We start from the raw sequence: 115,343 nt of genomic DNA on the forward strand, positions 1-115,343 counted from the left end.
TCCAATGTGCAGGACTGATCGTGACCGATCCCGAAGCGCAGGCGGATGACGGTTTGCTCCCGAGGCGTGAGCGTGTCGAGAATACGTTCGAGCTGCTGCGCCATTTCCGTCTGATGCACATTGGCATCTGGCGGGACGGCTTGCAGGTCGGGAAGAAGTTCCCCGAATTCCGTGCTCCCGTCACCCACCAGTTTCTCCAAGGCGACCGGCTCTTGAAAGGCCTGCACGGTTTCGTGGAGCCGTTCCGGTCTCATCCGCAGCACGTCCGCCACTTCTTCGATTCGGGCCGGCCGGCCCAGCTGTTGCCCGAGCCGTCTGGTGACACGGAGGATTCGGTGCGAGGCTTCAGTCTGGTGAACCGGAATACGAATGGTCCGCGATTGATCTGCGAGCGCACGGGTGATGCCTTGACGGATCCACCAGGTTGCATAGGTGCTGAATTTGAACCCCTTGCGGTATTGATACCGTTCGGCTGCTTTCATCAACCCGATATTGCCTTCTTGCACGAGGTCCAGCAGCGTCAGTCCGCGGCCTGTGTAATGTTTTGCGACATCCACGACGAGCCGTAGGTTGCAGCGCACCAATTCGTCCTTGGCCTGTTCAAGCAGGACCCGAGCGGAGCGGAGGGTGGCTAACCCCTCCTTGAGTTGTTTGGCGATGGTCACCGGAAGCTTCTGCTGTCCCGCTTCCTGGCTGATCATGTCAGTGAGCCTCTGCTCGGCTTTATCGATCGCGCTGGCTGAGAGTCCGCTCAACTCTTTGACCATCTGGAGTGTGTGTTGCGCCTCAAGCACCGAGGCTGTGCGCGTGAGCTTCGGGAAGACTCGGAGGGTCTGACGTAAGGTCTTCCGAATCGTGCTCGTTCCAGAATCGATCTTCTTTGCCAGCTCGACTTCTTCTTCTCTGGTCAAGAGGGCTCGTTCGCCGAAGGAGCGAAAGTAGAGTGACTCCAACATGAACGGGCCGCCGCTCACTGCGGTACGAGTCGCCGTCTTCACCGGCTCATCCGGTTGTTCCTCTTCGGAGGTGTCTTTGCCGATCACATCTAACAGGTCGCTCGCCTCGGGATCGTCCGCATCAACGTCCTTTGCCATCCTGACAAGTTCTTCCGGCTCAGGGGTTGGGAATAGATTCTTTTTCATGTCGTCGCCCCTCCTCTGATTATCTGATCTGTTGCTCCGCATGGTCGTGACCCCGACTGGTTCTGGTTCTATGTCCTACTCTATGAGAGACAGCGTTCCGTCAAACGATTCATGCTGAGTACTGTGTGGACGGGCTGCTCTCTTGCCTCACTACGGAGCAAATCCTGTGCTGGATTCTTTATGAGAATGGCGGATCGCAATCTTATGGAAAAGGCTACTCTATTAGAGTGGCTTAATGAGGATTTCGGAGAGGGAGTGAGGCAACCTTGCTGCAGGTGTGTAGTAGTGGCAATCGAGCAATAGGCTGAATTGCCACATCCTCTCCTTGAGGCATTTCTTTCAGGATAGAGGAGATCGAGCGGAAGGGAGGCGAGAAAGTTGTGGTGGAATTGCTCGCCGCTATGCGCTCAACGAACGTCAGCGTCCTGCGCTCATGGCATGCGTGCATTAAGCTTTTCAAGAAGACTCATGGTGGAGCTCGTTAAATCTCCCAGGCGGCTGTTTGTTTGGTTGAAAACCTGGCACAGCACTTCTAGAATGAGCCCCCATGTCACAACTTCAATCAGGCGAACGTATTCATTTGGTCGATAAAAAAGGGCGGCAGTATGCCCTGACCCTCAAGGCTGGAGATCGCTATCAGCTAAGCGGTCATAAAATTGCGCACGACGATCTCATCGGAAAGCCCGATGGTTCTCTCGTCACGCTCTCCGGCAACAAGACGATGTTGGCGCTGAAGCCGACGTTCGGCGACTATGTGCTGAAGATGCCACGGGGCGCGCAGGTATTGTACCCGAAGGATCTGGCGCTCATTCCCATGTGGGCGGATGTCTATCCCGGCGCGCGCGTCTTCGAAGCGGGAACTGGCTCCGGGGCCTTGACGATGGCCCTCTTACGAGCCGTGGGCCCGCGGGGCGTCGTCGTGACGTACGAAGCCCGCGAGGATTTTGCGAAAACGGCGATGACGAACATCGAACGGTACATGGGCACGATGCCCAACCTTATCTCGCTTCGTCGGAACGTATACGAGGGGATCAGCTTGCTCGACGATGGCTTGCCGTTCGATCGCCTCGTCCTCGATCTTCCTGAGCCTTGGCAGGTGGTCCCGCATGCCGCGCAGGTCCTTCGTCCCGGCGGCATGTATTTGAGTTTTGTTCCCACCGTTCCTCAAGTGGTGCAGACGGTTGAGGCCCTTGAGAAAGCGATGGTCTTTGGCATGATTGAAACGTTCGAGTCGCTGTTGAGAACCTGGTCGATTCAGGGCCGTAGCGTACGTCCGGATCACCGGATGGTCGCCCATTCAGGCTTCATTACCGTGGCGAGAAAAATCGAGTCTGGTTTGTGGCCTACTGCTCAAGCGGCTGAGGCTATGGATGAGGCCGGTGATGCTCATGAAGAGCGAGAGGACGACGCGCGATGAACCGATTGCAGGGGAAAGTGGCGGTCGTTACCGGGGGCAACGCGGGTATCGGTGAAGCGATCGCGAAAGCCTTTGCGCGCGAAGGAGCATCGGTCGTGATTACGGGGAGACGGCAAGGAGAGCTGGACCGAGTCGTGAGCGACATTGTGAAGGCGCAGGGCAAGGCCGTTGCCGTTGCCGGATCGGTCACAGACGAACGCCATGTCCAGGAGGCCGCGCTGGTGACGGTGCAGCAGTTCGGACGGCTCGATATTCTCGTCAACAATGCCGGAGTCGGGGATTTCGGAAAGCGTCTGCATGAAACTGATGATGCAACCTGGGCGCAGATTCTCGACGTCAATCTGACCGGGGTGTTCCGGATGACGCGCGCGGTGCTGCCGCAGATGTTGAAGCAGGGGAAGGGCGCCATCGTCAATATTTCCTCCATCGCGAGCCTCGTCGGACTTCCTACATTGCCGGCCTATGCTGCGTCCAAGGGGGCACTCGATGCCATGACCAGAGCCATCGCGGTCGATTATGCCAAGGAGGGCATCCGCTGTAACGTGGTGAACCCCGGACTTATTGATACGCCGATGGCCGCCCCGTTGATGAGCAACCCCGAGCAACTGGCCCCGATTCTCGCGCACTATCCTATCCGTCGAGCTGGTAAGCCAGAGGAAGTGGCCAATATGGTTCTCTATCTGGTTTCCGACGAGGCAGCCTGGGTTACGGGCGGGACCTTTCCGATCGATGGAGGGATGACGATCTCGTGAGTCGGCGTTCCTTGCGAGTGGTCAACCCTACCGTCGTCGTCTCGATGAGTGTCTATCCGTTCTTCTAAATCAACAGCAGCCGTGAGTCTTCGACCTATGGACATCAACGCACATACTCAGTTTTGCGGTGTCATCGGTAATCCCGTCGAGCATTCGCTTTCGCCGGCGATTCATAATGCCGCGTTTCAGAACCTCGGGCTGAACTTCGTGTACCTGGCGTTCCGCGTAGAAGCGATCGGCGATGCGATTCGAGGACTGCGCGCGTTGGGGAATTTCCGCGGTGCGAGCGTGACCATCCCTCACAAGGTGGCAGCCGTTCCATTTCTTGACAAGGTTGAACCGACTGCGCGGCATATTGGTGCGATCAATACTATTGTGGCTGAAGGCGGGACCCTCACAGGCTATAACACCGACGCGACCGGCGCGTTGCGCGCACTTCGTGAGGGTGGGGTTGCCTTGAAAGGGCGTCAGGTCGTCATGCTTGGATCCGGAGGCGCAGCTCGCGCGATTGCCTTCGCGCTTGGGACCGAGGCTGGGATCGCTGGCTTGAGCATACTAGGAATCGATGACCGTGAACGCACCGCCTTGGCCGGAGACCTCCGGTCGAAGACTGGGATGACCGTGCAGGCATTGTCTCTAGACGAGGAGACATTGCGAAAAGTTCTGCCGGACACACATGTGCTGATCCATTGCACCCCGATGGGCATGTCTCCCAACATACAGGGAACTGCTGTGCCAGCGACGTTGCTGCATGCGGGATTGACGGTCATGGATATCGTTTATAATCCGCGGGACACCCAGTTGCTGAAGGATGCAACGGCGACCGGTTGTCGTACGATTCCCGGACTCGAGATGTTTCTTCATCAAGCCGCCGCGCAGTTTGAACTCTGGACCAATCACACTGCCCCAACCGATGTGATGCGCGCCGTCCTGGAGTCCCGTTTCTCATGAATATCGTGCTGATTGGCTATCGAGGGACCGGCAAGAGCACGGTGGGACGACTGTTGGCGGCGCGGTTGGGACGAACGCTCGTGTCAACTGATGCGGAGATCGTCGTTCGTGCGAAGCGCGCGATTCCTGAGATCGTTGCCCAAGAGGGATGGGACTACTTTCGCGACCTGGAGTCCGATATCTGCAGGGAACTGGCCGGCCGTGACCAGTTGGTGATCGATACCGGCGGCGGGGCAATCCTTCGCCCGCAAAATGTAGAGGCATTGAAGAAGAGCGGCAGGTTGTTTTGGCTGACGGCCTCCGTCGAGACGATCGCAACACGAATCGGCGGCGATAATCAGCGCCCCTCATTGACGGGGACCAAGTCGTTTGTCGAGGAAGTTGCGGATGTCTTGCGAGAGCGGACGCCGAAGTATCAAGCGGCCGCCGATCATGTCGTTGCGACGGATGATCGCTCGATCGATCAACTGGTTGAGACGCTTCTCACGTTGGTGGGAACAGATTAGACTTCCGTCGTCGATATATCTGGATTAAGGCTGTGCCATTTTCCCATCCTTGACAAGGTCTCCTTCGAAGTGTTTGAAATAGCACATGCGCCCGTAGCTCAATTGGATAGAGCATCGGACTTCGGATCCGGGGGTTGGGGGTTCAATTCCCTCCGGGCGCACCACATCCTCCAGTAAATTCTCAGTACACAATCATCGAAGTATCAGAGGCTTGCAAGTGCCTTCCCGGTCTTTTGGGGCGGGCTATCCCCCACAAAAGCTGCATAGATTTCTCTGCTCCTCGGCAGTATCCTTACGGGAAGAAACAGGATTCATGGAGAGCTGAAGATGGTGCTATGCTATAGGCGTGGTTGTGTGGAGTCTCTTCGCTGGAGACTAGCAGGGCGTGAGCACCGGCAGGCTTGGACGAGGCATTGTCCCTGCTGTGGACGTTGGCTGACGAAGCAAGAGCCTGCAGCACCATGGGCCTGTTCGTGTGGATGGTGGAGTGGATAGCGCATCGTCACCGATGAGGAAAGGCGTATCATGAACTATGTAGTCCTCCATGACGTCCGGGCGAGTTTTTTTCTGATGGTAGGTCTGGCTATGCTGGCATTTATTTGTGCCGTGGCGGCGTTGAGTACCGTGATGCGTCCGGTTCGGTGGGCGGATCGTAAGTCGTCACAACTATAGGCGAGTGTTTGCTCTGGCCACTCCTTATACGGGTGGAATGTAGACCGCTTTAGGTTGCATCTTATTCCTCAATCGTTCTCCCTTCCCTCTCAACTGACTGATATTTGTGGGGAAATGCTCCCCGGCTGCCTCTGAATCTCACTTTTTCATTCAGGTGCTATAGTTGATCTGCGCAGGCTCAGTTGTGTTTCCGTGTCATTCCAACGATGGGGGAAGAATCATGGTCGGAAGTTCAATGAAAATGAGTACGGTGGCTGCTTTGGGGCTCGCCCTGTTGGTCAGTCAAGGCTGTAGCATGAAATGGTTGCAGTCAGATGGAGAGACGGGAGCAGGGGCGTCGCAAAACGGTTCGAATCAGGGTTTCCCCGGTATGTCTCAGGGTGATTCTGGCAGAGGGCTCAGCGGGTTTTCTCAGAATCCCTCAGAAGAGCGATTGGGAAAGGGTGGCGATATTGCCTCGCTGTCCTCTAATGGGATGAGTGCCCGTCAGCGTGCGGAATTAACTAGAGAAGAAAAAGCGGCCATCGAAGCCGGTTTGCAGGACGTATTCTTTGGGTATGATCAATGGATGTTATCAGATGCTGGAATGGAAGCATTGAACCGCGACGCAGAGTGGTTGAAGGCCCATCCTGGTGCGGTGATGAAGGTCGAGGGGCATTGCGACGAACGGGGAACGGGTGATTACAACGTGGTGTTGGGAGATAAGCGAGCCAAGGCCGCGCGCAGCTATCTGGTCGAATCGGGTGTGAGCCCGAAGCAGGTGGCGATTGTGTCGTACGGTAAGGAGCGTCCCTTCTGCTCCGACCAGGCCGAGTCATGTTATCAGCAGAACCGTCGCGGGCATGTGCTCTTGAAAGTGCAGCAGTAAGAAGCGGGTCACGATCTCTACGGAACCCCGGCGCCCCTGTAGGTAAGCCCGGGGTTTCGTGTTTGTAGTTGGATGAAGCAGGCATGGCGGTGTCACGATTCAGCCTGATTCACGTCCGAGGCCTCCTCAGCCTCGCATGATCAAAGAGGAACCTTGTATGGAAAAACGACAACAGCCACGTTTTACCTCGCAGTTCAGAAGCACATTTTCTGGCGGGCAACGAGAAGGCCAGGGCCGGACGTTGGATCTCTCCTCGGGCGGTTGCATGATCGAAACGGATTTACCCGTTGTCGTGGGGGCGTCGTTTGAGTGCCGTATTTATATTCCTGGGCTCGACTGGCCTTTGCGGATCGACGAGGCTCAGGTACGTTGGGTCAAGACCAAGACATTTGGAATTCAGTTCACGAAGGTGCAGCCTGATGAGGCGGCAAAGCTCAAGCAAGTGATTGCCAACCTCAACGCGGAATGTGCGGCATAAGCGTTCTTCCTCTTCTCCCTCTCAGCGTGATACCCGACAGGTCAGACCTGGTCCCTTGATCGAAAGAACGAGGCTTTCTGCCTGCGCTCTCGGGTCTGTTCGCGAGATCATCGCCTCCTATGGTATAAGGCCTTGGGGGAATTCAGACGCAGAGATGCTCCATTACATACATTACTCAGGTCAGAGAGTGAGAGATTGATACGATGGGACAAACACCACCAACAGAGACTGGATACGACATTGCCACCGTTGCCGGCGGTTGCTTTTGGTGCCTCGAAGCGGTGTATGACCAGATGAAAGGCGTGGTGTCTGTCGAGTCCGGTTACCTCGGTGGCCAGATGGATCATCCGACGTATGAAGCGGTCTGTAGCGGCAGGACCGGACATGCAGAAGCCGTTCGTATCACGTTCGATCCCACCGTCGTCAGTTATCGCGAGTTACTCGAAGTGTTGTTTGTCATCCACGATCCTACGACACTCAATCGCCAGGGACATGATGTCGGTTCGCAATATCGATCGGCGATTTTCCATCATACGCCTGAGCAGAAGCAGGTTGCGGAGGATGTCATTGCGGCGATGACGAAAGAGGGGATCTATCCGGGGCCAATTGTGACGCAAGTTGAGCCAGCGGGGATGTGGTATGAGGCTGAACCCTACCATCAAGAGTATTTTGCGAGAAATCCCTATCAGGGATACTGTACCGCGATCGTCGCTCCCAAGGTCGTGAAGTTCCGCAAGCTGTTCACCTCAAAACTCAAGGCGTAACAGGTTCCGACTCTTCTTCCTTCTCTCTGTCGAGCAAGCGGCCGCATGTGCGCGCTCGCGGGATTCAATGCCCCAACGCCAGCCGTTATCAGCAGAATATACATAGGGGAGGGGTTTGTGTTGGGACGTGATCGAGCGCGGGGATTCAGATCACGCGTGATGTTCGTCCAGCCAGGCATCCTCGTGCCCCTCTGTTCGGTCCGATGCGCGCAAAGACTTGAAGTCGAACAGTCGTTGGTCCAGGAGAAGAGGCGGTGCCACGTTCGAGAGCGCGGCAAACATGCTATCGGTGCAGCCAGGTGACCGCAGCTCCCATTCACGCAACATTCCTTTGACCTCTTGCCGTTTGAGATCCTCCTGTGAGCCACAGAGATTGCAGGGAATAATGGGGAACTCGCGTAGTTCTGCATACCGGGTCAAATCCGCTTCCCGCACGGCGGCCAGCGGGCGAATGACCACATGCCGGCCGTTTTTCGCACGGAGTTTCGGCGGCATCGTCCTGAGCTTTCCTGTATAGAGTAGATTCAGGAGCAAGGTTTCCAGAATGTCATCACGATGATGTCCGAGCGCAATCTTGGTCGCGCCTAATTCTGTAGCGACACGGTAGAGGATGCCGCGACGGAGTCGTGAGCAGAGAGAGCAGGTCGTCTGCCCTTCAGGGATGAGTCGCTTGACGATTGCGTAGGTGTCTTGTTCCTCGATATGGAAGGGGACTCCCAGGTTTCCAAGATAGTCGGGGAGCACATGGGCCGGAAAGCCCGGTTGTTTTTGATCCAGATTGACCGCGACAAGATCGAAATGAATCGGTGCGCGCCGCTGTAAGGCCAGCAACAGGTCGAGCAGGGCATAACTGTCTTTCCCTCCCGATAGGCAGACCATGATTTTGTCGCCGTCTTCAATTAACCCATAGGCGCCAATAGTTTCTCCGACGAGGTGCAGCAGTTTGGTTTGCAACTGCTCGGTGGCATCATCGAGTTTGAGATATGTTCGGGATGGGTTTGCCGACTGAGACATAGGCTGGTATTTTACGCGGTCAGTCGTGCGACTGTCGATCTTCACAGAGGTTATGTATGGGACAGGGTAAGCGCCGCTCAGACGAGAAGCTTAAGTCAGTTCTCTTCGTCTGTACTGCGAATATATTCCGCAGTGTGACTGCCGAGTACGCGCTCAAGATCGCACTTGGCGCAAACCGGTCCTGCGTCGTCAGTTCAGCCGGGATCAATGCCAAGCCGCAGCCTATGCATGCGTGGGTTCAGGGCCGGTTACGAGAGAAGGGCGCAGATCCCACTGCCCATGTGCAGCGACAACTCACTCAGGAGCTGGTCGAGTCTGCCGACCTCGTTCTTGCGATGGGGCGAGACCACCAGGCCTATATCCGGGAACAGTTCGGGAGAGATGTTCCGCTCTTTAATCAGGTCTGTCTCGGTCACGACAAGCCGGTCCTTGATCTGCACGAAGTCATGCCGGAGTGGGAACGCGATCCTGAACGGGCGCGCGCCTATGTGTGGTCAGTGATCGATATGATTTGGGCCACGGCACCGGCCCTGCTCCCTCGCCCGCGGTAGTTTTTCGTAAAACACGTACTTGTGCCTGTCCCGGTTCATTCTTGGACGTGATCGGACAATTTTTTTCCACTTCTAGGCGGGAGTGAACGGCAGGTCTTCCTGAAACGGGCAATAGCAAAGTACGTGCTATATTTATCACAGCACCTCTTTCGATTCGACCGCGCGGGATACAGCTTCGATGCATCGATCACAGCTTCAGGCTCTGACAATATCTGACGGTTCCCATCACGAGCCGGAATGGGTCTCGTGGTCTGACGAGAAGATTCTGGCCCTTCCCATGTGCCACCTAGGAGTCACCCTTGATGGAGCCTTCTTGTCAGAACAGATCACGCAACTCTACGCCGAACTCGAAGCCAGAGAGCTGACATTCCGACCTCACTTTTGGTTATCAAACGAATGGTTTACCCCCGATGGTGTGCCGGGGATTGCGATCCCGTTTTACCTGGCCCACCCCCGTCTCGCGAAACTTGAGATGGGGCAAATGCTTGAAGTCGAGGGAGGGACCGCAGAATGGTGTATGCGTATCTTGCGGCATGAGGCAGGGCATGCGATCGAGAATGCCTATCGCCTTCGCCGGCTTCGCAGCAGGCAGCAAGTCTTTGGCTGCTCGTCCGATCCCTACCCCAGATATTATAGCCCACGACCCTATAGCCGGAGCTTCGTACGCCATCTCGACGTATGGTACGCACAAAGCCATCCGGATGAAGATTTTGCAGAGACTTTCGCGGTCTGGCTCACGCCAGATTCGACATGGGCCGACCGCTATAAGGGCTGGCCGGTTCTCAAGAAGCTTCAGTATGTGAATGGGCTCATGCAGGGGCTGGCTGGTGCCCCAGCCAAGGTGGTGACGAACGAGGAGATCGATCCGTTGCCGGTCTTGAGGAAGACCCTGGGCGAGCATTACGAGCGGAAGCGGAAGCATTATGGGATCGAACGAAAATCGTTTTACGACCCGGACTTGAAGCGGCTGTTTTCCGATGCACCAGCCCATGCCGACAAGATGAGCGCCGCGACCTTCTTGAACCGTTTCCGAAAAGAGGTGCGCCGCAAAGTCGCAGCCTGGACCGGGGAATATCAATACACGATCGATCAGGTGCTCGAGGACATGACCCAGCGCTGTCGGCAGCTTCATTTGCGGCTTCCACTTGCGGAAGAGCAGGCGAAGCTGGACTTCACGATTTTGTTGACCGTCCACACCATGAACTACTTGCGCAGCGGGCGGCATAAGGTGGCGGTATGAGACGGCTTCGCATCCTTGTCCTGATGCACGAAGACCTGGTTCCCCCAGATCCCCTTCACGGGCAGGAGATCACGGGCGCCGCGTGGAAGACGGAATACGATGTGGTCTCCACGCTTCGGAAGCTTGGACATGACGTCAAGCCATTAGGGGTCAAGAGTGATCTCGGGGTGCTTCGCTCGGCCATCGAAGATTGGAAGCCGCACATCGCCTTCAATCTGCTCGAAGAGTTCGACGGGGTGGCCGTGTATGACCAGAATGTCGTCTCGTATCTCGAATTACTGCATGTGCCCTATACCGGATGTAACCCGCGCGGGTTGATGCTTGCGCGCGATAAGGTGCTGTCTAAAAAATTATTTTCCTTCCATCGAATCCCATTCCCAGATTTCATAGTGGTGCCACAGGGGCGGGCGGTGAAGCGGCCGAAGTGGCTGTCATTCCCATTGATTGTGAAGTCGGTGACCGAAGAGGCTTCGCTGGGCATCTCCCAGGCATCCATTGTCCAGGACGACGAGAAGCTCAAAGAACGCGTAGCCTTTATCCACACGAGCGTGGGGACCGGTGCACTCATTGAGCAATATATTGAGGGGCGCGAACTCTATGTTGGGGTGATGGGCAATGGGCATGTCCATGTCTTGCCGGTGTGGGAGCTGCTCATGGATAAGCTGCCCGATGACGCCCGTCGGATTGCGACCGAACGAGTGAAGTGGAGTCGAGCCTATCAAGAAAAGTATGGAATTCGGTCATGCGAAGCCAAGGGTCTTCCTGAAGGAAAGGCGGCGGAGATTCAGCATCTCGCCAAGCGCGTCTATCGTGCACTCGGTTTGAGCGGCTACGCGCGAATAGACGTAAGGATGGATGCAAAAGGGAACGTGTATGTCTTAGAAGCCAATCCGAATCCCCAAATCGCGCACGACGAAGACTTTGCAGATTCAGCCGAGAAAGCCAACTACTCGTACAAAGACCTTCTGCAAGAACTCATAAACGTCGGCCTTCGCTGGCAGCCCGCCAAGGCGGCGTAGCGACCGCCTCCCCCCTCAACTCAGGCCACATCATCATTTCGTCGGAAAACAGGACTCTGTTTCAGAGCCTACACCTCATTGACGTGCGACGATTGCACTAAGGACTGAAGCGGAAGCCGAACAGCAGGGCTACACTCGTGCGGTCTTTTTCGGGAAGCGATGGTGCGAGGTTGATGTCGTGGAGATTGACCATCAGCGTTGAGGAGAGCGCGATGTTGTGGGTGGCCTGATATTCGACGGAAAGGCCGATAGGAATATACCAACTCGTGTCGTTACGATCGATACGTCCTGGGCCTGTTCCGCGGTCCAGGTCTGCGTGGATCAGACCGATGCCCGAGAAGGGGACCAGATTGATGCCGTTGTTGAGGCGAAAGTGGTAGCGCGCGACTCCGGCGAAGGAGATTTGGAAGAGATCTCCCATGGGGGTGATCTGCATCATCGGGCCGATGGAAAAGTTTCGATCGATGTAGTAGTCACCACTAAATGCCATGGTGAACACCGTACCATTGACCGTTCCGGATGTGAGGCCCAGGTCGCTGCCGAACCCCCAACGGTTGTCGTCAGCTTGGGCCTGCGGTACGCCTACGGCGGTACCCAACAGCAACAGGGCCAACAGGCCTGCAGCACAGGTTGTGCGTAACGATATGGAGACGATCCGTGAAATCATGCCGGCGGACTGTAGCATAGAGTATAGGCTTGGACAAGTTGCTTGAGCAGGCTGGCGCAGTCAGGTATCCTCTGGCACCGCGAACAATGGGAGAACTCAGGCATGTCGACTAATTCGATGACCCCGAAGCAAGCCGGCGCAGCGTTGATCGCAGCAATGCCTGTCGGCCTGTCAGTCCAGCAACTGGAAGAATATGGCATCGATGCGACGGCGGAGCAGGCCCAGGCGATTACCCAAGAAGTGCTCTCGCTGAATTTATTTTGGATCTTTGCCGCCATTGAGGCCCATATTCCGCTGAAGTACCAGGCGGCATTGTCGGAGCTCATCCTGGATACCATCGAGGCTGGATGGGGGACGACCGTTCCTATCGGGACGGCTGCCTGGACCGCATATCTCAATGAATGGCAGGAGCGTCGTCGTCTGTATACCCGTTTGATTGAAGAGGGTGTGAGTTCGCTGGCCGTGAATGCCGAAGCCGCCGAGTTGATGGAGGAGAAGCACTTGGTCACGGAAGGGGAGCGGCGAAAACTTCTCACCCTGTTGATCGATTTTGTGCCGGTCGAGACCTACGGGCGGTTACTGCAAGATGTCGGATAATCTTCTGGTTCGCCTCAATTGTCAGAGGTAGCGGTGGCTGACCACTGTTCCCGTCTCATTCAACTCGTAGAGCACCGGTGCCCCTGTCGGGATATTCAACTCCAGTACTTGCTCACGGGAGAGCTGTTCCAGTTCCATCGTCAGGGCCCGTAGGCTGTTTCCATGCGCCGCGATGAGGATCGTTTCCCCTTTCAGGAGATACGGTTTGATCGTCTGTTCGTAGTAGGGCAACACCCGTTCGGCGGTATTCTTCAAGCTTTCCCCGCCCGGCGGAGGGATATCGTAACTCCGCCGCCAGATCTTCACCTGTGCCTCGCCGTACTTTTTCGCAGTCTCGGCCTTATTCAATCCCTGTAACTCGCCGTACATCCGTTCGTTGAGCGCCTTGTCTTTCACGACGGGGAGGTTCGACTGTCCGATCGCCTCAAGGGCCAGTCTGAGGGTTTCGTTTGCGCGCGTGAGTACGGATGTAAATGCACGATCGAACGTAAACCCGCGAAGCTTATCACCCGCGTTCTTCGCTTCCTGAATTCCTCGTTGAGTCAAGGGGACATCCACCCACCCAGTGAAACGATTCTCCAGGTTCCATTGTGATTCACCATGACGAAGCAGGACTAATCGAGCCATTCCCGGCGCCTCCACGATCATATGACAGGGTCGAACAATCGGTCACAGCATAAACGATCAAGCTGCGAAGTCAAGAGCAGGAAAAGGATTCCGGTGAACGCGAGACGGCGGGGTGCACTGTCCTTGCCGAACGAGTTTTCTGGAACTAATTGACAGAAATGATTCTGCTTGGCAGGATCATTTTTTCAGGATAGATAACCGTAAGGGTTGTCGTGGGGATAATAACAGGGCCAACATTGTAACGGCCCGACTCCCATCCCGCTCTTTGTGAGTGGGAGCAGCACTATGATCTACTCACGCACATTGAGGCGGTGCCTTGCCGGATCGGCATTCTTAGTATTGGTCACCGGGTGCAATCCGGATGATGGTCGTGGCCCAGCCACGAACGCAACTGGTGGGAATGCGGCATCGGCGAATGATTTCGGCGGTTCGGGGGTGGTGCTGAGCAGTTCGATCGCTTCGCCATTCGTGCTGTTTCAAAACGATTCGGTCTCGAGATTGGTCAATCGTGACGGCGGTGCGGTCAAGCAAAATGGCGTGAACAATATCTACTCCCTTGGCGCCTATGTCGATCCCAATGACGGAAATCGAGTGAAACTGTTCGTGAACGATCGAGGGAATCACCGGACACTGATTTTTAACAACGTTCCACAGGATGCGACAGCGTTACCGGACGTCGTGGTCGGGCAGGCCGACTTCGTCTCTGCCACGGCGGATGCCGGCGGAGCAACCTCTGCCGCAGGACTTAACGATAACGTCCATGTGTCAGTCTGTTCTAACGGTAAGATGTTCGTCGCCGACCGGGGCAATAACCGGGTGCTCGTCTATAATCGAGTGCCGACCGCCAACGGCACGGCAGCGGATTTCGTAATTGGTCAGCCTAATTTTTCTGGGAACACCGCAGCCACGACAGCGAGCGGCTTGAATCGTCCCTATGCCGCCTATTGTATGGATGAGAAGTTATTCATTGTCGACAAAGACAACAACCGGATAATGGTATACGATCCCATTCCTACCGCCACCAATCCCACTGCCTCCTATGTCATCGGCCAACCGAACATGGGGGTCGGCACGTCAGGTTGCACGGCGAGCAGTCTGAACAGTCCCTATGAAATCTTACGCGTTGGCGACACATTTTTTGTCTCCGACGGGGGCAATCACCGCGTGTTGCGCTTCGATAGTATTCCGGTCACGACCGGTTCCTCCGCCGCTGCGGTGCTGGGACAAGCCAACCTCTCCTCCTGTTTAGCGAATAGAGGAGGGGGCGCCATACCGACCGATAAAACCCTCAATTTTCCGAATGCGTTGGCAGCGAAAGGCAATCTGCTGGCTGTCAGCGACCATACCAATAACCGCACGATGCTGTTCGATCTCCCGATCATGACGGACCAGTCGGCCTCCAGGCAGATCGGCCAATCGGGGTTCGTCACCTCCATCAATGTCACCCCGCCGACCGCCAACTCCGTGACGACGACCAAGGGATTGATCTTTGATCAGCTACACCTCTGGATCGGGGACGGGGGGAATCGTCGTCTTGCCGTGATCCCGCTGCCCTAGCCTTTATGGGTCATGCAGGCGAGCTTCTTCCTCCCTCTCTTCTTCATCGTGCGCCTTCTTCGAGCCCGGGAGCGAGGTTGCTCACCGACTCAGCGCGGCATCTGTTGCAATCGCCCAGGCCTGGCAGTACGATGCCGAGTGATTCTCCCACCCAGGATATCCCGCCGGTATGACGACTTCGCCGCTTCCCGATATGGACTGGACCGCGTTTGAGGCCTGGTGGAACGGGATCGGCGAGCGGTTGCATGTCGCTGATCGAGCGCACGATTTTTTTACGGGTCTGCATACGGGCAGCATGTTCGACCGGATTGCACAAGTCGGCGGGCAGGCCGATTACATCCTCTTTGTGCTGATGCGCTATTGGGTTCCCACGGTGCTTCCGCCCCCGGGACGAGAGCGACTCACGAAGAACGATCCGGACTATTGGCTGGAGTCGGAACAGATTCTCAAAGCGGCCACCGCCCGCCTCCGGGAACTGAAGCCGCTCATCGAGTTGTTGACCACGCCGAACCCGCTGGCGGAGTTGGCCGCAGGCGGGGGGGCGGGTTCTTCACCTGTGGCAGAAGTTGAGCTGGGAAAGATGTTGGAAGGCATTGCCGAGGTAGCCGGCAGTTACGGCGGCCCGGACTATACCTCGGTCATCAAGCAATTCGATCCGGTTCCGTTACGGCAGACGCAACCCTTCAAACATAACAAGAAACACAGTGCCGAGCTCTGGGTAGTCTTTCTGCTGCGCGAACATTTTCGCAGCCTCGGCCTCGGCAAAGATCGCTACTGGCCGCTCATTGCGCCGGTCTGCGCGGCGGCAGGTATTCTCCAACCGAACGGCCAGGCCTATGCACCGGACGAACTCAAATCCTGGTGGCAGAAAAACTGGCCGCGCACCTATACACAGATCGAGCAGAAGCAGGACGCCTCTGACTCAGGCGGAGCCGCGTATGAACAGGATTTCGGGTGGTTTCAGGCCTGGATTGGGTGGCAGCGGAGTCGGCAGAGCATGCCAGAGTAAGTCATCACAGGTCGTCGTATCGCGCTCACGGTTACGTGGTACTCGTGGCGGCTGGTCTCGTGGGTTTGGTCGGGAACTTGTCTGAATCCGGCACGCCATCTTGAAGCAACTTGAACATCGTCATCGCAAAGAATATGTACAGGGCGATGCCGACCCAGATCACATAGGGCTGAACGCCCCCCGCCTCTTTCAACGCTTCGTCTTGTTTTGCCGGGTCTGTCCAGGAACTCTTTTTGATCTCGCTAATCTGCTCACGACAGTACCAATAGTAGACATAGTTTGCGGTGGCGCCGGCCATGATGCTCCAGACGAGACCCACGGTAAGATCGCCGGTTACGTACGTCGAAATCATCGGACCGAGAGCATAGACCAGCGCATAGACGTACATTTTCCGGTAGAGGAACCAGAGGAATGAAATATACAGAAATGCCGGCCAATTCCACGTCAGGGCGAACTTCGGCTCGTCTCCTAACCCGAATTTCTTGAAATGTTCCAGATAGCGATCGGCGTGAGGACCGATGAGTTGACGCCAGAGGTCTTCATCGGTATGTGGCACAGTGGCGGCGATGGGTGGTGCAGGCTCAATGGCCAGCGTATTTCCGCACTGGTAGCAGAACTTGGCGTCTTCCTGATTCTGCTGCTGACATTGCGCACAGGACTTCATCCGCCAGAGACTATCACAACGGAGGCATCATCTGGGTAAAGAAGCAGCGCCATGCTGATCGATGGCTTCTCCTGCCCATTTCAAGTTGCTTCCGCCGACAGGGCTATGCTACCTTCCCTTTCTTTACAAGGGGATACGTCTGTCATGCCGACAGAAGAACTGAAACAGGACGCCGCGCGGTACTTGATGCAGACCTATACGCGCCAACCGCTCGCGATTGCGCGGGGGCGGGGGACGAAGGTCTACGATTTTGAGGGGCGAGAGTACCTCGATTTCGTCGGCGGGATTGCGGTCAACATCCTGGGGCATGGTCACCCCGACTTGATTCAGGCTATCCAGCGCCAAGCCGCGCAGCTGATCCACACGTCGAATCTCTACTACACGGAGCCTCAAGTCAAACTCGCCCAAGTGCTGGTCGAGCACTCGTTTGCCGACAAGGTATTTTTCTGCAACAGCGGAGCAGAGGCGAACGAGGCTGCGATTAAACTGGCTCGCCGCTATTCGCATGACAAGTATGGAGCCGGACGGTACGAAATCGTCACGATGAAGAACTCGTTTCATGGACGGACGATGGCGACGATTACCGCAACGGGGCAGGAAAAGGTTCAAAAGGGCTACGAGCCGTTACTCCCGGGCTTTCACCATGTCGCCTTCAATAATTTGGAAGAGCTGGAGCAGGCCGTCACCGACAAGACGGCGGCCATTCTGCTCGAACCGATTCAGGGCGAGGGGGGCGTGCACGTTGCAGATCGTGAATATCTGAAGCAGGTGAGAGCCCTCTGCACAAAAAAAGACGTATTATTGATGTTCGATGAAGTGCAGACCGGAATGGGACGAACCGGAACGCTCTTTGCCTATGAGCAGTTAGGGGTACAGCCGGACGTCATGACCCTGGCGAAAGGACTGGGCGGCGGCATGCCGATCGGCGCCTGTCTCGCGATCGACTCCGTGGCCCAGGCCTTCTCCCCCGGCAGCCATGCCTCGACATTCGGCGGCAATCCGCTGGCCTGTGCGGCGGGCCTAGCCGTCTGTCGCATGTTGCTGGAGGGCCAGGTCCTCGATCATGCGCGCCGGATGGGGGAATATTTCGCAAAGGGACTATCCGATTGTCAGGCGCGACATCGGGTGGTGCGAGAGGTCCGGGGCCTTGGGCTCTTACAAGGGATTGAGCTCGACATGGAGGGGAAAGTCGTCGTGAGCGAATGTTTGGCGCGCGGCATTCTGATCAATGGAACCGGTGAACATGTCCTCCGGTTTGTCCCTCCGTTGATCATTACCGAGGTAGAAATCGATCGATTGCTCGACACGTTGACTCAGATTTTCAGTAAGCAGGCGGCGTAGGGCACCCTCGCACCGATTGGACAAGCTACGCATGATGAAGCAAACGACAAGCCAGCTGGTCGGCAAGAAGGATTTCGTCGACATTGCTGCGATCAGCAAAGTGGAGATCGAGCGTCTGTTGGCGTCGGCGGCTCAGTTGAAAGATAAGCAGCGCCGGGGGATTCCCCATCCCCTGCTTCCAGGAAAGACCTTGGGTCTGCTGTTTCAGAAGCCGTCAACGCGCACGAGAGTCTCCTTCGAGGCAGGCATGAACCAGCTGGGTGGGCATGCCCTGGTGTTGCCTATGGCCGAGATCCAGCTTTCGCGCGGGGAAAGTGTCGCGGATACGGCCCGCGTGTTGTCCCGCTATCTCGACGCCATCGTCATCCGCACCTACGACCATTCCATCGTAGAAGAATGGGCGAAGGAAGCGACGATGCCGGTGATCAATGGATTGACCGACTTGAGCCATCCCTGTCAGGCCCTTTCGGACCTCCTGACCATTCGAGAAATAAAAGGCCGGTTGAAGGGAATCAAGATCGCCTATATCGGCGATGGCAACAATGTAGCGAATTCCCTGATCGAAGCGGCGGCAAAGATGGGAATGATCATCACGTTGGGTTGTCCGGTCGGGTATCAGCCGGAGCAACATGTCGTGGATCGGGCCAGGATCGAGGCAGCCAAAACCGGCGCCGTCATCGAAATCGGGCTTGACCCCCATGTCGCAGTGAAGGAAGCGGACGTGATCTATACCGATGTGTGGATCAGTATGGGCCGCGAGCGGGAGCATGCACGACGATTGAAAGTCCTGGCGCCCTATCAAGTGAACAGCCGCCTGTTGCATCGCGCCAAACCGGATGCCATCGTGATGCATTGTTTGCCGGCCCACCGGGGGGAAGAAATCAGCGCCGAGGTGCTGGACGGTCCTCAGTCGGTCATCATCGACCAGGCAGAGAACCGGCTGCACATGCAGAAGGCTATTTTAACGAACCTACTAGGCAAGAGGAGTCGAACGAGACGATGAGTGCTGTCATGAAGAAAGTAGTGTTGGCCTATTCCGGCGGGCTCGATACCTCTGTAATCTTGAAGTGGTTGCAAGAAACCTACGATTGCGAGGTGATCGCGTTCTGTGCCGATCTTGGACAAGGCGAAGACCTGCAAGCGATCAAGGCCAAGGCGCAAAAGCTTGGCGTGAAAAAAGTCTACGTCGAGGATCTGCGCGAGACCTTCGTGAAGGACTATGTGTTTCCGATGTTGCGCGGCAATGCCGTCTACGAAGGCTGCTACCTGCTCGGGACCTCGATCGCCCGGCCCCTCATTGCGCGGCGGCAAGCTGAGATCGCGCTGAAGGAAGGGGCCGAGGCGGTGTCGCATGGCGCTACGGGAAAGGGCAACGACCAAGTGCGGTTTGAGCTGACCTATACCGCCTTGGCGCCGAATCTCAAGATCATTGCGCCTTGGCGCGAATGGACGATGGGGTCGCGGCGCGAATTGATCGAGTATGCCGATCGGCATGGCATTCCGATCACGGCGACGAAAGCCAAGCCCTACAGCATGGATCTGAATTTGTTTCATGTGAGTTATGAGGGCGGCATCTTGGAGGATCCCTGGAAGTCACCGCCGGATGAAATATTTCAAATGACGGTGTCGCCGGAGAAAGCGCCGAACAAGCCGCTTGAAGTCGAAATCGGCTATGAAGCCGGTAATCCCGTGTCGGTCGACGGGAAGAAAATGAGCCCGGCGACGTTATTGGCCCACCTCAATAAGCTGGGTGGCGCGCATGGGATCGGGCGTGTCGATTTGGTGGAGAACCGCTACGTCGGGATGAAGTCGCGCGGGGTCTATGAAACGCCGGGCGGGACGATCCTCCACGTGGCCCATCGCGGGATCGAGTCGTTGACGATGGATCGCGAGGTGCTGCATTTCAGAGATAGCTTGATTCCGCGCTTCGCCGATTTGATTTACAACGGTTACTGGTTCAGCCCGGAGCGGGAGATGATCCAGGCTTCGATCGATGTCGCGCAGCAGGATGTGACCGGCACGGCGCGGGTGAAGCTCTATAAGGGGAGCTGCACACTGGCCGGACGGAAGTCGAAGAACTCGCTCTACCGGCTCGACATCGCCACGTTTGAAGAAGATCAAGTCTATAATCAGAAAGATGCCGAGGGCTTCATTCGGCTGAACGCGTTACGGCTGAAGATCAGAGCCCAACGAAAGAAGGCCGGTATCTAATGACACGAGCAAAGGACCGCAGCTCTGTCGCATCGAAAGGCCCAAAGGCCTGGGACGGGCGGTTCACAGAGAAGACGAATCGGCTGGTGGAAGCGTTCACCGTATCGGTGGCGGTCGATCGCCGGCTCTATGCCTATGATATTCAGGGCAGCATCGCCCATTGTAAAACATTGGGGAAGGCCCGCGTCCTCACCGGAGCTGAGACCAAGGCGATCGTGCGGGGCCTGGAGTCGGTGAAAGTGGAGTTGGATCGAGGCCGTTTTCGCTTCACGCCGCAGGATGAGGACATCCACATGGCGATTGAGCGTCGGCTGACCGAATTGATCGGTCCGCTCGGCGGCAAGGTACATACGGGCCGCAGCCGTAACGATCAGGTGGCGCTCGATATCCGGCTCTATTTGCGGGATCAGCTGGGTCGGCTCGTGATGCAGTTAGAAGACTTTCAGCGTGTTTTGGTCGCAAAGGGGAAGGCCAATCGCACCGTGGCGATGCCGGGCTACACCCATCTGCAACGGGCGCAGCCGGTCTTGTTTGCCCATCATCTCTTGGCTTATGTGGAAATGATCGAACGGGATAAGGGGCGATTTCTGGATGCCTCGGCGCGCTTAAACGTCATGCCGCTAGGGTCCGGCGCCCTCGCGGGGACCAACTACCCGGTCGATCGCCTCTTCACCGCCAAGCTGTTGGGTTTTCCCGCCGTCACGCAAAACAGCCTGGATGCCGTGTCCGATCGTGACTTCATGATCGAAGTCGCCTCGGCCTTGTCGATCACGATGATGCACCTGTCCCGGTTGAGCGAAGAATTGATCCTCTGGTCATCCCAGGAGTTTCGGTTTGTCGATCTTCCCGATGCCTTCTGTACCGGCAGCAGCATGATGCCGCAGAAGAAGAATCCCGATGTGCCGGAATTGGTACGGGGCAAGACGGGGCGTGTGTATGGTCACCTCGTGAATCTGTTGACCACCCTCAAGGCGCTGCCCTTGAGTTATAACCGGGACCTCCAAGAGGATAAGCCGGCGCTCTTCGATGCGCTCGATACGGTTGCCGCGTCGGTAGAGATTTTGACGGAGCTGATGCGTCGCATGACGGTGAACCGCGACGCGTTGAATCAGGCGCTCCAGGGTGGAGGCATGCTGGCTACGGAAGTGGCGGACTACCTTGTAACCAGAGGGGTGCCCTTTCGTGAAGCCCATGCGATTACGGGGCGGTTGGTGCGGGCTTCATTGGATCAAGGCCGTGAGCTGACGGATTTCTCGCTCGAAGAGTTGCGGGAGTTTTCCTCGCGAATCGAAAAGGGTCTGTTCGCTCGGTTGACGGTTACGGCCGCAATCGATCAAAAGGCTCAGATCGGTGGAACGGCCCGAGCGCGAGTGGAGCAACGCATCAAAGAACTCGAGCGGATGCTCTCGTGAAGATGCGGACATTGAATGCGACGTCCATCGTAGCTGGTGTAATGATAGGACTGCTGGCGGCCTGCGGGGTCGTGGGGCCTCCGGTTCCCCCGGAAAATGTCGGGGTGAATGCGACGATTCAACTGCAAAAGAAGCGAGAGCTTTTGGAACTCAAACGGCGTGAGGCGGCAGCGGCAGCCGAGTCCGGTGAGCTGCCTCAGGATCCCATGCTACAGGGGCAGGATGTGAATCTTCCCCCGTTGCGACCAGTGGGAACTCGGTAATGGCGATGGCGCGATGGAGCGTGAGATCCCAGCGTGAAGCTTGTTGCCGTCTGTTCGAGGATGCGGTCGAGGCCTCATACGCGGGTTTTTCGTTCGCAAGCCGCGAACGGTTGAATAAGGATGGACAGGATGCATAACTTCGAGTATCGACAGGGCGAACTCTACTGTGAACAGGTGCCGGTCAGCCGTATCGCGGAAGAGGTTGGCACACCTTGTTATATCTATAGCTACACGACTCTCGTCCGTCATTTCCGGGCCTACGATGGGGCCTTCAAGAGCCTGCCCCATGTGATTGCGTTCGCGATGAAGTCCAATTCCAATATTGCGATCCTCCGTCTCATGGCGAAGGAGGGGAGCGGGGTGGATATCGTGTCCGGCGGGGAGCTCTTCCGGGCACTCAAGGCCGGCGTGCCTCCCTCGAAGATTGTGTTCGCGGGTGTCGGCAAGAATCACGAGGAGATTCGCGAGGCCTTGAAGGCAGACATCCTCATGTTCAACGTCGAGTCGTCGGCCGAGTTGCAGGCGATCAATGAAGTTGCGGCTTCTGTCGGAGTCAAGGCGAGAGTCGCCCTGCGGATCAATCCGGATATCGATCCGAAAACACATCCCTATATTTCGACCGGCCTCAAGAAGAGCAAGTTCGGGATCGCAGCCGATCGGGCGCTCGAAGAGTTCGCGCTGGCCTCCTCACTTGCCAACATCGATGTCGTTGGAGTGCATAAACATATCGGATCGCAGCTGACCGAGGTGACGCCGTTCGTCGAGGCCGTCAAGAAGATCGTGGCGCTGGTCGGTGCCTTGAAAGCTCAGGGCATCAACATCCGGTATGTCAATATCGGCGGCGGTCTCGGCATTACCTATTCGGACGAAACACCCCCGTTGCCGCAAGACTTAGCGGATGCCGTGTCGCCATTGCTGAAGGATTTGGGCGTGACCCTCATTATGGAGCCGGGCCGCGTCATCGTTGGCAATGCCGGCATTCTCGTGACGAAGGTCCTCTATCGGAAAGACGGCGAGGCGAAACGGTTTATTATCGTCGATGCGGCGATGAACGATCTGATCAGGCCGAGCCTGTATGGAGCCTATCACGAGATTCGTCCCGTCTCGGAGGCGGTGCTCAAGCGGCCCAAGCATAATGTGGATGTCGTCGGTCCGGTCTGTGAGTCGGGCGATTTTCTGGCGAAAGACCGGTTGCTCCCGGAGGTGAACCCTGGCGATATGCTGGCGGTGATGAGTGCGGGGGCCTATGGCTTCGTGATGGCCTCCAACTACAATTCACGCCCACGGGTGCCGGAGGTCTTGATCAAAGACGGGGAGATCCACGTTATCAAGACCAGAGAGACCTACGAGGATTTGGTGAAGGGCGAAACGATTCCGGCATTTCTCGACTGAGGAACGGGCAGGAAAGACGCATTTTTGGCGAAGGAGTCAGCATGTTTACAGGCGCATTGATTGCCATTGTCACCCCGTTCAGGAATGGGAAGGTCGACGAACGGGCCTTCGGCGATCTCATCGAATGGCAAATCGCCAATGGGACGAACGGGATTGTGCCCTGCGGCACCACCGGCGAATCCGCCACCCTGTCGCACCAGGAACATCATCGCGTGGTCGAATTGACCGTCGAGGTGGTCAATCGCCGGGTTCCCGTGATTGCCGGGACCGGCTCGAATAGCACGGCAGAGGCGGTGTCCCTCACGAAGCATGCTAAAGAGGCTGGGGCCGATGGGGCACTGATCATTACGCCGTACTACAATAAGCCGACACAAGAGGGGTTGTACCGCCATTACAAGCTCATTGCGGAGTCCGTGGATCTTCCGCAGATTCTGTATAACATTCCAGGCAGGACCGGTGTGAACATGCTGCCGGCTACAGTGGCCAGGCTTTGCGGGCTACGGAGCATCGTCGGAATCAAAGAGGGGAGCGGGTCTGTCCAGCAGGCCTCTGAGATCGCGAGTATGTGCGGCGATCGGATGACGGTGTTGGCCGGCGACGATGCCTTGACGTTGCCCATGATGGCAGTCGGAGGGAAAGGCGTCATTAGTGTGACGTCGAACGTCGCCCCACTCCAGATGGCGCAGTTGGTCAAGGCCTTCCTGAGCGGACAGGTTGAGGAGGCACGAAAGATTCATTTCGCCCTGTCGCCGCTCTTTACCGCGCTCTTCTACGAGACCAATCCGATTCCAGTTAAAACTGCGCTGGGAATGATGGGGAAAATTGATCCGGAGTTGCGTTTACCGCTCTGTGAGATGGCAACTGACACGAAGAACCAATTGACCAGGGCTTTAAAGGATGCAGGCCTCATTTAGCCGGGCTCGCTCCGGTACAGGTAATAATTCTATGACGAACGTGATTGTGGCAGGGGCTGCCGGGCGCATGGGCTGTCGGCTGGTTGCGTTGATTAAAGACTCGAATGTGCTGACGCTAGCCGGTGCGATCGAAGGGAAGGGCCATGGCGCGTTGGGCGCCGATGCCGGGGAGACGGCAGGCTGCGGCCGCGCGGCTGTTCCGATTACCGACGATCTATCCGCGTTGCTGAGTCGAGGCGAAGTGGTCGTCGATTTCTCCTCCCCTGAAGCTACGCTGCATCATTTACGCACGGTGGCGCAACATCGGCGGGCCATGGTGATCGGCACGACAGGGTTTTCCCCCTCCCAGCTCGAAGAGCTGAAGTTGCTCGTCAGCCAGGTTCCCTGCGTGATGTCGCCCAACATGAGTGTGGGCGTCAATCTGATCTATAAGGTTATCAGCGAGATGGCGAAGACGCTGGGGGATGAATACGATATCGAGGTGATCGAGGCCCATCACCGTCTCAAGAAAGATGCGCCGAGCGGCACGGCGCTCAAGATTGCGGAAGTCTTGGCGAACGCGGTGAATCGCGACCTCGATCAGGTCGGCGTCTATGCCAGAAAAGGTCTCATCGGGGAACGGAAAAAAGGCGAGATCGGCATTCAAACGATTCGTGCCGGGGACATCGTCGGCGACCATACGATTCTTTTCGGCGGGATGGGGGAGCGCATCGAAGTCACACACCGAGCGAGCAGCCGAGATACCTTTGCAGGGGGCGCCTTGCGGGCCGCGCAGTGGGTGGTTCGGCAGCCTCCAGGCCTCTACGACATGATGGATGTGCTGAGTCTTCGGTAGCGCGTCTCTGCCTGGCTTGCCATCTGGAAAACCCTGAGCCTGTGAGAGCTGAAGGGGCACCAGATTCTAGATATCTGAGAAGCTTGAGGGCTGACCTGTTGAACTCGTACGATCAGGGGCCGATGAATGGGTTCGCGGGCGGAAGTGTGACGTCACGAACTACCGGCAGACCTTTTCACGGTCCCACGTGTTTGTGGGCATGAGGTCAGTGGTGTTTCGTTTGGCAACTGCTGCAGATAGCCGGGCATAAATTTCCTGGGCTGAGTCCGTCCAATCAGGATTGAGCGGAGTCCCACGAAAGGCAGCTTCAGCTGCCTTATGCTCGTCGTACGTGAGCGGTTTCGCTGTCATAGCGCGGACTAATGTCGTGCGGTAATAGGCAGAGGTTCCTGGCCCGCTGATTTCCGACGGCCACAGTTCAAACATGCATACACTGTGATCGCAAGTCCTGCGTTCAGATCCACTGCCCGTTCCGGTAACATCGCCCCGCGGCATTTATCGCAAGTCGTCATGTTATTACTCTAGCATTCTATGAAATGGAAGCATATCCATCTGAAGTACTGGGTCTTCTGGGGAAATAGGCCCTTTTGCGCTGGTCTGGCTGGGCCGTTTGAGCAAATGATTGGAGTGGGAATCTGTTGGCTTTTCAACTAGAACCGTATAGGGAGTCCTTGACAGGGGTAATGCTGTCCCATAGGATTGTGGTCTCACGAAGAGACCACCACTATGTATAGAATTATCATCATTCTCGGACTCCTCACCGTATTATATTTTCTTCTCCGCCGGGCTCTCCGAGAGTTCAAGGGACAGGGCCAGCCAGAGCAGCTTCCTCCCGGCAAGAATCACATGGTGCAGGATCCTGTGTGCCGGGTGTTTGTTCCAAGGGGAGAGGCGATCACGGAAGATATTGGAGGCCAGACCTATTACTTTTGTAGTCGCACCTGTGCGCACAAGTTTCAGGAACAGCTCGCCGGTTAACAGCCTGAATAGTCGTAGTCGGCGAGTTTTTCTTCCTTGTCGAACTTCAGCGTGATTTGGCATTGGTTGGGCGTGAAATTAAAAAGGGGGAGGCCCGACTTTCCGCCAGCGATGCGATAGTAGGTCCATGCTTCTCCCCCAAAAAACCTAGGGGCCTTGCCGCTGGGCGTTCCCCAGTTCTTTTCAAACCAGGCCTTGTCTTTTCCTTGAAGCTCAGCCGGTTTGAGAGACTGTTCCAGATAGGGATTGCTCCCGCCGCAGGCGGTCAGAAGCAGGCACATCGCGAGTAGCCAGGCAGATCGTCTCATAGGAGGTCTCCTCGTCGTATACTGTGGCCAACGTATTAGGTGGCAAGCGGTTGACGATCGAATCTTAACTGTCAGGTAGAAACCTGTCAAACGAGGCGATAGGGCGGGGGCGAGCCATCGTTCGAGTTCTGCATGAAATAACCGATAACGATGTGAGAAAATGGTTCTCACATCCCGATACGAAAGGACGAACCCATGAAATTTTTTCTTGATACCGCCAACGTCAAAGAAATCCAGGAGGCGGCCAGCCTGGGACTGCTCGACGGAGTGACCACGAACCCCTCGCTCGTGGCCAAGGAGGGCCGCAGCTTCAAGGAAATGCTGATCGAGATCTGCAATATCGTGGATGGGCCGATCAGCGCAGAGGTCGTCAGCCTTGAAGCCGATGCCATGGTGAAGGAAGGGAAAGAACTCGCAAAGATCCATAAGAATATCGTGGTGAAGGTGCCGTTGATTGCGGAGGGGCTGAAGGCCACCAAACGATTGGCCGCCGAGGGGATCAAGGTGAATGTCACATTGTGTTTCTCACCAACCCAAGCGCTTCTCGCTGCAAAAGCCGGTGCCTGGTGCGTGTCTCCCTTCATCGGTCGGCTTGACGACATCAGTTCAAACGGGATGGAGCTGATCCGTCAGATCCTGACCATCTATCGCAATTACGATTATAAGACCCAGGTGCTGGTGGCCAGTGTGCGCCATCCTCAGCATGTGGTTGAGGCGGCGCTGGTCGGTGGGCATATCTGCACGATGCCCTTTTCGATCTTTCAGCAGATGGTGAAGCATCCCTTGACCGATATCGGGCTCAAGAAGTTCTTGGCGGACTGGGAAGCCCAAGCGAAGAAGTAACATCCAGCAGGATGCTGAAAAAGTCCGCCAGCATCGTGCTTGCCTCGAACGCATCCTCAACGTAGCCGGGGGCTACGTCTCCGGTGTTTTCGTCGGCTGCGGCCTTGCTGGACGGCCATTGTGAGCATCCAGCGGAGCACACTGCTTAGGACTTGTCGGTTTGTGCGCCTGTTGATTCCGTGAGTCTCTGACGGGCCGTTGAGAAGATGTGGTGAAACATCGGTCTGGTCAGGAGGCCGGTAAAGGTGTTCTGCTGGCTTGGATGGTATGAGCCGATCAGCGTCACGCCCCATGGGAGGACCTGGACGATGCCATGGGAAAATTTCGGGAGTGGCGAGGGCAACGTCATCCCCTCCTCGCGGCAGGCTCTCAAGTAGTGATCGAACGCAATCTTGCCCAATGCGACCACCACTCGGATCTTTCCTAACAATCGGAGTTCTTCCCTCAAATAGGGGCGGCAAGCCGTGAACTCTTGTGGCGTCGGCTTATTGTCAGGCGGCGCGCAACGGACGGTGGCGCCAATATAACAATCCGAGAGCGTGAGCCCATCGTCCCGGTGATGAGAGCCGGGCTGGTTCGCAAACCCGAATCGGTGCAAGGCATCGTAGAGCCAGTCACCGCTGCGATCGCCGGTGAAGACCCGTCCGGTTCGGTTACCGCCATGCGCTGCCGGGGCGAGCCCAAGTATATAGAGGCGGGCCTGCGCATCTCCGAATCCAGGAACCGGACGTCCCCAATAGGTCCAGTCCTCAAACTGCTTTCGTTTTTCTGATGCAACGGCTTCCCGATAGGTGACGAGCCGTGGACAGGCGGTACAGTGGATGATGCGATCGTTGAGGAGAGTCAGTGCACGCATAGGTCGAGAGAGTCTAACACGAATCCGAAAGTCGATGATGCTTGCCGGTCCCAACCCGTGCTGTTAGCATACGCACTCGACTCAGGATCGTTCACCGTATCGAGGAGGCAGGATTGGCATGAGGACGTGGCTTCAACGGGCATTGGTGTTCAGCGGATTGTGGATCGCCGTCACGCTTCCGATTCCGACAGGAGCGCAACCGCAACCGGAACATCCTGAAGTCAAAGACAGTACATCTCGATCTGGAGCGAAGGGGGAGCCAGAGCGTGACCCCGTGCTGCTCGATCTCCTCGAAAACTCAAATGAACCGGAGGGTCGCCTGGTCATCCTGCCGGAGATCAAGCGCGAAGGTGCGGAGCGTTATTTCCTCAGTTCATTCAAGTTGCCTGAGAAGCTGACCTTCGCAGGCATGCCGGTCCCGCTCGATAACTGGCAGGTGCGTGAACGCATCGAATATGAGTTCTATCAGTTCTTGGAAGATCAGGGCGAAAGCATCATCCTGGCCAAACGTACTGGACGCTGTTTCCCCCCAGCCGAAAAGCAGTTGGCGGATGCCGGCCTGCCGGACGATCTCAAGTATATGTTGCTCGTCGAGAGCAAGTGTGTGGCCGCGGCCTACTCGAAGGCAAAAGCGTCAGGGCCCTGGCAGTTCATTCCCTCCACCGGGCTGCGGTACGCGCTCAAGAGCGATGCCGTTCGCGACGATCGCCGCAATTTAGAAATGTCGACGGAAGCGGCGGTGAAGTATTTGCGCTATCTGAAAGACTTCAAGCAGAACGATTGGTTCATGGCCATGGCCTCCTACAATGCCGGTGAAGAACGGGTTCGCCGGCTCTTGAAGGAACAGAATATTACCGATTATTGGAAGATGCATGGGCCGCGGGAAACGATGCGGTACGTTCCCCGAATCATCGCCGCCAAAGAAATTTACTCGCAGCCGGAGAAGTATCTGGGTTTGAGCAAAAAAGATCTCTACATGCCGATGGAAACCGAAACGGTGACCATCAACGTGAAGGATGCTCAGCGAGCCCTCACCTCGATTGCCGAGGAGTACGGAACCTACTTCTTGGAACTCAAGATGCTGAACCCAGAATTCAAAAAGGATGTGTTGCCAAAGGGCACGTATCAGATGAAGGTCCCGCGGCAGACTTGTCCGACTCGTTGTTTCAAGCAGGACAAAAATCCCTAACGCGCAGGATGCTGAAAAAGTTCGCCAGCTTCGTTCTCGCATCGTTCAGAGCCTCAACGGGGACCCGGCCGCCTCACCACTCAGCGGCGCGCACAAACGTGGTGCTTCTTATTCGTCGCACCGTGCGCCCCAGAGGGTACGCTTCGGCTCTTCACTCGCTGCGGCCTTGCTGGACGAACATTTTGAGCATCCTGCGGACGAACATAATGTTGTGCTCTTCTAGCTTGTCGCCAGCGTGATGCAGATTCCTTCCTCTCCTATCCGGCCATTACTCAAGAAACTCATCGTCCGAGGACTGAAGGCAGTCGATGCCCGTATGGCGGTCGACCGTGCGATCACCATGAAGGGCGATCAGCTGATCGTCGGCCGACGCCGGTACGACCTGAACCGCTATGAGCGGGTCGTCGTGGTCGGAGCCGGGAAAGCCGCGGCTCCTATGGCTCGTGCGCTGGAACAGCGACTGGGCCGTTGGCTGGACAAAGGGTTTGTTGTAGTGAAGCATGGCCATGTTAGTCCAACGAAACGGATCGAGATCGCCGAAGCTGGCCACCCGGTACCAGATCGATCTGGTCTGTGGGCGTCCGCCAAGCTCTGTGCCATGGTGGGAGGACTGAGCAGGCACGATCTCTTGATCGTACTCCTATCTGGTGGTGCCTCCAGTTTATTGCCGGCGCCGGTTGCAGGAATTACGTTAGCCGACAAGCAACGGACCACGGAGAGCCTGTTGCGATGTGGCGCGACCATCCAAGAGATGAATACCGTTCGGAAGCATCTCTCGCGCATCAAGGGTGGACGGCTTGCCGCGTTGACGCAGGCTACCGTGGTGACGCTGATCCTGTCCGATGTGCTGGGGGACGATCTCAGTTCCATTGCGTCGGGGCCGACAGTTCCAGACCAGACGACCTATCAAGATGCTGTCGCAATTTTGAAGCGTTATCGGATCTGGATGGCGACTCCTCAACGAGTGCGCCAGCATCTCACGCGGGGATGTCAGGGACTCGAAATCGAAACTCCGAAGCCAGGCTCCTCCCTCTTTCGTCGAGTCCAGCATCATCTCGTCGGGAATAACGCAGCGGCCATTGCAGCGGTCGCTCGCGCAGCCAGGCAGGCAGGTCTGCGAACCCTCGTGCCGACAGCAGCCGTCACTGGCGAGGCCAGTGAGGCGGGGAGACAGTTTGGCGCTATGGGGAGAAACATGTTGTGCGAGGGAAAACCACTTCAGCGGCCTTGCTGTGTCGTGGCCGGTGGTGAAACGACCGTGACCCTGACGGGAAATGGAACAGGCGGCCGAGCACAGGAATTCGCCGCTGCCGCAGCGCTGGAGATTGCCGGTCTGGCCAAGGTATGGGTGGTCGCGATTGGCACAGATGGGACAGACGGTCCGACCGATGCAGCTGGAGCAGTTGTCGACGGTGATACCCTGGCGCTTGCGCAAGGTCTCTCGGTGGATCTCCCCCGTGCGTTGAAACGCCACAACACCTATCCTGCGTTGAAGAAGCTCAAGCAGCTCATCGTCACCGGTCCCACCGGCACGAATGTGAATGACCTTTACCTCCTCCTCCTCCTGTAGGTAGTATCCGCTCCAATGGATCGCCCGCGTTTCCTTCCCTTGGCCGCCTGCATTGAACCCGCTCTTGTCGGGGGGAAAGCTGTAGGCCTGGCTCGACTCATCGCCGGAGGATTTGCGGTTCCCTCTGGATTCTGTGTGACGACGGAGGCCTATGCTCATGCGCTTCGCGTGACGGGCTTTTCTCCAGCCATACAGTGGCAGGCCGCCCTGCATGCCTCCGGGGCCGAACGACAACGAATCCTGTCCCATTGTCACACCATCATTCAGGACTTCGACATCGGTGACCTGACGGCTCAGATCGCCGAACAGCTGCGAGGTCTTCATCTCACGTCGTCGGGGTTGTGGGCCGTCAGGTCGTCGGCAACGAACGAGGACGGCGTGCATGCTAGTTTTGCTGGAGTCTACCGCACGCGCCTTGGTATCCCACCGGGGGAGATCGGCTCTGCGGTGAAGGAGCTGTGGCTTTCGATCTGGGATGCGCGGGTGTTGAATTATCATGAGCGGTCTGGATTGAGTGGCGCACCTCCTGCGATGGCCGTCGTGGTTCAACCGATGCTCGACGCCTGTGCCGCCGGCGTCGCCTACTCCATCCATCCTCTCACAGGACGAGCGACTCAGGTGGCGATCAATGCGGTTGCGGGGCTTGCGGCAGCGCTTGTGGATGGACGTGCCACACCGGACCAGTATGTGGTCGAGATGGCAGATACAGGTCAACCCTTGCAGATTCATGAAAGAACGATCACTCGACAGAGTCAGGCCTTGCGGGTGACCGAACAAGGCCTTCTCGACGTGCCGCTGTCGAAGGCTGATGCAGACAGCGGCACATTGTCGGACGACCAAATATTCGAATTGGCCAGCAGGGCCAAACAGATTGAACAATCATTCGGCTATCCGGTGGATCTCGAATGGCTTTTCGATGATCAGGGGCTTTGGCTACTCCAAGCACGTCCCATCTCGGGGCCGATCCGCCCCTCGCAGCTGACCAACGATGACTGCGAATGGTCCCGCGCCAACTTTAAGGAAACCCTGCCGGAGCTGCCGAGCCCGCTCGGCCTGTCGTTTCTCGAACTCTTCATGGAACGGTACATCATTGCCCACTACCGGCGTCTGGGCTGCCTGATACCCGAAGGGATTTCATCGGTCCGCACGTTCCAGGGACGGCCCTACATCAATATGACGCTGTTCCATTCCTTCGTGGTGCAACTGCGAGGAGATCCCTCCTTGTTGGCGGAGCAGATGGGAGGCGAAAGCCTTGCGAGGGTGCCGGAGGCTTGTCCGCTGGGGTGGCCGGCGTTTGTCCGTGCCGGCCTGGTGATGATGGGGGAGATGCGAAAGGCTGAGCGCTATGGGCCAGCCTGGTTCGCCGATATGAAAGCGATGGCAGCAGAGCACCATACCGATCGGCTTCGTTCCCTCTCAGGCGAAGAGATCGCCCGGCGCCTCGATGCTATTGGGCAATGGCTGGATGAACATGAACTGACGTTCGGCATTGCGGGAGGAGTGTCGCAATGTCTGCAGGCGTTAGGCGTCGTGCTGCCTCGCTGGCTGGGCAAAGACTGGAGAGCCTTGCTGAACGGGGCATTGCAGGGTCAGTCGGCGGTGATTAGCGCGCAACAGATTGTTCGTTTGGCGGAAATGGCGGAGACCATTCGGCGCGATTCTGCAATGCGATCCTTGTTCACCGCAGAGGAATGGGACCCGGTTGACGTTCATCGTCGGCTTCAGGGGACCGACGTGCTTCGTGCCTTCGACCGGTATCTCGAAGATTATGGGCATCGAGGAGTCGGCGAGTCGGACGTTATGTCGCCGCGGTTTGCAGACCGGCCTGAATTGTTGCTGGCGATATTGCGCACACAATTACTGGCTCAAACCGCGGTGACCCCGTCCGACATTCTTCAGCGACAAGCAGAGGTGCGAATACGAGCGCTGGGTGAGATTCGTGCCAGGTCCGGGTGGCGTCTCCATCGGTGGGCGATCTTTTCCTGGTGGTATCGTCGGCTCTGCCGGTTCTTTGCCCTGCGCGAGGCGAACCGGCACCATCTGATGTATTACTCGGCTGCGGTACGGAGTCTCTTGCTGCGGCTTGGCGAATGTGTAGTTGAGCAGGGGCTGCTCTCGTCACGTGAAGACCTGTTCTATCTTACCGTCGACGATCGAGCAGACCTGTTAGCCGGCGGTTCGCGCGATTGGCAAGGGCTGATTGAAACTCGACGGGCGGAGCGCGAACGATTCACGAACGCGAGCGTGCCGGACACGATCAGGGATTGGCGCGCAGCGCTCAGCGGCTCGGATAGGGTTTTGGCCGTGGCATCGAAGGGGGCCCTTCATGGTACTCCCATCAGTGGAGGAGCGGTTGTGGGACCGGTTCGCCTTGTCCGATCGATGGAGGACTGGAGCCGAGTCGGGCGAGGTGATATTCTTGTGGTGTCGGTGATCGATCCAGGCCTGGCACCCTTGTTCGGCATCGCAGCTGGGCTGATTGCCGAAATGGGCGGGACCTTATCGCATGGGGCCATCATTGCCCGGGAATACGGATTGCCGGCGGTTGCGAATGTGCCGGGCCTTCTCGCCAGATTGAAAGACGGCGATGTTGTTAGTCTGGATGCGGAGCGGGGTGAAGTTGTTATTCAGGAGCGAGGGCATAAGGCGACGCCGTAGGGCCGAACATCCCTGGTAGTGCGACCTTGACACGTTGAGCAGTGTTTACGTACCCTTCAGAAAATTCATCCTCTCAGCAACATTCAACAGCTTGGTTCAATATGGGTCGGCGGCAATGATATTGATGGTCACCCATGATTGATGGCACAGCGGTTGGCCTGGGAATGTTCGTTGGCGCGATCCTCGGTGCGTTGATCGCCGGGTTCTGGATTGCGTCCCGCGTCCGTGCGAGCCTGCAGGCACAGTTGCTGGCCATCGGTGAACGGGCACAGCGGGCCGAAGCCTTGGCGGACGAATTGCGCCGACAGGCAGAACAAGATCGTCTTGATCTTGATCGTATCAGGCAGGATCTTTCCGAGGCCTCTCGCGCCCGTGCGGTGGCGGAGACCAGAGCGGCCGAGGCGGCGCTCCACCTCAACGAACAAAAGACTCTGCTGGGCCAGGCCCGACAGGAGCTGGCCGAGACGTTCCAAGCCCTCTCCGGCGAAGCCCTCAAACAGAATAACGAAGCCTTTCTCAATCTTGCTCGCAGTTCGTTCGAAACATTGCAAGCTGAGGCCAAGGGCGATCTCGCTCAACGGCAACAGGCGATCGATAGCCTGGTCCAGCCGCTGCAAGATTCGTTGCACCGCTACGACGACCAGCTCCGGCAGCTGGAGCAATCCAGGCAAGCGGCCTATGGAGGCCTCGATCAACATCTCAAGCTCCTGGCAGAATCGCAGCAGAAGTTGCAATCGGAGACCGGCAACCTCGTAAAAGCGCTTCGCGCCCCGGCCGTCCGCGGCCAATGGGGGGAGATCACGCTCAAGCGTGTGGCCGAGTTATCCGGCATGGTTGCGCATTGCGACTTCTTCGAGCAGGAATCGATTACGGTCGACGGCAGTCGGCTCCGTCCCGACATGGTGGTGCAATTGCCGGGTGGCCGGCAGATCATCGTGGATGCCAAGACGGTGTTGGCAGGTTATCTGGACGCGCATGAAGCGCCGACCGAGGAGCTGCGCCTGGAGGGCATGCGCCGTCATGCCGCCCAAGTGCGGTCGCGGATGGACGAGTTGAGCGTGAAAGCCTATTGGAATCAATTCGCGCAGGCGCCTGAATTTGTCGTGTTATTTCTTCCAGGCGAACAATTTCTCGGCGCTGCGCTCGAACATGATCCACGGTTGATTGAAGACGGGTTTCTCCGAAGCGTCGTGCTGGCGACTCCCACGACGCTCATGGCGCTGTTGCGGGCGGTCGCCTACGGCTGGCGGCAGGAACGTATGACCGAACATGCCGAGGAGGCCGGACGGTTGGGGAAGGATCTCTACGAGCGGATGGCCGTGCTGACCGAGCACTTGAACGATGTCGGGCAGGCCCTCGGGAAGAGCGTCCTGGCCTACAATAAGGCGGTCGGGTCGCTGGAAACGAGGATCTTGCCGGCCGCTCGCCGGTTCAAGGAGCTTGGCGTGTCGTCGGAGAAAGAGATCCCGTTGTTGGACCCCGTGGAACTGGTTTCACGCAAGGCGTTACCCTTTGAGCATGAATGAGGAGTGCCTGATGGCAGACGAACAGGGGATGGTCGAAGCCTTTCACCGGAATTTCGATATCGTCGTCAGTCCGGTTCCGACGATTGTCGATGGGCGGACGCGCGAACTACGTGTCCGGCTCATTCAAGAAGAATTCGACGAGTTGAAAGAGGCGCTCGCCTCTGACGACCTGTCGTCCATTGCGAAGGAGATGGCCGATCTCCTCTATGTCGTCTACGGCACGGCGGTGTCGTACGGCATCGAGATGCAACCGGTCTTTCAAGAAGTGCACCGATCCAACATGAGCAAGGTCGGCGGGTATAAGCGTGAAGATGGGAAATGGGTCAAGCCGGCGACGTACTCGCCCGCCTCCATCGAACCCATTCTCGCCGAGCAAATGACGGCGCGCCAGGAGGCTCGTTCCGCCTCATGAGAGAGCTGCATTGTCCTATTTGCGGGGCCTCATTCGTCCGCGTGACCTACCGGGAGGGCATGCGCGAACGTCTCTTGGGCCGCGTGAATGTATTTCCGTTTCGATGTCAGCTCTGCACCAAGCGTTTTCGCGCCTACTATGCCGGTGCACGGTACAACACCCAGTCGTTCGATCGTCGGCAGTACGCGCGTCTTCCGGCCTCCATCGAGGTGCAAGTGCTCGACAGCCATCAGTCGATGACCAACCGCATTACCGACATTTCGATGGATGGGTGTACTTTGCAGACGACGGGATTTCAGAAAGGAGCCTTCATCGAATTGCTGTTGAAGCCTACGGTGGAGGACGACGCGATCTATATTGAGACGGCGATGGTCTGTTCCGTTCACCCCTCCTCGACGGGCATTCGGTTCCTGGAGGTCCCATCGGACCAGCACCAACGTCTGGGCAAGGTGGTGCTCGGACTCTTAGTCGGTCAAGGTCTCGATCCGAGGCTCAATGCCTAGCAAGATTCTTTTTCCCCGGCAGGTGTATCAGGAGATTGTCGATCAAGCGGATCGTTCCGATCCGGATGGCACCCAAGATCACGGCACGATGGGTGAATCTAGTTAGAGGCTCCAGGCTGTCGGGATCGCAGACGGCCAGGTATTCGACGTGAATGCCCGATGCCTGTTCGATCGTCTTCCGCATGCTCCGTTCAATCGCCGTCCTATTCTTCATGCCCCCTTCGATAGCCTGTTTGCCTGCTCGAAGTGCCCGAAAGAGCGATGTCGCGATCATCCGTTCTTCGGCATTGAGATAGATGTTGCGTGAACTCATGGCCAGCCCATCCGCTTCTCTGACCGTCTGGCGTACCTCGATCGCCACACCGAGATTGAGGTCCTTCACCAGTTGCCGAACCAGCGCAGCCTGCTGATAGTCCTTTTGGCCGAACAGGGCGAGATGGGGGAGGACCATTCCGAAGAGTTTCGTCACTACCGTAGCGACACCGGGAAAGTGATGGGGTCTGGCCTCCCCTTCCCATCGATGCGCAATCTCCGGCACGGTTACGATCGTTTGAAAACCCTCGGGATACATCACCTCGGCTGTTGGCTCGAAGCAGACGTCCACCCCTTCTTCGCGGCACAGTGCCCGATCCTTGGCGATCGGGCGAGGATAACGCGTGAGGTCTTCGCGCGGGCCAAACTGCGTCGGGTTCACAAAAATACTCACCACGAGTGCATCGCAACGGAGTCGTGCCGCCCGGATGAGCGCACGGTGGCCGTCATGCAACGCGCCCATCGTGGGAACGAATCCGATGATGATGCCGTCCCGGCGCAATCGTTCGCTCCACGATGTCATGGAGCGGATGGTGCGAATAATCTTCATGGGCCTGGGGGTTGGCTGCACGCAGGGCGTGAACCATAACGGGTCGAGGGCTGGGGAAACAGGAGGCGGACTTCCGGCTGCTTCTCCGCCTCGGCGAGCAATTGGCTAATCGTACGTTGGCGCACCGGATGGATGAACAGCGGATCGAGTTCGCTTAAGGGCATAAGGACGAACCGGCGATGGTGCATGCGTGGATGTGGCACCACGAGACCCGGCTCATCGATCGTCAGCTGTCCGTAGAACAGGATGTCCAGATCGATCGTTCTGGGGCCGGATCGAAGATCCTCGTCCCGACCCAGCGCACGCTCGATCTCCCGGAGGATGCCGAGCAGGCTTTTCGGTGCGATATCCGTTTCAATCTGGACCACGCCGTTTAAGAACCATCCGTCCCCCGGCTGGGCATGATCCTGCACTGGCTCTGTCTCGTAGAGCATCGATACCCCGAGGAGCTGTGAGTGCGGTAAGAGGCTCAGCAGGGTCACGGCACGATCGCAGAAATCGAGCCGATCGCCGACATTCGAGCCAAACCCGATGAACACCGTCTCGCGTCCCATCTTTTCTTACTCTCTACGGCAGGATGATCGTGGCGCACCGTGAGACGAGGTGCCGGGGCGAGGGGCGACTGCACGCGTCGAACGAGCACCGCTTCATCGTGCGCGTTCCGCGAGCAAGCCGTCGCCTCGGCATCTCGTCCCTAGCCTAGAATCCTACTTTTCTAATCCGCTCCACCGCTTCCGCTAATCGTTCTTTCGTCGTGCAGACGGTCATCCTGATATACCCTTCGCCCGGCGCGCCGAAGCCGTTGCCCGGTGTCGTGACGATGCCGGCCTTTTCCAGCAAATGAGCCGTAAAGGAGGCGGAAGTGTAGCCCTTCGGCACCGTGACCCAGATATAAAACGCGGCCGGTGGTGGATCGACTTCGAGGCCCAGACTCTTCAGTCCAGGCACCAAAGTATCGCGCCGCTCCTGATAGATCTTCCGTAGGCCGTCCGTGACGGAATCATCCAATCCCAACGCCGTGATCCCTGCGGCTTGCACCGCCTCGAATACGCCGGAGTCCAGCTGGCTCTTGACCTTGCCGAGGCCCGCTAAGACGTCTTTATTGCCGACGACGAAGCCGATGCGCCAGCCCGTCATATTGTAGGTCTTCGAGAGCGAGTGGAACTCCACGCCGACATCCTTGGCTCCATCGATTTCCATGAAGCTGACAGGAGGTTTGCCGTCGTAATAAATTTCCGAGTAGGCCGCATCGTGGCAGACGATCACCTGGTTCTCTTGCGCAAACTCGATCACGCGTTTGAAGTAGTCCTTGGTCATGATGACCGACGTGGGATTGTTCGGCGAATTCAGCCACATCAGCTTGGCCTTTTTCGCCACGTCCTTGGGGATCGCGTTCAAGTCAGGCAGGAAACCGTTGGCCTTCGTCAGTGGCATGAGGTGCGAGATGCCGCCGCAAAAGCTGGTACCGACCGGATAGACCGGATAGCCGGGGCTCGGGACCAGGACGATATCGCCCGGATCGACAAATGCCAAGTGAATATGTCCGATCCCTTCCTTCGAGCCGATCAGGGTCAGCACTTCGTCGGCAGGGTTCAGCGTCACGTTGAACCGGCGCTTATACCAGTCGGCCACGGCTGTCCGGAACGACAGCATCCCTTCGTAGGAGGGATATTGATGGTGCTTGGGGTTCTTGGCCGCCAGGGCGAGGCTTTCGATAATCGGAGCCGGTGTCGGCAAGTCAGGATCGCCGATGCCGAGGTTGATGATATCGACGCCCTTGGCAATCGCCGCCTGTTTCATCTTGTCGATAGCGGCGAACAGATAGGGAGGCAGTGTTTTAATTCTGGTTGCGACTTCAATTGGGAATCCGGCCATGGTGCAGAATGCTCCTTTTCTAGAATGAAGCCCGTTGAGGGCGCGGCGGAGCCCCTAGGCTACTTCAGGGACGAGGCGGTAATCAACGTGTGGAATGGATGAGATGATCGATCAAACGATCGGCGATTTGGTGCGACAGCCACATGTGGGGGAGAAACCCCATCAAGGCCTTCGTCGCGGTTAATTGTGCCTGCGCAAGATCCGGGGCACAGTGCTGACAGAGCGCGTCGATCCCGTCCGTCTCTATCTCTAGATGAAACAGCAATCCGTAGGCATGGGGCCCATAGCGGAAGGCTTGCAACGGCGCCATCTCCGAACCGGCCAGCGCCACACAATCTGGCGGCAAGTCGAAGATCTCCCCGTGCCATTCGAAGACCGAGAGGGATTCGGGAAACATGCCGAGCACCGGGTCCTGTTTCCCCTCTTCGGTGAGCTGGATCCGCGTTTTGCCGATTTCGAGCGCCTTACCGGGTCGTACCGTTGCGCCCAGTGCTTTCGCCATGAACTGACTGCCGAGGCACACGCCGATGACAGGTATGCCGGCGAGCAGGGCGGAGCGAATAAATGCGGTCTCCTCGGCGATCCATGGATCGGGATCGTTCACTGACATTGGCCCACCCATAATGATCAAGAGGTCGCCAGGGTTCGTGGGGAGGCCATCATGTGGTACAAGGCAATCGTCGAGCGAGTAGCCGTGGTTGGCCAACGAGGTTGCGAAGGCCCCTGGACCTTCAAACGGCACATGTTTCAGGCAGACCGCGCGCATGGGCACCTTTCAGGCATCGGCTAGACGTTCAACGCCCTGAGCATTATCCTGATTGGAGAGTTGGTTCAAGCGAAATGATTCCTGGGCCTGTCGATGTTTGTCGCCACTTGTTTATCCCACTTCATCCTTCCGGCCATGTGACCGACAAGGAGATATGGAGAATGTTATCGAGACGGCTATTCCTGAGTCTGCCGGCATGTTTCCGGCTTTCGGCACAGGCGCCCCCTCTTGTTATACATTTCGCCAACGGCTGCGCTCAGGGTACCACGCGTTCTGGTATCGGCTCGGGGAGGGCCTTCGCTGGTCACGCGGGATCTATCGAGAGCGGCCGGCCGCCCAATTGTCTGCGCTTGCCGATGGCCAACAAGCGAGAATTGCCGTTCTGAGACGCAAATTTACCGTGCGATTCGAACGATACTGTGAGGAGCAGACCGCTCTGAAGAGTTACGAGTACCTCGATATCTTGAATCAAGCCTGGACGGCATGGGGACAGCCTCGTCCCGCAGCGGTTGTCGTGCATGACGTGGGCTCAAGCAATTTCTGGTACGCGCGTGTCCTCCAGTCGTTCTTCCATCCTTCCTCGCTGACCGGCGTGGAAGTGGAGGGCTATCGCATCTATGCCAACGGGTATAGCCGTTGGGACTATGCACAGGGCTATGTCCAGGGGCTCCCGCAGACCAGTTTTGTCGTCTCAAGTTATGCGCAGTACGATCAGCAGGCCGATGTGGTGACGGCCTGGTATCCGTTCGTCACACCGGCGCCGGTCTTGGCCTGGCGGCTTCCACTTACCCTGTTGACGCCGCATGCTATTTTTTCTCGAATCGCGTCGAATCTGACCGCCACCGGCTTGTTTGTCATGGTGAATCAAGGGGCAGAAGAAGCCGCTATCGCGGCGACTCTCTGTCGAGCTGCGGGTCTGGATCAGCGCTGGTCCTATGAAGTACCCACCACGATTCGGTCTCGACCGCAGCGTCCCGTCGTATCCTGGTGGAGTCCGATCAGCAAGCGCTAGCCGTTTCTCCTTCCGTTTTGCTACAACTACCCCCGATACTCCCGACGCATTCGACTCTCAATGTGATGTGTTGAGTCTCTGTCCCCTGCCTGGCATAACCAGTATGGCCCAAACGTTGACGAAGGTTGGGATAGACGCCCGCGCTCCCAAGAATTATACTGGGCACACGATGGTCTCTTTGCAGGGCTCGTAAGGAATATGGCAATTCAGATCGACGAACAGCAACAGACGCAGCTGGAGCTGGAGGGTTTGCGGCGAACGTTGCAATGGACAGCGATCCAGCAAGAACAACTGTTGAATCGGTTAGACCTGCTCCGGCTGGAGAATGCCCGCCTGCAGGATCGTGTGGAAGAGTTGGTGCGTCAGGTTGAAGGGCTCAAGCAGCAACAGCCCCTCTTCTAGCCTGACAGGCTGCTGAAAATGCCCGCTAGCTTCGTTCTCGGTTCGCAAACATCCTCAACGTACCCCAAGGGTACGCCTCCGGTCTTTGCTCTCCTTGCGGCCTCGCTATCGGAACATTTTGAGCAGCCTGCAAACCTTGGTGCATCTTGGTTGATTGGATTTCCTGAGCATCCTTCGAGAGTTTCGCAAGCCATAATCCTATGAAATATCAAGTGGTGAATATCGAGGATGTGCGATGGCTCATTGGCCACACCGGCGGGTTTCGCGGCGGCTATGTGACGGACGTGCAGGTATCGAAGCGGCGGTTGCTGGATGAAGCTTCGGGCCGCGAAGTGTTGGCTGGGACCACCGTCACGGTCGTGATTCGTTATCGTATTCGCCAGATGGCTCGCGTGGCGAAAATGACGATGACCGGCGTGACGGACTTCTCCATGTTTGAGCAGGAAGGGGCCGATTGCTCGACGCTCGGGATTATCCAGGCGGAGCTGACCGACGGAAAATTGCGTTTCTGGTTCGATCCGCAGGGCGAACTCTATGTGGTGTGCGACGAAGCGCAGTTGGAGGAAGTGGCGGCGCCAAGCCTTGAGCCCTTGTCGTTGGAACAGGTGGCGCAATGGACCTTTCAAAGCGAGATGCCGGACTGGCCGACGGTGACGTGGCTCTTGGCGGAGCTGGCGGTGGCCGGTATGCCCTGTACCTGGCAGGCCACCACGCCGTCAGCAGGGCGGCATTCGTCCATTCAGTGGGAAGGAGATCTGTTGCCGGTCTCGATGCAGGAGGCAGGGGATACCACAGGGGTCCATTGCATGCTGTATGGACCGCTCGATGGACCAGGATTCGGCCTGGTGTTGCGGGTTCGCGGGGTACAGGGTCGCGATACCGGCCAGGTGCTTTCGCTCCTGGCTGATGTGATCGTGCAACGATTTTCAGGCCAGTGCCTGGTGGGTAATACGATTATTCCCGGCGGGGAATGGCAGAACTGGAAGTCGTTCGAGCAGCAGCGAGTGGCTGAAACGTAGTGTGCGGCGGCCGGGTCCCCGTTGAGGGTCTGAACGAAGCGAGAACGACGCTGACGGAATTTTTCAACAGCCTGCTAGGCCAGTGCTTCTCCATTGGTACGATGACTCCCGTTAAGCGGGGCATAGGCAGGGGCGCTGCTTCCGTTTTTTGCGCCGTTGAGGTGCGTCTTTCCGTTCACGTGTTTCCCGTTCACACATTCCACTAAGACCCAGAACCGCAAGGGATTCACATTCTGCTTCCGGGCCACCTGTAGCGACGTGCCATCCAGCACCGTCTGAAGCGACAGGTCTGTCCGCCACCCTAAGTGTTTCGTGAAAGGGGAGATGACTTTCTCCATGGCGGCGATGATCTTATTGTCGTTGCTGAAGTGATTCAGCATGATGATGCGACCGCCGGGCCGGCAGACGCGGATCATTTCGTTGACCACCTTGCGGTAGTCGGGGACCGCCGTGACGACATAGGCCGCGACGACGGTGTCGAAACTGTCGTCTTTGAAGTCCATGGCACCGGCATCCATTCGATGGAGCAGCACATGGTCCATCCGGTGCTCTGCCGCCCGCTGTTTTGCTTTATCCAACATGCCTTCCGAGAAATCGATCCCGACGATCTGACAATGGCGAGGGTACATCGGCAGGGCCAACCCGGTGCCGACTCCGACTTCAAGAATTTTTTCATCAGGCTGAACGTCTAAATTTCTGATCGCGGACTCACGCCCCTCGTGGAACACTTTGCCGAAAATCCGATCATAGATTCCGGCGTAGGACGTGTAGACGCGCTCAACTTTCGCTAAATCCATGTCACCTCCGACTCCACAACTTGTGCGATTGGCGTTCCCCGACGAAGCAGGGATTACCCGGATGGTCGCAGCTTCAATGGGGAAATGTATGCGGCAGAGCATCTGAATAGGAGCGAGGAGCCCCACCCGAACAACAAACGGGGCTACTGTAGCCAACTCGCTGCGGTGAGTCAACAGGGTCTCCTGGCTCCGTCACTTGATTCGATCGTCGCCCCTATGGGATAGGTACGAGCATGATCCTCGCAGGTTTTTTCGCCGTGGTGTTGTGCCTCGGCCTGATTCTCGGTGACTGGCTCTACTTCGTGCGTCTCACGCCGGATGCCAGCCGGTATGGTTGCGGGGTGGCCAGAACGCAGGATCGATTTACGCACATCACGATGTCGCAACTGGCTGATCGGTTCGATGCCGAAGGGCTGTTGGTCTTGCCGCATGGCACTGCGCGGTGGTTCCCGCACCTGAACCAGATCGTGATTCGTCAGAAGTATCGGCTCTTTGCCATCGGCTTTCGAACATTGTGGCCGTTAAAGGGCCTGATCTCGCTCTCTCCAGACGGCGATATCCTGTCGGTGGTCTGCCGTAAACTCACGCCCTGGTCCTCTGCGCTGTTGACCGGCACGTGGTTTGTGCTGGTGCTGGTGGGTACGGTCGGGGCCTTGATCGGTTTGTTCCTTGAAGGCGAACTCGCCGTACTTGGTGGGGTAGTGCTGGCACTTGGGATCGTCGGACTGGGACTGGTGTTTCTCCTGTCCGGAGCATTGACCATTATTTTCGCCTATCGGCTGGAGAACGCCAGGCTGACGACTGTGTATCACGAACTCAGGGAAGCACTTGAAGGCACGAGGCTGCCTTCTTGAATTGGCAGGCTGTAGAAAAGCTTCTTTGGTGTGCAACCATTCCGATGGTCCCACAGTGAGGCCGGAGGGTGTCCACCTACAGGATGCTCAAAAAGTTCGTCCAGCAAGGCCGCAGCCGACGAATGCACCGGAGGCGTAGCCCCTGGCTACGTTGAGGATGCGTTCGAGGCGAGAACGATGCTGGCGAACTTTTTCAGCTTCCTGCTAAGAGTAGAGGCTCAGGAACTGATCATACTCAGCTGGTAGATTCAGGCTGGATCGGTTGCGGGCGAGGCCACCGATGATGCCTCGGTGCTTTTTGCTGAGCCCGGAGGCTTCGAATGCCTGGCGAAAGTGCTGCCAGCGAGCGGCAGCGTCAGTGGCGAGGCGGTCTCGTTCATTCGGGGGCAACGCATGGACCGAAGTCGTGAGGGAGCGAATGGCCTTCTCGACGCTCTCGTAGGGCGGTGCCAGTTTGAGCTGGGCATAGAACGTTTCGAGGTGATGACGAAACTCCTCACGGAGCGTCAGGGTATAATCGGCTGGGGTTGTGAGCGGGTCAGTCATAGTGGTGAAGGGGATGATACGGGAAGGACCGCAGCCGTGACAACAGCTCATCCATCTTTATTTATCAGGAGGATCCCATGAAGCACATTCAGCAGTATGTCCTCGGGCTCGTGGCCGTGGTTGCGTTGGCGGGCTGTTCGTCCCACCATCATCATGGGATGATAAGTGAGGGGAAGGGCGATGCCTATTGGCAGAAGGGCCAGCAGGACATGGCGTCGTTGATCGATCGTACGGTCAAGGATCAAGGGAAAGCTGCGCAGGTCAAAGCGGTCGTGAACGACATCGTCGCGGAATTGAAGGCGAGCCGCGAGGTCGCTCGTGCGGGGCATCGTAAGCTGTATGAGTTGAGCGCGAACTACGCGGCGACTCCTGAGGAGTTCACCAAGGTCCTGGATGATTCGAATAATCAGCGCATGCAGTCTGCCGCGAAGATTCTTGCGCTCCGTTTCAAGATGAAGGACCTCATGACGGCGGAAGAATGGAAGGCCCTGTCGGACCAGATGTTGTCCTACAGCAGTCGCTACCGGCACAGCGACTCATCATCCAAGACCGGCTATTAGTGGGCTGCTGAAAAGGGGGTGGGGCAGCTGGGCCGATCCCCGTGCTCGCGCAACGCGCGGCCTCAGAAGGCCCTCGTTGGACGCGCGCAATAGGGATCATCTCAGCCGCCCCTTGGTAGGTGATGGTTTGCCGGGGCCTTGATGGATCGCGATTGGAACTATTGAGGTTCACTTCGGGCTGGCTTGGCCGTAAGGGGTAGGGGCGTCCAGGTCACGCCGGCGTCGGTCGAGCGGTAGAGGCCACTGCCATTCGTGCCGACAAACAGCATGCGTGAGTCGCGCGGGCTCATGCCGAGGGTGCGAATGTTGAGCGAGCCCAGTCCGCTGTTGATCGCCGTCCATGTCTGTCCGCTGTCGGGGCTCTTCCAGACGCCGCTCGGCCCTCCGATATAGAGGGTTTTCGGCTCGACCGGGTCGATCAAGATACTGCTCACGAACAGATCGGGGAGCGTTTGCCCGATCCGTTCCCATTGGTCTCCGCGCGTGGCGGAACGGAAAAGGCCTTTCGTCGTTCCGGCATAGATGATGTCCGGGTTCACGACGTCGAACGTCAGCGCATTTACCCCCAGCGCCATGCCTCCCATCAGTTCCTGTTCTGGAATCAGCCCGTTGTTGACCTTCTTCCATCCCATCGCTGCGTTGTCGGATCGGTAGACCCCTCCCGTCGTTCCGGCAAAGAGGATGCGTGGATCGTGGGGATGAATGGCGATGGAGACCACGATGTGGACCTCCTTCATCCCGGCCATGCGTTCTTCCCATTCACGTCCGCCGTCTTTCGTGTAAAAGACGCCGACGGTCGTAGCGGTGTAGATCTGGTCGTGGTCGGTCGGGTGAAAGACGAATTCATTGATGAAGGAGACGTGTTCTTTGAGCCCGACGTTGTGGGGGAGCCAATGTTGCCCGCCATCGGGACTCTTGTAGACGGCGTCGGCCATCGTGCCGGCATAGATGGTAGCGGGGAACTGCGGATCGATGGCAAGCGTCGTCACGCGCCTGGCGCTAAAACTCGGGAACCGTTCCCACAACTGGCCCCCGTCCCGCGACTTATAGACCGCATCGTTCGTGGCGACGTAGAGGATGTTCGCGTTGGTCGGATGGAGGGCGATGGAGACGATCGCCTCACTGTCTTTCTGGCAGCCGAGAGAGAAGATGAGGAGGGCGAGCGCGGCGAATGTGGTGACAATACGAATCAGCATGACAGTCGTGGACCTAATCATAGGCGTCGCCGTTGAGTCAAGGAGCGGGGGAGACGGGCGGTCTGGTCGTCCTCCTGCTCGCGGAACGCGCACGATAAGAATGTGCTCGTTCGACGCGCGCAATAGAGGATCGACCAGGCCGCCCTTGAAGAGATAGGCGAGTGACCTTGGAACGGGCAGAGAGGGCGGACTAGGGGGCTCCTGTGCTCGCGGAACGCGCGCCCTCAGAAGGGCCTCGTTCGACGCGCGCAGGTGAGACTCCGCCAGCCGCCTCGCTGCAAGGGGAAATAAGGGGTCAACCCCCTTTGCTTCGGCGCGGGCCAATAGCTGGATGCGCAGCGAGGTCAGGCGGTCTATCCGGGCAAGCGAGGTTTGACATCAGCTCGCAAAGGAGGAATATTGGGGCGCAGTTCGACGAAGGGGCTACGAGTTTACGGGGGAGATTCCGTAAGTTTCATTAGCTGGTCCAGCAGTCCTTGATGCGATAAATTAGGGGTTCATCATCTGTGTATAGTCTGCTGGTGTCTCAGCAAGTTGAGGATCGAGCCGATGGGACTTTCGAAGTTTCTAAGGATCGTTTCCTTGAGTACACGAGTGAAGCGACTGCAGCACAGTTACGGCCTCTTTCAGTGGAATCTATTGACTGTATCAAGTCGTGGCCGTGCGTCTATATGCAGGAGGGGCGGGGCGAAGAACGGGCCTATGTGGGACAGATCACTGCCATTCACGACGCAGGTGCTGACATAAAGATTACGGTCGTGTCCTTTCCGACTGAGCCCCCAATTCTCAATGACGATCTATGGAAGCTCCGCACGGAGCTTGACATAGAACAATTCGAGTTCAGCCGCAATCATTGGGCTATCAAAGATCAAGATCTCTTTCATGTGCTTTCCGCTGCAGGCCACAAACTCAATCCCTATGTAATCGAACTATTCAAGGATAAACCACTGCCAGCGCCGCGTCGGCAAGACCTGCTCCGCGCTCGAGACATCATTTCAGAATGGGGCCACACTAAGATCGACGATTTCATCCTTGAGGTCGGAGTGGAGGGCTTGGTTGCTGGGCGCGCTGCCGGCAGTCGGCGAGATCGAGCCAATGCGATTATTGAGTTTGCGCTCGCACATCCAGCTGTCACCACCGCTGAGAACTCTCTGCTCTCCGTATTCATTGTGCGATCTGCCGGACTGGGAACTCCTCAAGATTCCGACGCGAAGAGGCTGTCAGCCGGCATTCCCGAAGCCGGCAATGAATCGCCTCGGAAGCGAGGTGATGGAGGAGCAGCCGGTCGTTCGCCAAACCGTGTATTTGTTGTACATGGTCAAAACGAATCTGCTAGATCGGCCATCGTGTCGTTTCTCTCGAGGGTTGGATTGGTTGGGATCGTTCTTCATGAGCAGCCCAATATGGGCCGTCACCTGCTAACTAAATTCATTGAGGAGGCGGAGCTGGTAACCTTCGCGATCGTTCTTATGACGGATGACGATGTCGGTGGTTTGAGAGGCAAAGAGCTAGCGCCACGTGCTCGCCAGAATGTCATTCTCGAGCTGGGATACTTTCTGTCTCACCTCGGCCAGGAGCGCGTTTGTGCCCTGATTACTCCAGGTCTCGAGACTCCTTCAGATTTCGACGGGATCGTGTATATCCGCATGGATGCTGATGCACGGTGGGGAACAGAGCTAAAGCGTGAGCTGTTAGCAGCGGGTATGCCTTTAATAGAGAAGTGAAAGAGGCCTAGACTCAAACCCGGGTTAGCTCAGTCAGGCCCCCTTATATTTTCCAGCAGTTCATTTAGTGGTTTATGCCTCACGAGGAAATGTCATCGGTCCCGTCCACTTATAGCTTGGGTCCACTCCCGTGGAACGAGGAGGTCCTGGTCGCCGCAGCCTGGAAGAGCTTCGCGGATGCACGGCGTTTAGTTAATGAACATCCAGGCCGAGACCTTGCCGAGCGTTCTTTATCGCTTAAGTCGGTACTCCATATATTTGAGGGTGCAGCTGAATCGTTCGACGAACTCCTCGTACGCTTTCATGCAGAAGCGCATGGCGGCCACCTTTTCCGCAGGAATCGGCGTAGCGACCTCGATGCTTTTGAGGCAAAGCTTCAGGAGCTGCTCTACCTCTTTGCCTCCAGTGCCATGACACTTACAGATCAGGCTCGTGCACTTCGCAAGAAAGTAGAGCTATCAGGATATGAGGAGCGCGTTAGCTCATCGTTCGCGAAGAATCCTCGCCACCGATTTATTCAAGACCTTCGCAACGATTTAATCCATGTGACCCTTCATCAGCCAAGCTGGCAGCTCACCTCGTGGCGAAATGAAGAGCCAACTTCTAAGTTCATGTTGTGGCCGGATCAGCTGGCTCGATCCAGTGAGTACACTGCACTTGCAAGAGCCTATGTTCGCGACCACCCCAAAGGCATTGACCTCGGCATCCTCATTGACGAGTACGTCCGCGACGTAACAGAATTTCACGAGTGGTTGAACGACGCGCTTAATAACTCAGCGGGATCGCTAATCGCAGACTATAGGCGCTGTTCAAATCGGATCAACGCGGTCAGTTCCTGCTCTTGGTGGAACATCATATTTCGGCAGGTGGTCCTTGCTGGCAAACGAGATCCCTATCAGTATCTCGATCAGTACCTAACACCACAGGAACTGGTCGATGTGAATTCGCTTCCCGCAGGAGCAAGGCTCAGGTCGATCGAATAATTGAGCTTGTTGACGAGTTCGGCGCATGTGATCTCGAACTTCGAGCCCTCGTCTATAAGGCGTTTGGTGTCAGTGACGTCTAACCTCCCCATTGAGAGGACGTGCACTGGGCGGCAAATGCATGCCTCTCATGTCAAGCGTCAGCTAGCAGTGCGATATGATTGAAGGATGGTAGCGTTTGTTCATTCCTTCTTTTGGAGGAATGGGGCCTGATTGATCTCCCACTGCGCGCATGCGATGAGCACCAACCATAGTGTCAAAGTACAATAAGTCTTGCGTGCGCGTCGCGCGAGCACAGGAGATCAAGCAGACCCCGTTCCCCGACCCGTCCGGAGCAGGCAGACCAGCCTCAACCCCTACAGCTTCTTGTTAAATCGTTCTGCGTAGCCCGTCAGCTCCATATAGCCTTTCCCCTGAATGGGCCGTCCTTGCGTCGTGCCGCGGGCTTCGATGGCGCCTTCCCAGTAGGTTACTTGCGTGCTGCGCGTCGTCGAGAGTTCTTGTTCTGCCATGAGCGGAACGAGTTCCAACGAAAGTTGTAGGGATGGAATGGTCAGGCGCCAATGTTGCGGATAACGGCCCTTGCTCGCAGGACTGGTCCAGTAACTCGTGGGTTCCAGCGTGAAGTCTTCGATCGATAGATGTTGCCCGTGACCCTCCCGGTCGATGAGGGTCCCGCTGGAGACGGGGTCGGCTGACCCGTCAGAGCGGCGCAGCCGATAGAGCATCAGTTCCCTCTGGTCGTCGAGCTGCAGGCTGAACCAATCCCATCCGACCAGATCCTTGCCAAGCTCCGCCGAGCCGAACTCATGGTCCATCCAGCTCGTGCCGGTCACATCGAAGGATTCGCCGCCGATGGTGACGGTCCCATTCGTGGCGAGTCTGGTGAAGGAATAGTAGTGGGACGCCTGTTCAGGGTCTGAGCCTTTATGGCTGATGCCGTTGGTGCCATGTACCACGAGTGGTTTGTCCGGCGAGACTGTGAGCCGGAGGGCCAGGTCACCGTCTGCCGCTGTCAGGGTCTGTGTGCCAGGACTGGCCACTGGCGACTCGGCGCTCCACCGATCGATCCAGACGTGAAGGCGATCGTCCACCGCACCGGCCTTGCCCAGGCCGGCCCGGCTGATCTTTTCAGCATAACGAAATCGGCCCTTGCTGAGATCGCTCACGGCGAAATGGGCCAGGTACAGTTGCGTGACGGCCCATTGTGAGGGGAGGGTCTTGAGTTGCTCGCGCGGCATGCCACGGCGGAAGAAGGTGAGTTGATAGCCGAACGACCGGCCGTCCTTCGCCGTCAGTTGGCCGGTGTAGTACCACCATTCGGTGCGAAACGCCTCATGCGCCCCGTGATCGCGCGGGAAGGTATAGCGATAGCCCTCCCGGGCGACTCGAAACTCCTCTGCCGTATCGGCCGCGAGTCCCGGCACGACGGCGAGGAGACCGCTCGACAGCAGGAGGAGATGCCGAAGATGACGCCGAACGTTGGCCATGCGCGAAGGACCGTCCGTGAGGTGGAACAACTGCGACCAGCGCTTATAGCATGCTTCGGCAGGTGGCACAAATCCCCTGTATTGATGAGGGTTTTACCAATTTAGCGGGTGAGCGAGGCCCCGCTCTTTCCGTTGACAATTTTGCCGATCATCAGCTATCGTGAGCCATGCAGACCGACCACGGGCGAGAGCCCCACGGACATGACCGGCATGACAGCGCGACGCCGTTTCCTATTCCCTTGAGGATTCCGGTGTTCCCGCTTCCGAACGTAGTGTTGTTCCCCAAGACCTATCTGCCCCTGCATATCTTTGAGCCACGCTACCGCACCATGGTCTCGGATGCGGCGATGAGCGGGCAATGTATCGGGATGGCCCTGCTCAAGGACGGGTGGGAAACGGACTATTACGGCCATCCGCCTGTGTTCTCGACGGGCTGTGTCGGTCGGCTGGTGAGTGTGCAGCCGATGGCCGATGGCCGATCCAATATCATGCTGCAAGGCCTGGAACGGTTTGAGATTGAACGCGAATGGTACGACAAGCCCTATCGTGAGGCCACCATTGCCGTCACGGTTCATGGCGTTGAGGCGTCATTGGACCCCATGGTCCGCCAGCGCCTGTTCACCATCCTGGAGTCCTATCTCCGGTCCCGCGATGAGGCGCCCACCTGGCAAGAGTTTTTCCGTGAAGAAGTCAGCGACGAGATTTTCGTCAACACCCTATCCACCTACTTGGAGTGTACGCCCTTGGAAAAGCAGTTTCTGTTGGAGGCCGACAGTCTTCACCAACAAGCCCGCCGTCTCAGCGACCTCATCGAGTTCATGATGCACGATCAATCCGGTGCGAAGGGTTGGGGCTAATGGATCGCGCGATCGCTATCCAGGTGTCGCACCTGACGAAAACCTATGACGAGCAGACGGTCGTCTCCGATCTGTCGTTTGATGTCTATGCCGGCGAGATTTTCGGGTTGCTCGGACCGAACGGAGCGGGGAAAAGCACGACGCTTCGGACGATCATCACGCTGCTGGCGCCGACGTCTGGCACGGCGAGCGTCTTGGGCCACGATACGGTGCGTGAGTCGGACGTCGTCCGGCAACTCATCGGCTACGTGCCCCAGGAGCGGGCGATCGATCGCTTTCTCACCGGTCGGGAGCATCTCGAGCTGCTCGGCGCGCTCTATCACCTGACAAAGGCTGAAGCGACGAAACGGATCGGCGAGTTGCTGAAGCTGGTGGAACTGGAAGAGGCAGCCGATCGTCCGGCGAAGACCTATTCCGGCGGCATGAAGCGGAAGCTCGACATTGCCTGCGGTCTATTGCCGAATCCCAAGATCCTGTTCCTCGATGAGCCGACGTTGGGCTTGGATGTGCAGAGCCGGCTCAGGATTTGGGACTATGTGCGGATGTTGAAAGCGCGCGGCATGACGATCGTCATGACGACGAATTATTTAGATGAGGCAGACCAGCTCTGCGATCGCTTGGCCATCATCGATGTCGGCAAGATCAAGGCGCTCGGGACGCCGACTGAACTGAAAATAGGGCTGGGTGGCGATATCGTGTCGTTGACCCTGAAGGATCTGACGAAGATCCCCGTATTGGTGTCTGCCCTGACGGGACAACCGGCCATGCGAGCGGTCAAGGCGACCGCCACCGGCCTGGATATCCGGGTCGATTCGCCGGAGAAGGCCCTGCCGGCCATTCTTGAGTCAGCCAATCGATTGGATTGCCGGCTGGAGTTTATCGAATATCACCGGCCGCGGTTGGACGATGTGTTCATCGCCCATACGGGACGGTCCATGACCGAATCGGTTCAAGACATTCAGACGGTATAAGGAGAGACAGTGGCGCAGTACTGGCAAGAAATTCATGCATTGACGATGCGGTGGGTCCGACGGCTCAGCCGCGAAAAATTCAGTATGTTGTTCACGCTCGTGCAGCCGATGCTGTTCTGGCTGATCTTCTTCGGCAACCTGTTTCAGAAGGCCGCGGACGTGCAGGTGACGCAGGCCCCGAACTACATCAGCTTTCTGACCGCCGGTGTGGTCGTCATGACGGTGCTGAATAACGGACTGGCCGGGGGTGTCGATCTGCTGTTCGACAAGGAGAACGGGTTCCTGGAACGGTTGATGACGACGCCGATCCATCGGAGTTCTGTGATCCTGAGCCGCTTCATTTTCGTGATGACGATTACCTCGCTCCAAGTGCTCGTGATCCTCGGCGTCGCCTTTCTGTTCGGTGTCCAACCGGTGACGGGGCTGCTGGGCATCGCCGCCATTCTCATGATCGGGATGCTCTTCGGTGTCGGTCTCACGGCCATTTCCATGGCCATGGCATTTTCCGTGAAGAGTCACGGCGATTTCTTTTCGGTCCTGGGATTCCTGTCGCTCCCGATGATTTTCTTGAGCTCGGCGCTGGTGCCCTTGGAGGCGATGCCCGGGTGGATGGGATTTCTGGCGCGCTTCAATCCGATGACCTGGGCGATCGATGCGGTGCGGCCGTTGATTCTTTCCGGCTGGACTGAGGCGCTCCCTCACGTCGCCATGGTGGTGGTCGTCATGATCATATTCGACGCGATCTGTCTCTACGGGAGCGCCAAAGCGTTCCGTCGGGCCATGGGCTAATGGGCGGGCTGTCCGGGAGTCCCACCATGCTGGTCAACGAGAGCCAAATCAGGGCCTTGATCCGACTACTGGCCGATGAGGACGAGAAGATCGTCCGGACCATCAGTGGGAGGCTCATCGACATCGGTCCCTCAGCCGTTCCTCTCCTGCAGGAAGCGGAAATCGAACAGCCTGAAATGGCCGATCGATTCGTCTCGATCCTTGAGGAAATCCGCGGCGGCAATCTTGAGGATGAACTCACGCAGCTGGCGGCGCGTCCTGAAGGCTCAATGGATCTTGAGCAGGGCGCCTTTCTGATCGCCCGTTATGCCTATCCCACCCTCACCGTGTCTTCCTATGCCAGACAGCTCGACGAGATGGCGCAGGAAGTTCAGGATCGAATCGGCCCCCGCGCATCGGGCGAGGAAACGATCAAGACGTTGAATCGGTACCTCTTCACGGAGCAGGGCTTCAAGGGCAATACCAAGAACTATTACGAGTTAGAGAATAGTTACCTCAACTGCGTGATCGACCGCCGCACGGGTATTCCGATCAGCCTCTCCACGGTATATCTCCTCGTCGGGAAACGGCTGGGCCTTCCGGTATATGGAATCGGGATGCCGGGGCATTTCCTTGTGAAGTACGAATCGGACCGCTACAAAGTGTTCGTCGATTGTTTCAACGGGGGGGCGTTGCTGACCGAGAAGAATTGTCAGCGCTTTCTCACGGAAGCCGGCTATGGAGTCGACGAGAAGTATCTCCAGCAGAGTCCGGTCCGAGCGATCCTCTCCCGCATGATTAAAAACCTCCTGGCCATCTACTCCAAGCTCGACGACCCTCTCAAGAAAGCCCGCCTGACGAAGTTCATCGAAATTCTTGGTTGCGATAACCGCGAAGGCGGACTGTAACGCATAGGCGAGTCTCGCGAGACTCGCGGGAAAATCGGGATTGGCCGGAAGTGTCATCAACGTTGCAGGCTGCTCAAAAAGTTCGTCCAGCAAGGCTGCAGGCGAGGACAAGGCCGGAGGCGTACCCTTGTGGTACGTTGAGGACCCTGTCGAGCCGAAAACGCCGCTGGCGGACTTTTTCAGCAGCCTGCTACAATTTGATCGACATTAAGTCTCGCGCCACCACAATCTTTCCCTCGTATGCTTCCCCCGCCTGCTCTCGCACATTGTATCGTTCCGTGATTGGATAGAAGTGCGATAAGACGAGTGTGCCGACTCCGGCTTCTTTAGCCACCTGCCCACATTGACCGGCATGCAGATGGACCGGATTCGGTCGGCTCGCCGGGAACGAACAATCCAGCACCGCCAGATCGACATCCCCGCAGAGACGCACCAGGCTGTCGCAGTATTGTGAATCGCCGGAATAGGCTAGGGACTTCCCGCCATATTCGATTCGATAGCCCAGGCAATGGAGATGCTCTGTGTGGGTCACGGTTCGAGGAATCACCCTCGTCTTGCCAATCATAAAGGCCCGATCGGCCACTTCTTTGAAATGAACGGCGAACGGCGCATGTGAGAAGCCCGGCATGGTGGTGAAGAGGGACCGGAAAAACTTCTTGGTCCCGCGCGGGCCGATCACGGTGAGTGGCGGCCGCGTCCCTCCTTCGTATTTCGTAAAGATCATCGCATCGAAGAAGTAGGTGATGAAGTCTGAAAAGTGATCGGCATGGTAGTGAGAGAAGAGGATGTGGGTGATTCGATGCCGATTGATGCCGGTCTTGAGGAGATTTGTCAGCGTGCGCGGGCCAAAGTCCAAGAGCATTGTCTGGTCGGTGCGGACGAGATAGCCCGAGGCTGCCCGTGTGGGGTGGAGGTTCGTGCCGGATCCGAGAATCGTCAAACGCATAGGCAGAAGAGTGACGGCGTTAGCTAGGTTCCTGTTGGAAACTGTCGTGGAGACGAAGGAGGAGCATGCGTACCGTCTCGGCATCTTTCGGATTCAGCGCCCGTTCGAAGAACGGTCGGATAAAGGCGATATGTGCGGCGAAGGCTTTTTGAAACAGGGCGTTGCCCTTGTCGGTCAGCCGTACATGGGTGCAACGGCGGTCTCCCTTGACCTCGTCCCGTCTGATGAGCCCCTTTGCGACGAGGCGGTCGAGCACACCGGTGAGTGTGCCTTTTGTGACGAGCGTTTTCGAAGACAGCTCGGAGCAGGTCATGCCGTCGGTATCCCCGAGTGTGGCGATGACGTCGAATTGTGACGGTGTCAGCTTCATCGAGCGAATATGTCGGCTATCGACGCGCCAAAAGGCCAGGTAAGCCTCGACGAGCGGGCGCAGTACTTTCAGATAGGGGTCGTCTTTGAGATCCGGCAAGTCCATGAGGAGAGGATAGTCCGCATTAGAACGGAAATTCAAGTAGGGGGAGGGGATGGCGGGCAGCCTGGTCGTCCTCCTGCTCGCGGAACGCGCACGATCAGAATGTGCTCGTTCGACGCGCGCAATTGAGGATCGACCAGGCTACCCTTGAAGGAAGTAGAGATAGAGTAGAAGCGCGCAGGGGAAGATCAATCAGCTCCCATCCTTGAGAGATAGCGAGCCAGTTTGAAGGGGTCGTTCACAACTTCGCTCGATGCTCCACTAGAGGATCAATTATGCCGCCAGTTGAAGAGTTAGGGGATGGATCAGATTAATTATTGTAACCATCACGTGGGCTTGACGTCCGTTGACGGCGCAATGCCTGCCTCCCTATGATGCGGTCCTATGCGAGGGAATGAATCAGGACAGGCGAATCTCACCGCCATTGGGGTCGTCATCGGCTTCGTCATTACGTGCGTCTGGGTCTGGAAGCGTTTGACGCTTGAGGTTCAGGAGTTTGTGATTGATCAAGCCATTCCCATGGCGTTTGCCGGATTGGTGATTGCGGCAGCCCTATGGATGGTGGTCCGATCGATCAATCGCTGCAGAGTGAAGCGACGCGATCGAGCGACGCTCTTGGCCTTGTTCGAGAAGGCGAAGGGGCGGGAGAAGAAGCTGGAGATCGCCTTTGCCTTGATTGAGGTGAACGAGTATCGCGCCAAAGGCTTGGAGCCCGTCACACCTGCGTTACGTGAGCTCTTTGCAACGATCCTGCAACGGGCGTTGGATGACAAGCAGCATCGGATTCGTGGGATGGCGGCCAGTCACTTGGGTGTGTTGAACGACATGACCGTCGTCCCTCTGTTACTCAAGGCGCTGGAAGATGACCATGCCTATGTCCGTTCCAGCGCGGCGCTGGGATTAGGCCGATTGCGTGCGCGCGAGGCGGAGAAAGTATTGACGACGATGATGACAGAGGATTGGGATCAAACGGTCCGGAGTCGATCGAGGGAAGCTCTGGAGCGGATTAAGTCGTCTGAAGGCTGAAGTGTTTAGGTTTCGAATCTCGACCTTCAGCCTTTAGCCTTCAGTCTTCTGCTTGTGCCTGTTCGTGGACCCATTCAATACAGGCGATTTCCGGGGTGCAATTCCATCGCAGCGGAAGAAACGACCATCCGAGTCCACGATTGACATAGAGTCGTCGCCCAGGTTCTCCATGATGTCCCTCGATCCGTCCATTGCATCCGGGCGGGAGCCAGAAGGTTGGGATGCCGGGGATACGCCATTGGCCTCCGTGGCTATGTCCGCAGAGGATCAGATCGACAGCATGGTGGTCTTCCAGTTGATCGAGGATGTTCGGGGCATGGGCCAGCAACAGCGTGTAGCGGTTCTGCGCGCTCGGCGGCAGACAGCGTAAGTCGGCTCGATGCAGCGAGGGATCGTCGACGCCGACGATGGCGATCTCGCCACCGTCTATGGGGATGTAGGTGGTCTGATTGATCAAGAGGGTGATCTTATGGCGGTCCGCGAGTTCGGCATAGTGATCGATCGGCACGCCACTGTAGTGATCATGATTGCCTAAGGTGATGAAGACGGGGGCAATCTCACGCAAGGCGGCGAGAAATCGAAACATATGAGGCAGGCCTTCCGGCACGTTGAGCAGGTCGCCGGTGATGAAGATCCAGTCTGGCTGGAGCTCTCCGGTGGCGGCGACAATGAGATCGTGTCGCGGCAGATAGCAGTCGAGATGCAGATCGCTCAAATGGACGGCCCGTTTGCCGGCCAAGGGCCCATGTACATACGACAGCCGTGAGACTTCGTGGCGGGAGAGTCCGATGTCCCAATGGGGCACGAGGCTAAACATCCGATAGAGTGGTTCACTGAGGGAATGTCCGATGAAGGAGCGGGCTCGGTCTGGCCAGGACCTCGTGCGTCGAGTCATCCCATCATCCGATCCAGCTCGACGCGATCTGAGGGGGTCACACGATAGCCCCGCCCGTAGAGATCGCTCATGCCTTGCATCAAGGCGTCCATGTTACGGCTGCGGTACCAGCTGTCGAATCGCTCCGTCAGTTCCGCGACCTGTTTCGAGGTTGGATCCCCTTGACGGTAGGGGAGGGAGAGGCAACGAAACAAGTCTTGAAGTTCCGTTGGACCGTAGATGGCATCGTCATTTCTGTCGGCAACCAGGGCGAACTCGTAGAAGGTCAGGCTAACCGAGAGGACTGACTGGGTTTTGGAAAAATCATCCCGCGCGTCATCCATTCCGCCTGGATAATCGCGAGGGCAATCCCGGTCGAGCTGGGATGCCGGCGTCATGTTCCAGCTGATTCTCTGCGCGGACGGGGGAGGCACCTTGGTCGCCTGATAAAACCAGGAGAGGCAGTTGTTCGCTCGCGCAAAGGCCTCTTTGTCGTGGTGGATTTGTTTGCCGATATGTTGTGTGAACTGTTGAAAGATCGTGCGCTCTTTGCTCGATGAGTCGCCCGGGAACAGTGCGATTAGCACAATGGTGATGAACAGGCCTGCCGCAAGTAGGTAGGTCCGAGGTTTCTGATCGATCCTGTGACTGGAGACTGGGTGAAAGCGCATGGGAGAAGTATACCATGTGAGTTGTCTTGTCCCTCATAGGGATTGACGACGTGGTAAGAGCGATGACGCGTGAATGAAGAGGGGGCCTGTTAGACCATGACCATGCCGTTTTTGACTGCGACCGTACCGGGCATCGGCGGACAGATGCGGACGCTGCCGGAAGATTTCCAGGTCGAGGAACGTCCGCTCTATCTTCCTTGCGGCGAGGGGGAACATCTCTATATCAAGATCAAGAAACGCCTGCTCTCCACTCCGGATCTCGTGTTGCGACTCTCTTCGGTCTTGGGGGTGAAAGCGCAGGCGATCGGGGTGGCGGGACTCAAAGATGCCAGGGCCGTGACGACGCAGATGATTTCACTGCTGGGTGTGACGCCTGACCGGCTGGATCGGCTGAAAGTGGACGAACAGTTGTTGTCGGTGGAGGTACTGGGGCGACATCGCAATCGGTTACGTCCGGGGCATCATGCCGGCAATGTCTTCCGGTTGGTGATCAGGGATGTCGCCAGCCATGCCCGCGAGACGGTACCCCTGGTCACGGACATGTTGGCGCGGCGAGGGGTGCCGAACTATTTCGGCCCGCAACGGCAGGGACGGAGTGGACTGAATTATCAGACGGGAGCCGAGTTGCTGGTGGACCCTGTTCGCCGCAACAAGCTGAGCCGGTCCAAGCGCATGTGGTATCTCAATTCCTATCAGTCGCACTTTTTCAATGCCATGTTGGCCAGGCGGCTGGATCGGATCGATCGCATCCTGGTGGGAGACTGGGCCATGAAAATGGAGAACGGCGCCTGTTTTCTGGTCGAGGATGCCGCAGTGGAACAGCCCAGGGCGGACCAATTCGAAATCAGTCCCACCGGCATCCTATTCGGGTCGCGCGTGTCCTGGGCCACGGGAGAGCCTGGCGAGATCGAACGGGCTGTGGTGGTCGAAAGCGGCGCCACGCCGGAGAGTCTCACCGAAGCCGCGAAAGCTTGCGGGTTTCGCGGGGAACGGCGCTCGTTCCGAACGCGCCTTGTCGATTTGGACTGGGCCTTAGATAGCACCGTGCTTACGCTCTCGTTCTCGCTTCCGCCTGGCGCTTATGCGACGAATGTTTTACGGGAATTGATGAAGGTAGGCGAGGGGCCAGAGGCCTGAGGCCAAGGGTAGCGATCAGACGTCTTCACATAGAAGCAGGGTTGTCTGTCATGAGTGCGTGCTATCATTACTTATCAGAGGCATTAGCTCCTGGCGATGAACTGCTTCCCTCTAGCCCCTAGCCTTTGGCCTCTAGCCTCGAATGGTTTTGAACGATGCAAGACCAAGAAACCGTCATCCTCCAAGGCCACATCATCGATTCGTTGATCCTGGCGAAGGTCCTGGATCGGATTCTGATGTTGGGTGGAACTTTCGACCTTCAAGATGTGCAGATCGGCAAGACTCGCGAGGAGCCGTCGCGCGCCAGGATCATCGTGCGGGCCTCGACGGCGACATTGCTTAGCGAGATTCTCCATGCCATTCAACCTCACGGCGCGTCGGTTGAGAATGAACGGGATTGCCGACTGGCTGCGGCGCCGGCGGACGGTATCTTTCCCGACGAGTTTTACGCGACGACCCATTTGTCTACCCAGGTGCGCATGCGTGAGCAGTGGGTGGAGGTGGAGGGGATCGAGATGGACATGGGGATTCGCGTAGACCGGGCTGGCCTGACGGCCCGTACCCTTCCTATGGGAGAAGTACGGCAAGGCGATTTGATTGTGACCGGTCGTGAGGGTGTGCGGGTGATTCCGCTGCAACGGCCACGTGACCGCGATGTGTTCAGCTTTATGGAGTCGCAGGTGTCGTCCGAGCGTCCCCATGGGCGCGTGATCAGCGACATTGCCAAACGCCTGGTGCAGTTGCGAACAGGGTTCCGGGAAGGAACCGTGGGCAGCAAAGTGCTGTTGGCAGGAGGCCCGGCGATTGTTCATGCCGGAGGGCGCGATGCGCTGACATGGCTGATTGAGGAAGAATTCATCCATGTCTTGTTCTGCGGGAATGCCCTGCCCGCTCACGACATGGAAGTCGACCTCTACGGCACGTCCCTCGGCTATGGAGATGCCGCCGGTCGGGTCCTGCCGCATGGGCATGAACATCATTTGCGAACGATTAATCGGATCAGGGCCATCGGGAGCATCGAGGCCGCAGTTCGTTCGGGAGTCATCAAGACCGGCATTATGGCGGCCTGCGTCAGGAGGGGTGTTCAGGTTGTCATGGCCGGCACGATCCGGGATGACGGCCCGTTGCCCGGCGTGATCACGGATTCAGTAGAGGCGCAAGCCACCATGCGTCGGGCAATCCCCGGTGTCGGACTGGCCCTGCTCGTCGCCTCGACGCTGCATGCGGTGGCGACGGGTAATTTGCTGCCTGCCACGATTCCCTCCGTCTGTGTCGATATCAATCCGGCCGTCCCAACCAAGCTTGCAGATCGAGGAAGTTTTCAGGCAGTCGGACTGGTCATGGATGCGGCGTCGTTCTTCCGCGAGCTCGCGCGTGAATTGGGGTGGAAGCTATGAGTCGCCTGTTGGTCTGTCCACCGGACTACTTCAGCATCGAATACGAAATTAATCCCTGGATGCGCCGTTCGAACGCCGTCAATTCAGAGGAGGCCAACCGGCAATGGCATCATCTCATGCAGGTGCTCGAACAGGATGTGGGCGCGGTGCTGGAGCGAATGAAGCCGGTGCCTGGACTGCCCGACCTGGTGTTCACGGCGAACGCCGGCATTGTCGTTGGGCGTCAGGCTGTGCCGAGCCGGTTTCGCTATCCGGAGCGGCAACGGGAGGAGGTCTACTTCGAAGAATGGTTTCGGGGCCAGGGGTACGACGTCGTTAAGTTGGATCCTGGCTGCTTCTTCGAGGGGGCCGGGGATCTCCTGGGTTTTTCCGATACCTGGTTCGGTGGGTATCGACAGCGATCGGATATCCGTGTGTTCCCGACGCTCAGCGAGTGGTTTCACCGGGAAATCATTCCACTCGAACTGGTCGACAACCGGTTCTATCACCTCGACACCTGCTTATGTCCCTTGAGCGGAGGTGAACTCCTGTATTTCCCCTCTGCCTTCGATCGGTATGGGCAAGAGGCGCTTGCCGAGCGGATTGCGCCTGCTAGACGTCTCGTCGTATCGGAATCTGAAGCGCTCCGGTTTGCCTGCAACGCCATCTGTGTCGGAAAACATGTCGTGCTGCCAGACGGATGCCCGGACACAGAATCCCAGTTGACCTCGCATGGTTATCTCCCCCATCCGGTCCCGCTCGATGAATTTATGAAGTCGGGCGGATCGGCGAAGTGTCTTACCCTCGCTCTCGACTGATTCGAGCGGCTGCTGAAAATGTCCGCTAGCTGCGTTCTCGGCTCGCAACCATCCCCAACGTACCCTAAGGGTACGCCTCCGGTGCTTGCTCGCCTGCGGCCTTGCTATCGGAACATTTTGAGCAGCCGCGCAGGGATAGCAGGGATAAAGGAAGGAATACCGTGTGACGGATGACGTTCTACGCAAATCAGGGTTTTTGCCTGAAAAGAAAAGAAGCGTAAAGCCCGGCGATGGCGATGGTGACGAGTTCGATCGTTAGCAGCAGTCGGCTCACGATGGCGTCAGGTGTGGGAGGCGCAAGGATAAAGTGAAGGCCGAGAAATTCTGGTTCCTGTGGGAGCGGAGTTTCCCAGGGTGGGAAGAGGAATGCGAGGAGTAGCGCAGCGACCATGCCATACAGAAGTTGAAGGTTCAGCTGCTCCGGCTGTGGTTCGATCCGTGGAGCTGTTGGCGGAGGGACCTCAATCAGGTCAGCATGAAGCCGCTGGCCGCACTGCGTACAGTAACGGCTGATCTCCGGGAGTTCATGTCGGCAGGATGGGCAGAGTTTCATACGCAGTCTGGTGCGTAGGCTACACGGAACTGCGCTGCTTTACTAGCAGGCTGCTGAAAAAGTCTCCCAGCTTCGTTCTCGCTTCGAACGTATCCTCAACGTAGTCCTGAGGCTACGCCTCCGGTGCGTTCATCGGCTGTGGCCTTGCTGACAGACTTGTTGAGCATCCTTGTAAGCAGGAGTGGGTGGTTTGTCTATCAGAAGTGGTAGCCAATACCGACGGAGAGGGTAAAGGCACTATAGGTGGCGCGAAATCCAAATGGATCAGCGCTGTCATTGCTATGGTTTGAGGAGTAGTCCATGCGGGCGCGATTGAATTTCCCTTCTCCGAAGAGGGTCCATTGACGTGTCAGATAATATTGTAGCCCTCCCTCGACATTGAAGCCGATCGAGGTCGCCGATTGTCCTGGCGGTGCGGCAGGGCCTTTCAGAGTGGCAAAGTAGAAAGAAGGACCGATTCCGAAGTAGGGCTGAAGCCGGTAGCCTGGATAACGGAAAATTACATCCATGTCCCATGTCACCATACGTTGGTGAACGCCGGATAAGCCTGTCAATGTGGCTGAACCTCCGGCGCCGGTAAATCTGAGCGATCCTTCTTTAATATGCGGGGTCGAATAGGACAACGCCGTTTCGACACCAATCCAGCGCGCTTTCGAGAAGTAATGGCCGAATTTCCCACCTACCCCGAGGGAGTCCTTCAATGGTTGGTCGGACAGGTCCAGTCCTCCGATCCCGTCTTGAGTGACTTTCCCACCGCTGAGGCTCTGGGGCTTAACCAGTCCTATCTGCCCTGCCACGTAGGATTCTGCATACGCCTTGGGCATAAAGAGAACAATTGGCACCATCAGTGCCACTAGAATTGCGATTACGACAGGTCTTGCCATTTGTAAGGTTTTCATCACTCGCTTCCTCACTTTCACTTGAAAACAATGTCCATTTCATCCTAATCGGTCGAGGCATTAGGACGAAGAACATTTTACATTCGTACAGTGAGGGAGCAAGGCATATGCCACTTCAGCTATTTCAGCCACGATTGAGGGGGCCTGCGGAGCGGGCTGGACTTGACAAATTTCAAGGGCGGCCTCTCGTTCATTGACAGGCAGGAGAGACGGTTCCTATAATCCGCCCGCCAGAGGACTGACCCAGAGCCGCTATTGGCTGTCATCCATCCTCCAAGCACTGTGTGAACATTATGCAGATCGTGAATCGTATCGGCGTGATCGGCGCTGGTGCCTGGGGCACCGCGCTCGCCAAACACATGGCGGAAAAGGGACTGCACGTCAGGCTTTGGGCCTATGAGCGGGACGTCGTCGATTCGATCAATCAGACGCACGAGAATCGGGTCTTCCTGCCTGGTGCGACCTTGCCCCCATCGCTCAGCGCGACGAATTCTCTCGTGGACGCCGTGAGCAATTGTGACGGCCTCCTTTTTGTCGTTCCGTCGCATGTGGCCAGGCTCGTCCTCCAGCAGCTCGCTCCTCTCGTGCCCTCCTCTATGCCCCTGATCAGTGCGACAAAGGGTGTTGAAGAAGAGACGTTCAAGTTGATGACTCAGGTGATGGAGGAGGTGCTGCCTGTGCCGCTACATTCCAGGCTGATGGTTTTGTCCGGGCCGAGTTTTGCGGCAGAAGTGAGTCAGAGGCAGCCCACGGCTCTCTGTCTCGCGGGGCGGGACTCCTCTCTGGTGAGCGCGTTTCAAGCGGCATTGATGACCCCCACGCTGCGCGTCTATGCGGATAGCGATATGACCGGCGTCCAATTGGGCGGGGCATTGAAGAACGTGATGGCCATAGCAGCCGGAGTTGTCGACGGACTGGGCCTTGGCCACAATGCCAGGGCTGCCTTGATTACGAGAGGCCTGGCTGAAATGGTTCGCCTTGGGATGGCGATGGGCGCCGATGCGCGCACGTTTTACGGACTCTCGGGCATGGGAGATCTGGTGCTGACCTGTACCGGCTCGTTGAGCCGGAATCATACGGTCGGCGTTCGGCTAGGGAAAGGCGAACGGCTGGAGACGATTCTCGGCGGGATGCAAGCCGTGGCCGAAGGTGTACGGACGGCCAAGGCGGCGTCGGGATTAGCCCATCGCCACAATGTTGAAATGCCGATCGTGCGCGAGATCAACGCGGTATTGTTCGAAGGCAAGTCCTGCCGCAAGGCGGTCACGGATCTCATGGAGCGTGATGCCAAGCCTGAGAAGGGGAACGCATGAATCCTGCAGCGCTCGAACGATTGCTGACAAAAGTCCAAACCGGCACGTTGCCTGTGGCGACGGCGATGGAACAGCTTCGCACCTTGCCCTATGAAGATCTCGGATTTGCGTCGCTCGATCATCATCGATCGTTACGGCAGGGTTTCCCCGAGGTCATCTTCTGCGAGGGGAAGACGTTGGTGCAGATTCGTGCGATTGCGAAGGCCCTCTTGAAACATCATCGTCCATTGTTGGCGACGCGTGCGACTCCCCAAGTCGGCGCACTCATTACACGGCTTGACCGCCGAGCGGTCTATCATGACGAGGCGCGGATTGTGTCGATTCGCGACCCCAAGCGCCGGCTGCAAGGGCATGTGCTGGTGGTGACCGCGGGGACTTCCGATATTCCCGTCGCGGAAGAGGCGAGAGTGACGGCGGAGGTGATGGGGAGCCGGGTTGAGACGCTCTATGACGTGGGCGTGGCCGGCATTCATCGGTTGCTCGAGCGTCAAAGCCGGCTCATGCAGGCCCGAGTGGTCGTGGTGGTCGCAGGGATGGATGGAGTCTTGCCCAGCGTCGTCGGCGGGTTGGTGGCCTGTCCGGTTGTGGCCGTACCGACGAGTCGGGGCTATGGTGCAAGTTTCGGTGGATTGGCCGCGCTGTTGACGATGCTGAATTCCTGCTCGGCGGGGGTCGGCGTCATGAATATCGATAATGGCTTCGGGGCCGGGTGCCTCGCGCACCGGATCAACGTATTGGCAGGATGCTGAAAAAGTCTGCCAGCTTCGTTCTCGCCTCGAAAGCATCCTCAACGTACCCCAGAGGGTACGCCTCCGGTGCTTTCATCGTCTGCGGCCTTGCTGGACAGCCCTTTTGAGCATCCTGTCGGCTTGCGGGGCTCTGGGGGGGGTGGAGGGTTCTTCGCGGGTTATTTGACTTCGATCGTTCCGCGTTTCGGCCAGCCAACCGTCTGCGTTCTGGGGCCCTTCTCTCCGTTTGCCAGCAATTTCGCGCGCACTTCAAAACGATAGAGTCCTGCTTCTGCCTGGACTTTATGTTGGTCCAGTCCGTCCCACGTCAGCACGACGGAGATCTGTGGAGGGGCTGCGCCGGTGGTCGAGGCGGCATGTGGTCCCAGCGGGGTACGGGTGGCCAGAAAACGGAGGGAGTTCTTCGAGGGCGATGTGATGAATGAGGACACTTCCAGGATGGTCGCGCCGTTCAGCTCTTTGGGGAGTTGGACAAGGGCGGAAAACTGCAATGGACCGGAAGAGACCGTATAGGGGTTGGGGGAGACGGTCAGGTCGAGAATCCTGAGCTCCGGTTCGGAGCGTGGAGTCTGGTGCGGTTTCTTTTTTGCCAAGGCGCTCGGCGGGGCCAAGAGCAGCAGCGCGGCGCAGAGCAGCAGCCAGAGGGCTCGACCATTCCACGATTCGAATACTAATGAACGGGGCAAAGTGAAGGGTCGGCAGATCGTCATAGGGTTTTGTGTGGAGCCGCGTATTGTGGACAAGCGCCCGGTCGGTGGGCCAATGCAGTGGGGATAACACAGCGTTGGAAGGCTGTCAACGCTCGCCCTGGCCGATTGCCGTTCGTACGCGCCTTGGGTAAGATGGGCGCGGTCTGAGTTGAGTCGAGAAAGGATCTACGTGGGCGGGCATCTCCATTTCGATTGTTATTCCGGCATCAGCGGCGATATGACCCTCGGCGCGCTTGTGGATGTCGGCGTGCCGTTCCCCGATTTGGTGAACGGGCTGAAGCGGCTTCGTCTTTCAGGCGTCACGCTCCGGAAGCGGAGGGTGCAACGGGGAGCGATCCATGCCACGAAGGTCGACGTCATTATTGCGAAGGGGTTGCAGCATCCGCTGTCCCTCACGCGTATTCACCGGATCCTTGCCGCAAGCCGACTCTCGGACAAGATCAAGCAGCAAAGCCGATCCGTCTTCGATCTCTTGGCCGAGGCGGAGGGGCATGCCCATCGTGTGGCCAAAGATCACGTCCATTTCCATGAAGTCGGTGTGCTCGACTCGTTTGTCGATATCGTCGGCGGGCTCATTGGCTGTGATCTGTTAGGCGTCACGCGTGTGACGGCCTCCCCCGTTAATGTTGGAACGGGGACGTTGCAATCTGCGCATGGGATCTTGCCGGCGCCCGGTCCGGCGGTCGCCATTCTGGCCAAAGGGATTCCGATCTACAGTGCCGGTCCCGCCCGTGAACTGACCACACCGACTGGCATGGCGCTGTTGCGCACGCTAACATCGGAGTTCGGTCCCATGCCGGTCATGACCCCGACGACGATCGGGTATGGTGCGGGAGATGCCGATCCCATAGGCTGGCCGAATGCCTTGCGGGTGTTTCTTGCGAGGCCGTCAACTACACATACGCGCGAACAAGACACTGTGCTGCAGGTCGAAACGAACCTCGACGATGTCAATCCCCAAGTCTATGAGCATGTGATGGAGCAGTTACTGTCCCGTGGGGCGCTGGACGTAACGCTTGCGCCGGTCATCATGAAACGTGGACGCCCCGGTGTCGTCCTAACCTGTCTTGTCGCGCAGGCAGAGCTGGAGGGGATTCTTGATGTGGTGTTTCAAGAAACGACGGCGTTGGGAGTTCGAGTCTGTGAGGTCATGCGACAGATCCTCCCCCGGCGATTTGTGTCGGTGAAGGTGCCTGGAGGAGTTGTCCGGATGAAGATTGCCGAGGTAAATGGTACGACGACGAAGGCCGCTCCAGAATATCTCGATTGTAAACGGATCGCCGAACGAACGGGCCGCCCCGTGAAAGCCGTACTCGACGAGGCGGCCCTCGCCTATGCCAAACGGCGGGTGACCAGGACGGCGGGTCCGCGATGACGGTCTTTCTCTACAGCTTCCTATTCTTTGTTTCCGTGGCGGTGACGTTGGGAGCCTGCACGCTCTTCACGAACGCCATTGAATGGCTGGGTAAACGATTCGATTTATCCGAAGGCGCGGTCGGCGGCGTGTTGGCCGCCATTGGCACCACATTGCCAGAAACGTCGATCCCGATCATCGCCATCTTCTTCGGGGCGAGCCGTGCGGAAGTGGAGGTGGGCTTGGGCGCAATCCTCGGCGCGCCCTTCATGTTGAGCACCCTGGTGATCCCCATCTTGGCGATCTTGCTGGTGGTCTATGCCGGTTTCGGGAAGCGAACGGCGGTGTTCAAGTTGAATTATCCCGATGTGAAGGGCGATCTCTCCTTCTTCGTGGTGGCCTATACTGTTGCGCTGGCCTGTGTTTTTATCCCTTCTCGGCTGGTGCACATCCTGGCCGCCGTCGGGTTGCTGAGCCTCTATCTCTATTATGTGAAACTGAAATTCAGTGAGGTGGCCGAGGAGGGGGGCGAGGGGGGCGCGCTTGAACCGCTGTTCTTTGCCAGAAAGGCGGCCGTCCCATCGTTTGGACTCATCGCACTTCAAGCCATCCTCGGTTTAGCCGGTCTGGCATTCGGAGCCCATCTCTTTGTGCTCGCTGCGGAAACGATTGCCGGGGCCCTGTCGATCTCGCCGTTGATCCTGGCCCTCCTTGTTGCGCCCCTCGCGACCGAGCTGCCGGAGATGTCGAACAGTTTCCTCTGGCTCTATCGAAAGAAAGATCGTTTGGCAGTCGGGAACGTCACAGGCGCCATGGTCTTTCAGGGCACCATCCCGGTGTCGATCGGACTTCTGGGCACGGACTGGGCGCTCGCACCGACGGCGTTGATCACGATGGTACTCGCGGTGACGGCGTCCACCTTCTTATGGGTACAGGCTGCATGGAGCGGTTTCTGGCGGCCCTGGTTGCTGGGCGGAAGTGCGGTTCTGTATATCGGGTATGTCCTGTACCTGTACTGGGTCTAAACTAGGATGCTGAAAAAGTCCGCCAGCTTTGTTCTCGCATCACTCAGAGGCTCAACGTACCGCAAGGGTACGCCTCGCCTCCTCGCTCGCTGCGGCCTCGCTGAACGGCCTTTTTGAGCATCCTGATCGATGCGTAATTGGTGAAGGGTATGAATGGTAGAAAGAATATGACGAAGTCGAAAGATAAACCACTGCTCGGTATTACGATGGGCGATCCAGCCGGGATCGGTCCCGAAGTGATTGCGAAGGCCTTGGCTTTGGCAAAGGTGCGACGGCTCTGTCGTCCACTGGTGATTGGCTCATTTCCAGTGATGCAGCAGGCGGTTAAGAGTTTGAAACTGAAGCTGAATGTGATTCGCGTGGAGGGCCACGAAACCGTGCCTCCACGGTTGAATCAGCTTGCCGTATTGGACCCACTCGAGCATCCCCTTGGGCGGTTTTCTCGCGGGGTTGCGGCGGCTGAGACCGGGGCTGCGTCCGTGTTGTTCATCAAGAAGGCCGTGGAGCTGGCGCAGCTCGGTTGTATCGACGGCATGGTCACAGCCCCGATCAACAAAGAGGCCATCAACATGGCCGGCTGCCATTTCCCCGGTCATACGGAACTGCTGGCAGACCTGACCAAGACGCAGGACTCCGGTATGATGATTATCGGCGGGCCGCTCCGAATCATGTTCGTGACGACCCACGTCGCGATCAAAGACTTACCGTCCCTCCTCACTCAAGCCAAGATCGAAAAAGCCATCAGATTGGCTCATGTGGCCCTGAAAGATTTGTTCGGGATTCAGAAACCGAGAGTCGGTGTCGCCGCGTTAAATCCCCATGCAGGAGAACATGGACTGTTCGGGGACGAAGAAGCGCGGATCATTCTCCCGGCGGCTCGTGCGGCGCAGGCCCGAGGGATTCGCGCCAGCGATCCCTTGCCGGCCGATACCCTGTTCGGCAAGGCGGCGAGAGGCGATTACGATGGAGTGGTGGCCCTCTACCACGACCAGGGGTTGATTCCCTTAAAACTTGTCGCGTTCGGTACCTGTGTGAACCTGACAGTGGGATTGCCGATCATTCGCACCTCGGTCGATCATGGGACGGCGTTCGATATTGTAGGGAAAGGCATCGCAGACCCCGGCAGCCTGGTCGAGGCGATCACGCTGGCTGCGACGTTAGCCAAGAGACGGTGAGGGGTCTATTGGGTCTATCTGGTCTGTCTCGTCTGTCTGGTTTCATAGTCTGGACCGAACCAGATAGACTGAAACGACCAGATAGACGAGACAGACCAGACAGACCATCTCAAGAGGAGCCTATTGATGACCAGCCAATCGAGTGCGGCGCGTGACATGATACAGAAGCAGTTAAAAGATTTGGACGTAATTTTCTCAGAGACCATGGAGACGCTCAACACGGTTGCCGGAGCAGAACGACTCGTCAAATGGAAAGCCAGAACGGTTACGCTCCTCACGGAATCTCTGGGAGCGAAGGAAGGGCAGAAGTTTGCAGCGCTGCAGCCGGGTCCCTCGTTTACCAACGACTTGGTGGAAGAGTTTACGGACCTCATCGACTATTTCAAAACGCCGTTGCTCGATCTAGTGAAACAACTGGCGCAAGCCGCGCCTTCTCTTCCCGGCGGGAATTAACTGGTGTCGACTCCTGATCTCCCTCCCCCGCTCAAGCGGCTCGGCCAAAACTTTCTCATCGATCCCAACATTGTACGCAAAATCGTCGCCTTGGCGGAATTGGGCCCCAGCGACCATGTCCTTGAAATCGGTCCAGGCCGCGGCGTCCTGACAGAGATGCTGAGTCACGCAGCCGGTCGTGTGACGGCGGTCGAACTGGATCCACGGCTTCATGCCTATCTCGAGACCAGGCAGGCGGAGTTTCCGAATGTGGAATTGATCTGCGACGACGCATTGGCCTATCCGGTCGAGCGCCTGCCGATGGGGACAGTCGTCGTGGCCAATTTGCCCTACTACATTTCAACCCCACTACTCTTTCGATTACTCGACCAGCGTGGCCGCTTTCCCCGCATGGTGCTCATGCTGCAGAACGAGGTGGCCGATCGATTAGTGGCCCAGCCAGGCGGGTCGGACTATGGCGTCCTTTCCGTGATGGCGCAGTATGCCGCCGACATTGCCAAATCCTTTCGTGTTTCAGCGCACTGTTTCAGGCCGAGGCCTGAGGTTGGTTCGGCGGTGGTGCTGCTCCGGACGAACGAAGACCGGAGGCTTGGCCCGCAGGAAGAAGTGGCCTTTCGTGCACTCGTGAAGGCGGCTTTTGCACATCGAAGAAAAACGCTCATCAATTCCCTGCGAGACGAAGGATTTGAGATCCATCGTGTGGCCGAGACCTTGGAACGGTTGGAGATTGGTCCGACTCGCCGGGCCGAAACCTTGTCGGTCGAAGACTTCCTCCGGTTTGCTGCCGCACTCCGTTGACGAGGTGCCCTAGCTGCCAGATCGCTCGTTTCGGCTGCCATGCGTTTGAAATGACCCATTCCCTGTGCTAGCATCCGTGCTATGGGTGCATCCACTTCGGCCAAGCGGGGAGAGGCCCGCGGCGCCGCTTCCCCCCCGTCACACATTAAGCGAGAAGTGATCGGAGTTGTCCTGATCGCGTTGAGCCTGCTCACGCTGCTCAGTCTCGTCTCGTTCGTGCCCAATGGCCTGAATTCAGGAATGGGGTCAGCGGTTGCCGGTTCGTCGGCCTCACAGAACCTTATTGGATCCGTCGGGGCGCTCTTTGCATCGGCACTCTTTTCCTTAATTGGCGGAGCGGCCTATCTCTTTCCACTTCTGCTGGGCCTGATCGGCGTCCGTTGTTTCACGCAGAGCGACCTATCGATCCGTCTGCGGTATGCCGGCGCGTCATTGGCGGCACTCCTCTTTCTCAGTGGCTTTCTCCATCTTGAAATCATGGCAGTGCCGACTCTCTCCAGCGGCCTCATTTACCGAGGCATGGCGGGGGGCTACTTCGGGCAACTGTTGGCCGAAGGCCTGCGAGCCTATTTTGCGAGTACCGGCGCGCACATTCTGATCGTGGCGGGCCTCTTGGTCTCGGTCATTTTCACGACACCCATCTCGCTTTCGGAAATTGCACAGAAGCTTCCAGGCTGGGGCAATGGGTTGCTTACACTGGTGCGGGGGTGGATCCCGGAACGACCGGTGGAAGAACCAGTTCCTGAGTCGGCCAAGAAAGCGAAACAGAAATCTTCGAAATCCATCCGTGCGGTCATCGAGGAGTCGCTCCCGGACGCGATCGCAGAACCGGAGTTGGATTGGCCGGTCATTCAGCCATCGCGCCGACCGACCCCCGAACCGGCAGAAGCGATTGAGGAGGAGTCGGACCAACCGGTGTTTGCCATTCAGGCGAAGACCGGCGACTATATATTGCCGGACCCGGCTCTACTCTTGACCGAGCCGTCAGGCCCTCTGGGGCGCGTGACAGAAGAAGAAATCAAGGCGCAATCGGATGTGTTGACCCGCGCACTCACCAGTTTTGGCATCGCAGGGAGGGTGACGGAAGTTCGTCCTGGACCGGTCGTGACGATGTACGAGTTCGAGCCGTCGCCGGGGACCAAGGTCGCACGGATTGTGAACCTGGCCGACGACTTGGCCCTGGCCTTGAAAGCGGTCAGTCTCCGGATCGTGGCGCCGGTTCCGGGAAAATCGGTGGTCGGGATCGAGGTGCCGAACCTGTATCGCGAGACGGTGTCGATGAAGGAAGTCATGACGAGCGAGGCGTTCTCACGCGCCAAATCGAAGCTCAGCTTGGCGTTGGGGAAAGACATTTTCGGCGCGCCCCTGATTGCCGATCTGAAAACGATGCCGCACTTGCTGGTCGCCGGCGCCACCGGGGCAGGGAAAAGCGTCAGCCTCAATACGATGCTCTTGAGCATATTGTTTTCAGCCAGGCCCGATGAGGTCAAGCTGCTCCTGATCGATCCCAAGATGCTCGAATTCCAAACGTATGACGGTATTCCTCACTTGTTGCGGCCGGTCATTACCGATCCTAAGTCGGCAGCACGTGGACTCAGCTGGGTCGTAGCCGAAATGGAGCGGCGTTACAAATTACTGTCGGAGGCAGCGGTCAGAAATATCGATGCCTACAATCGGAAGGTCGCAGGGGCGCAGGGTGTGCTGGAGGCGGAAGCGGCGGCCAAGTCGGACCAGCCGGAACTGCCCATCCAGTTTCTGTCTGAAGAGGAACGGCTCTCTGCCGGAGAGACGGCGCTTCCCGAGGGAAGCCCAGGATCGTTCATGCCGCCGAAGACTCCGCCGGAGCCTTTGCCCTATATCGTCGTGATGATCGATGAGTTGGCAGATTTGATGATGGTGGCGCCGAAGGAAGTGGAAGACAAGATTGCGCGGTTGGCTCAGATGGCCCGTGCATCGGGGATCCATCTCGTGCTGGCGACGCAACGTCCATCGGTGGATGTGTTGACCGGCTTGATCAAGGCGAACTTCCCGGCTCGCATCGCCTTTCAAGTGTCGTCGAAGACCGACTCACGCACGATCCTGGATGCGAACGGTGCAGAAGCGCTGTTGGGCCGTGGAGATCTGCTCTATATGGCATCGGGGACCGGACGTCTCATGCGAGGGCACGGGTCGTTTGTGTCGGATGAGGATGTCCGCCGCGTGGTCGAATTCGTGAAGGATCAAGCGAAGCCGGCCTATAATCAGGAGTTACAGATTGCGCTGAAACAGGAAGATGCCAAAGAGGAAGAGGCATTGGACGAAGTCTATGAGCAGGCGAAGGAGTTGGTCCTGTCCACCGGCCAAGCATCGGCGTCGCTGATTCAGCGTCGGTTGCGGGTGGGCTATCCTCGCGCCGCTCGAATGATCGAACAAATGGAGTCGGACGGTATTGTGGGTGCGGCTGGCCGCGATGGACGAAGAGAGGTTGTGGGGCGGCGAGGGCCGGTAGGAGAGGCAGAGGAGGCGTGAGGAATGTGGAGGGTGACTGCCCTGCTCGCAGAACGCGCACGGTGATACGGTGCTCGTTCGATGCGCGCAATTGCAGTCACCCTCCACACCCCTCTATATTGGTATGATGAAAAAAATAAGCTGGACATGTGTTATCGGAGGTCTGCTCCTGTGCGGTTGGAGCCTATTCTCACCGCTGGTATGTGCTGCCGCGGATGAGGACAGAGAGAAGGCCCTGAAGGAAGTGCGAGAGGTGGTCAGGCAACTTCAGGCGCGGTATGAGAAAACGAAAGATCTTCAAGCGGACTTTACGCAGAAGACGACGATCGAGGGGTTTGACAGGGCCATCACGTCCACGGGGAAGGTCTATATCAAGAAGCCTGGCCGGTTACGCTGGAGTTATTTTGATCCGTCGGTCGAAGATATTTACGTGAATTCAGACGATGTCAAAGTCTATGTGCCTGAGCATCGGCAAGTCCTGGTGGGGAAATTGACGCAGATGGCTGCGTCCAAGGCACCCTTGGAGCTCTTGCTCGGAGCCGCGAAGCTCGATGAGTCGTACGATATTGAGCCGACGCCGGGGAAGGGGCGAGGCGTGGGTGGAATCAGACTGTTGACCCTCCTGCCGAAGTCCCAGGAGGGTGAGGCGGGGCGATCGTTACAGCGGATTGTGCTCGAAGTGTTTCCCAAGACCTATTTTATTCGGACGGTGACGCTTCATGAAATGAGCGGCAATGTCGCACGGTTTGAGTTTTCGTCGCTCCAATCCAACATCGGTCTGGGCGATGCCGCCTTCGATCTGAAGTTGCCGGCCGATGTGGAAGTGGTAAAGGCGCCGGTCTTTAGCGCCCCGCAGTGAATGCGGCTGGTGTCGGTTCGAGCACGAGCAGTGGACTGTTGAGCAACCAGGTACAGGTATGAGCCGGACGATGAACAGTTCGTTAATTGAATCGGTCGATGAGGCGGTCACGCGGCTGGATTTCGATCGGCTTTCCCGTGAATATTGGGACCAAAACGAGTTCCTGTTCATTCCGCAATTTCTCTCCCGGTCGGTGGTGGAAGAACATCTCGTCCCTCAGGCGCAAGGCGTGAAGGGCGAGCTGAATCGCAACTATATTCCAGGCCACAAAAAGGGCGGGAGCGTGAGTTACTATACGGTGATGGAGAAGGCCCCGCGCTTTCTCGATCTCTATCGATCCGAGGCCTTCATCGGTCTGTTGAGCCGTCTGGTCAAGGCCAAGCTCAGCCTCTGTCCTGAGAACGATCCCCATTCCTGTGCGCTGTATTACTACACCGAGCCGGGTGACCACATCGGGTTTCACTACGACACGTCCTATTACAAAGGGGCCCGCTATACCATTTTGATGGGGCTCGTCGATCAGTCGACGCAATGTAAACTGGTCTGTGAGCTCTTTAAGGACGATCCGGTCAAATCACCCAAGCATCTGGAGTTGATTACGCAACCGGGCGATCTCGTGATTTTCAACGGGGATAAGCTCTGGCATGCGGTGACGCCACTCGGCGAAGGGGAGGAACGGATTGCCCTCACGATGGAATACGTGACGGACCCGGACATGGGAACGATCAAGCGGCTCTATTCCAACCTCAAAGACTCCTTTGCCTACTTCGGCCTCCGCACGGTCTTCAAGCAGGCTTTTGCCTCATCCAAACGGCCTTCCTCCTAGCCGGCCGCTGGAAAATTGCGCCCGCGTCGTTCTTGCTCCGAAAGCAGCCATAACTTCTCGCTGAGGCTACGCCTCCGGTGCTTTCGTCGGCTGCGGCCTTGCTGGACGGCCTGTTTGAGCTTCCTGCGAGAGTGTTCTCCCGTACTACAGGTGTGCGTATTCTCACGAAACTGTTCGCATACTATCATTTGAAAGCGGCCAACAATTTCATTCAACACAGTCAGGGCTCGCAATGGGAGGTGTTCCCAACTGCTGGGGAAATAGCTAAGAGATGGGAGCCTATTTCTGTTCTTTCTGAAGTAAGGCGCTTGCCACCCCGGATAGGGCAAAAGCTTTCTGAGATGAGAGCTGAGCGGCCCTGATCCAACGAAGGGCTCCATCCACATCACCATCTTTTGTTTGAGCAAACGCAAGGGATCTAAGCGTTTCTCCGCTTTCCCTGTCAGGAACCAGCAGGGCATAGCCAAGCGCCTCTTGCAGTGCGCCATCGCGTGCCCGCGACAGGGCAATCTTACTCAGCATCCCCGCCAAGGCGTATTGAAAGAAGTGTGCGTCGGAGAACAGTTTGCTGGCTTGATCATCAAGGTGCCTCACTTGCTCTAACGACCCAGGCGTTTCGACAAACTTCAGCGCCTCGGCAACTGCCAGGCGATGTACTTGTACCAGCGCAAGCGCCTCTACGATCCGCCCTGCCTCTCCTGCAGCTTCTGCAACAGAAGCGAGCGCGATACGCCTTGATTCACCTCTCTTAATTTTCGCTATCGTGCTCATCACTTTATTCACAGGTTCCACAACTATTTGTCGTGCAGCAATTCGATTCAGCGCATAGTCAGTCAGGGACTCTTCTCCTGTTCCGAGCGACGCGGTCTGTAATGCCCCGTCATAATCCTGTGCTCTGGCCTGGATCTCGATGATCTCACTGAGGGCGCTATTACGGTGGCCTTCTATTTCGATGGTCATCGCCACCGTACGCGCTTGGCTGATGTCGTGCGCTCGAGCAAAAATCGCAGCAATTCTCCATCGAAGATCAGCTCTCGCGAAGTTGTTAGACGTGGCTTCAACAACCCCTGTAGCGATGGTGAGACTGCTCAGGCTCCCTCGCACATCACCTTCCGCAAGCTGGCTTTCCGCAATCTCTTTGTACGTTAACGCTTTGACACCTTCGACGGGGATTGTGGCGGCAATGTCGAGCTGACGCGTTCGGTCTTTGACTTGAGTGGCCACAGCTAAGAGTAAATAGCTTTTTAGATACTGATCGTCGGTCACCTTCGTGAGCTGTACCGCTTGGTCGAAAGATCCGGCAGACAGCTGTGCCTGGACAATGGGAATGAGTCTGTATGGATTCAAATGCCATATGTCAGCCACGGTGTGCAGTGCCCCCGGCACATCACCGTCTGCTGCCTGAATCGCTGCGATCCGAAAAAAAGCATCCCCATAAGCGTAGTAGTTATCGGGAATTTGTTTGGTTAGTTGTAGCGCCTTGGAAATGTCGCCAGCGGCAGCATAGGCGACGGCAACAGGAGCCTGAGCGTTGGTGCGTGCAATCTTTTCGGAAATTCGCGCAAGGGTTTGTGTTGCGCCTTTGATATTCCCCTTGTGTGCTTGGATCGCCACAACGGTTGCCAATGCGTTGTCTTTACTCCAAGGAATGGGTTCCCGTTCTGCAGTCTTCATCGCACCGGTTTCGTCGCCGAGCTTTTCTTGGGCCACAATGATGCCAAGGAGGGCTGACCGTTTTACGGTGTCATCTTCTACGTGAGCCGCGTAGGTGCTCGCCTCACGCAGAAGCCCAGTCGGTGAGCGATCATCGGCCAATCCACTGGACGGATGTTGTGTCACGAAGACCAGGGCGAGAACTGTGCATGTCAGTAACCAACGAAGTGTCATACGCCGTGCTATACCCTATTCTCCTAATTATCAGAAGGCGATGGTGGATGGCTGATTCGTGCGGCTCGGCGTACGACGGCCCGTATCTCATCGCGGTTGTAGGGCTTGGTGAGGTAGGAGAATGCGCCTCTGGACAACGACTTTGCGCGGTAGTCTTGTGATGTAAAGGCCGTGAGCACAATAACGGGGAGTGTTGGTGTGATGGATTGGATGGTCTCAAGAAGGGCTAGTCCATCTCCATCTGGCAATCCAATGTCGAGTAAGGCCGCGGCGAAGATGGCCGTTCTCACCTGCGTCAGCGCATCGTGGCAGGTCGAGACCGTTGTCACCAAAAAACCATCATGTTCGAGCAGGTCATGCAACGCGGTCAGGATGTCAGGGTCGTCATCGACGATGAGAACAGCCTGCAGGGTCGTCTGCGAATTCATCTGCCTGGTTTCCCGAGGTCGTAGGGTCGGGATGATTTGTGATGAACGTTCAAGTGGCATTGAAGACGGTGTCATGTCCAATAAATGAAATAACCGATCCTGGAGGCATCACTTCATGGACGATTGTGCCGTAATCCCGGTTTGTGCACGTGCTTCAGCAGGATGAACGGTTCCATTGCCGGGGATTGTGGCACGAGGATGCACGTTCATCGATTGACCGATTAATCGGGGCCGTCCGGCGCGGAGCGCCATCATCCGTTTCGGGAATGGGCTCTGACGTGATGTTTCCAGGTCGGCGAGGGAAGCTCGTAGGGACTCAGCGATCAGCCACGCGAGCTTCAGATTCGGGCTCCAATAGACCGCATCGCGGAGCCGATCGACGAGATCGCCAGGGAGGCTGACGGTAAGTCGGACTGTTCGAGGTGGTCGGCGATCAGACGTTATTGCCTCGGACGGCGGACTCAGGGCTTGGCGAAGTTGTTGCTCGGATACGCTGTGCGGAATGGGTCGTGGCATTCGGGGCATCATCTCTCCCATCGGTCTATTGTATGACAAGGTTGTTCATGTGGTCTGCTCAAGCCTGAGACTCCGACGCGCTCAACAGTCTCGATCAAGCTGGAGGGCCGCGCCGCTCCTGAGGGGCAGGACGCGGCCCTGATGGCAGAAGCGCGTGGCGGTGGGAGGGCTCCGGATGGGCACAATCCAGAGGTAGTCCTACCTGCATGAGAGGCCTGTGCCTCTTGGGTGGGGACCCACCGGCAATTCGCTTCGCCAACAATCGTCCAGCGTATGATCATCGGCCTCGTGCCATTCATTGCTCACGTCGTGCGATACCAGACTACAGCAACCCTCGTACCAGAGATCTCTTCACAGAGAGGCTCAGAGAGAAACGCTGTAAGTCATTGAGTAGATGATGAATAGAGAGTGAGCACAAACGATATGCCGCCAGTACAGAGGCGTATCTGATTCGGTACGAGACTTATCCTGGAGGATACAGGCGTAGAGAGAATGCGAGAGATGGAGATGCTGATGCGCGTGAAATGGAACGCGGTCTACTGGTGGAGATGTTTCATGGCAGCGGCACAGAGAATAATGAAGAAACCGATCCAGAGCGCCGCACGCTGAAAGGGGATCGCTTCGTAGATGACTTCATCGTCTTCATCTGCGTCATCGGATTTGAAGATCACGGTATAGAGGAAGAGTGTTAGGAGGCAGAGGACGAGAAACAGTTTGATGAAGAAGACGGTCAGGTATTTGGCATGGTGTTGGATTCCGCTGCCGGTTTGCGAGGTGATGACTTGATTGACGTAGTGGAAGTTGATGCCACCGGTAAAGAGGAGGACGACGAGTAGGATGCCGGCGACTTTCTTGTAATGCTGATAGAACGCGTCGGTGATCGGCTTGATCTGTTCTTTGGCAACCGCCTGCTTCAGTCCAGGGGTGACGGCCATGACGAGGAATGCGAGTCCGCCGATCCAGATGACCGCAGATAAGAGGTGAAACCAATGATTGACGATCGGGAGCAGCGTGTTCAGGTCGGTGACGATGCTTTGAAGTGCGTCCACTGTTGTTATAACTCGTGATGGGTGAAGGGTGACCGGTGATGAGTCATAACGAAAGAACCGGTGTGGGCGGGATCAATGTTTCCTAGCTTATCACGCATCACTGATCACCCCTCACGCTATGGCCGGAACATCGGCGCGTCGTTGCCGAAGCGCTTCTTGCGGAGCTCTTCCATCAACTCAATAGTAATCAGGGGGATGTTATTCTCGCGCGCATGTTTTTCGACGCCCTTTTTCACCATGGCTCGCAAGAAATAGGGAATCTTGTTGAGCCGTGACTCCGAGTCGATATCCCAGGCCACATCGCCTTCTTCCGGCGTATTGAACGCGACTTTGATCTTCTCGCCCCCCTTCGGCGTATAGAGACACCATTCATCTTCGTCCAGCCAATCGCCGTGATCGACGTAGGGCCGCGCACGGCAGCCTCCGCAGATGTCGGTATATTCGCAATCGCCGCATTTGCCTTTGAGCTGCGGATAGCGGAAGGAGTTGAAGACGTCGGACTTTTCCCACAGATCGGCGAAGCTGGTCTCGCGGATGTTCCCGGCTGACAGGGGCATGTAGGGGCAAGGGGTCAATTCGCCGTTGGGAGTCACGCGCGCGTAGTTGGTGCCGGCGAGACAGCCGCCGCCCATATAGCCCGTCGCTTTGGTGATCGGGGAGTTCGGATCTTTTTCGTAGGCCAGTCGTTTGAAGTGCGGCGCACAGCGAGCCCGGACGAGCATACCCTTGTAATTGTCCTGACAGTTGACCAGGTAGCCGAGCACTTCTTCGTACTGGGCCGGGGTGATGTCGGTCAGTTCTTCGCCGCGCCCAGTACAGACCATGAAGAAGACGTTCAGTACCTTGGCGCCAAGTTGGTGCGCCCAATCGATGACGGCAGGCAGCTCCTGATAATTCATGGGCTGCGCGCTGAAGTGGACTTGGAAGGCCAAGCCGTTCCGTTTGCAGGCTTCGATGCCGGCGAGCGCGGCTTCCCATGCGCCGGGGACGCCACGAAACTGGTTATGCTTCTGCGGATCGAGCGAGTCGATGCTGATGCCCATGCCCATCACGCCGATCTCGACCAGGTCCTTCGCCATTTGGTCGTTGATCAACATGCCGTTGGTCCCGAACACGACCATGAATCCGTGTTTCACCGCATGGCGTGCAATGTCGAGGATGTCGGGGCGGACGAGCGGTTCGCCTCCTGTGATCACGATGAGGCAGCCCTTGTTGACCTCGGCAATCTGATCGATAAGCTTGAAACATTCTTCGGTCGAGAGTTCATCGTCCCCGCCGGCGGACTTCGTCGTCGCGTCGAGATAGCAATGGTCGCACTTGAGATTGCAGCGTTTCGTGAGGTTCAGTGCAAGCAGATAGGGCTTGAAGTCGTCGACGGTCCGGCCATCGTGCGGCGCCGGGGCCGTGGATGACGGAGTGATGAACTTCGTCACCTGTTGCTGAATAGAGCCGAGCGTACCGCCCAGCGTCTGGAAGTTCAGGACCGGCAGCGATCGTCCCATCAGTGGCTGGCCCCGGACTTCGATGCACCGGTCAGGTTCGCAATCATGTCCTTCAGGTTGCCGGTCTTCATGGCGTCCGCCATGTAGTCCTTGGCTTGCTCAATGCCTTCATTGGCCACGTCTACCGAAATGGCCGTGACGCCGATCTTATCGGCATGTTTTTCGATAAGGGCGCGGGTACATTCACGCATAAATCCCTCTGGCGCTCGCTCGAGCCTGGCTTGAGCGTCGGGAGACCAGGTATAGGGAGACGCGGGGGCTGGTTCCGTCGCATGGCCGTTTCCGTTCTCATGGCCGTTTTCGTGAGAAGCGGCTGCGCCATTGGTACCGTTTGTCGCAGCGGTGACGGTTGCCTGCGCTTCGGTCGAGGCGCCCGTCCCCTTGTTTGCGAAGATGGGCGTGTAGTCTTCCGAGGCCGCTTCCTGAATCATGGGTGCGGCATATTCCAGCGTGATTGTGGTCATGCCGAGTTTGCGAGCGGTCTTTTCGATTTTGGCTTTGGCACGTCGGCGTTGGAAGCCGGCCGGGACTGCACGGATGCCTTCTTTGGCATCCTTGGTCCATTGCATGGGGACGTCATCGTAGGCCAGATCGGTTTCAATCGCTCCTTCAGCGTTCGCGGCTGCTTCGAAGATGGTCTTATCGACCAGCTTGAAGCGATCACCACCGGCGGCGCAGACGGGGCATTTCACGGGCGTTTCGCCCTTGCCGATGTAGCCGCAGCCGTCGCAGACGAAGTAATCCTGGTTCATCCGGTCCAGGTAGCCTTGAGTCGCTTCACTGACTTTCGGCTTTTCTTCCACGATCTCGGTCATCATGCCGCTGAGCGTCGAACCCATGAGGTCTTTTGCCACGGACTCGTCGGCCTGCATCTTGTCGCGGTCGATGCCCGCTGCGTCCAAGCTGCCGCCCAGCGCGCGCATGGCATCCATCGCGCCCTTGGGGAGAATGTGTCCGATGGCCGTATCGACGACGGTGTTGCTGATGATGGTGTGGCCCTTTTCGATGGCATACCGATGGATGGCCGTCTTGGCGACGCCTCTGGCGAAGATCGGGATCTTCTCCATGCGACGGAGGGCTTCTTCCGTCCAGGCGATGGTGTATTCCGCCAGGGTATCGATCGGGGGGACATATTTCCGGTTCGACACCAGGATATTGCAAGGGGCCGCCCGCAAGAGGTTTTCGGTATTGCTGCCGATGTCCATGTCTTCGTCGCTATGCACACCGATTCGTCCGACGATGAGCAAGGCCGGGATATCTTTCCGCACATATTGAATGATCTTTTCGAAGGCCTTGCCGTCTAGCAGGGTCGTCTTGACGTCGGTCTTCTCGGCCTGCGCAATCTCGCGGCAGATGTCGAGGTGCGACTGGTAGATCTTCGCAAGGCCGCTGTCGATGATTTCCTCGTGGAGTTTTTCCTGTTCCTTGAATCGGAATACCTTGCCGGCTTCCTCGTTGAGGACGCCCGAGATGCTATGGAAGGCGGCATAGTGGAAATAGGGATCGAAGGCGGAGATGGCTTCGACCGGCATGTTGAAGGCTTTGCCTAATGCCAGACCGGTCATGAGTCCGCCGAAGGAATAGGGGCTGCCGTCTACGGCGACGACGATTCTGCCTGCGGTCATGGGCTGGGTCTGCTTCACGATCAGCATGTCTGAGTTCCGCACCCGACGCAGGACGCGCTCGGTATTGCTGCCGATGACGCTGTCTTTCACCGCGCCGACACCCAAGGCACCCATGATGACCAGCTCGTAGGCGTTAGTATTGATATCCTCGGCTAGCACTTTCCAGTTCCGGCCTTCGAGGGAGCGGCGCTCGATCGGCAGGTTGTTTTCCGCGCATTTCTTGTCGACGTAGTCGAGGTAGGAGTCGGTAATGATCTGCAGCCCGCGCGTAATCAGCGAATCGTGAATTTGTCGCTGACGGTCGAGTTCTTTTTCATCGTGGTACTCTTCGGGCAAGCCTGCTTCCATCTGCTTGAAGCGCTTGTCGTGCATTTTGGCCGCGTAGACGTGGCTCCCCACGATCTTCGAGCCAAAGGCTTTGGCGAAGTGCACGCCGATGTCGACGGCGGTATTGGAATGGTCTGAGTTATCGACCGGCACATAGATCGTCTTATACATTGAAAAGTCTCCTCCGGATGCCCTCCAGGCCAGGGCGAACGAGAGTAATTGTCAAAAAAACCAAACGGTTGACGTACCTATCCAGGCTCAGGGAACGCGCATGATAACATCGGCCCAAAATGGAATGCAAGGCATCGAATGGGGTAGGTGAATGGGATTTAGACCCCCCGTGTGACCGTGGATTTACCGCCAGAGTCCTTTGCGGCACGAAGCGATTGTCGGGAACGGAGGATTTCTTCCAAGGAGAGGAGGGCGTCGCGTCCGGAGTTCCCTTCGATCCCTCGAATCAGGCTCTTGTCTGCATAAGGGCCTGATTCTTTTGGGGCTTGGGAGAGAGACCCCGTCCATTTCCTCGGGTCCTTGCTGCCATCTTTTCGTTCCCAGGCACGGAGGCAGGCCTTGGCGATGAACGAGTTCAGCGGCGCCGGGTTATAGAGGAGCTTTCTGATACTCGTCGGGGTCAGCATCAGAGGGTTATAGCCGGCCGAGAGATAGCCTTCTTCTAAGAGTCGTTCTTCAAGATCCGTGTTCGGCTGAATGCCTAAAAAGAACATGAGGGGGAACACGCGCTCTTCACCCAGGATCGAGGCGACTTTCTTATAGGACTCCACGCTTTGGAGTAGAGTCTCCTCGGTTTCTTTCGGGCTATTCAGCGAATAGTTGAGGATGACCTTCCCCTTGAACCCTGCTTCCGCCAGATAGCGGCAGCCGTCGTAGAGCTTCTCGAGCTTGAACCCCATGTGGAGGTCGTTCAGCACCTCTTGGGAACCGGACGTAATGGCGACTTCGAGATCGCCGACGCCGGACCGAACCATGAGTTTCGCCAATTCCGGGGTGATCAGCGAGGTCCGGATATAGCCGGACCATTCGATCTCCAGTTTCTCGGCGAGAATCCGCTCCAGAATCTCGGTACATTGGGGGTAGGCTTCTTTCCCGGTAATGAATTGGGCATCCGTGAACCAGAACCGCCTGGCACCCCATTGATGGTAATGCTGAGAGATATCCTGGACGACCATGGAGGGGGGCCGATAGCGCACCCGTTTTCCTTCAATATAAGGATACAGGCAGAAGGCGCAGTCGTAGGGACAGCCCCGTTTGGATTGAACGCCGATGGATTCACCAATATATTCTTTATATTGCGGGAAGATCGAAGTCAGATATGGCAAGTCGACGGTGAGCGCATCGAGGAGAGCCGGCGCGCCCTGCTGGCCCTTTCGAACGGTCTTTCCCTCCCGAACAATATAACGTTCGTTCTCTAGCGACTGGCCTTCGACTACCTTGAGGATGGCGTCTTCGCCTTCCCCGAGAATTCCGATCGTCCCTTCCGGGAGTTTCTGGATCAGTTGGTCGGCAAAAGCCGTAAAGGCTCCGCCGCCGATCATGATCTGCGCCTTCGGGAATTCCTTCGCGATCAACCAGGGGTAGGAGAGTGCCGCCCGGATATGACTGTAGTAGCGGTAGAGCTGTTGCAATCCCGCAAATGATGCGGTAATCCGCTTGAGCGGGTTGCTCGCAAAGTAGAAGTTGAACGCATGTTCCAGCGAGGAGTCTCCCTCATGCGGCGAAAAGATCTGAATGTCGCGCCATGAGAAACAGACGAGGTCCGGCTTGAACTCGGTAGCCGCATCACGGACCGCGCTGATCCGTTGAGCGTCGGGAAAGAGGGACAGGTCGAGAATGCGCTGCCGCACCTCCGGCTTGCGCCGATGGATAAAGTCAGCCAGATAGGTCACCCCGATGGGGTAGACCTTCTTGCAGGGGAGGAAAATGTAAAGAATTGAATTCATATTGCTATGAGCCATCAGCTACCAGCCGTCAGCTTTGATGCTGAAAGCTGACGGCTTCCTGGCTATTTTACCGCCACATGGATCGCCACGATCCCACCGGTCAGATTGTGATACTCCACCTGGCGAAAACCCGCATCGAGGAGTATCTGTTTCAGCCGTTCCTGGTCCGGGAAGTTCCTGATGGAAGCAGGAAGATATTCATAGACGCCGGTCGTGTCATGCGCCACTTTCGTGCCGATCCAAGGAAGCAGCCGGAACGAGTACCAATCGTACAGGGCCCGGAGCCATCCGAAGATCGGTCTGGAAAACTCCAGACAGACAAACCGTCCTCCCGGCTGCAGAATACGATGAATCTCCGTGACCGCCTGTTGAAGGTTTCCGACGTTTCTCATGCAGAATCCCGTCGTCACGGCATGGAACGTCGCATCGGGGAATCCTAGATGTTCGGCGTTAGCTTCGAGACAGGTGATTTTCTGTCCGAGGCCCCGGCTTGTGATTTTCTTTAGCCCCTCGACGAGCATGGCATGGTTCAAGTCTGAGGCAATGACGCGACCCTCGGCTCCCATGCGTGGTTCGATCAAGAGGGCCAGATCGGCTGTGCCGGCTCCCACGTCGAGTGCCCGGCCTCCCGCGGTCACCGGGACATAGGAGGCCGTTATGTTCTTCCACCGGTGGTGGAGCCCAAAACTTAACAGCGTGTTGTTCAGATCGTAGCAGCCGGCAATTGAGGTGAACATCCGCTGCACGGCCTGTTCACGCGCTGAACCGGTCCAGGTCGACACCGCTTGCGCGGGGGCCTGGGTCTTCGAGGAAGCAGAGGGATGTCCCGCTTGTACCATGGCAGCCGTGGTAGCACCTGCTTTCCCGATTTGTCAAGGTGACTGAACCGCTACGCTCTATTCTTGAGCCGATGAGCGGATCAATTGCCGGCACGAGCATGCGAACACGATATCAAGAATATCGGCGTCGGCATTCCGCACGATAAGACGGTCGCAGCCACATCAGCTACCTCGTCCGTCCCAAGATTTGTTTGTGCCGTGAAGTCTGTTTCGTAAGCGGCGCCTGCTTGATACAATCGTTGCAGGGTGGAGGTTGTAATGTAAGAAGACCGCGATTCTGACCGGTATGAATACACACGATGGTTGACGCTGAAAGGGGCTCCCATGAAGGCGGCAGAATTGCTGGTTCGGTGTTTAGAGAATGAAGGCGTCCAGTTTGTCTTTGGTGTGCCAGGCGAGGAAACGCTGGAACTGATGGATGCCTTTCTCGATTCCCGTATTCGATTTATCGAGACGCGGCATGAACAGGGGGCGGCCTTCATGGCCGACGTGTATGGACGACTAAGCGGGAAAGCGGGGGTGTGCCTCTCGACGCTGGGACCCGGCGCGACCAATCTGCTGACCGGCGTGGTTGATGCCAACCTGGATCGGACTCCGCTGGTCGCTCTCACCGGACAGGCGGCGTTGAATCGCCGCCACAAGGAATCGCACCAATATATTGATGTGATCTCGATGTTCAAGCCTGTCACCAAATGGAATGCCTCGATTCCGAAAGCGGAAGTGATTCCAGAAGCGATCCGGAAAGCCTTCAAGATTGCGCAGACAGAAAAGCCGGGGGCGACGCATGTGGAGCTTCCGGAAGATGTGGCAGATGAAGAGCTCGGCGATGCCGGCGGGATGATGCCGCTTGCCGTCCAGGCGGCGGTCACGCCCGAGCCGACCCCCGGACAGGTTGCAGAGGCGGTCCGGGTGATCGGCGCTGCGCAGCGTCCTGTGATCCTTGCCGGGAACGGCGTGATCCGTGGTGCCGCGTATGAGGCGGTGCGACAGTTTGCGCGGCGTGCGCAAATTCCCGTGTTCCACACCTTCATGGCCAAGGGGGTGCTTCCGGACAGCGATCCGCTGTCGCTGTACACGATCGGGCTTCAAGCGCGTGATTATGCCTCGGTCGTCATGGAGCAGGCGGATCTGGTGATTGCGTTGGGCTACGATTTCGTGGAATATGCGCCCTGTCTCTGGAACCCGCTCCATGACAAGCGGATCGTACATCTTGATGTGTCGCCGGCAGAGGTCGATGCCCATTACAGCGTCGAGGTGGATGTGCTGGGCGATCTCCGTCTTTCGCTGGCTCAGATCGGCGCGAGGCTGATCCCGTTCGATTCCCCATGGGCCAGTGAGGCCCGCAAGACCGTCATCGATGGGTTCGAAGCCGAGCTGGCCGGCGCGGCCTCCTGGCCGATGCGGCCGCAGCACATCATGCAGGACCTGCGCGCTGTGCTAGAGCCTGACGATCTGGTGATCTGTGACGTCGGCGCACATAAGCTTTGGATGGCCAGGATGTTCCCGTGCGAGGTTCCCAATTCCTGCATTATCTCAAACGGTTTTGCCGCGATGGGGATCGCCGTACCGGGTGCGATCGCCGCGAAGCTGTTGTATCCCGAACGGCGCGTGCTGGCGGTGACCGGAGACGGAGGTTTTCTCATGAACTCGCAGGAGCTGGAGACGGCGGTGCGTCTGGGTTTGCCGTTGGTCATCCTGGTCTGGCGGGACGATGGATACGGTGTGATCCGTTGGAAACAACAGGTGCGCTTCGGCCGGACCTCATCGGTGGACTTCGGCAATCCAGACCTCGTACGGTATGCGCAGAGTTTCGGCGCCGCCGGGTATCGCGTGACGGACCAATCAGAACTTCGACCCATACTCGTCGAAGCACTGAAGAGCACCCTGCCGGTGGTCATCGATTGTCCGGTCGACTATGCGGAGAATCTCAGGCTGACGGAACGTCTGAAGGCGCTTCCGCACTGAATTGGCGATCCTCTTCCCCTTCGCGAATCGGAGCGGGGCAGAGGTTCTACTCATGCGAGCCGATTCCGGTTGAGTCGGCTTTGATTCATTCTGCATAATGGTCGACATGGACAAATCCGACCTCTTCTCGCTCTATCGTCAGATGTTGCTGATCCGCCGCTTCGAAGAGAAATCGGCGGAGATGTACGCGCTGGCGAAGATCGCCGGCTTTCTCCATCTCTATATCGGTGAAGAAGCCATTGCGGTCGGGGCCATGGCGGCTCTTCGTCCGGACGATTATGCCATCAGTGCCTATCGGGACCACGGACATTGCCTGGCTCGGGGATCCGATCCTGGCCGGGTCATGGCCGAGCTGTTCGGCAAGGCCACCGGCCTCTGCAAAGGCAAGGGCGGATCGATGCATCTGGTAGATCTTCCGAACCGGTTCATGGGCGGTTATGCCATCGTCGGCGGCCACATCCCGCTCGCAACGGGCTTGGCCTTTGCCAGTAAGTATCAATCGCTCGACCCGGTCACGGTCTGTTTTTTCGGCGAAGGGGCGCTGCCGTGCGGGCAGGCACACGAGGCCTTCAACCTGGCCGCCTTGTGGAAACTGCCGGTGATCTTTATCTGCGAGAACAATCGCTACGGCATGGGCACTCCGTCCGAACGGGCAATCGCGCTGTATGCGGATGTGGCCGAGACTGCCCGCTCCTATGGCATCACGGCCGAATCAGTGGACGGTATGGATGTACTCGCGGTCCGCTCGGCGATGCAGCGGATCGTGGCGCAAGTTCGTGCGGGGCATGGGCCCTGGTTCATCGAGGCGACGACCTATCGGTTCATGGGCCACTCGATGGCCGACCCGGCGCATGGGCATTATCGAAGCAAAGAAGAAGTGGAAGCGTATCGCAAGCGCGATCCGCTGCTTGTATTGAAGAACACGATCGTCACAGAGAAGCTTGGCACTGAAGCCGAGTTCAAGCAGCTCGAACGGGAAATTCGGGACGTGGTGTCGGCAGCGGTGAAGTTTGCGGATGAAAGCCCGTTTCCCCATCCATCAGATTTACACGTCGACGTGTTGCAGGGGTAAAAGATCCATGGAGTTGTCGTATCGTGACGCCTTGAACCAGGCCATGCGCGAGGAGATGCGCCGGGACCAGCGGATCTTTTTGATCGGCGAAGAAGTCGCCTACTATCAGGGCGCCTTTAAGGTCAGCAAAGGGTTCGTCGAGGAATTCGGGCCGCAGCGCGTGATCGATACGCCCATCACCGAGGCCGGCTTTACCGGCCTGGCCATCGGGGCCGCGATGGCGGGGCTGCGTCCGATCGTGGAACTCATGACGATGAATTTCGGCATCGTGGCCCTCGATCAAATCGTCAACAACGCCGCCAAGATCCGCTACATGTCCGGGGGGCAACTCTCGGTGCCACTCGTGATCCGCGGTCCCGGCAGCGCGGCCCATCAGTTGGGAGCCCAGCATTCGCAAAGCCTGGAGGCCTGGTTCTGCCATGTGCCGGGGCTGAAAGTCATCGCGCCAGCCACACCGCACGATGCGAAAGGTCTACTCAAGAGCGCGATCCGCGACCCCGACCCGGTCATCTTCATCGAAGCGCAGCTGTTGTACAGCACGAAGGGCGAGGTGCAGGAAGGCGAATATACGATTCCCATCGGACTGGCCGACGTGAAACGGGTCGGAAATGACGTGACGATCGTCGCCTATTCGAAGATGCTGCTGCTGGCGCTGGAGGCTGCTGAGGCGTTAAGTCGTGAGGGTATTGAGGCCGAAGTGATCGATCCGCGTACCCTCAAACCGCTGGATCTCCCGACAATCGTGGCGTCGGTCAAAAAGACCGGCCGTCTGGTGATCGTGGAGGAAGGCTGGCATTTCTGTGGGCTGGGAGCGCAGATTGCCGAGAGTGTGTATTCGACGGCCTTCGACTATTTGGACGCGCCGATCCGGCGCGTCACCGGTGAAGATGTGCCCATGCCCTATTGTCGTTTGCTGGAAGATGCTGCGATTCCGGACCTGCCGCGCGTGATCGGGGCCGTTAAGTCTCTGCTGTAAAGAGAGGAGAACCATGGCAAGCCGCGTCGTAATGCCTAAACTCACGGACACGATGGAAGAGGGCGTGCTCATCGAATGGAAGAAGCGAGAAGGGGATGCCGTGCAGGCCGGAGAGGCTTTGGCTGAAATCGAAACGGACAAGGCGATTATGGACCTTGAGGCGTTCGCCTCCGGTATTCTCCGGAAGATTCTCGTGCAGAACGGGCAAACGGTGGAGTCCGGAACGCTGCTGGGCGTCATCGGCGAGGCGGATGAAGACATCACGGAGGCCCTGTCCGACAAGGCCATGGCCGCGCCCTCGATTGAGGCCAAGGCTCCTACTGCACCGACCGCTTCCCCCGGTAAACGACCAGCGACTCCGGAAGGAGCTCGCATCATCGCGTCTCCTCGTGCGAAGGTCATGGCTGCCGAACGGGGGATCGATCTCTCCACGGTGACCGGGACGGGCCCAGGCGGGCGCATCGTCGAAGATGATGTGGTGAAGGTGCCGGATTCCGTTGCGTCAGCCATGCCCCCTGGAACCGATCAGCCCCTGACCCAAATGCGGAAAGCCATCGCGCGGGCCACGGTGCAAAGCAAAGCGCCGGTGCCGCACTTCTATCTCACGCGAGAGATCGATATGGCGGCGGCGGAGCAGTTTCGCCAGCAGTTCAAGAAAGACAGGCAAGCCCATCCCTCAATTACCGATCTGTTGATCAAAGCCGTGGCGCTGGCGCTCCGCAAGCATCCTGAGTTAAATGCGTCCTATGTCGGCGAGGCGATCAGGCGGTATGAGCGCGTCGACATCGGCGTCGCGGTCGGTTTGGAGGACGGCCTGATCACGCCGGTCGTCCGCGATTGCGGCGCGAAGACATTGGACGCGATCTCGGCTGAATCCCGCGCGCTCATCGAGCGGGCCAAGCAGAAACGGCTGCAACCGCAGGAATACAGCGGCGCCACGTTCTCGATTTCCAATCTCGGTATGTTCGGGGTGGATAATTTTCTCGCCGTCCTGATCCCGCCGCAAGCCGCCTCGCTCGCTGTCGGTGCCGTTCGAGACGTGCCGGTCGTCGTTGCGGGCGTGGTGAAGGCCGGACGTAGAATGCAGGTGACGCTCTCGTGCGATCACAGGGCCATCGATGGGGTGAAGGGCGCGGAATTTCTGAAGGAGCTGAAACGCATCCTCGAACACCCGCAAGAACTCGCCGCTTAAGCGATGAAATCGTAGGAGCCGGCGTTGGGGTGGTTCCTCGTCACCCCGGACATCCTTCGCATCCATTACACGGTGGATCCCCGCGATACTTCTCGCGGCCAGGTCCCATCGAAAGCCGAAGGGGTTCGTGCACATCGGCCCGGACGTTCGTTCAGCCATGATATAATCCCGCGCCTATGAGCAATTCAATCATCATTAAAGGCGCGCGCGAGCATAACCTCAAGAACATCGACGTGACGATTCCGCGAGACCAACTCGTCGTGATCACGGGGCTGAGCGGGTCCGGCAAGTCGTCGCTGGCATTCGACACGATCTATGCCGAGGGACAACGGCGGTACGTCGAGTCGCTCTCGGCCTATGCGCGTCAGTTCCTCGAACAGATGGGGAAGCCGGACGTCGATTCCATCGAGGGGCTTTCGCCCGCTATCTCTATCGAGCAAAAGAGTACCAGCCACAATCCCCGATCCACGGTCGGCACGGTGACGGAAATTTACGACTATCTTCGTCTCCTGTACGCCAGGGTCGGACGGCCTTCCTGCTTTCAGTGCGGCGAGGAGATCACTGCGCAGACGGTGCAGCAGATGGTCGATGCGATCGGTCTGTTGCCGGAAGGGAGCAAGTTTCAGCTCTTGGCTCCTATCGTCCGCGGGAGGAAGGGCGAGTACCGTAAAGAACTGCTGGACATGCGCCGGGCCGGCTATGTCCGGGCCAGGGTCGATGGTCAGTTGGTCGATTTGGATGAGGACATCACGCTCGACAAACAAAAGAAACATCAGATCGAGATCGTGATCGATCGGCTGGTCATGAAACCAGGCGAGGCCTTGACGCGACGGTTGGCCGATTCGGTCGAGACCTCGTTGAAGCTCGCCGGTGGGCTGGTCGGAGTCCTGACGGAGAACGGGAAGGTCTCGCTCTATAGCGAGAAGCTCGCCTGTATCAGCTGTGGCGTGAGTTATCCGGAAATTACCCCGCGCGTCTTTTCGTTCAACAGTCCTCACGGAGCCTGCCCTGCCTGTGACGGCATCGGCTACGCGATGACACCCGGCTCGTCCGACGATGAAGATTTCACGTTGCTGGAACCCTGTGAGACCTGTAAGGGCGCGAGGCTGCGGCCTGAGAGCCTGTCGATCAAGGTGGCGAAACAGTCGATTGCCGAGGTCACACATCTCTCCGTGCGAGCGGCGGCCGACTTTTTCGGGTCGTTGAAATTCACCGAACGGGAACTGGTCATTGCCAATCGTATTTTGAAAGAGATTCGGGAACGGCTCGGGTTTCTGGTCAATGTCGGTTTGGATTACCTGACGTTGGATCGGGCGGCCGCCACCCTGTCCGGTGGAGAAGGTCAACGGATTAGACTTGCCACCCAGATCGGGTCCGGCCTTGTCGGTGTGCTCTATATCCTCGACGAGCCGTCGATCGGTCTCCATCAGCGGGATAATCGGCGCTTGCTCCAGACCCTGTTGCGCCTGCGAGATCTGGGTAATACGGTGGTGGTGGTGGAGCACGATGCCGAAACCATGATGGCGGCGGACCATCTGCTGGACATGGGGCCCGGTGCCGGTACGCAGGGCGGCCATGTCATTGCCCAAGGCACGCCGAAAGAAGTCATGAAGAACCCCGCGTCCCTGACGGGCCAGTATCTCCGCGGCACGCAGATGGTCAGCCTCCCCAGCCGCGAACGGAAGGCCAAGGGGATGTTGTCTATCGTGGGGGCGAAGAAACACAATCTCAAGGGGATGACCGCCAAGATTCCGCTCGGTCTGCTCACCTGCGTGACCGGTGTGTCGGGGTCCGGAAAGAGTACGTTGGTCTTAGAGGTCTTGTTCCATTCTCTCTCCCAGTTGCTCTATCACAAGAAACCGAAGATCGACGGCTGCAAGGAATTGTTGGGCGTCGAGGCGCTGGATAAAGTCATCGACATCGACCAGTCCCCGATCGGCCGGACTCCGCGTTCGAATCCTGCGACCTACACAGGTCTGTTCGGGTTTATCCGTGATCTGTATTCCAATCTGCCGGAGTCCCGCGTCCGGGGCTATAAGCCTGGCCGCTATAGTTTCAACGTGAAGGGTGGCCGTTGTGAAGCCTGCGAGGGCGACGGCTTGATCAAGATCGAGATGCATTTCCTGCCGGACGTCTACGTGACCTGCGAGGTCTGCAAGGGGCAACGGTACAACCGCGAGACGATGGAGATTCACCATAAGGGGAAGAGCATCGCCGACGTGTTGAACATGACGGTGGACGAGGCCGTGCAGTTCTTCGAACATATCCCCTTCATCAAACGGAAGCTCGACACCCTGCACGATGTCGGGCTGCATTATGTGAAGCTCGGCCAGTCCGCCACGACTCTGTCAGGGGGCGAGGCGCAACGGGTCAAACTCTCACGTGAACTGTCGAAGCGGCCGACCGGGCGGACGATGTACATTTTGGACGAACCGACGACCGGGCTGCATTTCGCAGATGTGCAACGGTTGTTGGACGTGTTGGATCGACTGGTCGAGGCGGGGAATACCGTGCTGGTGATCGAACATAACCTCGATGTGATTAAGAATGCCGATTGGATCATCGATCTCGGCCCAGAGGGCGGCGATCGAGGCGGCGAGATTGTGGCGGAAGGCCCGCCGAAAGAGATTGCCAAGTCGAAGCGGTCGTATACGGGACAGGTGCTGAAGGAGGCGGGGGTGTAGGAAGGGCGGATATTCCGGGAGTCGCCATCATGCGATGGGATAGGGTCTGCATCTGGTCCGTTACTGTTGGCCGCGTGCGACTCTAAAGCGCGATAAGAATCGCATGCCGTCGCACAGCGGCAGTCTCGTGGATGTTATCTCCCCGTGCCCGCTATGGCGACTCCCTCCATATCCATCCCTTCCACCCCCTGAGGAGCGGGAGAAAAAATCTAATGATCATGACGAAGTGCCGTTGTCCACGAGTTTGAGAGGTTCGAGTGTAAGGGGCAGGATTGAGTAATTCTGGTCTAGAAAAGCAAAGGAGAAGCACGAATGAACTTTCTCAAGTTTAGTCGTGTTGTCCTGGCGGGTTGGGGGAAGGCCTGCATGGCTGAGACGATGCGAGAACGCCGCTGAATGGTCTTTTTGAGCATCCCGCTAGAGATCGGTGAGTCGATCGTAGAGGTACAGCACGTCCAAAGTCAGGCGCGCGCCGAAGGTTGGGCCATAGTCCTTTTGGTTGATGAGGTCGTTCCAGGTCTCAAACGTTATGGCTGAGTAGCGAAACGCCGCCGTCGCGAACCGTTCTTCCAGGGAATTTCCGCGATGGTCGATGAACAAACCAGAATCCACCGTCAGGCCGACTTCGATCTCCCAGGGGGTGTCACAGTCTTTTCGCCGGTAGTTGCCAATCCCGACGGAGGCCTGTCCAAGGTAGGCATGGTCGGAGACCTGGTGAAATGCGGATCCGCTGAAGGGACGGCCGGCACGGGCCAAGGCGGAGAAGCGTATGTAGTCGGACAGTACGGGCACGAATTCCAGCAGAGACAATCGTCTGAAGCCTATCTGGGCATAGGGCTCATAGTAGAGGGAGCCTGCCGCTCCGCCGATCCCGTAAAAAAAGACATCGTCGCTCCCCAAGAGCCCTGTCCATTTCGTCAACGTGCCGCTGGTCATGAAGTCGATCGCCTCGCGGGTGGCGCCGACCGGCACTGGGGTCAGACCGCGGAATTTGTGCACGACATCGTTCTGGAGATACCGGCTAAAGCGGTCCTGTGTGGGGCCGGCTCCGACCGTGAGGTTGGCATTCCAGCCTTTGAACCGTTCCAGCCGTTCCGTCCAGCTCAGCGACCAAAAATTAAAACCAGCTGTTTGGGGTATGTCGTTATAGCGCTTGCCGGCTCCGTCGAACTCCGTGAAACGATCGGTGGTGAAGCCGAGCGCGATGGTGCGGTCGTGGTCGGGAAATGCGAGAGCGCCCCAGTGGGTGCTTTGCGCCGTCGCTTCAGCCCAACTGGGCTGAGTCCATCCAAGCAAGGCTACGATAGAGAGTGCAAGGTTCGCGATGATTTGTTTGTGGCAATGTAACATCCGACCATCCTGCACTGAAGTGAATCGGAGAGGCAACGGTTTTTTGCGGCGCGTCAGGATCGGCTCGTCATGGTGCAGACTGCGCCCCTTCCGTAATAGCAACAGGAGGGGAACTCAATTTGATACTGAATGGCGACGTCCCATAGAGGGCGAAGAAGAGGGATATGGTGTAGCGGGATGCTCAAAAAGGCCATCCAGCAAAGCCGCAGCGAGCTATCATTTAATAAGGGGTGGCTGGGATGATCCCTGCGCGCGTCCAACGAGGGTCTTCCGAGGCCGCGCGTTGCGCGAGCACGGGGACCGTCCCAGCCACCCCGACCCATTTTTCAGCATCCCGTTAGAAATCGGTGAGCCGATCGTAGAGATAGAGGACATCCAGGGTCACGCGTCCGCCGAAAGTTGGTCCGTAGTCCGTCTGGTTGATGGTATCGTTCCAGGTTTCAACTGTTAGGGCTGAGTAACGCAGTGCGATCGTCACGAACCGTTCATTGATGGAGTTCCCGCGAGGGTCCACGAACAGGCCTGAATCCGCGGTCAGTCCGATCTCGATTTCCCAAGGCACGTCGCAATCTTTGCGCCGGTAATTGCCGATGCCGACGGATACCTGCCCGAGATAGGAATGGTTGGCGACTTGGTGAAACGCAGCCCCGCTGAAGGGACGACCGTAACGGGCCAGCGCGGAGACGCGGACGTAGTCGGACAGCGAGGGGCCGACCCCCGGTAGAGACAATCGCCTCAAGCCGATTTGCACATAGGGTTCATAGTAGAGGGACCCTGCCGCTCCACCCACTCCGTAGAAAAAGACATCGTCGCTCCCCAAGAGCCCCGTCCATTTTGTTAATGTTCCGCTGACCATGAAGTCTGTCGCCTCGCGCGTGGCGCCGATCGGCACCCGGGTCTGACCGGTGAGCCTATGCGCGAAGTCGTTCTGGAACACGCGGCGAACTTTGTCTTGTGTCGGACCTGCTCCAACCGTCAGGTTGGCATTCCAGCCGTTGAGCTGTTCCAGCCGTTCCGTCCAACTCAGTGTCCCGAAATTAAAACTATCGGTTTGGCGTATGTCGTTAAAGCGCTGGCCCGATCCATTGAACTCCGTAAAGCTGTCGTTGGAGAATCCAAGCGTGAGGGTGCGGTCGTGATCGGGAAATGCGAGGGCGCCCCAATGCATGCTCTGCGCTGTGGCCTCTGCCCATGCTGGAGAGGTCCATCCTGGTAGGGTCAATAGGAATAGTGCAAAGGAGGCGGTGAGTCGTGTCAACGTCATACCCTGTATGGAGTCGAATGAGCGGCAATATAGCATGTTAGATTCGTCGTCGGCTGGTGCGATATCTTACAGCTGGCCGGCCTCTTTGCTAGAATGGCGCCGCGTCTGTGCGCAGATTGTTCGCGGACAGTTTCGTCGAAGCGACTGAAAGGAGCGTAGCGCCGTGGAAGATTTTGAAAAACTCGGGGTGTTCTATCTCGGACGTCCGTACGATCCGGCCAAGAAGAAGCCGAAACCAGGCTGGTTGCTCTACGACTCGAAAGATCTGGTCACCCACGCCGTCTGCGTCGGGATGACGGGTAGCGGCAAGACCGGCCTCTGTCTTGGGCTCCTCGAAGAAGCGGCGATCGACGGGATTCCGGCTATCGTGATCGATCCCAAGGGGGATCTGGCGAATTTGATGCTGACCTTTCCGCAGCTCCGCGGCGAAGACTTCGCGCCCTGGATCAACGAGGACGATGCGCGGAAGAACGGTCTCTCCCCTGGTGACTTTGCGACGCAGCAGGCGGCGTTGTGGAAGAGAGGTTTGGGCGAGTGGGGCCAGAGCGGCGAGCGCATTCAGAAACTCAAGGATGCAGCGGATGTTGTCGTCTATACGCCGGGGAGCAATGCGGGCATACCGGTGTCTATTCTGAAGTCGTTTGCCGCGCCGTCCCAGGACATTCTGGACGATGTCGAGTTGCTGCGCGAGCGAGTGGGCACCACGACGACCAGCTTGCTTGGTTTGATCGGCGTGGAAGCCGATCCGATCAAGAGCCGCGAGCATATCCTGCTCTCGACGATTTTAGACCAGGCCTGGCGGAAGGGGCAGGACCTTGATTTGGCCGCGCTCATCCAACAGATCCAAACGCCACCCATATCTAAAGTCGGTGTGCTCGACCTCGATTCGTTCTATCCGTCGAAAGATCGCTTTGCGTTGGCGATGCAGCTCAACAATCTGCTCGCTGCGCCGGGCTTCAGCGCCTGGCTCGAAGGGGAGGCGTTGGATGTCGGGAAGATGTTGTATGGCCCGGCAGGTAAACCACGGATCGCCATTTTCTCCATCGCGCATTTGAGCGATGCGGAGCGGATGTTTTTCGTGACCCTGCTGTTGAGCCAGACCCTGGGCTGGATCAGGGGTCAATCGGGGACGACCAGCCTGAGGGCCATCCTCTACATGGATGAGATCTTCGGCTATTTCCCACCGGTGGCGAATCCTCCATCCAAAGCACCGTTGTTGACGCTGCTCAAGCAGGCACGGGCCTATGGCCTTGGGGTCGTGCTGGCCACGCAGAACCCCGTCGACTTGGACTACAAGGGGCTGGCCAATACCGGGACCTGGTTTATCGGACGGCTTCAAACAGAGCGTGACAAGGCGCGGGTTCTTGAAGGGCTCGAAGGTGCGGCCTCCAGCTCCGGCAACAAATTCGATAAACAAAAAATGGAACAGCTTCTTGCCGGACTGGGTAGCCGGGTTTTTCTTTTGAACAATGTGCACGAAGATGCGCCGGTGGTGTTTCAAACGAGATGGACGCTTTCGTACCTGCGTGGTCCCCTCACGCGGACTCAGATCAAAATGCTGATGAGCGAGGCGAAGGGTAAGGGGCTAGAGGTCGGGATCGGTGATCAGGATCAAACCGGTCAGGTCGCGTCGTCTTCCCCCTCGCCTCGCGCCGCTGGCCCCTCGCCTGGCGGCACTCGTCCTCTGTTGCCGCCAGATGTGCCGCAACAGTTCATTCCTATTCGTGGCGCTCAGCCCGGTGGCAGCCGATTGGTCTACCAGCCGATGTTGCTGGGAGGGGCACACGTGAGGTTCTCCGACAGTAAAGCGGGAATCGATGTCACCCAGGATGTCACCGTGCTGGCTCCGATTACAGAGGGGGCCGTGCCGGTGGATTGGGACCATGCGACAGAAGCAGCGCTGGCCCTGTCAGATCTAGAGCAGGTTCCCGTGGAGGGGGCAGCGTTCGAGGCTCCTCCTGTCGCTGCCGGTAAGGCCAAAAACTATGAGGCATGGGGGAAGGATTTTTCAGGCTGGCTCTTTCGTACCCAGAACGTCGAGCTCCTGAGAAGCCCCAGTACGAAAGAGTCCTCCAGGCCAGGCGAGTCTGAGCGGGACTTCCGTGTCCGGCTCCAACAGACTGGGCGGGAGCAACGCGATGCACAATCGGATAGTCTTCGGAAGAGGTATGCGCCGAAGATTGCGGCGCTCCAAGACCGTATTCGGCGAGCCGAGCACATGGTCGAACGGCAACAAACTGAGTCTCGATCCAGCCAGCTCCAGGCTGCGATTTCTTTCGGCGCGACGATTCTGGGTGCATTTATGGGACGCAAGACGATCAGCGCGTCCACAATCGGCAAGGCGACGACAGCCATCCGCGGAGCCGGACGTGCGATCAAGGAATCGCAGGACGTGGGGCAGGCCGAAGACAATGCCGCCGCCTTGCAGCAGCAGCTTGTGGATCTCGAAGCGCAATTCAAGGCCGAGACCGAGTCGCTTGCTGCCGCGACCGATCCCCTCACGGAAGCGCTGGACAGGGTGTCCCTTAAACCCACCAAAGCGAACATCGTCGTGAGACTCGTCGCCCTGGCCTGGACACCCTATTGGCGGGATGGGCAAGGCACTGTCACCCCTGCCTGGATCTAGACTGCCGAGCGGCATCGGAGTGGATTGTGTGTTGGGGGCTGTCCAGTTGGCTGAGGGGATACAGGACCTCATATTACACGTATTAGGAATATTCTGAGTGATCCCTAGGTGTTCTAGCTAGATTAGGGAATCCCGTTCGTGTAGAGTGGCCTCGTCTTCTTCTTGGGGAGGTGGCCACGATGGATGCTCCCTTTCCCCCTCCGATCCGTGAAGCCGCGAGGCTTGCCGCCCTCTATCGGTATGAGATGCTCGACACCTCTCCGGTTAAGGAACTGGATGACCTCGTTCATCTGGCCGCCTATATCTGCAACACGCCCATTGCGCTCATCAGCCTGATCGATTCGGATCGCCAGTGGTTCAAATCGAAAATCGGCCTCACTGCCACAGAAACCAGTCGGATTATCGCGTTCTGTGCCCATACCATACTCGGAACGGATCTCCTCATCGTGCCGGATGCACTCGCGGACGAGCGGTTCATGAACAATCCGTTGGTGACAGGCGATCTGCACATCCGTTTTTACTGCGGCGCGCCGCTGGTCACCCCGGAGGGGTTTCGCATCGGCACGCTGAGCGTCATCGATCATGTCCCCCGCGAGTTGTCGGACGAGCAACGGGATGCGCTCGGGGTGCTGAGCCGCCAGGTGATGGATCACTTGACGTTGGACCGGGAGCACCGAGAGCTGATCCTGGCCGTCAATGAGCAGAAGCGGGGAGCGCAGGCGCTGGAGGCGAGCGAGGCGAAGTTCAAACAGCTGAGCGAGACGACCTCATCAGCCATCTACATCTATAGGGGGAGCCACGTCCTCTATGCCAATCCTGCCGCGACGACGATTTCCGGCTACAGCCTCGCCGAGCTGCATGCGATGTCCTTGTGGGATCTCATCCATCCGGACTTCCAGGATGCGCTGATGGCACGGGTGGGGGCGGTGCAAGGGGGAGTCGACGCTCCGGCCCGGCTCGAATTTCAAATCGTCCGCAAGGATGGTCAAGTCCGCTGGCTGGACTTCACTGCTGCCTCTATCGATTTCGACGGACAGCAGGCCAGAATCGGGACGGCCTACGATATTACCGAGCGCAAACAGGCCGAGGAGCTGAATGCGGTGCAGCGGCGCTTCCTCGAAAGCGTCTTGATGCAAAGACCATTGGCCGAGACGATGCAGTCCCTGGTGCGATCCATTGAGGCTCTGTCCACAGGCGGAGTCTGCTCCATCCTGCTGGTGCAGCCGGAGACAGGCACGTTGCATCGCGGCGTCGTTTCGACGCTGCCGGAGGAGTTCAATAGGGCGGTGGACGGCGCGCCCATCGGCCCTTGTCACGGATCTTGCGGGACGGCGGCCTATCGCAAAGCGACGGTTATCGTATCCGACATCGCGACCGATCCTCTGTGGAATCCGTGGCCCGAAGTAAGAGACCTCGCGCTCCGGCATGGACTGCACGCCTGCACGTCGCTGCCTATGCTCAACGCGCAGGGCGATGTCCTGGGTACCTATGCGATGTACTTCCTGCAGGCGCGCGGGCCGACGGCATTCGAACTGGATATGCTGGGGGCTGCGAGCCAGGCGATCAGCATCGCCATCGAGTGGGGGCGAACCGAGGAGGAGTTGCGAACCAGCGAGGCGCGCTTGGCCGCCATCCTCGACAACAGTCCGCTCGTGATCTTTTTGAAAGATCTGGATGGGCGCTATCTGTTCATCAACCGCACGTTTGAACGGCGATTCGACCTGTCCCACGATCAGATCATCGGGAAAACCGACGACGATCTCTTCTCGCCCGAGCAAGCCACGGCGTTTCGGAGTAACGACCGTGAAGTGTTGCGAACCGGCCAATCGATTGAATTTGAAGAAGTGGCTCAGTACAGAGACGGCGAGCACACAAGCCTTGTCGTCAAATTTCCGCTCCGTGACGCGAAGGAGGGCATCTATGCGATTTGCGGCATCGTCGCCGACATTACGGAACGCAAGCGGGCGGAGGAGGCGCTGCGGCATAATGAAGAACGATTTCGACTCGTCGCCTTGGCAACCAACGACGTACTGTGGGACTGGAACCTGATCACCAAAGAACATTGGTGGTCGCCCGATGCGTGCATAAAGTTCGGATACGATCCCAAGGCCGAGCCTGATATCAAGGCCTGGACCGACCGGTTACACCCGGATGATCGAGCGGCGATCCTCAAGAGTCTGGATGAGGTGGTGGCAGGCCAGAAGGAGATGTGGTCCGGTGAATATCGCTTCCGTCTTGCGGACGGAGGGTACGGACATTTTCTGGATCGAGGACATGTCGTACGCGAGACCACGGGGAAGCCGGTCCGGATGATCGGCGCGATGACCGATGTGACGGGGGCGAAGCAGGCCTATACGTCCCTCAATGACGCGTACGCCAGGCTGCAAGTGATGAGCAGGGAAGTGCAAGTCGCAGAAGAGAAAGAACGCCGCCGTCTCTCACGAGAGCTACATGATGAATTCGGGCAGCTGCTGAGCGCCCTCATGTTCGATTTGAGCGACATCGGTCGAGGGGTTCAACAACTTCGGAGTCCCCTCGCGAGCGAGTTGCGCAAGAAAATCAAGCTGGCCATGGGTACGCTGGATCGCTTGTTCGTGTCCTTCAGGGAGGTGCTTGCAGCTCTGCGGCCTGCGGTGCTGGACGTGCTGGGGCTTGTTCCTGCCATCGAAGCGTTGGCGGGGGAGTTGCAAGAACGAACAGGGGTTCGCTGCTCTATTGTGGCTGAACGTGAGGACCTTGGGCAGGTCTGTGGTCCGGATATTTCAGGCGCGATCTATCGCATGGCCCAAGAGCTGTTGATGAATGTCGTGCGCCATGCGGAGGCGACTACGGCGGTCATCACGCTCGATTGCACTGATAAGTGGGCGATGCTGGTGGTAGAGGACAATGGCGTAGGTTTTTCCGCGCAGCTGGTTCCACCAAATAGTGTATTCGGCCTTCGCGGGATACAGGAGCGGGCTGAGCTTCTGGCTGGGAACGTCGAGATTCAATCGAAGCCCGGCAACGGGACTGTCGTGACTGTCCGCCTTCCCTGCGGTGCAGCCGCGGCCAGCCGTCGATCAGTGGCAGGGGTTCGGAAGACGAAACCGCCGACAATCAGGAAGAAGGGTCGCCATGGTAAAGCACTATAAGTGCTTGATCGTCGACGATCACCCGATCGTTCGCAAAGGGATTCGGGACTTGGTTCTCTGTGAAGGAGTGTGCTCGAAGGTCCTCGAGGCGGAGGATGCGGCTGGTGCGTTGTCGGCCGTTGGCCGGGAGCCGTGGGATTTGGTGATCCTCGACGTATCACTGCCGGACAAGCACGGATTGGAAGTGCTGAAAGAGATCAAGCTCCTGCAGCCGAAGGCAACGGTGTTGATGCTCAGTCTCTATCCTGAGAGGGAGTTTGCCTTACGTGCGCTGAAAGCCGGCGCTTCCGGCTATCTGACGAAGGACCGGGCTCCTTCTGAGTTGCTCAAGGCGGTGAAGGAGCTGTTGGCCGGACGCCGGTACATCACGCAATCGCTGGGCGACTTGATGGCGACCTTTCTGGATGAGGGACAGCCGGCGGCGCCTCACAGCCTCCTGTCCGACCGGGAGATAGAAGTCTTGCGGCTCCTCGGGCAAGGTAAGCCCGTGTCGGTCATCGCCGCCGACATGGCGCTCAGCGTCAAGACGATCAGCACCTACCGCAGCAGGCTGCTGGAGAAACTCAAGCTTCGTACGACTGCCGAACTCATGCGTTACGCCATCGAATCCAACCTCACCGACTAGCCTCAATAGGTAGGTTGACGGCGTTGGCCCGGTCTGCCTGTAGGACGGTCGCCGACATACCGATCAGTGTTCGTCTGCTATATCCCTGTGAACGCTTAGTGGTACGCTCCCCTGCCGCGATCGGGCAAGACGCTGTCCTGTCGATCGCTCCAGCTGCATTGTGCAATTCCAGATGTCATGTTAGTCCTCATCGTCGACGATCACCCGCTGCTTCGGCAAGCCATCCGGCAGGTAATCGAACATCATTTTCCTACGGCTATTGTGCGCGAGGCTTCGACCGGAGAAGAGGCCGCGGGGATCGTGCGCAAGGAACCGGTGGAGTTGGCCGTGCTGGATGTGATGCTGCCGGACCATAGTGGATTGACGGTGCTGAAGCGAATCAAGAAGTTGCGTCCACAGATCAAGTGCCTCATGCTCACGATCCACGACGAACCACAATATGTTCGACTCGCCTTGAGCCACGGAGCATCCGGCTACTTGACGAAAGAGACTGCGCCTGACGAATTGCACGAGGCCATCAGAACGGTCCTCACAGGGGCTCGCTATGTGACGAAGGGGCTGGAAAGAGAAGGAGACGCCCGAACTCGATTGGGCAGCCTTCTCTCTCCGCTGCCGATCCTTTCCGCCCGGGAGATGGAAGTGCTTTGCCTTCTGGCGAAGGGCGGGACCGTCTCGCGCGCGGCCACACAATTAAAACTCAGCGTCAAGACCGTGAGCACGTATCGGACCCGTTTGCTCGACAAGCTCCGTCTCACCACGACCGCGGAATTGATTCGGTACGCCGTCGATCGTGGCCTCGTGAAATAGTCCCTTCATCGGTCTGCCCGAATATCTGCCTGTAGGACAAAGCCTGATACTCGATTGCGCGTCATGCTGATAGGTTTCCTTTTATTTCTGAGGTAGGCTGAGACCGTGCTGCGGATCGTGGCCCTGTGACGGCCTGCCGCATGCCCCAATCTGAGGCTGTCTGTATGAGGAGTAAGGCCATAGGCGACAGGCTCCTACGGCATCGCACGGACAGTGCCGTGCATCATTCAGTCCATCATGTCGCCGCTCCCAAGCCTATCCGGATCCTCGTTGCCGATGCTCAGGAAATCGTCAGGGCCGGTATGCGTGGCATGCTCATCGGCCAGCCTGACCTGCTCGTCGTCGGCGAAAGCGGGACTGCCGCCGATACCCTGTCGGAAGCCCGGCGCGTGAGCCCTGATCTCGTCTTGATGGAGGCTCGCCTCCCTGACGGATCGGGTTCTGAAGTCTGCCGGCTGCTGCTGTACGCACATCCCGCAATCCGAATCTTCATGGTCACCATGTCTCACAGCCCCGTGACCTTTCGTGCAGCGGCTGAGGCCGGGGTTCACGGCTATGTGCTCAAGGATATCATTCGTTCAGAGCTGCTCAGCGCGATTCGTGCCGTGGCCGGCGGAGCCTCCTATCTCCAATTCGAAATGGCCGATCAAGCCCTCTGCGGGTTGAGAGACGGCCTGAAAGATGCCCGAGAACCGAGACTCCGCATTCTTTCTCCACAGCAACATCGCGTTATACGGCTTGTGGCAGAAGGGAAAACGAATAAGGAGATTGCCGTGGAGCTCTCTCTGTCCGATAAGACCGTCAAGAACTATCTGGCGAACATGTTTACAAAGTTGCAGATCACCAGGCGGACGCAAGCCGTGTCCCTGTACCTCCAGCATTGCGGGAGCGATGTATCCTCCGATGTCTTGTCGTCGCTATGATAGAGGAAGGCGTGCTGATGCTGGCCAGCCTCGGCGTTGACGACGATCGGCACTTCGCATAGGGGCGTGAAACGTTCTCGAAGGCAGGGAGTTTCGTGTCCTGGAGGCGGGATACGGACTGGAGGTTCCTGCGTGGGTTGATTGGGAACGGCCGGATCTGGCCGCTTCGCCCCTAGAGAGTCGTTACGTGTTCCCTTCACGATGCCGATTCTCATCATGGATGACGAGGCATCCATCAGGGACGTCCTGCGGCAAACACTTTGAAGAGAGGGACATGCCAGATGTGTCCTCAATGAAAGATGTTCTCCTCGCCAGGTTCTCGATATTGCACGGTCTCCTGATTACTCAAGTCGGTCATGCCTTTCAGCGGATGGCCAAGATCCTTACGTTTCAGTGAAAATACTACGCGTGGTCCGACTTGTCTGAAGGCATGCAACAAGGCATAAGCATGCTGATGGAGGGCAGGACTCTGAATGCGGCGTTGGGTGTCGCTCAAACCTGCCAAATCCAACATCGCGGTCAAACTTGTCGCGCTTATCTGAGTCCCGCATTGGCAGGATGTGACGGGGAGGTTCCTCTCAGCGTGGGACTGAAGGGGCTTGCCGCGGTGGAACCTCCTGCGTAGATTGCGGCGTCCAGTGCGCGCGGAGGTCTTCGAAGAGACGACCCTCTTTGAGGGCGGGATTCGACATCGTCTTGTCAAACACCTCGTGGACAATATGCGAGCCGAGCTTCCGGTAGGATTCGAATTGCGATTCATCGAAAAACTGATCCGCCGTGGATTCATGCGGGAAGTCGGGATGGTAACTGGCGTATTCGAGCACATCTGCCGGTTCGTTTCCCGTGAGAGAGGGTTTGAGGTAAATGAGGAGGCCTGGGGGGGCGCCGGAGTCGACCATGTCGTATCGAATGGCGCCGATGCCATGGTGCCACAGGCTGTGATCCGTTCCATCTTTCCGGCGCAGGCTGTTCACGTCCAATTCGATCTCCACGCCTAGATCGATCCTGATTTTCCTGATGGCATTCCCAAGATCTGAAAATCCTGACTGCCGATCGCAGCCTGCGTCGCTGACGATGATCACGTGGCAACGACGCTGGACCATCTCGTAGAGGCCGAGATTTTCAAAGTGTCCACCGTCTGACAAGTAAACATACCGCTTCTCATCGTCGGTGAAGCCGAAGGCTTCAGCCAGCAGAGGCCCCACGGAAAACTCAGGGCAGGACCTGCCGTATGTTGTTTGACCGGCGTCTCCGGGATTGCCGAGCCACCATCCGAGCCGTACGTTGAAGAGGGTGAGGAGCATCGTCACCGGTGGCGATGAATGGTAGCCCATGTTGGGGCTTGCCGCTGCGCCGGAAATCGCCAAGGCCGTTCCAATCGTAATGGCTTGATTCACCGCGGGGTTCTTTCCGTACTCGGCAGACCGGCGATAGCCCAGGCCGTTTCCCGCGCTACCACAGTGGAGGGGGGTGACGGTGAACGATTGGGCTTTCCGTTGCTGCCAGGCGAGGTTCGAGCCACTCACCAGGTTGAGCGCGATATTCACGACGTGCAAGGGCTTCTGAATCGGGCCTTGCTGCGAAGCCAGTTCGGCCATCGGAAAGTTATCGTTGGGATCGAATCCCGTGAACGGATTAGGCGACCGTTGCTCACCGCGGGACGCACCGAGGTAGGCCCGGATGAGACGGTTGCGATACATCGCATGGAGGGAAAACTTATTGATGTTGATAAAGAACGACATCAGCACGCTGAACAGCGCCATCCCGAGAATGAATTCTCCGACTTCGAACCATGAAGCCTTGCCGAGGACCGCGGCGTTTCCATAAGCGAGTGCCATGAGGATCAGCACGATCGTTGCTGGGGCCAGCACGAGAAGATATAGTTTTCGTCCGAGTTGCGTCAGACGTCCCGGTTGTTCACCTGCCTGCTGCGCGGCCGATTTCGCGCTGAACCCGAACAGCAGGGTGAAGAGCCCCGTGAGCCCGCCCGCCGAGGTGATCCAGCCTGGTATGTGTGAGAGCACCCATGGTCCAAAAATGACGATGCTGGAGGCTCCTGCCCAGGACATCGATCCGATCAGCACCCACGATCCCGTGCGTCCCCACCATTCACGGTCGGCATCTCCGGTCGATCGGCTCGCAATTCCAATAAATAGCGTGGCGGCGAGGATGAATAGCGAAAGAAAGGCCGGCACGGCACCGTACGTATACCAGTCGTCATAGCCGGCTAATCCGTAGAGCGGCACCGTTTTTTTGAGGGTGAGCCAGAGCAGCCCTCCGCCCAACAGTCCGCTGAGAATGATGGTGAGCAGTTCCAGGTATCGCCATCCGTTGCTCCATGGACGACCGAGCACGATCGCCGCGATCAACCAGGCCGTAGCATGCATCGCTGCAGCTCCAAGCGCTAGCGTCACGAGGCTGGAGAATCCAAAGAGCGAGAGACTGTCGAGAGGGTGCTCTTGACCTGCTTGGAACCAGGCCCATGCCATGGTTAATAGGGTCACGCCTGCGAGCAGAGGGATCAGGGAGAAGAACAGGAACGAGCGCTGTTGCTCAAACCATTCCCAGGTGTCGAGTGGCCGTAACTTCCGGAGGCTGGGACGGCAGAGATGCAAGTAGACCAGGTTCATGAGGAGCAGCAGACTTCCCACTGCGGCGCAACTCGCCATGAATTCGACGGACGGATGCGTTCTCACCAGCGCCCGATAGAACAAGGGGACGGCCAGCAGTGCCAGGAGAAACGGAACCAGCACGAGCCAGTTGAGGATGAGGTTTCGCAGATAGGTCCCTAGGAGCGTCCAGGAGTCTGCCGATAGCAACCCAAGCCGCGGGGTGAGGTAGTTGCTATACATGCGAAGGTGCGTGATGGGGCTTGGCTCAATGTCTTGTGGGGATTGGGGCTTGCGTCGCAAGGCCTCTGCAACCCCCGCGAGCCCCTGCGGGTGGTTGCGAATCCATGCGGATAGCCAGCTGCCGATGTATCCACCACCGGACACGGTAGAAAGGCAATCGAGTTTCTCGAGCAGTTTGAGCTTGGCTAACCCCTGAATAATGCCGAGGCCGAACGTGGCACTTCGAATGCCGCCACCGGAGAGACAGAGGGCCACACGTCCCCCCGGCACGCGATGGATGAGTGCGCAGATTGCCGCTTGCCGAGCCTTCTCCGTTCCGGTCAGGGGGTAGTCTGCGGGAAGTGGGCCGTGGAGGCGAATGTATTCTTCCTCCAATACTTGAAAAAGGAGAAGCCGTGGCCCGTGGGTTTCCGGTTGATTGACGTCGTTCATCGAGCCTCAATAAAGTTGATGATCCGCTGCTGCTGTTTCTTGACGACCTTTTGAGCCGCCGCAATCAAGAGTGCGCCGTGGCAGGCATCTTTGATTTTGAACAGAGTCGGTACCTGGCGAATGGTGTGGGTGATGGCCTCAGGCGTCAGGGTGCTGGGGCAACCGGCAGGAATGGGGTCGCCCGCGGTCCACTCGGAATCCGTATAGCGAAGAATGATCAGCTTTAAATGATCGTAGTCCGGAAGAAACGCCCCCTCAGTGCGAAGGCTGTGCCAGAGCATGGCCTGATAGGCGTTAGCTCGTTCTTCCATGATTCCGACGATGCGGGCGGGATCGTGGGCAAAGACTTCAAACCCCTTTTCACTCGTATTGAGATCGGCATCTCCTTCGTCGAACGGGTAAGAGGCGTCGACGACGATGATCAACCCCCTTTTGGCGGCATGTCCGGGCGAGGTCAGTTTATTCAGGAAGAGCGTGGTCAACGACTCGGTGCCGAGGTTGTCGAACAGGCCACCGTCCCCGACGTGGGTATACATAGCCGTTCCGGAAGTTTGATAGGTCACAGGTCCGACCACGGGAGGAAAGGATGCGGACGTGGCGACCGCGAGCGACACAGGCAGTCCACGATGGTCTCCGGCGAGATCCTCAAATGTCTGCGGGAGGAATTGATTTTTTGCCCGTTCCAGGCTCTTGTCGAAGCTGATTTTCCCTTCCGGGGTGAATTGCAGGCCCTTGGCGACGAGTTTGGCCCGCAGCTCCTTCGTGAAGTCATAGGCAAAATCCGAAGGGGGGAGCGTGGTCATGACCAGTCGGCGCCCGCTGTTATAGACGGTGCCGTTCAACATCATTCGTGGCGCATCCCCGCGCTGCTCTCGTTCATACAGCTGCGCAAAGGTCATGTCGTCGAAGAAATTCGCGTCCCAGACATCGGCGAAGGAGTGGGCCAGCTTCGTGGGGTTGGCCACGCGAAAATTCACCATTTGCCGGCCGAGTGCCCGGAGCTGGAAGTTGAGCTGCATGTCCTCTTTGAAGGACGCGAAGAACTGTCGGTAGGTTGGAGAGAGCCCGTCCCCTGCCAAGATGGCTTCTGACTTAGCTGGTTTCTTGACAGCATAGTAAGCCGTGGCCAGGCTACCACCGGATACGCTGGACATATGGGTGACTTTGTCCAGCACGCTTCGAGACTGCCCGTTTTCTAGAATGCGAACATTCGCCAGTGCTTCGAGGGCTCCGGCGGCAAAGGTGGCCGCGCGACTGCCGCCACCGGACACGGCAATGCCGACGAGCATGTCTTGGTCTGGCAGAGGCGCAAAGACCGGTGTGGTCGTATCAGGATGGGCCGGAAGTTGATGGATTTTCGCAAAGCAGCCTGTCAGGAGCAGGCTGAGGCTCATGCTGAGTGCAACCGACATGGACTTCATCGTCGTATCTCCCTACTGGTACTGGTTCAATCGAGGCTTACCGACGGACGAACAAACAATATATGTCGTCCGTGCAGGTTACGAGCCCTGCGTGACTTGGAAATAGCAGAACCCCTCGTGTTCAACAAGCTTCTTGGCCATCACCCCGGCAGCGGTTTCGAGTGTGGCGGCAACGGTTTCGTTCTGGGTACTGAATAGACTGCCACCGCGGACCGCTTTTCCTACCAGGGACGTGACGGCCGCTTCGGCTCGCAGGGCGTCACGAGTCACGCGGGCCAGGGCCTCCAATGAGATCGCGGGGTGGCTGGCATCGAATTCTGGGTAGGGCGACTCCTGGGGGATTGGGCCCACTCGCAAGGCGGTCGCGCCATGCACGGCCGGCACTCGAAATGCGGTGTCGAAGAAGGCTTCCAGGAAAATGCGGGTCAGATCGGCGCTGACACGTTGTGAATCGACCGTGGTGGCGGATACACGAACCGAATTGTTCGGACTCACCTCAATCTCCGCTGAGATTCCTGGAAAGAGCAAGGTGTTCCCGCTTCGATCGACGAACCCCTTCGAGGTGACGCTGACGACTCCGTGGGACGCACCTCCTGATGCATCGGGTTTGGCGGCAAAACTAAGATCGCCAAAATAGGCTTTATTGTAACTCAGGAGCATCCTGGCGAAACGAGAAGTGTCTTGTTCCAGTCGATCCTCATCCAGTCCGAGATGCCCATGCCATTGCCTGGCGACGTCAATGACCTGCTTGAGTTTGTCCAGGTCGATGCGCGCATTCGTATCATTGGTCACGTCATCGAGGACCTGGGCGAGGATGGAGAGGGAGGATCCCTTATCCTGATGCCGCAGGCGAATCTTCTCGATGACGGCTGCGAGTGGACGGACGCTCGTGGCTTGGCCCTCCGTGGTCAGCTGCGCGAGAGCCTGAGGAGAAGTTCCCGTATCGCGTCGATCCCCCGGCAGCTCATCGTGGGCCTGCCTGGTGCATGCGAGGAACTTTGCCGTGAGTTCTTTCTTGTCGGCTAACTTTTGGCGGAACGTTCCGCGATGGAGATCCAGTTGGTCACGGAGCTGCAGGACGGAAGAGCTGCAGGCGGTCTGTAAGAGGAGAACGATCAGGAGCATGAACAGGGAGTAGGGTCGTCGTGTCATCGCAACCTCTCGATGGTGAATGGGAAAGCCTTGGATGATGCCTATGCGCTGCTGGCCAGATGGGTACGCAACAGCCATGCCGATCGTATGAAGGCTACAATGGAGCAGGGGGCTGGATTCGACTGATTTTTCAAACGGCCCTGTGAGTGGCATAAGCAGGCTGGGTATCGCATCGGATACGTTCGTATCCGATGCGATACTGTCACCCATGTGTCAGTGCTTGCGATCTTTTTGCATGATCTTGTCCGTCCAGGCGAGGAGAATCGCGGAGCCGAGAAAGGTCATGTGGATAAAGATCTTCCACTTGATGTGTTCGGGGTTTTCATTCTCGATGTCGACGAACGATTTTAAGAGATGAATGCTGGAGATGCCGATCAGTGAGGCGGCGAGTTTAATCTTGATAGTGCCTGGGTCGATGTGGGTCAGCCAATCCGGCCGGTCGGGATGGCCCTCTAAGTCTAATTTACTCACGAACGTGGCATAGCCGCCGATGATCACCATGGTCAGTAAATTTGCCACCATCGTGACGTCGACGAGTCCCAGAATGCCTAGCATGAAGACGGTCTCCGCTTGCTGATCGATATGCCGGACCATCTCCCACAGTTCGATGAGAAATTTGTAGGCGTATAGTAGTTCGGCGACGATCAAGCCTCCATAGAGCGGGGCTTGAATCCATCGGCTGGCGAACACGATGCTTTCAAACGCATGCTCGATGCGGCTGATAGGAGAATGGGTCTGCTTCGCTGTTGTGGGTTCTGAAAGATCGGAGTGGCTCACGGGGTGCTATTCTAATCGGCGAGGGGGTAGCCTGTCAATTTGTATGATGCTGTCGCGTTGAGCGGCTGAGAGATGACGATTGCCGCAACAGGGTGATTACTCATGGCGCGCGGCGAAAGAGGAATCTATGACATCGGTCTGGCGGTGACTGTCACACAGCTGGCGAATGAGGTCGATAATCCTGCGATCGTCTGTGGCCTTGTCGACGATGAAATCGGCTCCAGCAATGGAATAGGCAGTATTGTGTTCGAGGGAGGAGTCGTCCGTCATGACGAGGATCGTTGGAGGAATCATCAATTGCCTGATATGCCGTAGCACGTCGAGGCCGCTCCCACCATCCAGACGGGAACTCAGGATGGCCACATCCGGGTTTCGGTTGAGCATCATCGCGGTGGTTTCTGTCGAGTTCGACGATTCTCCCACCACCGTCACACCCGGGACTTTCTCCAGACGTTTCCGGAGTCTTCCTCGAAGGGAGGCGTCCATGTCGGCTAGAATAATGGTCATATGATCGTGTCGCCAGAGATTGCCATGCGTTGAGTCATGCCTAGTCTTAGGACGGATCGTGGCAAATGACAATCAGCTGAATAGCCACAGCCTGTAGGCGGATTCTGACGCCGCCTCGATTGTCATGCAGAGGCGAATGGCTCCGGATGCCACCTCTGTTTTCCGTACCCCACCGACTTGTCTGTCTGCTCGGGTGGATCATCGTTGAGTCTATTCCACCAAATGATGGTCGAGTGCGTATCGGATGAGTTCAGCGGTGGTGGCGAGTTGCAACTTATCCAGGAGACGCGATCGATAGGTGCTCACGGTCTTCATACTCAAACCCAGAGATTGTGCGATATGCTTGACGGACTGGCCCTGGGCTAAGGAGACGAGGACTTCGAACTCCCGCTCAGACAAGGTTTGATGGGCCAGCCCCGCGGGGTGTTTACTCAGGTTGCCTGCCATACGTTCTCCGAGGGAGGCGGTCACATACCGGCGGCCGGACAGGACTTGCTTGACGGCTCTAGCCAGTTCTTCCGGTGCGGTCTGCTTGGTGAGGTAGGCCATCGCCCCGGCACGGAAGGCGCGAACGGCATATTGCTCTTCCGGGTGCAGGCTCAAGACCATCAATGGTAGTTGGGGCGCGATGTCGTGCAACTCACACAAGAGTTCCAGTCCGTTCTGGTCGGGAAGGCTGATATCCACGATGGCCAGATCCCAGGGCTCTTGCCGTACCGCAGCCATTCCTTGCTGTGCGGTATCGGCTTCTCCGACTTCGACGTGAGGAACCGTTTCCTCCAGGATCTGCTTCACGCCCCGGCGGACGACTTCATGATCGTCAATGATGAGAATCTTTATCACGTGTGTCCCAATCATGGTGCCGCAAACTCCGCAAGGGGTAGGGAAGCCCAGGCCGTGGTTCCGAGTCCAGCGGTTCCTACAATATGAAAGTGGCCGCCCAGGAGAGAGGCTCGTTCCTGCATGCCACGGAGCCCAAAGGAATCAGTGGTGCTCAATCGCTCGGGGCTGATGCCCTTCCCGTTGTCCGTCACGTCTACCCTCACGTTGTCGCCATCATGGGAGAGTCGTATCTGTACCTGCGAGGCCGCAGCGTGACGCATCACATTCGTCAGGAGCTCTTGTGTGATTCGAAATACAGCAGCCGATATCTCGGAAGGCAGTGCGAGGGATGATAACTCCGGAGTCACAGCGACCGCACATTGTGCGCCAGTACGATCCTGAAACGTGGTGGCGAGATTTTCGAGCGCCGGGATCAGCCCGAGGTCGTCCAGCATGGCTGGGCGCAAGGCTGTCGCAGTTGTGCGAACAGCATCTAAGAGCCGATCGACTGAGCCAGACATGGCTCGGACTTTGCTCGGGAGCTCGACGCCGTCGGGGAACGCAGGGGCTTGCGAAAGTTTCCTGTTGAGCCAGGCCAGATCGAACGTCAGGCCGGTCAGTGCCTGTCCGAACTCATCGTGCAATTCCCGCGCAATCCTGCACCGTTCTTTTTCTGTCGCGAGCAGCGCTCGGCGCTCGGCATGATGCAGGTGGGTTTGAGCCAGTCGGAGCTCCTCTTCGATCGGGGTGTGCGGCACCATGGCCGTGCCGATCGCGATGAGGCCGATCAGACGCCCGCCGGCCCCTACCACCCGTGACATATTCCAGGAGAGCATCGTCAGTGCACCAGTACGTGTCCGGAGGGGGCTCTCGAGCCCTCGTCGCTCGCCTCCCTCGGCGACTTGCATGAGTTCGGCTAAGAATGACTCACGCCTCTCGATGGGGAGGCAGAGCTCCACATAGCTGCGGCCCAGTGCTTCGTCGGCCGTCCAGCCGGAGACCACTTCGGCTGCAGGGTTCCATTCCAGAATGATGGATTCAGTCGAAAGCAGCAGGATGGCACTGCTGGAGGCCTCCATGATTGCGCGATAACAATGCTCGATGGGCTCTCCTGTGTGGATGGCGGGCTCTGATGCACGGAGGGCTTCAGCCTTGGTGTGTGTGCTCAAGCTCCGGCCTGGAACAGGAGATGATCGGGCTGTGAGATGAAGGGTCCGTGTTCGTTTCATAGCGTGGTGAGTGCTGGTTCAAGATACACGTCTGCGGTGATGCAGGTGCCTTCTCCCATCGTGGATTGGATGTCCAGGCGCCCCCAATTTTTCGAGCGCGATGTTCCATGTGCGCGAATCCCATGCCTTTTGCCTGTCGGTGCGTGACGTCGAAGCCCGATCCATTGTCTCGAATGCGCAGCTGGACTCGCGGGCCAAGCCGCCGAAGGGCGATCACAACCCCGGTGGCCCTGGCATGCCGGACGCAATTGGTTAAGGCTTCTCTGGAGATGACGGCGAGTTCATGGGCCTCTTCGCATGTCAAAATCTCCTCGGCTTTCGGGTCGACGGCCAGGCGAATACGCAACCGACTCATCTGCTGAAACGTGCGGGCGAGAAATCGGAGTTCGACGACCAGGCTAAACGGCTCAATGGTGTCGGCGGCTCCTCCAGGAATCATCCGTTGAATGTCTTGGATAAGTTTGTGGATTTGGTTGGCAGCCGGATGAGGGGAAGAGGACGTGGCTCGCACCGTATCCTGCCGCAGTTGGGAGGATTGTGCCAGGCTCGCCTCGATTGCGCAGAGCGCATGGAGGACAGAGTCATGCAACTCCCGTCCGATGCGACTGCGGTCGTGCAGCAGGGCGTTCAATCGTTCTTCGGATGTCTTGAGAGAAGCCGCAAGGCTGTCTCCGAGCCGGACAGGAATAGACTCAGCGCGCTCGGATGAGCTTCCCTGTGCCAACGCGGCTGGCTGTGACCTCCGTTTGCCGGATGATTGCCGAAACCCGTCTAGTAGTTGGAAGCTTCGCCGATTCTTCATCGATTGCAACGCCCTTTCCCAGAAAGTGTCGTAGAACGCCAACGGGGGGTTATCTCACAGGGATCTGCCAGGTCGAGACAGTACGGATAGGGGGCGGCGATCACCTCCTGTATCGACAGTTGATCTGCGGTAGCGATGGGCAAAACGTTCATGCGAGATTTCTCCCTCCGCAGAGCAGACGCACTCTCAGCTGATGTGAGCGGCCTGGATGAACCACTATCATTGGACCAACCCCGTGCTGGTTGCTCGTGCCAGGACTGGCGTCGCTAGAGATCTATGGTAGCCCGCCACCGCTCCCTCGCGGATGATCCGACCGTGCGATACAGGACTGTCGACACGTGAAACGGGAATGACAATGTTCTTGCCTCCGAACCCGAAACTATTTACCAGTGCTCGTTGCAGCGTTCGCGCTTGTCCCACGCAGGGCACGTAATCCAGATCGCACTGGGGATCCGGATGTGTCAGATGGAGCGTGGGGGGAATGAATTGGTGTTGAAGCGCGAGCACTGTGCCGATCAGTTGAAAGGCGCCGCTGGCCGCAAAGGCATGGCCGAGCGCCGATTTAAACGAACTCACGGGAATCTGATAGGCATGCGAGCCCAGGGCTTCCTTGATGGCGATCGTTTCGATGAGGTCTAGTTCCACGGTTCCCAGGCCGCAGGCGTTGATGTAGTCCACTTCTTCCGGGAACCAATGGGCTGAGGCGATGGCGCGATCGATGGCACGGCGGTGCTCCTTGCCCGTGTCGTCAGGGCGAGCCATGGAGAAGGCATCGGTGGTAAAGGCCCAGCCTTCGAGTTCGGCATAGATCGGGGCGCCACGACGTTCGGCATGCTCCTGCTCTTCGAGGATCAGACAGCCGGCGCCTTCACCCAGGACGATGCCGCAGCGGGTTTGGTCGAACGGGCGTGGCAGATTACGAATCGTGCCTCCCTGGTCTGGCGCCAAGGTCCTTCCGGCATCCATGGCGGAGAAGATCGTGGGATGCAGGGGGGCTTCGGCTCCTCCTGCCACGACAATATCGACGTCATGTGCCTGGATGAGATCGTAGGCTCGACCGATGGCGTTGGCCGTTGAAGAACATCCGATGGAATAGGTTTCACATTCCCCGTGGGTGCCCATCGCGATCGAGACTTCTGCGGACACGGCATTGGGGAAGGTGGTGGTCATGGTGAAGGGGTTGGTGTGTTTATACTGTTTGGCGAGCATGGAATCGTGTGCTTCGAAGGCTTCTTTCAATCCGCCCACCGACGTGCCGAAGCAGACCGCCGCGCGATCGCGATCTTCCTGGTCCATATCGAGCATGGCATCGCGGCCGGCCATAAGGGCCGCGGCCACGGCAAATTGAGAGACCCGCCCCATCCGACGGGCTTTCTTGGGCTGAATAAAGTCTGTCGGGTCGAAATCGCTCACTTCCCCGGCAAGGGAGGCTTGAAAGGGCGAGGTGTCGAAGCTGGTGATCGGCCGAATGCCGCTCTCCCCCCGGCTCAACTGATGCCAAAACATTCCAAGGTCACACCCCAGCGGAGACACGATGCCCATTCCCGTAATGACTACTCGACGACGCTGTGTCATGGGTGCACTCCTTCTTGTACGGAGGATGAGGGGGCCTCTGCTGCATGAGTTCCTTGGTGCCACGCCATGTGGTGGTCTCGGTGAGTCTGTGGGACTGACTCGCCTGGGTAGAATTTGTCGTAGAAGGCTACATCCAGATGATGCGCTTGAAACGCGATGACGGTCTTGAATGCATCGGTGTGAGCGGGGAATCGACCGTAGGTCTTCACGACGTAATTGCAGAACGCGATGGTCGCTTCTACTGCTCGTTCTTCATGTTTGCGGATAGATGCTGACGGTACGGTGGTGGTCCAGGGCTGTGCTCCCGAACCGGAATAGGTGCCTCCCTCGCCAAATTTTGACGTCATCATCCTGAGAACGGCTTCCTCCATTGAGGGCAAGAACGGAGGGCAGGGACCTTCCCATACGTCGGGAATCCCAACGGGATTGGATCGGATGCCTGGTATTGGCGAGGGGGCGAAGTGGAATCCGAGGCCCTGGAATATCTGAGGTTCCCACCCGAGAAGATGGCGGCCGCTCCCAACACTATGAATCCCACCTCCGAGCCCCATGGCTTGCTCCATTAAAAACATGTTTTGGCATGTGATGGCTTGCTCTTGGAGCGCAGTGTCGGTGATGGCGGCATCGATGTCGCGAAGAGTCATGGTGCGACGCTTAGCGATGTCATCGTGGAGATGGCCGCCACGGCTTCGACGGAAGGTGTCGAGTCCACAGGCCTCGTTCCCATTGTCAGTATCAATGACGAAGTAGCCACATTCGCTGCTGAAGAGGACGAGCAAGAGGTTGAGATACACAGTCGTGATGTCGGTGACAGGGATGAAGTAGAGGGAGCCGGGCCGGTTCGCGTACCACTGGTTGAATGACAGCATGTAGGGCATTTCGCGAGGGATATCGAGGCGACCGTCTTGTAGTTTGACCAGCAAGGGTGCCTCACCGCTGTCAGGGTCTGGCACACGTGTTACGAAGTAGAGACCGGTGTCGTCAGTCACGAACATGCGCGTGGCTTGGGCGGCGCAGGGGCTTGGCACGGTTCTGCCCTGAAAACTCATGATGGCCATGCCTTGACCGTCTTCACCCCCGCGCCGAGGGGCGTACTGCATATCTGCTAGATGCATGCCCGTTTGGCCGACTCCTGCGAACAGCAGGTAATGCAGCTCTTCTTTTGACAAGGGAATCGGAGGGAGCTGACTTTGGAAGCGAAGTGGGCCTTC

106 protein-coding genes and 1 tRNA gene (2 of these 107 running past the window's edge) are annotated in these 115,343 nt (G+C 57.7%); 66 read left to right on the top strand and 41 right to left on the bottom strand.

The genetic code is table 11. The features are described 5' to 3' along the window. Positions 1 to 1,142 carry the 5' portion of a sigma-70 family RNA polymerase sigma factor gene (locus tag Q8N00_13765; protein ID MDP2383858.1) on the bottom strand. 115 nt of this gene lie to the left of the window's left edge, so 1,142 of the gene's 1,257 nt are visible here — the first part of the coding sequence; it begins with the start codon at positions 1,140 to 1,142; its stop codon lies off the left edge, out of view. A 547-nt stretch (positions 1,143 to 1,689) separates the two neighbouring features. Between Q8N00_13765 and Q8N00_13770 the strand changes: the two genes are divergently transcribed. The 9 genes from Q8N00_13770 (at position 1,690) to msrA (ending at position 7,550) form a co-directional block, all read left to right on the top strand. Continuing rightward, positions 1,690 to 2,559 carry a tRNA (adenine-N1)-methyltransferase gene (locus Q8N00_13770; GenBank protein MDP2383859.1) on the top strand — a complete coding sequence of 290 codons (870 nt, stop codon included), beginning with the start codon at positions 1,690 to 1,692 and terminating at the stop codon, positions 2,557 to 2,559. After that, positions 2,556 to 3,311: an SDR family oxidoreductase gene (locus Q8N00_13775; GenBank protein MDP2383860.1), complete on the top strand. Its 756-nt coding sequence runs from the start codon at positions 2,556 to 2,558 to the stop codon at positions 3,309 to 3,311. The genes Q8N00_13770 and Q8N00_13775 overlap by 4 nt, the downstream gene beginning before the upstream one ends. Positions 3,312 to 3,407: 96 nt before the next feature. Next, positions 3,408 to 4,262: a shikimate dehydrogenase gene (locus Q8N00_13780; GenBank protein MDP2383861.1), complete on the top strand. Its 855-nt coding sequence runs from the start codon at positions 3,408 to 3,410 to the stop codon at positions 4,260 to 4,262. After that, positions 4,259 to 4,768 (top strand): shikimate kinase, encoded by a 510-nt coding sequence (locus tag Q8N00_13785; GenBank protein ID MDP2383862.1) that lies wholly within the window; start codon positions 4,259 to 4,261, stop codon positions 4,766 to 4,768. Before Q8N00_13780 ends, Q8N00_13785 begins: the two co-directional genes overlap by 4 nt. 87 nt (positions 4,769 to 4,855) lie before the next feature. Continuing rightward, positions 4,856 to 4,932, top strand: a tRNA-Arg gene (locus tag Q8N00_13790). Positions 4,933 to 5,293: 361 nt separating this feature from the next. Beyond that, entirely contained in the window at positions 5,294 to 5,440 is a 147-nt protein-coding gene (locus tag Q8N00_13795; GenBank protein ID MDP2383863.1) for a hypothetical protein, read from the top strand. Between the two features lie 220 nt (positions 5,441 to 5,660). Then, the gene (locus Q8N00_13800) at positions 5,661 to 6,308 is read left to right on the top strand and encodes an OmpA family protein (protein MDP2383864.1); all 648 of its coding nucleotides are present in this window, start codon (positions 5,661 to 5,663) and stop codon (positions 6,306 to 6,308) included. A gap of 157 nt (positions 6,309 to 6,465) precedes the next feature. Continuing rightward, positions 6,466 to 6,786 carry a PilZ domain-containing protein gene (locus Q8N00_13805; protein MDP2383865.1) on the top strand — a complete coding sequence of 107 codons (321 nt, stop codon included), beginning with the start codon at positions 6,466 to 6,468 and terminating at the stop codon, positions 6,784 to 6,786. Between the two features lie 203 nt (positions 6,787 to 6,989). Next, positions 6,990 to 7,550 carry a peptide-methionine (S)-S-oxide reductase MsrA gene (gene msrA / locus Q8N00_13810; GenBank protein MDP2383866.1) on the top strand — a complete coding sequence of 187 codons (561 nt, stop codon included), beginning with the start codon at positions 6,990 to 6,992 and terminating at the stop codon, positions 7,548 to 7,550. A gap of 150 nt (positions 7,551 to 7,700) precedes the next feature. Here the strand turns inward: msrA and ttcA are convergent, their stop codons facing one another. Continuing rightward, positions 7,701 to 8,564, bottom strand: a complete 864-nt coding sequence (gene ttcA, locus Q8N00_13815; GenBank protein ID MDP2383867.1) for a tRNA 2-thiocytidine(32) synthetase TtcA — start codon at positions 8,562 to 8,564, stop codon at positions 7,701 to 7,703. Positions 8,565 to 8,620: 56 nt separating this feature from the next. Between ttcA and Q8N00_13820 the strand changes: the two genes are divergently transcribed. The 3 genes from Q8N00_13820 (at position 8,621) to Q8N00_13830 (ending at position 11,374) form a co-directional block, all read left to right on the top strand. Further along, complete coding sequence (locus Q8N00_13820; GenBank protein ID MDP2383868.1) at positions 8,621 to 9,115, top strand: hypothetical protein; 495 nt, start codon at positions 8,621 to 8,623, stop codon at positions 9,113 to 9,115. Positions 9,116 to 9,428: 313 nt separating this feature from the next. Continuing rightward, positions 9,429 to 10,355, top strand: coding sequence for a putative zinc-binding metallopeptidase (locus Q8N00_13825; GenBank protein ID MDP2383869.1), 927 nt, complete (start codon positions 9,429 to 9,431; stop codon positions 10,353 to 10,355). Further along, the gene (locus Q8N00_13830; protein ID MDP2383870.1) at positions 10,352 to 11,374 is read left to right on the top strand and encodes an ATP-grasp domain-containing protein; all 1,023 of its coding nucleotides are present in this window, start codon (positions 10,352 to 10,354) and stop codon (positions 11,372 to 11,374) included. Before Q8N00_13825 ends, Q8N00_13830 begins: the two co-directional genes overlap by 4 nt. A 97-nt stretch (positions 11,375 to 11,471) precedes the next feature. On the opposite strand, the gene Q8N00_13835 is transcribed toward Q8N00_13830, so the two are convergent. After that, positions 11,472 to 12,041: a hypothetical protein gene (locus tag Q8N00_13835; GenBank protein MDP2383871.1), complete on the bottom strand. Its 570-nt coding sequence runs from the start codon at positions 12,039 to 12,041 to the stop codon at positions 11,472 to 11,474. A gap of 102 nt (positions 12,042 to 12,143) precedes the next feature. Here Q8N00_13835 and Q8N00_13840 point away from each other — a divergent pair, with 102 nt between their 5' ends. After that, positions 12,144 to 12,638: a hypothetical protein gene (locus Q8N00_13840; GenBank protein ID MDP2383872.1), complete on the top strand. Its 495-nt coding sequence runs from the start codon at positions 12,144 to 12,146 to the stop codon at positions 12,636 to 12,638. Between the two features lie 21 nt (positions 12,639 to 12,659). Here the strand turns inward: Q8N00_13840 and Q8N00_13845 are convergent, their stop codons facing one another. Beyond that, the gene (locus Q8N00_13845) at positions 12,660 to 13,265 is read right to left on the bottom strand and encodes a 2,3-bisphosphoglycerate-dependent phosphoglycerate mutase (protein MDP2383873.1); all 606 of its coding nucleotides are present in this window, start codon (positions 13,263 to 13,265) and stop codon (positions 12,660 to 12,662) included. Between the two features lie 285 nt (positions 13,266 to 13,550). Between Q8N00_13845 and Q8N00_13850 the strand changes: the two genes are divergently transcribed. Continuing rightward, a complete protein-coding gene (locus tag Q8N00_13850; GenBank protein ID MDP2383874.1) occupies positions 13,551 to 14,822 on the top strand; it encodes a hypothetical protein in 1,272 nt (423 codons plus the stop codon). 169 nt (positions 14,823 to 14,991) lie between these two features. Further along, positions 14,992 to 15,831: a hypothetical protein gene (locus Q8N00_13855; GenBank protein MDP2383875.1), complete on the top strand. Its 840-nt coding sequence runs from the start codon at positions 14,992 to 14,994 to the stop codon at positions 15,829 to 15,831. 31 nt (positions 15,832 to 15,862) lie between these two features. On the opposite strand, the gene Q8N00_13860 is transcribed toward Q8N00_13855, so the two are convergent. Further along, positions 15,863 to 16,495 carry a DUF2628 domain-containing protein gene (locus Q8N00_13860; protein ID MDP2383876.1) on the bottom strand — a complete coding sequence of 211 codons (633 nt, stop codon included), beginning with the start codon at positions 16,493 to 16,495 and terminating at the stop codon, positions 15,863 to 15,865. Positions 16,496 to 16,639: 144 nt separating this feature from the next. Between Q8N00_13860 and Q8N00_13865 the strand changes: the two genes are divergently transcribed. From Q8N00_13865 to Q8N00_13905, 9 genes are all read left to right on the top strand, one after another. Beyond that, a complete protein-coding gene (locus Q8N00_13865) occupies positions 16,640 to 17,836 on the top strand; it encodes an acetylornithine transaminase (protein MDP2383877.1) in 1,197 nt (398 codons plus the stop codon). 34 nt (positions 17,837 to 17,870) lie between these two features. Beyond that, the gene (gene argF / locus Q8N00_13870; GenBank protein ID MDP2383878.1) at positions 17,871 to 18,839 is read left to right on the top strand and encodes an ornithine carbamoyltransferase; all 969 of its coding nucleotides are present in this window, start codon (positions 17,871 to 17,873) and stop codon (positions 18,837 to 18,839) included. Then, complete coding sequence (locus Q8N00_13875; protein MDP2383879.1) at positions 18,836 to 20,047, top strand: argininosuccinate synthase; 1,212 nt, start codon at positions 18,836 to 18,838, stop codon at positions 20,045 to 20,047. Before argF ends, Q8N00_13875 begins: the two co-directional genes overlap by 4 nt. Further along, complete coding sequence (gene argH, locus Q8N00_13880; protein MDP2383880.1) at positions 20,047 to 21,459, top strand: argininosuccinate lyase; 1,413 nt, start codon at positions 20,047 to 20,049, stop codon at positions 21,457 to 21,459. The genes Q8N00_13875 and argH overlap by 1 nt, the downstream gene beginning before the upstream one ends. Continuing rightward, positions 21,456 to 21,722, top strand: a complete 267-nt coding sequence (locus Q8N00_13885; GenBank protein MDP2383881.1) for a hypothetical protein — start codon at positions 21,456 to 21,458, stop codon at positions 21,720 to 21,722. Before argH ends, Q8N00_13885 begins: the two co-directional genes overlap by 4 nt. Positions 21,723 to 21,851: 129 nt before the next feature. Next, positions 21,852 to 23,114 (top strand): diaminopimelate decarboxylase, encoded by a 1,263-nt coding sequence (gene lysA, locus Q8N00_13890; GenBank protein MDP2383882.1) that lies wholly within the window; start codon positions 21,852 to 21,854, stop codon positions 23,112 to 23,114. A 41-nt stretch (positions 23,115 to 23,155) separates the two neighbouring features. Beyond that, entirely contained in the window at positions 23,156 to 24,028 is an 873-nt protein-coding gene (dapA, locus tag Q8N00_13895) for a 4-hydroxy-tetrahydrodipicolinate synthase (GenBank protein ID MDP2383883.1), read from the top strand. A 31-nt stretch (positions 24,029 to 24,059) separates the two neighbouring features. Continuing rightward, on the top strand, positions 24,060 to 24,863 hold the full coding sequence (gene dapB / locus Q8N00_13900) for a 4-hydroxy-tetrahydrodipicolinate reductase (GenBank protein MDP2383884.1): 804 nt from the start codon (positions 24,060 to 24,062) through the stop codon (positions 24,861 to 24,863). A gap of 726 nt (positions 24,864 to 25,589) precedes the next feature. Further along, the gene (locus Q8N00_13905; protein ID MDP2383885.1) at positions 25,590 to 25,841 is read left to right on the top strand and encodes a YHS domain-containing protein; all 252 of its coding nucleotides are present in this window, start codon (positions 25,590 to 25,592) and stop codon (positions 25,839 to 25,841) included. Here Q8N00_13905 and Q8N00_13910 read toward each other — a convergent pair. Then, the gene (locus Q8N00_13910) at positions 25,838 to 26,149 is read right to left on the bottom strand and encodes a hypothetical protein (protein ID MDP2383886.1); all 312 of its coding nucleotides are present in this window, start codon (positions 26,147 to 26,149) and stop codon (positions 25,838 to 25,840) included. The two genes, Q8N00_13905 and Q8N00_13910, sit on opposite strands and share 4 nt — an antisense overlap. Positions 26,150 to 26,344: 195 nt before the next feature. Between Q8N00_13910 and fsa the strand changes: the two genes are divergently transcribed. Then, positions 26,345 to 26,992, top strand: a complete 648-nt coding sequence (gene fsa / locus Q8N00_13915) for a fructose-6-phosphate aldolase (protein ID MDP2383887.1) — start codon at positions 26,345 to 26,347, stop codon at positions 26,990 to 26,992. A 145-nt stretch (positions 26,993 to 27,137) separates the two neighbouring features. Here the strand turns inward: fsa and Q8N00_13920 are convergent, their stop codons facing one another. After that, a complete protein-coding gene (locus Q8N00_13920) occupies positions 27,138 to 27,848 on the bottom strand; it encodes a uracil-DNA glycosylase (protein ID MDP2383888.1) in 711 nt (236 codons plus the stop codon). 118 nt (positions 27,849 to 27,966) lie between these two features. On the opposite strand from Q8N00_13920, the gene Q8N00_13925 reads away from it, so the two are divergent. The 6 genes from Q8N00_13925 to Q8N00_13950 all read left to right on the top strand — a co-directional run bounded on the left by Q8N00_13925 (position 27,967) and on the right by Q8N00_13950 (position 35,706). Further along, positions 27,967 to 29,037 carry a lytic transglycosylase domain-containing protein gene (locus Q8N00_13925; protein ID MDP2383889.1) on the top strand — a complete coding sequence of 357 codons (1,071 nt, stop codon included), beginning with the start codon at positions 27,967 to 27,969 and terminating at the stop codon, positions 29,035 to 29,037. A 238-nt stretch (positions 29,038 to 29,275) separates the two neighbouring features. Further along, the gene (locus Q8N00_13930; GenBank protein ID MDP2383890.1) at positions 29,276 to 30,607 is read left to right on the top strand and encodes a glycerate kinase; all 1,332 of its coding nucleotides are present in this window, start codon (positions 29,276 to 29,278) and stop codon (positions 30,605 to 30,607) included. Between the two features lie 15 nt (positions 30,608 to 30,622). Then, complete coding sequence (locus Q8N00_13935; protein ID MDP2383891.1) at positions 30,623 to 33,265, top strand: PEP/pyruvate-binding domain-containing protein; 2,643 nt, start codon at positions 30,623 to 30,625, stop codon at positions 33,263 to 33,265. Positions 33,266 to 33,399: 134 nt separating this feature from the next. Then, positions 33,400 to 34,791 (top strand): DNA recombination protein RmuC, encoded by a 1,392-nt coding sequence (rmuC, locus tag Q8N00_13940; protein MDP2383892.1) that lies wholly within the window; start codon positions 33,400 to 33,402, stop codon positions 34,789 to 34,791. 10 nt (positions 34,792 to 34,801) lie between these two features. Further along, the gene (locus Q8N00_13945; protein ID MDP2383893.1) at positions 34,802 to 35,203 is read left to right on the top strand and encodes a MazG nucleotide pyrophosphohydrolase domain-containing protein; all 402 of its coding nucleotides are present in this window, start codon (positions 34,802 to 34,804) and stop codon (positions 35,201 to 35,203) included. Between the two features lie 59 nt (positions 35,204 to 35,262). Continuing rightward, complete coding sequence (locus Q8N00_13950) at positions 35,263 to 35,706, top strand: PilZ domain-containing protein (GenBank protein MDP2383894.1); 444 nt, start codon at positions 35,263 to 35,265, stop codon at positions 35,704 to 35,706. Here the strand turns inward: Q8N00_13950 and panC are convergent. From panC to Q8N00_13970, 4 genes are all read right to left on the bottom strand, one after another. Beyond that, a complete protein-coding gene (gene panC / locus Q8N00_13955; protein MDP2383895.1) occupies positions 35,696 to 36,568 on the bottom strand; it encodes a pantoate--beta-alanine ligase in 873 nt (290 codons plus the stop codon). The genes Q8N00_13950 and panC overlap by 11 nt on opposite strands. Then, a complete protein-coding gene (gene folK, locus Q8N00_13960) occupies positions 36,565 to 37,122 on the bottom strand; it encodes a 2-amino-4-hydroxy-6-hydroxymethyldihydropteridine diphosphokinase (GenBank protein ID MDP2383896.1) in 558 nt (185 codons plus the stop codon). Before folK ends, panC begins: the two co-directional genes overlap by 4 nt. Positions 37,123 to 37,267: 145 nt before the next feature. Next, positions 37,268 to 38,443: an LL-diaminopimelate aminotransferase gene (locus Q8N00_13965; GenBank protein ID MDP2383897.1), complete on the bottom strand. Its 1,176-nt coding sequence runs from the start codon at positions 38,441 to 38,443 to the stop codon at positions 37,268 to 37,270. 82 nt (positions 38,444 to 38,525) lie between these two features. Next, complete coding sequence (locus Q8N00_13970; GenBank protein ID MDP2383898.1) at positions 38,526 to 39,209, bottom strand: type 1 glutamine amidotransferase; 684 nt, start codon at positions 39,207 to 39,209, stop codon at positions 38,526 to 38,528. 154 nt (positions 39,210 to 39,363) lie between these two features. Here Q8N00_13970 and Q8N00_13975 point away from each other — a divergent pair, with 154 nt between their 5' ends. From Q8N00_13975 to Q8N00_13985, 3 genes are all read left to right on the top strand, one after another. Continuing rightward, a complete protein-coding gene (locus Q8N00_13975; GenBank protein ID MDP2383899.1) occupies positions 39,364 to 40,221 on the top strand; it encodes a hypothetical protein in 858 nt (285 codons plus the stop codon). Between the two features lie 198 nt (positions 40,222 to 40,419). Beyond that, a complete protein-coding gene (locus Q8N00_13980; GenBank protein ID MDP2383900.1) occupies positions 40,420 to 40,623 on the top strand; it encodes a hypothetical protein in 204 nt (67 codons plus the stop codon). A 200-nt stretch (positions 40,624 to 40,823) separates the two neighbouring features. Further along, positions 40,824 to 41,642 (top strand): hypothetical protein, encoded by an 819-nt coding sequence (locus Q8N00_13985; protein MDP2383901.1) that lies wholly within the window; start codon positions 40,824 to 40,826, stop codon positions 41,640 to 41,642. A 74-nt stretch (positions 41,643 to 41,716) separates the two neighbouring features. On the opposite strand, the gene Q8N00_13990 is transcribed toward Q8N00_13985, so the two are convergent. Beyond that, positions 41,717 to 42,439, bottom strand: coding sequence for a methyltransferase domain-containing protein (locus tag Q8N00_13990; protein ID MDP2383902.1), 723 nt, complete (start codon positions 42,437 to 42,439; stop codon positions 41,717 to 41,719). A 233-nt stretch (positions 42,440 to 42,672) separates the two neighbouring features. Between Q8N00_13990 and Q8N00_13995 the strand changes: the two genes are divergently transcribed. Beyond that, the gene (locus Q8N00_13995; protein ID MDP2383903.1) at positions 42,673 to 43,293 is read left to right on the top strand and encodes a hypothetical protein; all 621 of its coding nucleotides are present in this window, start codon (positions 42,673 to 42,675) and stop codon (positions 43,291 to 43,293) included. 204 nt (positions 43,294 to 43,497) lie between these two features. On the opposite strand, the gene Q8N00_14000 is transcribed toward Q8N00_13995, so the two are convergent. Then, positions 43,498 to 43,839 carry a hypothetical protein gene (locus tag Q8N00_14000; GenBank protein ID MDP2383904.1) on the bottom strand — a complete coding sequence of 114 codons (342 nt, stop codon included), beginning with the start codon at positions 43,837 to 43,839 and terminating at the stop codon, positions 43,498 to 43,500. Between the two features lie 77 nt (positions 43,840 to 43,916). Here Q8N00_14000 and Q8N00_14005 point away from each other — a divergent pair, with 77 nt between their 5' ends. Next, positions 43,917 to 44,399, top strand: coding sequence for a hypothetical protein (locus tag Q8N00_14005; protein ID MDP2383905.1), 483 nt, complete (start codon positions 43,917 to 43,919; stop codon positions 44,397 to 44,399). A gap of 158 nt (positions 44,400 to 44,557) precedes the next feature. On the opposite strand, the gene Q8N00_14010 is transcribed toward Q8N00_14005, so the two are convergent. Then, positions 44,558 to 45,616 (bottom strand): hypothetical protein, encoded by a 1,059-nt coding sequence (locus Q8N00_14010; GenBank protein MDP2383906.1) that lies wholly within the window; start codon positions 45,614 to 45,616, stop codon positions 44,558 to 44,560. 608 nt (positions 45,617 to 46,224) lie between these two features. Between Q8N00_14010 and Q8N00_14015 the strand changes: the two genes are divergently transcribed. Then, a complete protein-coding gene (locus Q8N00_14015; protein ID MDP2383907.1) occupies positions 46,225 to 47,319 on the top strand; it encodes a nucleotide-binding protein in 1,095 nt (364 codons plus the stop codon). Positions 47,320 to 47,408: 89 nt separating this feature from the next. After that, the gene (locus tag Q8N00_14020) at positions 47,409 to 48,302 is read left to right on the top strand and encodes a hypothetical protein (protein MDP2383908.1); all 894 of its coding nucleotides are present in this window, start codon (positions 47,409 to 47,411) and stop codon (positions 48,300 to 48,302) included. Between the two features lie 356 nt (positions 48,303 to 48,658). Here Q8N00_14020 and Q8N00_14025 read toward each other — a convergent pair whose 3' ends face one another. Beyond that, complete coding sequence (locus tag Q8N00_14025; protein ID MDP2383909.1) at positions 48,659 to 49,792, bottom strand: lipocalin-like domain-containing protein; 1,134 nt, start codon at positions 49,790 to 49,792, stop codon at positions 48,659 to 48,661. A gap of 167 nt (positions 49,793 to 49,959) precedes the next feature. Between Q8N00_14025 and Q8N00_14030 the strand changes: the two genes are divergently transcribed. The 4 genes from Q8N00_14030 to Q8N00_14045 are packed head-to-tail and all read left to right on the top strand — an operon-like array spanning position 49,960 to position 53,296. Beyond that, positions 49,960 to 50,649 carry an LON peptidase substrate-binding domain-containing protein gene (locus tag Q8N00_14030; GenBank protein MDP2383910.1) on the top strand — a complete coding sequence of 230 codons (690 nt, stop codon included), beginning with the start codon at positions 49,960 to 49,962 and terminating at the stop codon, positions 50,647 to 50,649. Next, positions 50,649 to 51,620: an ATP-binding cassette domain-containing protein gene (locus Q8N00_14035; protein ID MDP2383911.1), complete on the top strand. Its 972-nt coding sequence runs from the start codon at positions 50,649 to 50,651 to the stop codon at positions 51,618 to 51,620. Before Q8N00_14030 ends, Q8N00_14035 begins: the two co-directional genes overlap by 1 nt. 9 nt (positions 51,621 to 51,629) lie before the next feature. Next, positions 51,630 to 52,409, top strand: coding sequence for an ABC transporter permease (locus tag Q8N00_14040; protein ID MDP2383912.1), 780 nt, complete (start codon positions 51,630 to 51,632; stop codon positions 52,407 to 52,409). 26 nt (positions 52,410 to 52,435) lie between these two features. Further along, positions 52,436 to 53,296, top strand: coding sequence for a transglutaminase-like domain-containing protein (locus Q8N00_14045; GenBank protein MDP2383913.1), 861 nt, complete (start codon positions 52,436 to 52,438; stop codon positions 53,294 to 53,296). Between the two features lie 190 nt (positions 53,297 to 53,486). On the opposite strand, the gene Q8N00_14050 is transcribed toward Q8N00_14045, so the two are convergent. Together Q8N00_14050 and Q8N00_14055 are read right to left on the bottom strand one after the other, a co-directional pair. Beyond that, entirely contained in the window at positions 53,487 to 54,242 is a 756-nt protein-coding gene (locus Q8N00_14050; GenBank protein ID MDP2383914.1) for an MBL fold metallo-hydrolase, read from the bottom strand. Between the two features lie 19 nt (positions 54,243 to 54,261). Continuing rightward, a complete protein-coding gene (locus Q8N00_14055) occupies positions 54,262 to 54,717 on the bottom strand; it encodes a MarR family transcriptional regulator (protein ID MDP2383915.1) in 456 nt (151 codons plus the stop codon). Between the two features lie 381 nt (positions 54,718 to 55,098). On the opposite strand from Q8N00_14055, the gene Q8N00_14060 reads away from it, so the two are divergent. Then, on the top strand, positions 55,099 to 55,740 hold the full coding sequence (locus Q8N00_14060) for a HEAT repeat domain-containing protein (GenBank protein ID MDP2383916.1): 642 nt from the start codon (positions 55,099 to 55,101) through the stop codon (positions 55,738 to 55,740). Between the two features lie 40 nt (positions 55,741 to 55,780). On the opposite strand, the gene Q8N00_14065 is transcribed toward Q8N00_14060, so the two are convergent. Together Q8N00_14065 and Q8N00_14070 are read right to left on the bottom strand one after the other, a co-directional pair. Beyond that, complete coding sequence (locus tag Q8N00_14065) at positions 55,781 to 56,635, bottom strand: metallophosphoesterase (protein MDP2383917.1); 855 nt, start codon at positions 56,633 to 56,635, stop codon at positions 55,781 to 55,783. Continuing rightward, a complete protein-coding gene (locus tag Q8N00_14070; GenBank protein ID MDP2383918.1) occupies positions 56,632 to 57,285 on the bottom strand; it encodes a hypothetical protein in 654 nt (217 codons plus the stop codon). Before Q8N00_14070 ends, Q8N00_14065 begins: the two co-directional genes overlap by 4 nt. 96 nt (positions 57,286 to 57,381) lie before the next feature. Here Q8N00_14070 and Q8N00_14075 point away from each other — a divergent pair, with 96 nt between their 5' ends. The 3 genes from Q8N00_14075 to Q8N00_14085 all read left to right on the top strand — a co-directional run bounded on the left by Q8N00_14075 (position 57,382) and on the right by Q8N00_14085 (position 60,616). After that, positions 57,382 to 58,422: a tRNA pseudouridine(13) synthase TruD gene (locus Q8N00_14075; protein MDP2383919.1), complete on the top strand. Its 1,041-nt coding sequence runs from the start codon at positions 57,382 to 57,384 to the stop codon at positions 58,420 to 58,422. Between the two features lie 155 nt (positions 58,423 to 58,577). Further along, complete coding sequence (locus Q8N00_14080) at positions 58,578 to 59,819, top strand: TIGR00300 family protein (GenBank protein ID MDP2383920.1); 1,242 nt, start codon at positions 58,578 to 58,580, stop codon at positions 59,817 to 59,819. Then, on the top strand, positions 59,816 to 60,616 hold the full coding sequence (locus Q8N00_14085) for an arginine deiminase-related protein (protein MDP2383921.1): 801 nt from the start codon (positions 59,816 to 59,818) through the stop codon (positions 60,614 to 60,616). Before Q8N00_14080 ends, Q8N00_14085 begins: the two co-directional genes overlap by 4 nt. A gap of 750 nt (positions 60,617 to 61,366) precedes the next feature. On the opposite strand, the gene Q8N00_14090 is transcribed toward Q8N00_14085, so the two are convergent. Then, complete coding sequence (locus tag Q8N00_14090) at positions 61,367 to 62,068, bottom strand: outer membrane beta-barrel protein (protein ID MDP2383922.1); 702 nt, start codon at positions 62,066 to 62,068, stop codon at positions 61,367 to 61,369. A gap of 299 nt (positions 62,069 to 62,367) precedes the next feature. On the opposite strand from Q8N00_14090, the gene Q8N00_14095 reads away from it, so the two are divergent. Together Q8N00_14095 and larB are read left to right on the top strand one after the other, a co-directional pair. Further along, the gene (locus Q8N00_14095; GenBank protein ID MDP2383923.1) at positions 62,368 to 63,381 is read left to right on the top strand and encodes an NAD(P)H-dependent glycerol-3-phosphate dehydrogenase; all 1,014 of its coding nucleotides are present in this window, start codon (positions 62,368 to 62,370) and stop codon (positions 63,379 to 63,381) included. Then, positions 63,378 to 64,130, top strand: coding sequence for a nickel pincer cofactor biosynthesis protein LarB (gene larB, locus Q8N00_14100; GenBank protein ID MDP2383924.1), 753 nt, complete (start codon positions 63,378 to 63,380; stop codon positions 64,128 to 64,130). Before Q8N00_14095 ends, larB begins: the two co-directional genes overlap by 4 nt. 158 nt (positions 64,131 to 64,288) lie before the next feature. Here the strand turns inward: larB and Q8N00_14105 are convergent, their stop codons facing one another. Next, a complete protein-coding gene (locus Q8N00_14105; GenBank protein ID MDP2383925.1) occupies positions 64,289 to 64,840 on the bottom strand; it encodes a hypothetical protein in 552 nt (183 codons plus the stop codon). 169 nt (positions 64,841 to 65,009) lie between these two features. Between Q8N00_14105 and larC the strand changes: the two genes are divergently transcribed. From larC to Q8N00_14145, 8 genes are all read left to right on the top strand, one after another. Then, positions 65,010 to 66,215, top strand: coding sequence for a nickel pincer cofactor biosynthesis protein LarC (gene larC, locus Q8N00_14110; GenBank protein MDP2383926.1), 1,206 nt, complete (start codon positions 65,010 to 65,012; stop codon positions 66,213 to 66,215). Next, positions 66,212 to 67,219, top strand: coding sequence for a sodium:calcium antiporter (locus tag Q8N00_14115; protein ID MDP2383927.1), 1,008 nt, complete (start codon positions 66,212 to 66,214; stop codon positions 67,217 to 67,219). The genes larC and Q8N00_14115 overlap by 4 nt, the downstream gene beginning before the upstream one ends. A gap of 167 nt (positions 67,220 to 67,386) precedes the next feature. Further along, positions 67,387 to 68,394: a 4-hydroxythreonine-4-phosphate dehydrogenase PdxA gene (gene pdxA / locus Q8N00_14120; protein ID MDP2383928.1), complete on the top strand. Its 1,008-nt coding sequence runs from the start codon at positions 67,387 to 67,389 to the stop codon at positions 68,392 to 68,394. Positions 68,395 to 68,520: 126 nt separating this feature from the next. After that, positions 68,521 to 68,847, top strand: a complete 327-nt coding sequence (locus Q8N00_14125; protein ID MDP2383929.1) for a hypothetical protein — start codon at positions 68,521 to 68,523, stop codon at positions 68,845 to 68,847. Positions 68,848 to 68,850: 3 nt separating this feature from the next. Further along, positions 68,851 to 69,645: a 16S rRNA (adenine(1518)-N(6)/adenine(1519)-N(6))-dimethyltransferase RsmA gene (rsmA, locus tag Q8N00_14130; protein MDP2383930.1), complete on the top strand. Its 795-nt coding sequence runs from the start codon at positions 68,851 to 68,853 to the stop codon at positions 69,643 to 69,645. 81 nt (positions 69,646 to 69,726) lie between these two features. After that, entirely contained in the window at positions 69,727 to 72,153 is a 2,427-nt protein-coding gene (locus Q8N00_14135) for a DNA translocase FtsK 4TM domain-containing protein (GenBank protein MDP2383931.1), read from the top strand. A 232-nt stretch (positions 72,154 to 72,385) separates the two neighbouring features. Then, entirely contained in the window at positions 72,386 to 72,991 is a 606-nt protein-coding gene (locus tag Q8N00_14140; GenBank protein ID MDP2383932.1) for an outer membrane lipoprotein carrier protein LolA, read from the top strand. Positions 72,992 to 73,061: 70 nt separating this feature from the next. After that, a complete protein-coding gene (locus Q8N00_14145; protein ID MDP2383933.1) occupies positions 73,062 to 73,817 on the top strand; it encodes a 2OG-Fe(II) oxygenase in 756 nt (251 codons plus the stop codon). 279 nt (positions 73,818 to 74,096) lie between these two features. Here the strand turns inward: Q8N00_14145 and Q8N00_14150 are convergent, their stop codons facing one another. From Q8N00_14150 to Q8N00_14185, 8 genes are all read right to left on the bottom strand, one after another. Then, positions 74,097 to 75,704 (bottom strand): hypothetical protein, encoded by a 1,608-nt coding sequence (locus Q8N00_14150; protein MDP2383934.1) that lies wholly within the window; start codon positions 75,702 to 75,704, stop codon positions 74,097 to 74,099. A gap of 23 nt (positions 75,705 to 75,727) precedes the next feature. Then, positions 75,728 to 76,132, bottom strand: a complete 405-nt coding sequence (locus tag Q8N00_14155; protein MDP2383935.1) for a response regulator — start codon at positions 76,130 to 76,132, stop codon at positions 75,728 to 75,730. 108 nt (positions 76,133 to 76,240) lie between these two features. Beyond that, positions 76,241 to 76,648: a hypothetical protein gene (locus tag Q8N00_14160; protein ID MDP2383936.1), complete on the bottom strand. Its 408-nt coding sequence runs from the start codon at positions 76,646 to 76,648 to the stop codon at positions 76,241 to 76,243. A 536-nt stretch (positions 76,649 to 77,184) separates the two neighbouring features. Continuing rightward, positions 77,185 to 77,697 carry a hypothetical protein gene (locus tag Q8N00_14165; GenBank protein ID MDP2383937.1) on the bottom strand — a complete coding sequence of 171 codons (513 nt, stop codon included), beginning with the start codon at positions 77,695 to 77,697 and terminating at the stop codon, positions 77,185 to 77,187. 116 nt (positions 77,698 to 77,813) lie between these two features. Further along, positions 77,814 to 79,199, bottom strand: coding sequence for a radical SAM protein (locus Q8N00_14170; GenBank protein MDP2383938.1), 1,386 nt, complete (start codon positions 79,197 to 79,199; stop codon positions 77,814 to 77,816). Continuing rightward, on the bottom strand, positions 79,199 to 81,322 hold the full coding sequence (locus tag Q8N00_14175; GenBank protein ID MDP2383939.1) for a universal stress protein: 2,124 nt from the start codon (positions 81,320 to 81,322) through the stop codon (positions 79,199 to 79,201). The genes Q8N00_14170 and Q8N00_14175 overlap by 1 nt, the downstream gene beginning before the upstream one ends. 158 nt (positions 81,323 to 81,480) lie before the next feature. Continuing rightward, positions 81,481 to 83,109: a radical SAM protein gene (locus tag Q8N00_14180; GenBank protein ID MDP2383940.1), complete on the bottom strand. Its 1,629-nt coding sequence runs from the start codon at positions 83,107 to 83,109 to the stop codon at positions 81,481 to 81,483. A gap of 62 nt (positions 83,110 to 83,171) precedes the next feature. Continuing rightward, positions 83,172 to 83,948, bottom strand: coding sequence for a class I SAM-dependent methyltransferase (locus Q8N00_14185; protein ID MDP2383941.1), 777 nt, complete (start codon positions 83,946 to 83,948; stop codon positions 83,172 to 83,174). A 324-nt stretch (positions 83,949 to 84,272) separates the two neighbouring features. On the opposite strand from Q8N00_14185, the gene Q8N00_14190 reads away from it, so the two are divergent. The 5 genes from Q8N00_14190 (at position 84,273) to uvrA (ending at position 91,837) form a co-directional block, all read left to right on the top strand. Then, on the top strand, positions 84,273 to 85,913 hold the full coding sequence (locus Q8N00_14190; GenBank protein MDP2383942.1) for an acetolactate synthase large subunit: 1,641 nt from the start codon (positions 84,273 to 84,275) through the stop codon (positions 85,911 to 85,913). Positions 85,914 to 86,019: 106 nt separating this feature from the next. Next, positions 86,020 to 86,985 (top strand): pyruvate dehydrogenase (acetyl-transferring) E1 component subunit alpha, encoded by a 966-nt coding sequence (gene pdhA / locus Q8N00_14195; GenBank protein ID MDP2383943.1) that lies wholly within the window; start codon positions 86,020 to 86,022, stop codon positions 86,983 to 86,985. A 7-nt stretch (positions 86,986 to 86,992) separates the two neighbouring features. Then, a complete protein-coding gene (locus tag Q8N00_14200; protein ID MDP2383944.1) occupies positions 86,993 to 87,961 on the top strand; it encodes a pyruvate dehydrogenase complex E1 component subunit beta in 969 nt (322 codons plus the stop codon). A 13-nt stretch (positions 87,962 to 87,974) separates the two neighbouring features. Beyond that, positions 87,975 to 89,153: a dihydrolipoamide acetyltransferase family protein gene (locus Q8N00_14205; protein ID MDP2383945.1), complete on the top strand. Its 1,179-nt coding sequence runs from the start codon at positions 87,975 to 87,977 to the stop codon at positions 89,151 to 89,153. 176 nt (positions 89,154 to 89,329) lie between these two features. After that, a complete protein-coding gene (gene uvrA / locus Q8N00_14210; GenBank protein MDP2383946.1) occupies positions 89,330 to 91,837 on the top strand; it encodes an excinuclease ABC subunit UvrA in 2,508 nt (835 codons plus the stop codon). 417 nt (positions 91,838 to 92,254) lie between these two features. On the opposite strand, the gene Q8N00_14215 is transcribed toward uvrA, so the two are convergent. Further along, positions 92,255 to 93,187: a hypothetical protein gene (locus Q8N00_14215; protein ID MDP2383947.1), complete on the bottom strand. Its 933-nt coding sequence runs from the start codon at positions 93,185 to 93,187 to the stop codon at positions 92,255 to 92,257. 337 nt (positions 93,188 to 93,524) lie between these two features. Next, the gene (locus Q8N00_14220; GenBank protein MDP2383948.1) at positions 93,525 to 94,445 is read right to left on the bottom strand and encodes a hypothetical protein; all 921 of its coding nucleotides are present in this window, start codon (positions 94,443 to 94,445) and stop codon (positions 93,525 to 93,527) included. A 169-nt stretch (positions 94,446 to 94,614) separates the two neighbouring features. Here Q8N00_14220 and Q8N00_14225 point away from each other — a divergent pair, with 169 nt between their 5' ends. From Q8N00_14225 to Q8N00_14245, 5 genes are all read left to right on the top strand, one after another. Further along, entirely contained in the window at positions 94,615 to 97,077 is a 2,463-nt protein-coding gene (locus Q8N00_14225; GenBank protein MDP2383949.1) for an ATP-binding protein, read from the top strand. Between the two features lie 179 nt (positions 97,078 to 97,256). Next, complete coding sequence (locus tag Q8N00_14230; protein MDP2383950.1) at positions 97,257 to 100,208, top strand: PAS domain S-box protein; 2,952 nt, start codon at positions 97,257 to 97,259, stop codon at positions 100,206 to 100,208. Continuing rightward, entirely contained in the window at positions 100,192 to 100,833 is a 642-nt protein-coding gene (locus tag Q8N00_14235) for a response regulator transcription factor (GenBank protein MDP2383951.1), read from the top strand. The genes Q8N00_14230 and Q8N00_14235 overlap by 17 nt, the downstream gene beginning before the upstream one ends. Before the next feature lie 177 nt (positions 100,834 to 101,010). Then, entirely contained in the window at positions 101,011 to 101,640 is a 630-nt protein-coding gene (locus tag Q8N00_14240; protein MDP2383952.1) for a response regulator transcription factor, read from the top strand. A gap of 218 nt (positions 101,641 to 101,858) precedes the next feature. Further along, positions 101,859 to 102,563 carry a response regulator transcription factor gene (locus Q8N00_14245; protein ID MDP2383953.1) on the top strand — a complete coding sequence of 235 codons (705 nt, stop codon included), beginning with the start codon at positions 101,859 to 101,861 and terminating at the stop codon, positions 102,561 to 102,563. Between the two features lie 578 nt (positions 102,564 to 103,141). Here Q8N00_14245 and Q8N00_14250 read toward each other — a convergent pair. The 10 genes from Q8N00_14250 to Q8N00_14295 form a co-directional block, all read right to left on the bottom strand. Next, a complete protein-coding gene (locus tag Q8N00_14250; protein MDP2383954.1) occupies positions 103,142 to 105,847 on the bottom strand; it encodes a patatin-like phospholipase family protein in 2,706 nt (901 codons plus the stop codon). Continuing rightward, positions 105,844 to 107,268, bottom strand: coding sequence for a patatin-like phospholipase family protein (locus Q8N00_14255; protein ID MDP2383955.1), 1,425 nt, complete (start codon positions 107,266 to 107,268; stop codon positions 105,844 to 105,846). The genes Q8N00_14250 and Q8N00_14255 overlap by 4 nt, the downstream gene beginning before the upstream one ends. Positions 107,269 to 107,346: 78 nt before the next feature. Continuing rightward, entirely contained in the window at positions 107,347 to 108,630 is a 1,284-nt protein-coding gene (locus Q8N00_14260) for a hypothetical protein (protein ID MDP2383956.1), read from the bottom strand. 3 nt (positions 108,631 to 108,633) lie between these two features. Further along, positions 108,634 to 109,197: a TIGR00645 family protein gene (locus Q8N00_14265; GenBank protein MDP2383957.1), complete on the bottom strand. Its 564-nt coding sequence runs from the start codon at positions 109,195 to 109,197 to the stop codon at positions 108,634 to 108,636. Between the two features lie 96 nt (positions 109,198 to 109,293). Next, positions 109,294 to 109,704: a response regulator gene (locus tag Q8N00_14270; protein MDP2383958.1), complete on the bottom strand. Its 411-nt coding sequence runs from the start codon at positions 109,702 to 109,704 to the stop codon at positions 109,294 to 109,296. A gap of 210 nt (positions 109,705 to 109,914) precedes the next feature. After that, complete coding sequence (locus tag Q8N00_14275; GenBank protein ID MDP2383959.1) at positions 109,915 to 110,562, bottom strand: response regulator transcription factor; 648 nt, start codon at positions 110,560 to 110,562, stop codon at positions 109,915 to 109,917. After that, a complete protein-coding gene (locus tag Q8N00_14280; protein ID MDP2383960.1) occupies positions 110,559 to 111,695 on the bottom strand; it encodes a PAS domain-containing protein in 1,137 nt (378 codons plus the stop codon). Before Q8N00_14280 ends, Q8N00_14275 begins: the two co-directional genes overlap by 4 nt. Beyond that, positions 111,673 to 112,557: an ATP-binding protein gene (locus Q8N00_14285; GenBank protein MDP2383961.1), complete on the bottom strand. Its 885-nt coding sequence runs from the start codon at positions 112,555 to 112,557 to the stop codon at positions 111,673 to 111,675. Before Q8N00_14285 ends, Q8N00_14280 begins: the two co-directional genes overlap by 23 nt. Before the next feature lie 219 nt (positions 112,558 to 112,776). Then, a complete protein-coding gene (locus Q8N00_14290) occupies positions 112,777 to 114,132 on the bottom strand; it encodes a beta-ketoacyl-[acyl-carrier-protein] synthase family protein (GenBank protein MDP2383962.1) in 1,356 nt (451 codons plus the stop codon). Beyond that, a protein-coding gene (locus Q8N00_14295) for a hypothetical protein (protein ID MDP2383963.1) crosses the window boundary here: on the bottom strand, positions 114,129 to 115,343 show its 3' portion. Its footprint extends 108 nt past the window's final position; the window shows 1,215 of its 1,323 coding nt (coding positions 109-1,323); its start codon lies beyond the right edge, outside the window; it ends in the stop codon at positions 114,129 to 114,131. Before Q8N00_14295 ends, Q8N00_14290 begins: the two co-directional genes overlap by 4 nt.

The sequence above is a fragment of the Nitrospirota bacterium genome (genome assembly GCA_030684575.1).
Lineage (GTDB): Bacteria > Nitrospirota > Nitrospiria > Nitrospirales > Nitrospiraceae > Palsa-1315.

Bases quoted from the DNA above. Each gene is read 5' to 3' on its own strand.
- Q8N00_13770 (MDP2383859.1), top strand. From the start codon at position 1,690: ATGTCACAACTTCAATCAGGCGAACGTATTCATTTGGTCGATAAAAAA.
- Q8N00_13775 (MDP2383860.1), top strand. From the start codon at position 2,556: ATGAACCGATTGCAGGGGAAAGTGGCGGTCGTTACCGGGGGCAACGCG.
- Q8N00_13780 (MDP2383861.1), top strand. From the start codon at position 3,408: ATGGACATCAACGCACATACTCAGTTTTGCGGTGTCATCGGTAATCCC.
- Q8N00_13785 (MDP2383862.1), top strand. From the start codon at position 4,259: ATGAATATCGTGCTGATTGGCTATCGAGGGACCGGCAAGAGCACGGTG.
- Q8N00_13795 (MDP2383863.1), top strand. From the start codon at position 5,294: ATGAACTATGTAGTCCTCCATGACGTCCGGGCGAGTTTTTTTCTGATG.
- Q8N00_13800 (MDP2383864.1), top strand. From the start codon at position 5,661: ATGGTCGGAAGTTCAATGAAAATGAGTACGGTGGCTGCTTTGGGGCTC.
- Q8N00_13805 (MDP2383865.1), top strand. From the start codon at position 6,466: ATGGAAAAACGACAACAGCCACGTTTTACCTCGCAGTTCAGAAGCACA.
- msrA (MDP2383866.1), top strand. From the start codon at position 6,990: ATGGGACAAACACCACCAACAGAGACTGGATACGACATTGCCACCGTT.
- ttcA (MDP2383867.1), bottom strand. From the start codon at position 8,564: ATGTCTCAGTCGGCAAACCCATCCCGAACATATCTCAAACTCGATGAT.
- Q8N00_13820 (MDP2383868.1), top strand. From the start codon at position 8,621: ATGGGACAGGGTAAGCGCCGCTCAGACGAGAAGCTTAAGTCAGTTCTC.
- Q8N00_13830 (MDP2383870.1), top strand. From the start codon at position 10,352: ATGAGACGGCTTCGCATCCTTGTCCTGATGCACGAAGACCTGGTTCCC.
- Q8N00_13835 (MDP2383871.1), bottom strand. From the start codon at position 12,041: ATGATTTCACGGATCGTCTCCATATCGTTACGCACAACCTGTGCTGCA.
- Q8N00_13840 (MDP2383872.1), top strand. From the start codon at position 12,144: ATGTCGACTAATTCGATGACCCCGAAGCAAGCCGGCGCAGCGTTGATC.
- Q8N00_13845 (MDP2383873.1), bottom strand. From the start codon at position 13,265: ATGGCTCGATTAGTCCTGCTTCGTCATGGTGAATCACAATGGAACCTG.
- Q8N00_13850 (MDP2383874.1), top strand. From the start codon at position 13,551: ATGATCTACTCACGCACATTGAGGCGGTGCCTTGCCGGATCGGCATTC.
- Q8N00_13855 (MDP2383875.1), top strand. From the start codon at position 14,992: ATGACGACTTCGCCGCTTCCCGATATGGACTGGACCGCGTTTGAGGCC.
- Q8N00_13860 (MDP2383876.1), bottom strand. From the start codon at position 16,495: ATGAAGTCCTGTGCGCAATGTCAGCAGCAGAATCAGGAAGACGCCAAG.
- Q8N00_13865 (MDP2383877.1), top strand. From the start codon at position 16,640: ATGCCGACAGAAGAACTGAAACAGGACGCCGCGCGGTACTTGATGCAG.
- argF (MDP2383878.1), top strand. From the start codon at position 17,871: ATGAAGCAAACGACAAGCCAGCTGGTCGGCAAGAAGGATTTCGTCGAC.
- Q8N00_13875 (MDP2383879.1), top strand. From the start codon at position 18,836: ATGAGTGCTGTCATGAAGAAAGTAGTGTTGGCCTATTCCGGCGGGCTC.
- argH (MDP2383880.1), top strand. From the start codon at position 20,047: ATGACACGAGCAAAGGACCGCAGCTCTGTCGCATCGAAAGGCCCAAAG.
- lysA (MDP2383882.1), top strand. From the start codon at position 21,852: ATGCATAACTTCGAGTATCGACAGGGCGAACTCTACTGTGAACAGGTG.
- dapA (MDP2383883.1), top strand. From the start codon at position 23,156: ATGTTTACAGGCGCATTGATTGCCATTGTCACCCCGTTCAGGAATGGG.
- dapB (MDP2383884.1), top strand. From the start codon at position 24,060: ATGACGAACGTGATTGTGGCAGGGGCTGCCGGGCGCATGGGCTGTCGG.
- Q8N00_13905 (MDP2383885.1), top strand. From the start codon at position 25,590: ATGTATAGAATTATCATCATTCTCGGACTCCTCACCGTATTATATTTT.
- Q8N00_13910 (MDP2383886.1), bottom strand. From the start codon at position 26,149: ATGAGACGATCTGCCTGGCTACTCGCGATGTGCCTGCTTCTGACCGCC.
- fsa (MDP2383887.1), top strand. From the start codon at position 26,345: ATGAAATTTTTTCTTGATACCGCCAACGTCAAAGAAATCCAGGAGGCG.
- Q8N00_13920 (MDP2383888.1), bottom strand. From the start codon at position 27,848: ATGCGTGCACTGACTCTCCTCAACGATCGCATCATCCACTGTACCGCC.
- Q8N00_13925 (MDP2383889.1), top strand. From the start codon at position 27,967: ATGAGGACGTGGCTTCAACGGGCATTGGTGTTCAGCGGATTGTGGATC.
- Q8N00_13930 (MDP2383890.1), top strand. From the start codon at position 29,276: ATGCAGATTCCTTCCTCTCCTATCCGGCCATTACTCAAGAAACTCATC.
- Q8N00_13935 (MDP2383891.1), top strand. From the start codon at position 30,623: ATGGATCGCCCGCGTTTCCTTCCCTTGGCCGCCTGCATTGAACCCGCT.
- rmuC (MDP2383892.1), top strand. From the start codon at position 33,400: ATGATTGATGGCACAGCGGTTGGCCTGGGAATGTTCGTTGGCGCGATC.
- Q8N00_13945 (MDP2383893.1), top strand. From the start codon at position 34,802: ATGGCAGACGAACAGGGGATGGTCGAAGCCTTTCACCGGAATTTCGAT.
- Q8N00_13950 (MDP2383894.1), top strand. From the start codon at position 35,263: ATGCGCGAACGTCTCTTGGGCCGCGTGAATGTATTTCCGTTTCGATGT.
- panC (MDP2383895.1), bottom strand. From the start codon at position 36,568: ATGAAGATTATTCGCACCATCCGCTCCATGACATCGTGGAGCGAACGA.
- folK (MDP2383896.1), bottom strand. From the start codon at position 37,122: ATGGGACGCGAGACGGTGTTCATCGGGTTTGGCTCGAATGTCGGCGAT.
- Q8N00_13965 (MDP2383897.1), bottom strand. From the start codon at position 38,443: ATGGCCGGATTCCCAATTGAAGTCGCAACCAGAATTAAAACACTGCCT.
- Q8N00_13970 (MDP2383898.1), bottom strand. From the start codon at position 39,209: ATGCGCGCGGTCTGCCTGAAACATGTGCCGTTTGAAGGTCCAGGGGCC.
- Q8N00_13975 (MDP2383899.1), top strand. From the start codon at position 39,364: ATGGAGAATGTTATCGAGACGGCTATTCCTGAGTCTGCCGGCATGTTT.
- Q8N00_13980 (MDP2383900.1), top strand. From the start codon at position 40,420: ATGGCAATTCAGATCGACGAACAGCAACAGACGCAGCTGGAGCTGGAG.
- Q8N00_13985 (MDP2383901.1), top strand. From the start codon at position 40,824: ATGAAATATCAAGTGGTGAATATCGAGGATGTGCGATGGCTCATTGGC.
- Q8N00_13990 (MDP2383902.1), bottom strand. From the start codon at position 42,439: ATGGATTTAGCGAAAGTTGAGCGCGTCTACACGTCCTACGCCGGAATC.
- Q8N00_13995 (MDP2383903.1), top strand. From the start codon at position 42,673: ATGATCCTCGCAGGTTTTTTCGCCGTGGTGTTGTGCCTCGGCCTGATT.
- Q8N00_14000 (MDP2383904.1), bottom strand. From the start codon at position 43,839: ATGACTGACCCGCTCACAACCCCAGCCGATTATACCCTGACGCTCCGT.
- Q8N00_14005 (MDP2383905.1), top strand. From the start codon at position 43,917: ATGAAGCACATTCAGCAGTATGTCCTCGGGCTCGTGGCCGTGGTTGCG.
- Q8N00_14010 (MDP2383906.1), bottom strand. From the start codon at position 45,616: ATGATTAGGTCCACGACTGTCATGCTGATTCGTATTGTCACCACATTC.
- Q8N00_14020 (MDP2383908.1), top strand. From the start codon at position 47,409: ATGTCATCGGTCCCGTCCACTTATAGCTTGGGTCCACTCCCGTGGAAC.
- Q8N00_14025 (MDP2383909.1), bottom strand. From the start codon at position 49,792: ATGGCCAACGTTCGGCGTCATCTTCGGCATCTCCTCCTGCTGTCGAGC.
- Q8N00_14030 (MDP2383910.1), top strand. From the start codon at position 49,960: ATGCAGACCGACCACGGGCGAGAGCCCCACGGACATGACCGGCATGAC.
- Q8N00_14035 (MDP2383911.1), top strand. From the start codon at position 50,649: ATGGATCGCGCGATCGCTATCCAGGTGTCGCACCTGACGAAAACCTAT.
- Q8N00_14045 (MDP2383913.1), top strand. From the start codon at position 52,436: ATGCTGGTCAACGAGAGCCAAATCAGGGCCTTGATCCGACTACTGGCC.
- Q8N00_14050 (MDP2383914.1), bottom strand. From the start codon at position 54,242: ATGCGTTTGACGATTCTCGGATCCGGCACGAACCTCCACCCCACACGG.
- Q8N00_14055 (MDP2383915.1), bottom strand. From the start codon at position 54,717: ATGGACTTGCCGGATCTCAAAGACGACCCCTATCTGAAAGTACTGCGC.
- Q8N00_14060 (MDP2383916.1), top strand. From the start codon at position 55,099: ATGCGAGGGAATGAATCAGGACAGGCGAATCTCACCGCCATTGGGGTC.
- Q8N00_14065 (MDP2383917.1), bottom strand. From the start codon at position 56,635: ATGACTCGACGCACGAGGTCCTGGCCAGACCGAGCCCGCTCCTTCATC.
- Q8N00_14070 (MDP2383918.1), bottom strand. From the start codon at position 57,285: ATGCGCTTTCACCCAGTCTCCAGTCACAGGATCGATCAGAAACCTCGG.
- Q8N00_14075 (MDP2383919.1), top strand. From the start codon at position 57,382: ATGACCATGCCGTTTTTGACTGCGACCGTACCGGGCATCGGCGGACAG.
- Q8N00_14080 (MDP2383920.1), top strand. From the start codon at position 58,578: ATGCAAGACCAAGAAACCGTCATCCTCCAAGGCCACATCATCGATTCG.
- Q8N00_14085 (MDP2383921.1), top strand. From the start codon at position 59,816: ATGAGTCGCCTGTTGGTCTGTCCACCGGACTACTTCAGCATCGAATAC.
- Q8N00_14090 (MDP2383922.1), bottom strand. From the start codon at position 62,068: ATGAAAACCTTACAAATGGCAAGACCTGTCGTAATCGCAATTCTAGTG.
- larB (MDP2383924.1), top strand. From the start codon at position 63,378: ATGAATCCTGCAGCGCTCGAACGATTGCTGACAAAAGTCCAAACCGGC.
- Q8N00_14105 (MDP2383925.1), bottom strand. From the start codon at position 64,840: ATGACGATCTGCCGACCCTTCACTTTGCCCCGTTCATTAGTATTCGAA.
- Q8N00_14115 (MDP2383927.1), top strand. From the start codon at position 66,212: ATGACGGTCTTTCTCTACAGCTTCCTATTCTTTGTTTCCGTGGCGGTG.
- pdxA (MDP2383928.1), top strand. From the start codon at position 67,387: ATGACGAAGTCGAAAGATAAACCACTGCTCGGTATTACGATGGGCGAT.
- Q8N00_14125 (MDP2383929.1), top strand. From the start codon at position 68,521: ATGACCAGCCAATCGAGTGCGGCGCGTGACATGATACAGAAGCAGTTA.
- Q8N00_14135 (MDP2383931.1), top strand. From the start codon at position 69,727: ATGGGTGCATCCACTTCGGCCAAGCGGGGAGAGGCCCGCGGCGCCGCT.
- Q8N00_14145 (MDP2383933.1), top strand. From the start codon at position 73,062: ATGAACAGTTCGTTAATTGAATCGGTCGATGAGGCGGTCACGCGGCTG.
- Q8N00_14150 (MDP2383934.1), bottom strand. From the start codon at position 75,704: ATGACACTTCGTTGGTTACTGACATGCACAGTTCTCGCCCTGGTCTTC.
- Q8N00_14155 (MDP2383935.1), bottom strand. From the start codon at position 76,132: ATGAATTCGCAGACGACCCTGCAGGCTGTTCTCATCGTCGATGACGAC.
- Q8N00_14160 (MDP2383936.1), bottom strand. From the start codon at position 76,648: ATGCCACGACCCATTCCGCACAGCGTATCCGAGCAACAACTTCGCCAA.
- Q8N00_14170 (MDP2383938.1), bottom strand. From the start codon at position 79,199: ATGGGACGATCGCTGCCGGTCCTGAACTTCCAGACGCTGGGCGGTACG.
- Q8N00_14175 (MDP2383939.1), bottom strand. From the start codon at position 81,322: ATGTATAAGACGATCTATGTGCCGGTCGATAACTCAGACCATTCCAAT.
- Q8N00_14180 (MDP2383940.1), bottom strand. From the start codon at position 83,109: ATGAATTCAATTCTTTACATTTTCCTCCCCTGCAAGAAGGTCTACCCC.
- Q8N00_14185 (MDP2383941.1), bottom strand. From the start codon at position 83,948: ATGGTACAAGCGGGACATCCCTCTGCTTCCTCGAAGACCCAGGCCCCC.
- Q8N00_14190 (MDP2383942.1), top strand. From the start codon at position 84,273: ATGAAGGCGGCAGAATTGCTGGTTCGGTGTTTAGAGAATGAAGGCGTC.
- pdhA (MDP2383943.1), top strand. From the start codon at position 86,020: ATGGACAAATCCGACCTCTTCTCGCTCTATCGTCAGATGTTGCTGATC.
- Q8N00_14200 (MDP2383944.1), top strand. From the start codon at position 86,993: ATGGAGTTGTCGTATCGTGACGCCTTGAACCAGGCCATGCGCGAGGAG.
- Q8N00_14205 (MDP2383945.1), top strand. From the start codon at position 87,975: ATGGCAAGCCGCGTCGTAATGCCTAAACTCACGGACACGATGGAAGAG.
- uvrA (MDP2383946.1), top strand. From the start codon at position 89,330: ATGAGCAATTCAATCATCATTAAAGGCGCGCGCGAGCATAACCTCAAG.
- Q8N00_14215 (MDP2383947.1), bottom strand. From the start codon at position 93,187: ATGTTACATTGCCACAAACAAATCATCGCGAACCTTGCACTCTCTATC.
- Q8N00_14230 (MDP2383950.1), top strand. From the start codon at position 97,257: ATGGATGCTCCCTTTCCCCCTCCGATCCGTGAAGCCGCGAGGCTTGCC.
- Q8N00_14235 (MDP2383951.1), top strand. From the start codon at position 100,192: ATGGTAAAGCACTATAAGTGCTTGATCGTCGACGATCACCCGATCGTT.
- Q8N00_14240 (MDP2383952.1), top strand. From the start codon at position 101,011: ATGTTAGTCCTCATCGTCGACGATCACCCGCTGCTTCGGCAAGCCATC.
- Q8N00_14250 (MDP2383954.1), bottom strand. From the start codon at position 105,847: ATGAACGACGTCAATCAACCGGAAACCCACGGGCCACGGCTTCTCCTT.
- Q8N00_14255 (MDP2383955.1), bottom strand. From the start codon at position 107,268: ATGAAGTCCATGTCGGTTGCACTCAGCATGAGCCTCAGCCTGCTCCTG.
- Q8N00_14260 (MDP2383956.1), bottom strand. From the start codon at position 108,630: ATGGGTGACAGTATCGCATCGGATACGAACGTATCCGATGCGATACCC.
- Q8N00_14270 (MDP2383958.1), bottom strand. From the start codon at position 109,704: ATGACCATTATTCTAGCCGACATGGACGCCTCCCTTCGAGGAAGACTC.
- Q8N00_14275 (MDP2383959.1), bottom strand. From the start codon at position 110,562: ATGATTGGGACACACGTGATAAAGATTCTCATCATTGACGATCATGAA.
- Q8N00_14285 (MDP2383961.1), bottom strand. From the start codon at position 112,557: ATGAAGAATCGGCGAAGCTTCCAACTACTAGACGGGTTTCGGCAATCA.
- Q8N00_14290 (MDP2383962.1), bottom strand. From the start codon at position 114,132: ATGACACAGCGTCGTCGAGTAGTCATTACGGGAATGGGCATCGTGTCT.